Consider the following 115,343-nt stretch of genomic DNA (forward strand, 5'->3'; position numbering starts at 1 on the left):
AGGAAGTCATCGGCATCTTCCCTAATTGCAAACGGCGAGAGCTGAAGCCAGCAACTCACATAGCCGCGGAAATCGAGTAGGCCTATGCGCATGCGCATAGGCCTCTCACAGATCCGGACGTGCGGGTCAACGCATCCGGCTCCTCCATGCATGCTGTCATACGCATCTGTGGCATTTCTTCGCATTTCCCGGTGGAGCTTTCTCACTTTTCGCCAGCTCCGCAATTGTATCGAACGGAGTCGCCTTCGGATCCAAGCATCCAAGTCTTGAAATCGTTTCAGAACATCACCTGATCTTCTGAAGCGCCTTATGTGTAGCTTGAATGGTCATAGACTCCTCCCGGGCTTTGAGCGCATCAACTTGATTTGACCCATAATGCCATAGGGAAACGTGATATAATCCGGCGTATGCTCCTTGCCTTCGGTCCGAAACGAGCCCCAGCTCGTCACTCGCGATTTGCCTCTCGCCACGTGAAAGGGTCCGAACACATTGCGCGGACTGCCCATCACTTCGATCTCCAGCCGATTGTCGCCTTCCGCCAAAAAGCCGGTTATATCGAGACCGTCCGCCGCCCTCCACGGGATGTAGCCGGCCGTTACGCCGTTCACCCTCACTTCCGCAACGACCGCCGATACCTCGCCGAGCTTCAGAATCGCACGATAATCGGGTTCATGACAATGCTTATAATCCAAATGATAGATTATGCTGCCGCAATAATGATAATAACCTTGCAGGCACCAATCGCCCGCGTGCAGCAGGGTCGGCTCAGCAATGATGCTGCGTTGCGGGCTAATCCCGAAATTGCCGATCACATAGATGTCTTCCATTTCCATATCGTTCGTGTATTCGCAGTCGAGAATCAGCTCATTGATTCCCTTGCGTAAGCCGCTTAGTTTCACGCATGAGATCGAACGATCCATATACCAGCCTTCCGCCGTTGAAGCAAGCTCTTCGCCGTTGCAGCGAATGCGGAATCGTTCCGCCCCCTCGAGCGCGAGGGAAACTTCGCTCTCTGGCACCTCATCGATATGTAACTCGAACCGGAATAGAACCTCCGTCCCATCGTTCGGATGCTTTTCCCCGATCCATTTGTACCGCTGCGTGATGCCATTGTAAAATACTTGCCTCATCCCGAGCGTATCGCGAATATGGCGCTGCGCTTGCCACACCTCCATCCGCTCGGACCAGCTTCCGCCCTGCATCTGGTAACGGCATTGATCGAGAGTCAGCACGTTGGGCATCGACCGGGTGAACCGGAACCTCGGCCCGAACGCCGCATACAAGTCGTTGTCGTTAAACGCTACCGGCACCGGGGCCGGTGCTTGTGCGGCAGGAGCCGCTGTTTCATTAATCATGTACAGCTTCGAGCCGGCCGGTTCGAATGACGCCCGAAACCGCAGCTTGCCTTCGCAGAGCCACGACTCAACTTGATGAACCTCGCCAGTCAGCGCATCCCATTCCTCTACGGTACCGATAACGGCCGTTTCGATCCGCGCGTCATGGCCGCGATTGCGGTCATTGTTAACGATGAACAGCGAGCTGCAGCCTTCAGACTTCCTAAGCATATACAACAAGCCGTCTTCTTCGGTCCCTTGCTGCCCGCGAATGGATACTTGGCGCGATAGGCCCGAGCCATGATCGAGCCAATCCATAACCCCAGCCGTATCCGCAACCGCCGTGAAGTGCGGATGATTCGTCAGCTTCGCTAGATCTTCCGACGTTCGGCCTTCCAACATCATTGGCAATGGCTGCATGGCAACGACGCGGCCGCCCGCCTCCAGAAAAAGCAGCAGCAGCTCATAGGTGGTGCGCAGCATGGTGGAGATGCTTGGCATGACCACCGCCTTGTAGGCCGCCTGTCCGATGATCAGCTTGCCGGGCTTCACTTCGCCGATCTCGCTCATAATCGTCTCGTCTCCAAGGTCGCAATCGTGATGCGCGCCGAGCAGCGCCCTGAGCAAACGATTGAACTCGTCTCCGTACCGATTAATGCCGGGGATATCGCGATCCCTGCCCCGGTTCGGCATGCCGTATGGATTGGAGCCAAGCAGCGACCAAGCCGTCGAAGCCGGATGCAGCACGAGGATGTCCCTAACCGCGCGCCCTTCGGTCAACACCGCGCCGAGCCGTGCAAAATAATCCTCGACAACGTGATTGTATTTCCACCAGCTTGTATTGTAATTAAACACCGGCGGATAATCCCGCTTACGGCAGCCTTTAATGGAATATAGCGCCAAATGTTGCGAACGGAAGTTGACCCCGAGCACATATTGCCAGTCGCCGATCCACTTCTGACCCTCGAACGTAAACTCCCATCCAGCGCAGCCATACGTTTCCGTCATCACGCGCTTACGGCCGTATTGATTTGCTACGCTCGTGCACTGCTTCACCGTCATATGCTCATCGGTCGATTCCGTCAACATGTCGATGCCGGGTATATGTTGATACCGATAATGCGGCATGATGGCGCCGCCGACCCGGGTGCCCAGACCGAGCTTATCCTCCTGCAAATAATGCCCTGTAAACGACAGGCCGTTATTGTCGCACCAATCGTAAATCTGCTTCGAGAACGCGTCGGTGAATTTCTCCGATACGGTGCGCCAATAATCATGGCGAGCCCAGGAAGAGCGGTCGCTGTCAAAGAACAGATGAGGGACTTCCTCGAGCAGATCGTAACCGCGCCGGCTCTTGAAGTAATCGGGGAATGAATACGTCCACGGCACCCAGCCGCGTCCTTCCGTAAACCTGCAATGCCGGTCATTGACGCTTGGTTCGTCGGTGAACACGCCTTTGATCGTTTGGCCGAACCGGTCGCCGACCTTAGCCTTGTATACCTCGTACGTCTCGTCGATGAACCGGCGAACGGCCTCTGGATTCATGCTGTCCGGCGGCGCCTGGTCATTAAACCATTCGGAAGGTGCTGACACCTCGACACGAAACACGAGAAGCCCCTCGGCCGCTTCAAGCGTTTTAACCGGCTCCGCAAGCGGCAGGCGCTCACAGCGGTACAACTTCATCTGGTCGATACGCGCCTTGAAGAGCGCCACTGTCCGATCATCGGCTAGGTATGGAGCAGAGGCCGTTCCGCATCTGCCGTCTTGAAGCACCTCTACCGTCAGTCCCTTGGAGCGATACTCGTCGCCGATCGCCGGCACTTTGCCGCCCGCCGTGCCGGAAGGCCAACGATCCTCGTCGTACAGCCATGCCTCCATGCCGAGCTGCTCTGCCTTCATCACCGAAGCTTCGACCGCCTCCATCCATTCCTCTCCCAGATACTCGGTTTCCAGTCCGTCCCTCGCATGCATAAAGAAGCCGCCGATTCCTTGCTCCTTCATCCCTTCGATTTGCCGCATCAATTCATCAACATCCAGCTTGTCGTTCCATGCCCAGAAGGGCGCGGACCTCGCTTCTACAGGCGGTTCCGCAAACTGCTTGCGCAGCATAGCCAAGTCGCTCATCTTGCCAACTCCTCCCCATCAAGCAACGTAGGATTACTTCGAAGCAGCTCGGGAACGGCCTCCGCATTCCCCCCGACACAGGCTGTAAGCATGCGCCATACGTCGTTGCCCGCGCCGCCGCTGAACGGGACTTCCCTATCTGTTTTCAGTGTGTCCGGTTGTACAAGCTTCCTCATCGATTCATCCGCCTCCTTAATCAGCTTAATAGGTTCAACACTTCGAGCAGTCTTGTTGATTTGTGCGCGTGAACAAAAATCAGCAGCCAGCCTTGCGGCCTAGCTGCTGTGTTTGTTGCAAGGTGAGTAGGACCCTGAATTAATTAGGCTTCAATAGCGCTTGTTCCTGAACCGCCTCCATCAGCGCGACAGCGCTCCCTTCTTGTTGGCGCCGTCATATAGCCAATCCAGCGTTCGGGAGCTTTCGCTGAACGGCGATACGTCCCGCTCCTTCAGCTCCTGATCGGCGGCGATGACGCCGAGCACCGCGTAGGCTCCTATGCCCAGGTTCAGCATATGGCTTCCGGCCTCGTACAGAAAAGCGTGAACGTTAACGCTCGGGTAGAAGGAGGTCTTGATTCCTTTGCGCAATACGGGAGATAAGCCTCCCCGTTCATCCGCATGCGTATTCTCGTCCAGGGTCGGAACCTGAAGCCATTGCGGGTCGGAGGAATTGAAATAGCCGACTAGCACGCGAACCGGCGCGTCCGTCTCGAACTCGACGGCCATTCCGCCCTTCGCCGCTTCCGCGCGGCTGAACCGGACGCCGGTCAAGCCTTCGAGCTCCTCGGCGCAGTTCTGCACGTATACCTCGCCGTCGGTGAAGAGCAAGCTGTCCTTCGACAGCGTATACGTCTCCATGCCGGTGGATTTCAGCCTGAAGGCGGCTTCCCGGTACGGCTCGATCTTCACTTCTCCGCTTACCCGCGATGGCAGCTTTCCGGCCTTCAAGTCATTCACGCTGGCTCTAAAGCCTGCGAGCTCTTCCTCGTAAATCGGGAGGCAGTCCGTCCAATGCTTAAATTTCCGGCCGTCGGGCACCGGAATTTTACGGTGCGCCGTCAGCATGCTGTTCGCGTACAGGTACGTGTTCTTAGTCAGCTCCGTCAGCTTGCGGTACCAATCCACGCTCTCCTGCAAATAAGGAACGGCTTCCTCCAACAGATTTGTATGTTCCAGGTAGTTGCCGTTCACCGTGTGTTTGTACGTCAGCACTTGGACGGCGGCCCGCACCTTGGCGCCGTAGAAGCACACCATGTACAGAATCGCTTCCACGTCGCTCGCGATTCGGTCAAATTCTTCCCTATTGTCTGTAACATGAGAGCTTGCGCGCTGTATCGCCGTCCAGGCTTGCTCCGCAAACAGCTCGGCCGATTCGATAACGTCGATCGGCGTCTCCCCGATGTGCGGTTCATCCGCCAGCTCTCGCTGGACATACAATTCGAGCCGCTCGCCTTGCGGCGCGTGATCCTCCCACAGCGCTCGATATGGGGAATAACGGTCCGGATTGGTCAATTGGCTCATCGTCATCCCAAGCGACAGCGTCTGCCGGTTGCCCTCCGTAATGCCGAAGCGGCGAAGAAGCCGCGGCGCACACTCGCCAAAAGCGTCATAGGCTTCCAACAGCGCAGCGCCCGCTTCCCTTGACCCGAACAGCGAAGCCAACTCCTCTATCCAATAGTGGCGTTCCGTCTCCGGATCGCGGTCAGGGTTCCATGCATAACGCGCCCATGCGGCATACCACATCCAATCCCGCTCCGCCTGCTTCAGCCTTGGCGTCGTCTTGTCGCCGCTGTATGGCCAATCCCAGAAGAAAAGTGGGTAAAGGTGCAGCCCGTTCGCCTTCTGCCGATCCTTTGCCGCTTGCATGCTTTTCTGAATGAAGGCGGGCGAGCCGTAGCGGAATGGCTCCAGATTCGCGAGCACGTGGACGTTGACGATATGAACCGACTGCATCCCGCTCAGATTGTTATGGGTATGCTTCCAGCCGCCTCGCGGCGTCCAGGTCGTGAGCGACTCGCCGTTATACTTGGCTTCGGTGAATAAATTCGGGTAATGCGAAATCGCCTTCTCGATAATCGGCTCCGCCTTAACCGCGTGCGCGCGGAGGATGATCGGCGGACGTTCCTTCACCTTCAGATCCCGGAGGCCTTCGTTAACGCCTGCCAGAATCGTGTCCGTGAACCATTCGGCGCCGTACACGTCTCCCTGCATCGCCTCGCCCAGGCACAGCATGAGCCCGACGCTCGGGTAGGACCTGACGAATTCCGCGATCGATTTGCGGGTGTAATCGGCGGTGATCGGAAGCGGTTTCGGCTGATGAAGCTCCAAGCCGTGTTTTTCCGCGAACGGCAGCGGGATATGAATGTTGTAGAAATTCAGCACGACCCAGATGCCTCGTTTGTCCGCTTCTACCGTCAGCCAGCCGAACGTCTCGACGTTGAGGTTGTACTCCTCTTCCGTCACTTCCAGCGCCTCCGGATAATCCTTAAGCTTCAACAAGGAGGAGAACGGATGGGCCGACCAGATGTATACGATATTGCTCCGCTGCGCGCAGAGCATGTCCAGGTATTCCGTCCACAACGCCTTGTCGTAGAACCAAGGGAAGCGATCCGGCGTAATCGGGTACTCGTATGTGCGGCGCGGAGGCTCGATTTCCGTCTTTTGCAGGCCGAGCACCGGGCCGCGGATCACAAACTTCGGCGTTTCGCCATGCGCAAGCAAATCAGGAACCCGTCCCTCGCGACGAATCCGTCCGGCCAGCTCCTGAGCTCCGTACAAGGCGCCGGTATCGTTGCCGCCCGAAACCACGATCAGATTCCCCGGCAGCGTGGCGATGTAGAAGCCTTCCTTGCCCGGCTCCTCCGAATGATAAAGAAGGACCTCCTGATTCTCAAGCGTTCGGATAAATTCCGATTCTTCCCGGTTGCCGACGTAAATTTTGAGCTCCGGCGATTTCCGGTAGGTCAAGGAGCTCCACTCCCCGTCCGCAGTCTCCGTCTCGAAGCCGCATGCTTCCAAAGCACCCTTAAGCAGCGTCAAGCCGTAAACCATCCGAGGCGATGCTTGTTCCTGGATCCCTAATCTGATTTTATTCATGTCGATCCTCCGCTTTCCATTTATTCTCTAACGATTGCCAAGTCGATTGTAGCCAATGATAGATATTCCGTCCGCTAACCTCGTGGACGCCGGGGAAAATATCGGATTGCAGCCTATGCTCCGCCCCTTCGTCTCGGTAGATGTTCCGCAGAATCTCGACGGCTTCGCGAACGGAGCCGGCAGGGAAGATCGGGTCGTTCTCGCCTGATTCGACGAACAGCGGACGCGGCGCAATGAGCCCGATCCAATCTGGCAGCTCGGCATAATCAAGCACGCCAGAAATGTAATTGTCGATGCAGTGATTAATCGACAAAATGCTTCCTTTATAAGTGCTGGTGAATCCACAAAGGACAGCGGCGTTGATCCGCTCGTCGATTGCGGCCGCGTAAGCCGCGAGAAAGCCTCCACCTGAGAAACCCATGCAGCCGATTGCCCGAGGATCGGCCTCCGCCCGCATCGCAAGGTAATCGAGCGTCCTGATTGCTTCATAGACGCGCAAGCCAGCAAGGGACATGCCGTGCATGAGCAATTGTCCCGTTAAGGAATTGCAAGAGCTGCGTTCTTTGCCGGGAACGGTATCGCGGAGCAGCCTGCGGTCGCCAAAGCCGATCATTTCCGGCGCAGCGACGATATGGCCCTGCCGTGCAAGCTCCAAGGCGAATCGGTTATGTCCGCCTTTCTTCACGCTCATCGTCCCGTCAGGCGCAAACCCCGCAACCTCCCGGCTTCCGTATCCGTGTCCATGCAGCGCCAGCATGCCGGGAAGCTTGCCGGAAGAATTCCCGGGCAGCTCCCAAGTCCGACTGCTTTCTTTAGGAATGAGAACGTAGACAGGCATGCGAAGACCGGTCACCGTTCCGATCTCGACGCGCTCCCGGACATAATCGTCATACTCCGTTCGTTCCAGGAGAATCGGATCGAGCGGCGCGCGCATTTCCTCGAACGGAACAAGCGCTGCTCGCAGATGTTCCTTCTGAAGCGCTTTCCGCTCTTCGCGGCCAAGTTCGGATTGCTTCTTTCTTGCCGCTGCGGACCGTTCATATAAAGTTTCCATAAATTTGTCAGGATTCCACATGTCGTAAACTCCTTTCCCAAATAGGCGCTATCGCAGGACGTACGAACGTAATGCCCTATTGAATCGAGTCAAGCACCGTCATACGCTTGTAACGTAACAGCTTCACCCATGGGGTAAGTTCAAAGCAGCTGTTAAATAGATCTGGAGGTGTCTTTTTTTATGACGTATTCTGTAGAAGCAAAAGAGTTTATTTTTGAAGAAGATCGCCCCTTCGCGAGCTGTCATGCGTCCACGCTGGTCGTCCTGCCGGACGGCGACGTGCTGGCCGCATGGTTCGGGGGCTCACGCGAGGGCGCTCCCGACGTGGCGATCTGGACGGCGCGCAGAACGGACGGCGGGTGGTCCGCTCCGGTCAAAGTCGCGGACGAGGAAGGCCTTCCGCATTGGAATCCCGTTCTATATCTCAGACCTGACGGCAAGCTGCTGCTCTTCTACAAGGTTGGCCCCCGCGTTGCCGAATGGCACACCCGCATTATCCATTCCGACGATAACGGCTTTTCCTGGTCCGAGCCCAAGGAGCTCGTGCCCGGCGACATCGGCGGACGGGGACCTGTCAAGAACAAGCCGATCATGCTCCGGAACGGCACGCTGCTCGCGCCGAATTCGCTTGAGCCCGCATGGGACGCTTTTATCGATATTTCCTCCGATCATGGCGATACGTGGACGCAAATGGCGATCGTTCCGCTCGATCACGGAAAGCTGAAGCTCAAAGGCATCATCCAACCGACGCTGTGGGAGTCGGAGGACGGCTCCGTCCACCTGCTGGCACGGAGCACCGAAGGCGCTATGTACCGCAGCGATTCACAGGACGGCGGCTTCACTTGGTGCGAAGCTTATCCGACCGATATGCCGAACAACAACAGCGGCTTCGATCTTGCGCGGTTATCGGACGGAACGCTTGCCATGGCCTACAACCCGACTGTGCCGCGCGAGGACGATCCGAAGGGAAAAGGTCCCCGCACTCCGCTCGTGCTTCGGTTATCCCGCGACGATGGCGCGACTTGGGGCGAAGAGCTTCCGCTCGATTCGGGCATCAGTCAATATTCGTACCCCGCGGTCGTCGCCCATGGCAACAACATCTATATTAGCTACACATGGAGAAGGGAGCGAATCGCTTTCTACCATATCGTCTTGAAACAATAGTCAGCGATTGCTCCCGAAATCAACCCTTTATATAACGGCCGCGCGCACCTCTTCGGGATTCCAGCCGTCGCGGCCTTCCAGTACGCTTCGTACCGTCAATGCCGACGCCTCTTCTTCCGTCAAATATCTGGCCCACTCTACCCGGGCCGCAGACTCCGCTCCCGGTCCCACGCTTCCGTATTCCGCATACCTCGCCGTTTTTTCCTTCGCTGGATCGCGCCAGTTGTCCCAGCCTTCCGGACGGATATGGCTTCCCATCCACGTATGAACGAAAATCACGCTTCCGTGCGGCCTCCAAGGCCGGCCGAGACTGACGGTCGCGGGAGGCGCGGCTCCGGTTAGTCTGCAGTTCATAAAGACGTAGCCGTAAGGCTGCGATTCTTCCGTGGAAGCCGCCGTCACAAAGCCGTTATGACGATCGAGACTATGAAGCTCGCAATCCTTGAACACGGCTGTCGCAGATCCGAATATGAAGTCGACGTGTCCCTCGATATAGCAGCGATCGTACAATTGTCTGCCGTTGCCCGGCGTATACAGCGTATCCTGATGGCCGAGTATCGCTACGTTCCGGAAGATTGCGCGATCTCCCTCCACATGTAGCGCAAGCGCTTGTCCCCGCTTCTCCAGCCTGCTGGCCGAATTAGCAAAGGTCATATTTTCAGCATAAAAATCTTTTGCCAATATCGTGAAGGATGGCGTGTCGTACGTCGTCATTTTCTCGCCGTTCGGCTTCAGGGTCGACACTGAATCGTCATAGAAGATGACGGCTCCGTCCCGGCTTTCACCCATCATGCACAAATTGGTTTTACTTGCGGGAACCGTTACCTTCTCCTTGTAATGCCCGTTTTTCACGACGATCAGCGTGCGTTCGACGGCATGATCCGGCGCTGCCGCGATCGCTTCCGCAACCGTTCGGAAATCGCCGTTTCCGGATTGATCAACGACCAATGTTCGCATGCGAGTTCCCCTCCTTCAGCAGGCCAGCCGCGCGCAGCGTGGCCGCAATGGTATTTCGCGCATCTGCGCCGACGGGCTGCACCGGCAGACGCGGCGAGCCGACTTCGATTCCCAGCTGGCTCAGAATCTCCTTGAGCCCTGACGGGACCGTTCCGAACTGCATCAGCTTGCGGACAACCGCGATGTCGGCTTGCGATTTCGCGGCTTCCTCCAACTGCCCTTCCTGCCAGTGTTTATAAATCGAGACAACCGTATCGGGAGCGACGTTGGCGGATGCCGCAATCGCTCCGGCGCCCCCTGCAAGCAAGGTCGACAAAATGAACGAATCCGTGCCGGCCAAAACCGCAAAGTCGGGACCCGATTGTTGAATCAGCTGAAGCACATGCTCGTAATTGCCGCTTGAATCCTTTACGCCGACGATATTGGCAATGCCGGACAACGATGCCACGGTTGCCGCTTCCAGCATAATGCCCGTGCGCGCAGGTATGTTATAGAGAACGATCGGCAAATTCGTCGAGCCTGCCGCCGCTTCGAAGTGACTGTGAAGCTCCGATTGGTTGAGTGGAACGAAGTGAGGCGTAATGACGGATAAAATATCGGCGCCCGCTTCCTCCAATTTGCACGACAAACGGATCGTCTCTGCTGTCGTAATCGCGCCGGATCCCGCGTAGAGCGGGACGGCTCCGCCGATCTCGTCGGCCGCGATTCGGACAAGCTCAATCTTCTCGTCTTCCGTTAGCGCAAAAAATTCGCCGTTCGTCCCGAGCACGAATATGCCGTGCGCTCCCGCTTGAAGCAGACGCCGAATCATCTGGCGGACGACGGGTTCGTTAAGCCGCCCCTCCTGGTCGAATGGCGTCACCATTGCGGGTATAATTCCGTGCGGTTTAATCATATACGATGAACTCCTTTGCCCTGATTTTGGTTTTCGCCATGAGTGGCCGCCTCGCGGAAGCGAAGCGCATGATGCAGCACTTCCGAAATAACCCAAGAGGGATTCCAGGTATTGGATCTGCCTCTTCCTTGGAAGTTGGACTGGAAGAACCCTTCCGCTTGTTCCCCGACGACGGTGAAGCCCCACTCGCCCGGCTTGGTGCAAATGCCTTGGCCGAGTGCGCCAAAGATCGTGCGCGCCAAGCGCACGTACGTCTCGTTGTCGGTCATGAGGCCGAACTGCCACAGCTCGAAGGTAGGGAAAAAGACGTCGAGATGATGGTTCTGCACGCTCACCCCGGGCCAGCCGACAGCCTGGAAGCCGCTTTCCCTGAACGCCGTGCCGCGATCGTAAGCCGGGTTCCACATATACACGTAGGTAAGCTGCCAATCCGCGGCGATCTCCGCCCAATTGCGGAAATGAGGTTCCCCGGTCAGACGGAAGAGCTCGAAGGCCGCGATGAAGAAAAACATGCCCGCTTCCTTGTCCTCGCATCTTGCGTCAAGCGTAGATCTGGCGAACGGCCGTTCAAAGGTTTTGGCATGCAGCGCGTAATAGCGCTCCATGCTGGCGCTGGCGGCGTCAAGATACGTCCGCGCGCCCGTCACCTGCCAGGCTTTGATTAACGCGATCAGGCATGGAATGCCGGCGGCCGTAATCTCCGTGTCCGCGGCGCTGCCGTCCGGCTTAAAGGCGGAAGGGAATATGCCTGAAGGCAATATGGCCCCCAATATAAAATCGGCGGATTGCTCGAGCGCGGCCGTCCAAGCGGAAGGAACCCGCTCCCCCCGGCTGCGGAACAGCAAAATGATATCGGCGAGGTCGCTGACGGTTTCGCCGAAGGCGCGGCTCGAGATGACGGGCTCCTGCTGCCAGCGGAAATTTTCCCACCGGCCATCCGACAAATGATACGCGCCGTTCCTGAGTCCGGGCACCGAAGTGCCGCTCTCGCGGAGATAAAAGTCGACGGCTTTCCTGCATCGCTCGATACGCTCGGGCGATTGACCGTCGAAGCCCAAAGACGCGTCGCACCAAGCCAGCTTCAAACATTGTCCGGTCCAGCCGTACATGTAGTGAAGCCCGTGCTTCTTCGACACGAGCCCGAACGAATTCCGGTCGTTGAACTTCACGTAGCCGGCTGACCGGTCCGTCTCCCGCCACCGGTCATCCATGGCCGCCGTCTTGAGCCGAATCAGTTCATCCAGCGATAGCGGATCGGCGCCCTGCGGATCGTACAGCCGAACGGCGCGGTGAACGGCCTTCGAGAAAGCCTGGCCGGGCTTCTCCTGCGGACCCCATTCCAAAGCATAGCTCTTCTCGAGCGCAAAGCCCGGGGCAAAATCGGTATAGCCGCCGGAGTACGGCTCGATTTGGCTCTTGCTCACGTATACGATGTCCTTCTCGCCACCAAACATCAGAACGCCGCTCATCGCCGCAACGGCTATGCTTCCATCACGCTGATAAGCGCCAAGCGAGCCATAATGGACGAGGCCGTCCGAATCCTCGATATAGGACGGAAGCGAGAACATCGAAAAATATCGCTCGCCGGAGTTTTCCTCGTTCCACTCGACGTTCACGCATGGGATCGGGAGCCGATGCTCCTCGCAAATAAAGCCCTTGCCCTCGCCGATGCCGAGATGCGGCACAAGCCTGGAGGGATCCGCCGACGGGTTGTTGTTGTAGATCATATGGGGGATCGTCACGTTTTCCTTGCCGCGGGAGGCGAGCTCCCATTCGAGCCCGACCGCGGCGTCGCATAGCGTGCGATCGGAACGATTCTCCCATATGGCGCAAACCCGTAGCAGCCCTTCCGCATCGAACTTCAGTTCCAATGCGAGGAACAGCTCGCCGCCGTCCGCCTCGATCCGCAGCGTGCCGCCACGCTGCTCGATTCGCGCGGCATGTAGCCGAAGCCGCTCTTCACGCCATGGACGTCCCTCCGAGTAAACCGCCATAAGTCCTAGCTTATTGCTGAAATAAGGCTCGGAGTCGCCTTCGCGGGACAATTGGATATAAACATCGTTGTCCGACTGCCATACATCCACGCTTCGGCGCTCGGCCGGACTCGTTATACGATAAGCGTTCATTTCCAGCGCTCTCCTTCCGATTTCCGTTCTGCCGCCCGGTTGGACGGTGAAGTCTTCGCCTTCTACGCCGACGCTTGCTCCTTCTCCGGTTCGTCCTGCTCCGCGCCTTCGCCGATTTTGCGCAAACGGAGCGCGTAGTAGAGCTCTCCGGGCAGCTTGATCTGGAACCGTTGCTGATACGTTTGGTCCAGCCGTTCGATCGTCATATTCCATGTATCGATAATATCCACCGCGAATTCGCCTGTCTGCATCCCGAAGTCGCGCGACGAGAACCGGTGCGGTCCGAAATATTGCAAATAATATTCGCCCCGCTTCTCGAGGGTCGAGGCATCGTGTCGCTGCCTGCTGTATGTCAGATAGCCTGGCGCATCCTCTAGCAGACCGCGCAGGAAGGCGATCCGCTCCACGCTCTCGCCGAGCAGCTCGCCGCCGTGAACCGACCAGCTTGTTCCGTCCGGCCTGCGAAGCGATTCCCCATGGGCCGCGAAGCCGCCACGGGACAAGCCTTCCCAAATTCTGTACGCCATGTCTTCCGGCGTCAACGCGTCCCTAGGCTCCGCTCCAATACCCTCGCGTCCGCAATCGTCAATGACGATCGGCTTCTCGTATTGCAGCGTGAAGTCGGAGGCAAGCATCACGTCCTCCTGACGGAGGCTGACATGCGTCAGCCAGGGAACGCCCCAATCGAAAGCGGAAGGCGTGCCATGGATCGAGCACAGATGATGTCCGTAATCGCATTCGCGAAGCGTCTGGAAATAAGCGCGCCAATCGACTTCCCGCCTCCGCGTTCCGTCGCCCAGGTCTGCCATCGTCCACCATACGTTGCGATAAGCGGCCAACCGGGAAACCGCATAACGGATATAACGCTCTTCCTGCTCCGGGGTCAACCGAATGGAGCCTTCAAGGTCCATGGAGGCCGGGAATAGGATCAGCTCCGCTTCCACGCCAATGCGGGACAAACTCTCCACGCAGGCTTCCAGCTTCGCGAAATAAGCCGGCTCGAAGCAATCACCGTCCGGCTGGCCGTCCTGGCGAATGGCAAACGGAGATATAACCGTCTCGCCGTTCCCCGCATGACCCGCCTGCGGGACAACGCTCATCCGCGCTTTGTTGAAGGGCGATGCCGTCAGCGTCCGGATCGTCCGGTCGCGGCTCGATTCGTCCTGCACATGCCAGGCCTCAAGCAGCGTTCCGAACGGCGTATACGGCTTGCCGTCCGCATAAGCGAACAGCGTCGCGTTCGATACGCTCACCGGTCCGTGATTATCGGCCCCCGCCGGCAGGCAATGGAATTGTCCGGCGTATCCTCCGGCTGGGGCGGACGCGCCTTCGATGCGAAACGACCATTCCCCCTCCTCGTCCGGCATGAACCGGATCAATAGTCTGCCTTCGCCGTCGTAGAAACCTTCTGCCACGAAATGACGATCCTCTTTGCTGAATTCAGCCCACAGACCGGAGTCCGCGAACAGCCCGTCGTCCTCGCGCCCCTTCAGTTGCAGCTCGAATATGCCAAATCGCTCTACTTCTTTTTTATATTGAATCACGCCGTTCCCTCCTCTCAAACTGCTTGCGCGCGCAAGGCGGTATAAGGTCTAGCCGGCAATGCCAAGTCGCTCTGCCCCGTGAAAGTGCCGTCAAGCGGCGTTATCGTCATCTCCCAAATATCGATGAGCTCGATCCGGTATTCCCGATCTTGGGACAGCGGGAGCTTATAGGACGAAAGCCGGTATTTGCCCAAGTACAGAAGTGCATAGCCGCCTTCCTCGCGAGCCTGCATCCAATCCTCCGGACCTTCCTCCATCACTTGGCGCAGGAATCGGATCCGCTCCGGACTTTCACCGTACATCTTGCCGCCGCTCGATATCCAGGCTCTTGTCGGCTTGTTCTCGAAGCATTCGCCATGGGCGACGAAGCCGCCTTTGGTCAGCCCCTCCCAAAAGCGGTGGATCAACTCGAGCCCCGTAATGTTCCCCCATCGCTTGGCGACGTTGCCCTCGTAGGAAATTTCGTCGACGACGATCGGCTTGCGAACGGCTTCCCGCCATTCGGTGGTCGGACTTGTATCCCAATGCTGGATGCTCTGGTGCGTGAGCCACGACTTGGAGAAATCGTACAGGGACGATTGTTCGTACATTTTGGTGCCGTTATGAATCGACCGCAGCCGCTGGTACGGATCCTTCCGCTGCACGTATTGCAGCAGCCGGTCCCAATCCTCGATCGTCTTCATCTTGTTGAAATCGTATTCGTTCGACAGCGACCACCAGACATTGCGGTACGCGCCAAGACGGGCGATGACGTATCGCAGATAGTAGAAATCCTGTTCGCGCGACATGCTGTTGAAGCCCCAGCCGCCTTGCTTGTCGTAGGGATGGAACAGAATCAGGTCGGCTTCCACTCCGAGCTTCATCAAGTCGCCGATCCGCTCCTCCAGATGGGCGAAGAACGCCGGATTGAACCGGGTCGTATCCGCATCCTCCGGGCATGTCCCCGCGAAGGCGACCATCTCCGGACGCATATCCCGCGTAGGGAGCAGGCACATCCTGACCTTATTGAACGGAGACTGCTCGAGCTCCTCCAGCGTTTGCAGCTCATGCTCTTTGCTCCCCGTATGCGTCCAGTGATAACAGGTCGTACCGAACGGCATATAAGGCGTGCCGTCCTCGAATGCGAACAAATAACCGTCCTTGACTCTTACCGGCCCGTGATTTCCTTCCGACGGCGATGTGCAGAGGAAGCTTCCCGTCGCGCCGTCCAGCTCAGGCGTGCCGCTCTTCGTGACGTATCGCCACGTCCCTTCCCGATCCGGCATGAACCGGACCCGATAGATCCCTTCCCCGTCATAGAATCCTTCCACCTCGACCCGATCGTTGCGGTATTCGAAGGTCGCCGACACGGCGACCTCCTCGAACGGATTGCCTGCCGAAGGACCGGCTAAAGCAACCTCGAATTTTCCCCAGCGTTCTACTTCTTGCATTCCCATGAGCGCACTGGCACTCCCTTCCATTCGTTGTTATTCCACAAGGCCGGTCCGCTCGACGCCTTCGGTGAACCAGCGCTGCGTAAAGAGGTACAGCAATAGCGGCGGCATGACCGCGAGAAACGACTTCGCCATATCGAGCGACTGGGCGAACAACTGTCCTTCCTCCGTCGATATGTCTCCGGTCGCCTTTACCAGCGCGATGGAGAGCGGAACGTCCTGCATCTTGAACAGGAACATCATCGGAAAATAACTGTCGTTCCAGCTCCAGACGAAAGAGAACAGGAATACGACGACAATCGCCGGCGTTGCGATCGGCAGCATAACCTTGAAGAAGACTCTGTACAGACTTGCGCCGTCGATCTTCGCCGCTTCCTCCAGCTCCTTCGGCAGAATGGAGAAAAATTGGCGGTAAATGATGACGTATAGCGCGCCCTTCAGGCCGTGCCCGAACAAAGCCGGGATCAGCATCGGGAAGTACGTATCGATCCAGCCGACTTCCCGGTACATAATAATCAGCGGCAGAACCGTGACCTGCGGCGGGATGACGAAGGCGAAGATCAAGCACACGAACCAGAAGCGCTTGAACGGAAACTTTACCCTGGCGAACGCGTATCCGGCCATCGCGCAGGCGACGAGCTGAAAGAGCGTCGCCCCGATCGACAGTCCAAAGCTGATGCCAAACGAAGTCGGGTAGTTCAGCAGCCTCCACGCCTCTTTCAGATGCCCCCAAAAAATCTCCTTCGGTATCCAGTTCACGGTCGGATCCAACAAATCGCCGAGGCCTTTCACCATGGTGGATACCATATATAAAATAGGATTGAGATACAGATAAGCCGTTTCAATCAGCACGATGTAAATAAATACGCGAAACAGCAATCCCTTATCGGCTTCCCGCCCGAGCAGCAGCAATCGAAGACGCTCGAGCAATCCAACCTGGCTGAACCGCTGCTGCCGCTGCCTTAGGACATTCCAAACTTTCTCCATCCTTCTCTCCTCCTACCTCGTTTGCGTCGTGTTGCGGACCGCTCTTCCGAGCAGCAGCACCACCAGTCCCAAGAACAGCAGGATGATGATGAAATAGACCCAGATCAATGCGCTGGTCGGACCGTATTGCGTCGGATTGACGCTCGCAATGACGGGATTGCCGGGGAAAGTAAACAAATCCACAACGGTATAAATCGTATTCAGCAGGACGAACGGCATCATGCCCGGCAGGGTGATTTTCCAGAACATCTCCCACGGATTCGCGCCGTCGATGCGCGCCGCCTCGTAAACGGACGCCGAAATCGTCTGGCGGCCCGCAAGGAACAGTAGAATCTGCACGCCGGAATACCACAAGATAAGGACGAACGAGTTCAAGACGCTTACGATCGGCGTCGCCCAGGAGCCCGGCAAATATTGCGTGAGCGTCGTCGAAATGGAGAACTGCTCCAGGAATCCGAGCTGCCCCCTCCCTTGACTCAAGAAGCGTTCAATGATATTGCCGGAGGAGAAAATAACCGGCAGGAAGAACACCGCCCTGAACAAGCCCCTTCCCAGAAACTTTTGGTTCAGCATGATCGAAATCATAAAGGAGAAGATGACGATGATCGGAATCATGAACAGAATCTGCCTCAGAAACGGCAGCAGCTGGTCGTAGAAGACGCCGCCGTCCTCGAACAAAAGATTATAGTAATATTTGATGCCCACATATTCATGCAGGATGCCCGTCCCGGTAATGCGAACGTTATGAAAGCTCATATAGAGCGAATAGAAGAGAGGGAACGATACGAACAAGAGAAACCCGATAATCCAGGGCAAAATAAGGAAGATGCCTTCGTATCGTTGCGACAATCGGTTTTTTAATCGTAACAATCCGTTCACTTCGCCTCTCCCCCTTTCACCACGACAAAATCTTGCGCTGGAATCTTTATTCCCAAGACGGTTACCTCGGTATCGTTGTAGTTCACGATAATTTTCTTCCCGCCGGAGTAAACGGACTCCTTCACCTTAGGAGCGAGCGTGCGGTTGTACGTCATGAATTGGCCCTGAACATCTCCGAGCGCTTCGTTAAAGCGCTTGTACTCCTCGATGATCGCGGCTTCCCAATCGTCGTAATTCAAGCTGTAATGCCAGATCGTGTACGCCCTCTTCATCTTCTCCGTCTCTGCTTTCATGACGCCGAATGTCGGCGCCGCTCCGTATTCGATGCTCCGCAGGAAATCCTTGCGGTATTCGTCCCTCGCATTGCCCCAGTTCATCGTATACGGCACTAGGCCGTGCAGCGACATTTGGGCGAAAGGAACCGCTTCGTCGAAGAACAGGTCGTACGAATAATCGCCAGCCAGTTGCCTAACGGCATCCGTGCTCTGCAGCGAGTAAGCATTGCCGCCCGCGACCGTTACCGAAGGAAGCTTCGATTGCACGGCGTTCAGCAGTTCGCTTTGCAGCGATGCAGCCTCTTCCCGGCTGGTGAGGGATCTGCGATTGTAATCGCTGTACAGCATGTAGCCGGTTCCCGTGAGATGAAGTCCGTCTATGCCCAGCGACGCGAATCTCTTCAAGGCGTCTTCCATCTTGTCTAACGTTACCTTCGGACTCACGATCGCAACCTCGTCGTTCGATTGCAGGCGAGGGAACTTCATGATGGAACCCGCTTGGTCCTGCGTCGCTTGCCTCTTCGGATCAAAGTCGTCGCCGTCGGTGTTCAGCGTGAAATCCGTCTCCAGAATGACCGTATCGCCCTTTGACTTCGCGTATTCGGCGAAGCTTCGCATGCCGTCGTTGCCGCCAAGCCGCTTGTCGACCTTCACGCCGAAGCCGAGTCGGCTCGCGCCTCCGGTCTGCCAGCCTTGATAGGTGACGATCAGCCGGGGAATGCCCTGCGCATGCAGCCGATCGACGATCGACTTCGCTTCGTCCGTCGTCGTGCCGGGAATGAACCGGTTGCTAAGAAACCCCTTCTCCGAATCTCCGCCGATAAGATCAAGGTAAAGCGGCAGCTCGGACTCGCTTGCTTCCAACTGCTTCAGACCGTTTTCCTTCATCAAATGCTCGCGGTATTTCGCGGCCATGCCGGAATAGTCGCTTTTCGATTCGGGAAGGACGTAGTAACGGATTTTGCGGTCTCCGCCGAATTTGACTTTGCTGAACGTAAAGAAGCCTGCTGTCTTGTCGTACGTCGTCGGCTGGAAGTATTGAAGCCGGTAATTATGTTCTACGGTAGCCCAGGCATACTGGCTGTACACCCCTGCGGGCGCCGCGAACATATATCCGTATTCCTCGCCTTCGTCCGCAACGGCCAGAAAGCCGCCGCTTCCCGATTTAATGCCATAGATCGGCATCGTAATCGGCCTCCGGTTCGTGTAGACCGAGTTGAACGCGTAGTCCGTGCCGTAGATCGGTTCGCGGTATACGCTGCGGTCGTTCGAAATATTTTCCTTGATCCGGTAGACGGCGCCCGAGCCGTCCGGCAGGAGCATATACTCCTCTTCTTGCCCGCCGGGCTGCTTGGCGCCCAGAAACGGATATACCTTCAAATTGATCAACGCGTCTTTGCCTTCGACGATCTCCGAGTCGATGACCTTTGTTTCCACATAATCGTTCTTAATACGGACCTCGACCGGAATCGCCATCTGAATGGACGGCATCGCATAGGTGACGGCGAAGCCGTCCTCTAGCTGCTTCCAGCTCATGATGCCGCCGTTTAGCGACAGAAGACTGCTCACCTTCACTTCCGTCTTGCGCACGCTCGTGGCCGTCTCCAGCATGATCGGCGACAAGAGATGGCTCCGCCAAGTACCGGAAATCGTCTCCCGCGGCCAGTCCTCCGGATTCGGGTAAGAGCGCAGCTCGTGCCCGTCCCGTTTGTCGCGAACTTTGAAATGACCGGTGTTCTTATCCGCCAATAACACAAGCGTCTCGCTTTCGGCTACTTGCACGAAATCGGCTTCGTTCGGCAGCTCCCCATTCGTGCTGACGGCTGACTTGATGCCTTCGGGAATGACCGCCTCCTGAACCTGCTCCGTCCGTACCACGTCCGAGCTTGCGGAATGGGTCCACAAGTATATGCCGACCGACGCTACTGCCGCCGCCAACGCCGCCGCAGGAAGCAGCTTGCGCAGCTTGATGTAGGATTTGCTTGCTTCCGTCAACGCGCCGACACCTCCTGTATGATCGAATAGATAAAGCTGCGCAGCTCGGTGCTTAGACCGAACAGAATAAAGCACAGCACGCCGATAATAATCATCGTTACGGCCGTATACAGTAAATTGACCACGGTCTCGCCTACCGTGTAATTTTGAAGCGATTGCACCTTCCACACGAGCAGAAGGAAAATCCATACCATCATGCCTGTGTGAAGAAAATTGTAAATCGATTCTTCGCTAAGCGACATGCCGTTCGAGATCAGCGTAAGCGGCAAGCCGACTACGATAAACGGCGTAAGCGCATAGGCGCTGCCGACGAACACGTCCTTGAAACGTCCCTCGCCCCGCATGATGCTGCTGACCAAATAATTGGATACGACCCAGCCGATCCATACCAGGAAAAATTGGAGGAATACAGTAAGTCCGCTGAGCGGCATGATCGCTTCCATATTAAAGGTGAAGCTTGTATGCGTTCGAGACACCGCATAGGAGATATACGCCAGCGCCAGGATAACGAACGCGCTCGCATAGCTTCCCTTATTCTCGTAGCGGAGCGCGGAGAAGCCGTCGATCGGATGCCTCAGCACGTAAAGCGAATGTTTCATCTGCCCCAGGAAGCGCGAGCGCGGCCGGAACCGGATCGGCGAATTCAGCAGAACGGGATAACGTTTCGCCGCCATTCTATAAACGACGTACAAGGCGACCGCAACCATGATCAAGTTCATGAACAAACCGAATTTGTCCTGGAACCACTGCAAGCGGATTTGCCAGAACGCGTTCGAGTAACCCTCTTGAACGCCGGCGTCGCGGAACAGCTTTTGCGATTCCGCGTAATCCCCGCGGGCGTAGGCGGACTGAGCCAGCCCGATCATCGCGGGCGTATAGTACGCGTTAAGATGGAGCACCTCGCGCCAAAGCGGCTCGGCTTCCTTGTACCTGCCGTCGACGGTTAGGTTGTTCGCCTTGTAGACGAGCGCTCCGAACTCGGTTTGGCGGTACGTCTGGATCAAATTCGCATTGTCGTCCAGGATGAACAGTTCGTTCTTCGAGTTGATGTCGATGGCCGACGGGCTCTTGACGATGCCGAGCTGCGTCGTGTTCGGACTTGCGTCCCCGGACCAGAAGAACAGCAGGTTGCCGAACGCGTCGTATTGGCTGATCATCTTCGAATCTCCGTCGACAACGGAGAAGTTGCCGCTAGCGTCGATGGCGATGTCCTTCAGATTCACCATCTGTCCGATCTGGCGAAACCGGTATTCGCCGAACTTTTTATTGCCGTCCCCCAAGGTGCTGCTGGAACCGAGAAAATACTTGCCGGCATTGTTCAGCTTCTTCACTTGGTCTTCGGTCAAACTTTCTCCGAATGAAACGGTGTACGTAAACCCTCGCTCGTCGATGTTTACGTTGTTGATGGCCGGAGGCAGCTTGCTGAGCTGCTTCTCGTACATCTCTTTCGAATAGATCATTCGTTTGATCGAGTCCAGGACGGTGAAAGGCACCTTATTGGCCGCGAAGAAGCGGACAAAGCCGCCCTCGGGATCGAGCTGAAGCAGACCGTTATAGCTGCCGAGCGATACGATATACAGGAATCCGCGTTTATCGACCGCGACCTTGATCGGCTCGAAACGGTAATCCGCCGGAATAAACCTTGATTCCGGAAGCTTATATTCCTTCAGCAGCTTCCCCTGCTGGTCGAGCATCACGATCCTGGCGTTTCCCGTATCCGCGACATATATTTGGCCCTTCTCATCGACGTGCAGCCCCTGCGGATTGGACAACGGCGTACCTTCAAGCGCTGGCAGCACGCGGTCGAATTCGCCGTTCGGATGAAACACGACGACCCGATTGTTCCCCGAATCGGCTACATAGATCCGGTCCTGGGCGTCGATGAACAGATCTCGAGGCTGCATAAGCGGCGACTGCGCTTGTTTGGCGGGATCATTGGGAGCGGGGGTGAATATGTCCCTGCCAAGCACCTGCTCCGGCGCAAAAGCGGCTTGCGTCCAGACAAGCGATCCGGTGGCGGCCGATCTGTAATTCGTTGAATAAGGATAATCGGCGGATACTGCCGCCGGAAAGACGACCCATACGAGGCACACGGCCAGCAAGCCCCGCAGGAGACGGATCATTTTGGATTGTGCCGGCTTCATAATTTCTCCTCCCGCGGTTTCATTTAATGCCGGAATGGGCCATTGTCGCAATGACCTTGCTCTGGAATGCAAGAAAAATAATAAGGTTCGGAATGAACATAAACAACGCCGCGGCTGCGGCCGCACCCTGCCTTGCCACGTTGTTCGCCATGTTCGAAGTCAGCGATGAGATAAAGAACGGGAACGTCTTCATCTGCTCGTCCTGCATGAACAAATTTGATGTCTCGACGTTGCCCCACGCGGTCTGGAACGAGATGATGCCAATGGTTGCGACCGCTGGAAGGATGACGGGAACTACGATCCGCAGGAACACCGTAAATTCTCTGGCGCCGTCCAGGCGAGCCGATTCCAGCAGCTCGTTCGGAATTTGATCGATGAACTGCTTCATTAAGAAGACGCCGACAGGTACGGCTACCATGGGCAAGATGTGGCCCCAGTACGTGTTCATGATCCCCAAGTTGCTGACGACGAGATAACGAGGGATCGTAACCGTCTCCGGCGCGAACAGCAGCGTCAGCATAATCGTTGCGAACACAAGCTTATAACCGGGAAACTTATGCTTCGAAAGCGGGTAGGCGCATAACGCGCTTACCCCCGTCACCGTGATGACGCTCAGCACCGCTACGGTCAAGCTGTTGAAAATGTAGCGCGTGACCGGAATAACGGAATCCGACGTAATATGGAACAGCTCGACGAAATTTTGCAAGGATGGGGTGCGAGCCCAAATCGTCGGTGGATAAATGAACAGTTCTTCGTACGGCTTTAACGCGTGATTGAAAATATAAACCAGCGGCAGGAGCATAAACGCGCTGAATAGGACGAGCAGAAATACGACAGCCTTCTCGAAGCGGCTCATCCGATGCAGCCTGGATTGTCTCTTGAAACGGAATCGCTTGCGCAGCAGCGGCATTGCCATCTTATTCATCTCCCTTCGAACCGAACAGACCCCAGCAAAACTTATTGGATAAATACATAAGCAGCAGCAAGAATACGGACAAAGCGGATGCATAGCCCAGTTCGAAACGAATAAAACCGTAATCGTCGATCTGGTTCATAATGAGATGGCCGGAATATTGCGGCGTAGGGTTCATCCCCGACAGCTCCGTGCCGATGCTGCCCGCCTTGAAGGTTCCGACGATGGCCATAACCGCTCCGAACAGCATCTGAGGCTTCATGGACGGAATCGTAATGTACCAGATTTCCTCCAGCCTGGATTTGATGCCGTCGAGTCTCCCCGCTTCGTACAGGTCGGGATTGACGTTCAAGATGCCCGCCATCATCGCCAGAAATCCGATCCCCATGCTGGACCACAGCGTAACGACGATCATGGACGACATCAGATGCTCCTTGCTCGTCACCCATAACACGGGGTCGCTTATGAATCCCCATTCGATCAGAAAGCTGTTCAAGTAACCGATCCGGTCGCCGCTCAGCATCGGCAGCCAGACGATGGTCATTGCGATTCCCCCCATCAGCGACGGGGAATACATCGCGAGGGCAAACCATTTGCGCAAGCGTACGGGAAGAATCGTGATTAACCAGGCCAGCAGGAAGGCGGCAATGTAGCCGCACGGTCCTGCGATGATCGCGAATTTGAACGTATTCGGCAACGCGTATTTCAGAAACAACAGATCCTCCGAAATCATATAACGGAAATTCGCCCAGCCGACAAAGCGAGGCGGCTCGAGTGAGTTATAGGTCATAAAGCTGAGCAGAAACGCGCTTACGACCGGAATTAATATAAATAGGACAAAACAGATCATAAACGGCGCAATGAACAGGTACGACAACCGGAAGCGCCAAATTTCCCTCAGCAGCTCGGACGCCTTTCCTTTCGCGCGGAGCGATGTTCCGCCGGATGCGGAAGGTTTTTTCAAAGCCTGCGCGTTAATCTCTGACATATGGATTCACCCCTTCCCATGGCTGGTTGACCTCGGGCAAATCAAGCGGCCGAAGCACCTCGCCCACGCTGTCGATAATGCCGAATTCCTGCAGTTTTCTTCGCATTTCCCGTTCGATCTCCAAAGTCGACGTCTCGAGCGAACTCCGGTAATTGATGCCGTCGACGACGCTCCGGTTCCAGGCGTTCTGCAGCTCCCTTTCCAGGAAGTAGCTGCCCGGCACGTTCGGAATTTCCTTGAACCAGCGCCATTGCTCGAGAATGCCGTTCAAATCTTCCTGCTTCCACGGAAGGTGGACGAACGCTTCGATATTCGAGGTGTTCCAACGGAAGGATAGGCCGTTAATCGTCTCCAGATCGGAGCCGTACCTCTCCTGTACCTCGGCGGAGGTCCACCACTTGAGAAACTCCCAGCTTTGCTCGGCTTTTTTGGTCTTCTTGAAGATGACGGACGATTGCAGGTTGCCGCCCATCCACCTGGCCACTTCTCCGCCGCTCTGCTTGACGCCCGGAATCGGCGCGATTCCCCAATACCCGTTCAGCTCGGGAGCAGCTACCATCAGCTGGATGTACATGCTGAAGTCCGAGATGCCGATCGGGACGGTGCCGCTTCTGAACGACTGGTAAAAGCTGGCCAGCTGTTGGTCTACGGCGTATACGTTATACAGGTCGGTCCATTCCTTGAAGGCTTTGTATCCCGCTTCCGTTCCCAGAGCCGTCTGCAGGCCGTTCTTGTTGAAATAATCGGCCCCGTTCTGGAAGAAAAACGGCATATGCTGAGTCGGCGCCATATTGAGATTGTTCTGCTGCAAGGTAGGGAGCATATCATAGACCTCTTCCCAGGTGTCGGGCACCTCGAGTCCAAGCTCCTTCAATATATCTTTGCGGTAATAGAGCATGGAGAAGCTCTGCGTCTCCGGTACCGCGTAATAGCCTTTGTCGTAGTAGAAAGGCGTCCAGGAGCCCGGCGCGAAACGCTTGTATACCGCATCGAAATCCTGGAACCGCGTCAGATCGTACAGCCCGTTGCGGATCGCGTAATCGAACGGCAGCGTCTCCGGCAAACCGAGCGCGACGTCCGGCGCGATATCGGCCGCGTTCATCAGGACGAGCAAATTCGTATCCGGAAGCAAGTTGACCTTTACCTTGATACCCGTCTTCGGCGTAAACTGCTCTTCGGCCAGCTGTTGCAGAAGATTGACGTAATCGCGTCCGCGGAGCACCCATACGTTCAGCACATCGTCATCCATGCTGCTCAGCTGCTCCTTCGACTGGAACGAAGAAAAGAAATTAACGAATGTCCCTTCCAGCTTTTTGAAGAAACCCGCTTCCATCTTTGGAAACTTCTCCTTCTCCGGCACGATATAAATGCGGTCAAGCCCAAGCGGCTGGGTCTTCAGCTGCTGCAGCATCTCGGCGACCTTACCCTGCATTGTGACGAAACGGTCGGTTTTGTACGGAATCTGATTCGGATCCGCAAGCATGGAACGGATATCCTTGATCGTCGTGAACAATCCTTGCGTGACGGCATCCTTCTTGCCGTTGACCTCGATCAGCTTTTTCTGAACAGCGTCCAGCGAGTCTCCGATTGTACCGAGCTTATCCGTAAAACCGGGCAGCTCGGTATTGATTTTCCAAGTTCTGTTCGTGTCGTTGGAACCTCCGGTCAGCGCTTTCAGATCGGTCGCAAGCTCCATCAGCTCGGTTACGGTTTTCTCCAGCTCGGAGATCATCGGTTTGACGGGAGCACCGGTCGCGCGCATCGAGATCGTATTGCTTCCTTTTTCCATATAGAACAGGTATGGCTCCTCCTGCTCGTCCTCGAGCCGGACGCCCTGCCAGCCGGACTCGTACGGGAACCGGTACGCCTTCATTTCGGCGAACGGAATTTCGCCGTTGACCATAATCGTCCGGAAGGACGAACGGTTGGAGGAGTAATTTTGTTTGGTTCGCATTCCGATTTTGTAATATCCGCTTTCGGGAACGTCGAAGGTCCAGCTGATTTCGCCGTTTCCGGTTGACCAGCGCGAGCCGTCGATCGTGTTGAACGTGATTTTCCCGCGTTTATACGGCGTGCTGTTGATCTCGTTGTCATAGCGAAGCGAGATTGAGGAGACGCTTTTCCAATCGCCCTGCTCGGCTTCGATAACGATCGGCTCCCCGCTCGTTCCGGCTCCGCTTTTGCCGGCATTCACCTGCTTTGCCGTCTCGTAGTCCGGAACCTGCTCCGGATCCGACAGCTCGATGGAGCCGAGCGCGAACGGCTCGTTGCTGGTAAAGCGGAGCGTATGCTTCCCGGGCGTCAAGTACCACTGCAGCGGTTCGACGTAAGCCCCTCCCGAATCTCGCAGCGATGTCGTAATCCAGCCGCTGATATCCTCGGCCATCGGACGGATCTGATCGCCGTTCGAGTCGACGGCAGCCGGGAAAGGATCCTTCCAGCGGCGGTCCAGCGTGATGGATCTCGCTTCAAGAAACGCATTGTTTCCGTCGAACGAGACGTTAAGCAGGATCGGCCTTCTGCGGTTGCCGTCCGTAACGGGACGGTACGTCAAATCGATCTGGTACAGCCCGGCTTGCTCGATGGATACATCGTATTCAACCCATTCCTCGTTCGTAAGGCCCCAATCGAGCGCCTCCGCCCGGCCGTCCACGGTGCCGACTTGAACGCTGGCGCCTTCCGATGTACGCGCAAAGCCGGCGCCGGACAAGCTGACCTTTCCGTCATGTTCGGAAGGCGCTCCCGCTTGCTTCCATTCCGCCAGCTTATCCAGAAAGTAGGGCTCGCCCGTTTCGTTCGCTGCTGCCGTCTGCGATTCCTCCGGCGATTCCTTCTGCGGCTCCTCCGCCGACACGGCTGATGCTTCCTCCGCCGAATTCGCCGACTGCGTTCCCCCGGCGTTCCCCGCTGCTCCGACTGTCCAAGGCAGCAGCATAGCGAATGCCAATGCCGGCACGATGATTGCACGCCATCTCGTAAGCGCCCTTAACATTCATCTCTCCCCCTTTGCACCCATCATTCGTACATCAAGCTTTCCGATGTATCCTTATCGAAGTAAAGCGCTTTCGACATGTTCAGCGTAACGGTGATTTTTTGGTCCTCCTTGTAATCAAAGCCAGAAGTCGTACGGACGGCAAAGGGCGTGTCCGTTCCGATATCCACATACAGATACATATCCGCTCCCATTAGCTCCGCCACCTTGAGCGTGCCCGTTATCTGGCTGCGCGGATGACGATCGGCCATTTCCGGCTCTGCATGCGCATACTCGCATCGAATGCCGAGCACAACTCTCCGGTTCACTTTGCCGTGCTTCCGCAGCAGCTGCGCGTGCTCGTCCGAAATGGCCAGGTAGCTCCGCTGCGTCTGCAGATCCAGCTTGCCTCCGTCCGTTTCCACGACCTTCCCTTCGATGAAGTTGATCGGCGGCGTCCCGATAAAGCTCGCGACGAACATATTTCTCGGATTGCCGTAGATCAGGCGCGGACTGTCGACCTGCTGAATCACGCCGTCCTTCATGACGACGATCCGGTTGCCCATCGTCATCGCTTCCACCTGATCATGCGTTACATAAACAGTCGTCACGCCGAGTTGTTTATGAAGCCGGATAATCTCCGTACGCATCTGAACTCTTAGCTTGGCATCAAGGTTCGACAGCGGCTCGTCCATCAAGAACACGCTAGGCTTTCGGACGATCGCCCGGCCGAGCGCGACGCGCTGGCGCTGACCGCCCGACAACTGTCTCGGCTTGCGATCCAGAAACTGCTCGATCTCCAGCGTGCGCGACGTCGATTTGACCGACAGATCGATCTCGTGCTTCGGCTCCTTGCGCAGACGCAGGCCGAACGCGATATTTTCGTAAATATTCATATTCGGGTACAACGCGTAGTTCTGGAAGACCATCGCAATATCGCGATCCTTAGGCGGCAGATGATTCACCAGCTTATCCCCGATGTACAGCTCGCCGGAAGTAATATCCTCCAGCCCGGCGATCATGCGGAGCGTCGTCGATTTGCCGCAGCCAGACCCGCCGACCATGACAAGAAACTCGCCGTCCTCGATCTCTAGGTTAAAATCCTTTACGGCATATTGTTTGTCCTTGCCATATCGTTTCTCTACATGCTTTAGTACAATGCGCCCCATGGCGGCACCTCCGAACAATTGGGTATGGAATAGTCCGCTGTCTTTGTCCTGGCAATGTTCAACCTTTATTGCATGCTCCGCCGAATTCGCAGCGCCAAATACGGCCTGCCCGGCAGGCTGATCGCGCAATCGCCGGAGAAGGTCCCCTCGATCGGCTCGATCGTCATGTTCCAGGTATCGATAACTTCCGCGGTATACGCGGCGTCCTCCGAAAGCTGGACCGGACGGACGATCGGCCGGTGAATGCCGAAGTACAACAAGTAATAGTCTTCCTGTTTGCCGAGAGCCGGCACATCCTTAATCGTGTCGATGACTGTTAAATGCCGCGGCGCATCCTCCAGCACCTTCCTAAGAAATCCGATTCGATCGGGACTCGTGCCGTGCAGTTCTCCTCCGTGCGACCACCAGATGATGTTCTCGGGATGCATGTACGTCTCTCCGTGACCGACGTAAGCGCCGCGAACGGTTCCTTCCCAGAACCGGTGCGTCATCTCTTCACCTGTGATGTTGCCCCATCGGCGAGGGATATCGCCTTCGTAGCAGCACTCGTCCACGACGACCGGCTTCCCGTATGCGCGTCGGATCGAGTCTACAGCGGTAAGATCCCAGTGCTGCAGGCTGACGTGATCGACCCATGGTTTCGAGTGGTCGTAGAGATCAAGCGACGTGGGATCGTACATTTTCGTTCCGTTGTGGATGGAACGGAGATGCCCGTAAGGATCGTTTTCTTGCACGATTTGGAATAACCGGTCCCAGTCTTCTTTCCGCTTTTCCCTCATGAAATCGTACTCATTGGCCAGCGACCACCATACGTTGCGATAAGCGGCCAGGCGCGCGATGACATATCGCAAATAAAATTCATCTCGATCCGGGCTCATCCTGTCGAATCCCCAATGTCCCTTGTCGTAAGGGTGAAACAAGATGACATCCGCTTCAATCCCCAGCTCCGCCAATTGCTCAATTCGCCGTTCCAGCCCCTGGAAGAACCGCGGTTCGAACCGTTCAAGGTCGAAACCGTCTTCCTTCGAGCCCGGAAAAGCAAAGAGCGCCGGTTCGGTGACGTTGAAGGTATACCTTTTGGGAAAGACGCACATGCGTATTTTATTGAAGGGAGAATTCCGCAGCGCTTCGAGCGTCTCCGCCTGCAGCGGCTCGTTCTGGTGTACCCAAGCGTAGCAAGTCGTTCCGAACGGAATGTAGGGCGATCCGTCCGCATATTCGAATGAATCCCGCGATGCGACGCGAACGGGTCCGTGATTGCCGGCTCCGGCGTCCGTGCATTCGAACTTGCCGGTTAAGGCATCCAGCGCCGGAACGTTGCTGCTTGTCAAGAATGTCCAAGGTCCGACAGCATCCGGCATAAATCTGATTTTGTAGACGCCGTCCCCGTCGTAGAACCCATTTGCCTTCACCGTCCGCTCGCCGCTCCGGAATGCAGCCTCCAGCTGGACGCCGCTGAACGGATTTTCAAGCGTTTCATCGACATTGATAGCGGTTTCAAATACAGCCCATCTTCCAACTGTTTTGTTATAAATCACGCGTTGTCTCTCCTTCCGCATGGCCAAGCCCCCAAACAGGCCCGCCGGATGCGAATTTTCCTCATTATACAATGCTAATCTCCCCCTTTTATAGGCGATTCAGGCCGTTTCTATAGGGGGATGCAATCCGGGCAAGCGGTTCTCCGGCATTCCGGAAATCGGATTGACCCATTAGCCATGCAGAAGCGCTCGAATCATGCTGCGCGGAGCTGCAGCATGGCAAAAAAAGCGCAATCCCGCTAGGGAATGCGCTTTCATTTTTACATTGAGGCCATTCTAAATTCCGGATCCGGCGTGCTTCTCCGGTACTCTCTGGGCGTAACGCCCGTCTTCTTGCGAAACAGCGAGTGGAAAAACTTCATATCCTGATAGCCAACCTGATTGGCGGCCTCCTGAATCGATATTTCGGTCGATTTCAGTAGCTCGCAGCAGCGCTGAACCCGGATATTTTGCAAAAATTGCATGAACGTGACGCCTGTCGTTTTCTTGAACAACCGTTGAAAGTGGCTTGGGCTCATGAACGACCTCTCCGCTACCTGCTGAACCGTGAGGTTCGTGGCAAAGTGATCGTTAATGTATTGGATGGCGTCATCCATGTTGTTCGTCGGCGTGGATACCATGCTCCCGTCGCACTCATATCGCTGCAGCATGGCCAGGACCTGGATGAGCTGCCCCATCATCAGAAATTCATAACGAGGTCCCTTCTTCAAATATTCTCTGAACATCCCGTGCATGATGGACAAAAACTTGTCGAACTTGTCCTGGTATTGAAGCCACTTGGCCGACGGCGACGAGCCGTACAACATACTGTGCAGCTTGGTCGATTCGCAGATGACGGACTTCAATTGCTCCAGCAGGCAAGTCCGGAAGATGCAGTTGTAGATGACAAGTTGATTGTCCTGGGAAGAAGGCCGGAACACATGCGACGTGCCGATCGGTATGACGAACAGATCGCCGCGTTTGATCGGGATCAACTGATCCTCGACATAATGATATCCGCTGCCTTCCTCCACATAGCTGATTTCTATAAAATCATGGGTATGCTGCGATAGACAAAACCCTTCGACTTCGCGATTAATGAATATGTCAAAATCAGGATTAAAAAAAATATCCCCGCTCAATTCGATGATGCGCCAATTCATACGATCACCCCGGTCGAGTGTGTTTGTGATTCTACACTTCGTAAACACTTCATTACCGTTTTATAGTAGCAAAATTTCTCAATTAAAGCGATTGCAAAAAAAGTCTATTCCGCTCTAAATTTTCATGAACGTTCGTTAAACGGGCGTCCTCCCGTTCTCCTTCACCCATTCCTCGGTAAAGCGCACATATTTGATCGCTTTCCTCAGGTACGAATAAGCGGCGTGGATGCTGCCGTCCTTTGTTCCCATAATGCTCGGATAAGAATACCCGGTTTGCTTCTCCTTATGCTCGAGATCCGACATCTGGACGTTTTTGACATGGGGCCAAGTCTTGCCGCCATCCTCCGAGATCGCGACGGTCAGCGGCGTCCGCAGCGTCTTCTTGCGCCATTCGCCATTCCTCTCGATCCAGCGGTATTGATCTCTCTCCATCGTAGAATCGTTATAGATAATCGCCAAATGCCCGTTCGCAAGCTTCGCCAATTGAATGGAGGAATTGTTGTTCGGCAAAGATGTTTTTGCCGGCTCGCTCCACGTTTTGCCGAAATCCTTGGAGACGCTGCCGTAGATGCGGTCGGCATGGCGGCTGCGGAAGACGGCGAACAACATGCCGCCGTCGAGCTCCACAACGCTCATTTGAACACGATGAAGGCTGCCTTGCACCTCGTATTCCGACCATGTCTCTCCTTGGTCGGCCGATATAAGCACCACGCTGTAATGTCCGCCGGGCTTGCAGTAATAACAAGGCAGCAGCCATTCTCCGTTGCTCATCGCGAGAATCGGCTGACGGAGGAACATGCCGGGGCCCTCATGCAGGACAAACGGCTCCCCCCATGTATATCCTCGATCATCCGAGATGCGGCCGACGATTTTGGAGGTCTGCTGGTTGTGCGGCTCATTCGATGTATGCAGAAGCCACACCTTGTTGTCCGGCGCCTGGAAGACGAGCGGATTTTGCTCCGAGCGCTCCGGATCGGCCGCTACCTCGATCGGCTCCTCCCACCGTTCGCCGCCTGCGGGAAGCCTCGACAGCAGCACGTTCGTATCCGGATTGCCCTCGCCGCTTCCGGAGAACCAGACGCAAAGCAAATCTCCGTTGTCCAGCGCCAGCAAATTCGCCGAATGGCTATCGGGCTCGTAACGGATAGGCAGCAAGGCCTCCGTCAGCTGCGGATCCTGCTCCGATTGACTTAATATCCCGTTGTACCGTTCCGTTAATTGCATGAGTTATCCCTCTTTCGTCATTTATTCTTCGGCAACGTCGCCGCCGCCAAGCTATCCGAGGCAAAGACCGGTTGTCCGTTCAAATACAGCTTGTAGCCTGCTTCGATTCCGTCCGGATACCTGCCGAGGCCCGGCTTTCCGTAAGTGATCCGAATGTCTTGTCCCGCCGCCTTCACATGGTCAAGCTCGAAATAATCGAGACCGATATCGAGCGGTTCGAGACGGAGGCCGCCATCTTCGACGGAGAGACCCGCCACATGGCTGACGATCAGATCGATATAATACGAGTGGTTGTATTCCTGTTCATCGCTTAACGGTTCTCCGGTGTCGCTGTTGTAATGCTCAACCAGTCCCGGCCTGTTCAGATCGCGGTTCTGGAAATGGAGGAACGAATATTCCTTCAGGCCGCGCGCGAACGCTTCATTATAAGCGTTGCCGCGGCGCTTGCTCTCGCGGGCGAGCGCGTCCAGCGTAATCGCGTTCGTGTACGGCCAAGTCGGCCCGTTCCACATGCAGCCGTTACGGCCTTTAAGAAAAAAGCCGAACCATCCGCCTTCCTTCGAGTAGGCGACGCTGTCGGCCGACACCGTCGGATAAGGGCAAGCGGTCGCGAATTGTTTCGGATCGAGCAAATGGGCAACCAGGCCGTCATGCCTCTCGTCGAGCATCTCCGCCCACGCCGGATAGAAGCCGACTATATTTTTGACAAGCGCCTTCTCGTCCGTCTGGTCATGCAGATCGTAGAAAAACGCCGACGCTTCGTCCCACATCTTCTCCAGCACGTCATGTTTGATCCGCTCCGCAAGCTGCAGGTATTTAACCGATTCCGGATCGCCCGCCGCTTCGCACAACCGGGCTACGCCGAGCGTGTTCAGATAATGATAGACGGTTCGATCCACCCGCTTCACATGCGTGTACGTTTCCGGATCCTTCGGATTGCGGGGATAATCGTGGAAATACCAATAGCTTGGCTGATATTCCTTCCCTGTCCGGGTATGCCGGTATTCCGTCATTAATCCGTCCCGTTCGTTGCCGTACACTTCCTGCCAGCTCGAGATTTGGTCTTTAAGTCCAGGAAGCGCCTTCAATATAGCGTTCTCATCGCGATGGACGAGAAACAAGCGGTAAGCCGCCCAACCGATATAGTTAGCGAAAGAGTGCATCCTCTCGTCCGCCATCAAGCAGCAGTACATGCCGTTTTCCGCCGGCGTTTCCTGCATGTTCCGCAGCGCTCCCAAGCTGGGCGCGGGATCGTGATGCCACCTGGCGTCCATCAAATGAAGCGGCACCGATAAATTGATCAGCTTGCTGAACTCCCATCCTCCCTTGGAGAACGGCCGCTTGCCCTTCTTATGGGAACGTCCTTCATAGAACAGCGGATGCTGCAGCAATCCGTAACGCGGATCGGCCATGTTGTGCCGGAGCAGGAACCACCTGTACGTCCACGTCTTGTCCAGTACCGGGTCGCTGCTCTTGAAGCGCGGCGCGGCGTCGAACCAGCGCTGGTACTCCTTCTGCTGCACGGATGCTGTCTCTTCAAGGCTTGCGGGCTTTTGGATGAAACGATTTGCGCGGCTCATTAAAGCTTCGATGCCGTCGAGCGACCGGATGCCGAGCGCCGCGGCTACAATAAACGTTTTTGTCTCGCCGGGCTGCAGGCTTACTCCGTCGCTAAGCAGTTTCGGCTCGCTTGCAACGAGGCAAGCGTCGATGTCAAAGCTGAAAAAAGGGATATCGAAACCGCCCTGCAAACCTGCATCGCCGCAGGCTCGAAAATCCGTCGGGGCAGTCGCTTGCAGCAACAGCTCGCCATCAGACCGGTTCGTCCAGGTCTGGCAGGAAACGGCGCAGTCCTCCCAAGTAATAAATTTCGTCTCCGCATAGCCGATCCGGTCGTCCGAATAGGCGAGACGGAGCTGGCTGGGATACCAATCGGCTGAAGCCGTTTCCATTTTGCAGGCATGGCCGTTAACCGTTATGGTGAACAGGAGCGGAATATTTACTTTGTGAATGAAGTCGAATCGGCCGATAAAGCCCGGTGCGGCTTCCACGTAATCGGCCCATAATCGCGCTCCCGTAGGACCGAGCAGCAGCCCTCCCGGGACGGTGCGCAGCGCCTTTCTCCCGGCCCTTAACTCCTCGTCGATCATGCTATTGCCCCCCTGTCGTACAGATTGAAACCGCCAAGCCGCCTAAGACGATGTAAGCCGTTTCACCTTATTTACCAGTATATCTGCTAGACTTTTTTTGTTCTGTGGGGTTATCGGCAAATTTATAGGGCAATCCAACCCGCTTGCCAAATCCCCTTCCTTTTTCCAAATCGAAATCACCTATGTTTGAGAAACCAACACGCGCAAAGCTATGTTTAACCCACAACGTTTCCACCGATATGAGAATTACCTGCTAAACCACATAGCGCGCAAAAGGGGATGGTCGCCCATCCCCCCTCTTGGCGCAGCTGCCCCCTGAGGGCGGCGTCAACCTTTCACGATTGTTACTTTTGCGACAATTGCTCCTGGATTAACTTGTTCGCATTCTCTTCCGCTCTGCGAAGCGCCGTATTGACATCGAGGTTGCCCATCGCTATTTGCCGGACGGCATCCTTGTCGAAGGCATCCTCGATGACAATTTCATCGAATTGCGTAAGGACGCGGGATGGCGCCGGCTTGCCATAGTACAGCGCGTCAATGTTCTTTTCGCTTGCGAACGGATAGTCGGAGAACGCCACATCGCGAACCGATTGCGTCGTAAGCGGCGTTATCATGCCTTTCTTGGACATGATCGTCTGATACTCTTCCGAGATCAAATATTTGAGCACTTCCATGGCGGCATCCTGGTTTTTCGAAAGAGCCGAAATGCCTGCATAAGTAGCATTTGGCTGCGTATTCACCCCGGGCATATCCTTGAAGGTCGGAACGGCCGCAATATCCCAGTCCATGGCGAGCGAGCTCTCGGCATCCTGCATCCAACCCGACGTATAGATATACATGCCAATTATGAAATCTCTGTTGAAGTCGACGTGCGCGAGCCAATCCTCGGTCGCGCGTTTTTGCACGCCCGGATCCCGGGTGAAGTCGTAGAACACGTTTTCGAAGATGAATTTCCATTGATCGTTATTGACGGTCGCCTTATTCGTCTCCGGATCGACAAAGCCTGCCGAATTTTGGGCGACGCGGAGATAGTGCTTCGGCGACATCCACAGACCGATGTACTGTTTGCCCCCTTCATTGCGGGTAATCTTTTTGGACAACTCCAGCGCTTCGTCCCAGGTCATGCCGTCCTTAGGATATTCCACTCCGAACCGGTCGAAGATGCCCTTGTTGTAATACATAACGAATTTGTTGTCGCTGAGCGGCAGCAGATTCACCTTTCCGTCGATTTTGACCGGCTCCAGATAGGCCGGCTCGATGGCGCTGATGTCAACGGCATGCTTCTCAATTAATGCGGTGAGGTCAAGAGCCAGATTGGCAGGTACGTAATCTTCCCTTAACTCGCCTGCCGACGACAGATACATATCGATTTGCGTGCCGGATGCGATAACCTGCTCCAATTTCTGCTCGTCCGTCTGGTTGATATAGGTAATGTTGATATTCGGGAATTTTTGCTTGATATGTTGGCCGTAGCGCTCTTCGAATTGTTCGGGGCTTGCCAAGCCGAACCAGGTCAGATCGGCTTTAAGATCCGCCGGATTTCCGGCGCCGGCATCGGCGCCTTCAGGCGGTGTCTCGTTCTGCGGGGACTCCGCATTGCCCTCGGAATTGCCGGAGCATGCCGCCAGGACGGTGAGAAGCATGACCAAAGTCAACATCATTGAAACCATTTTCCTTGCCATAACCATCATTTCCTCCCGTTCTCTATACGAAACGCGATGCGACGCCATGAACGGGGGCCCCCGGTTCACCTTGCTTCATCATTATATCGGCCAGGCTATCGTTTTTCACCGGGGTTAAAGACGAATTCATAGGGCAATCCAACCCTAAAAAATAAAAAAAGGGAGATGGTCGCCCCTCTCCCTCTTCGTACGGCTGCCCCTGGAAGGCTTCGTCATCCGTGTCTGCTTGTTAATTTTGCGCCAATTGTTCCTGAATCAGCTTATTCGCTAGCTCTTCGGCATTGCGGAGCGCCGTATTGACATCGAGTTTGCCCATCGCGATTTGCCGGACGGCATCCTGGTCCAAAGCATCCTCGATAACAAGCTCGTCGAATTGCGTAAGCACGCGGGAAGGAGCCGGCTTTCCGTAGAATAGCGCTTTGATGTTCTTTTCGCTTGCGAACGGATAGTCGGCGAAAGCCGCATCGCGAACCGATTGCGTCGTAAGCGGAGTAATCATGCCTTTCTTGGATATAATCGTCTGATATTCTTCCGAGATCAAATATTTGAGCACTTGCATGGCAACATCCTGGTTTTTCGAAAGAGCCGAGATACCTACGTAAGTAGCATATGGCTGCGTGTTCACCTCAGGCATATCCTTGAAGGTCGGAACGGCTGCAATGTCCCAGTCCATGGCGAGCGAAGTATCGGCAGACGACATCCAGCCCGATGTGTAGATATACATGCCGACTAAGAATTCCTTGTTGAAATCCTTGTGCGCGAGCCACTCTTCGCTCGCTCGTTTTTGCAAGCCAGGATCCCGAGTGAAGTTGTAGAAAATATTTTCGAAAATGAATTTCCATTGGTCGTTGTTGACGGTCGCCTTATTTGTCTCCGGATCGATAAAGCCGGCCGAATTTTGAGCGACGCGGAGATAGTGCTTCGGCGACATCCACAAACCGATATACTGCTTGCCGCCTTCATTGCGGGTAATTTGTTTGGACAGCTCCAGTGCTTCATCCCAAGTCATGCCATCCCAAGGATACTTCACGCCGAACCGGTCGAAGATGCCTTTGTTGTAATACATGACGAATTTGTTGTCGGTGATCGGCAGCAAATTTACATTTCCGTCGATTTTGACCGGCTCCAGATAGGCCGGCTCGATCGTGCTGATATCGACGGCATGCTTCTCGAGCAACGGGGTGAGATTAAGCGCCATGTTGGCCGGCACGTAGTCTTCCCTTAACTCGCCGGCCGACGACAGAAACATGTCGATTTCCGTGCCGGATGCGATAACCTGCTCCAATTTCTGCTCGTCCGTCTGGTTGATATAGGTAATGTTGATATTCGGAAATTTTTGCTTGATATATTGGTTGTAACGCTCTTCGAATTGTTCGGGACCCATCAAGCCGAACCAAGTCAGATCGGCTTTCAGATCCGCCGGATTGCCGGTGCCGGCGTCGGTGCCTTCAGGCGCTGCCGACTCGGAAGGCGTGTTGCTCGCGCTCTGCGAGGGCTCCGCATTGTTTCCGGAATTGCTCGCGCAAGCCGACAGGACAGTTAGAAGCATAACCAAGGATACCATCATCGAAACCATTTTCCGCACCATAATTATCAATACCTCCCTTTATATTCAACCATTGTTTTGAATATCTTACATTGTAAGCGCTGTCTAAATTGCTATAATAACCCCCCCGTTATCCTCCTTTCAAATGAACGGCGTTATGTAATTCCTGCTGTTGACAACAATTATTATATAGACAAATCCGCTGCCAATCTTAGGGGGAAACTGCTTTTCTATAGGGGAATACGATGCATTTGAACAAGGGCTCGCCGCCATGCCGTCGCATGTCTGGCGAACCCTAGATCCGTACTTTCTGCATCGTGCAGCCTCGAATGTAGCCTGAAATTGTACTGCATTGTGTCGGCTGGGCACGTGACGTTATTTTAAATATTTCTCGTAAATTGTCCGCGTTTCGTCGAGCCCTACCTTCTCCAGATCGCTCAAGTAGCCGTTCCATGTTTCGTCGTTGCCGATATCGATCATCCCCATAATCGCTTTCGTAGCGAACTGGTAAGCCACATCCTCGAGGGCGCTGACCGTCGTGCCCACCGTCTCTTGTTCCTCCTCGGTAAGCGGAGCGTTCTTCGGCGTCACGTTATAGTTCGGGGCAAACTCCTTCATCGCTTCCTGCTTTTTCAAATACCCGGCATCGGATTTCATGAATTCCGCGCTTTGGCTTAGCCACCAATCGAAGCCGTGCTGCTCCGCCACCTTCTGACGATCGAGCCCTTCCTTGTATTTCATCGTCCCGCCTTCGTTCACGTAGGTGACGTTGTCCAGGCCCGCCTGATGGAACAGCTGTCCTTCCGGCGTGGCGCCCCATTCGACATATTCGATTAGGCGGTCCAGCTTCTCCGGCTCGTCGGCAAGCTTGCTGCTGAAGACCGGACCGAACAACGAGAAGTTAAGCGGCTTGAATTCCAGTGCAGGTTGCTCCGAGGCGCTTGGCAGCATGCGTGCGAATTCCCACAGGCCTTCCGGAATATCCGTTAAGGCGTAATCCGGGTCGACCGTATGGCTTGCGTATTGGAAGTCCAGCAGCACCTTGCCCGTGAGGCGCTTCGCTTTCCACTGATTTTTACCGCAAGGATGCGTTCGATAAGGCCGGCATCGCTTCGTTCCCGGCCACGATGGATGAGCTGTACGAGTCGGCGAAGAAGCTGAAAGAAGTCTATCCCGATTCCGTGCCGATCGGCGTTCGCGGCTGCAAGGAAACGGCGGCGTCAAAAACTTGATGAACGGCTTCCGCCAGACGTTCCGCAATACGCAAAACAGCAACACGCGCGGATGCTTTGTCAACGCCAGGTTCCATACCACCTTGCCGACTTCGTCCGGATCGTTCCAGAAATCCACGTCATCGGGTCGCTGCTCGCCACGGTCGGCAGCATATAGAGCTTGCCGTTGCTGCTGCCGTTCCCGTTATTTGCCTGGCTGCAGCCCGTCGCCGCGACCACCCCGCAATCGCGAGCAGCGCCACTTTCCGTTTCCGGCCGAACGGGACGTCGCCGATCCACAGCGGCTGAGCGTCCAGCTTGTCGAGCCGGTTCGCGGAAATGACGGCTTCGCTTTTCTCCAGGTAGACAAACAGATCGGAGAAGAGCTGGTTCGTCGACAGCATGTTCAATTCGTTCTTCTGCAGCTGGGAGAGCTTGTACACCGCCTGTGGCGGCCATGAAGCGTCGGCGATAATCATCACATTCAGCAGCTCCGAATCGAGCGACAGCTGGGACACGATATCGCGGATTTCCGTCAACAGCCGGTTCAGCGCATCCTCGCTCTGCTCCAGCATCGCCAGGTTCAGCTCCGCCGCGTCCTCGCCCACGACCTGAACCGTCTGGTAATAGGATAGGCGCCTACCAGCAGCGGAATCAACAGGATGAGCACGTAGGACAATAAAAATTTGCCGAACAGCTTTCGCTTGCCGTTAAATTCGAACACCTGTTTCCGTTCCATCGGTCATCGCTCCTTTGAAGCCATAATCGCCCGCAAACGCAAACGGCCGACGCCGCCTAAGGCAGCGTCAGCTCGTATGGGTTGACCCTCCGCTACTTCCACGTCAAGGGAACGTTTCCCGGTCTGTCCTGCAGCGCTTCCGCTAGATGAAGCAGCGCCAGCGGCAGCGGATCGTCGGTCAAAATCCGTTCCTCCGAAACAAACGCGCCGTTATCGGCAACTTTCGTAAGCAATTGCTCTCCCGTCTGCCGGGCATAGGATAAAAATCTGCGGTCGTCCGTCGCCTTATACAGCTCCAACAAGCCGTACAGCAGACGGTAATCGGCGTTGTCCTCCCTCTGCTCCCAAGTGCGGACTCCGCCCCCGCTTGGTTGGCCGATATCTCCCGCGCCCATCCCATCGGCGATGGATTTCGCCATCTCCCATAGAAACGGATCGCGCGAATGCCGGTAGCCTGCCGCGTACATCCAGAAAAAATCCGGACCAGCGGGGATTGCGCCAAACACCCTCCCTTTCGGCCCGAAGTAGCCGTCGCGATCCAGCGACAGCCCTTCGATCGGGTATCCGTCGGTCAGCATCGGGACAAAGCTGTTGTCGGATCGGCGGTATGCGATTTTACCCCAAGCCGCTATTTCCTCGCAAGCCCATCGGATGAAGCATTCCGCCACTTCCCCCGCTTGTTCGCCGATCGCCAGCATACAGCGCTGGACGACGGGCCGCGGCTTGAAGAGCGTTCCTTCATAGACGTCATGGCCTTCCGGAATAAGCGGCGCCAGCTGATACTGCGCCCGGTCGCCCTTTACCGCCGGGCCGTTGCACCAGGAGTTTGCGGATTGGCTGAATTGGTAGCCGCTGATCCCGATGCCGGGCTGTCTCGTTTCCACGTAACGGCGCGCCAGCCGTTTCGACCACGCCAGCGGCGCTTTCTCGCCCGACAGCTTCGCCAGCATCGCGGCAGCGTAATACAGATCGCTGCCGGCGTTTACGAACGTCAATCCGCGTCCCCAGAAGAATACGTCACCGCCCTTGTATTCATGCTCCCATAACCGTCCAGGCGGCGTTCCGTAAGGTCCGTGTCGGTTGAAATCCAGGCGCGACCAGTCCAGGATATGCGCATTCCACATCGCTTCGATATACCGTCTTGTTCCTTCCGGATCCGCCCGCCACATCAGCTCGTAATCCGGGTAATGAAATTTCAGCTCGTGCACCTTCGATTTGTCTCTGGCGTATTCGATCGATCTGTTCTCTACGTTGTAGGCGGTATGGCCTCCCCACAAGAGCAGGCCGCCGTCATCTGTCTGGCTATCCAGTAGAAAGCGGTTGACCGCGAGCGCGCGTTCTTCGTACGCCGGATCGCCCGTCAGCCGGGTAAGGCCGCATAGCAGCTTTTGCCAGCGCTGCTGGCTTGCGGGACTCGCGAGCAGCGCTTCGCGGTTCACATGATCCGGGTCGTATGCGACCGGCGATAGCGTGCGCGAATCTAACGCGTTGACAAACAAGGGGGTTTCTCCGGCTTTGTCCGATGCGTGCTTCAGCAGCAGGCCGGCGTGCTTTGCTACTATCCCGATCAGCCCGGCCGCCGCTTCCGAGTCGGTTTTCACTGGACCATCTCCACCTCCTTCATTTCGTACAGCCAATCGAGTAGCGTACGCTCTTCGTTTTGCGGGTCGAATTCCCGGTCAGACAGGTTCTGATGCAGCTCAATGACGCCAAGAATCAGAAACGCCCCTTTGCCGAAACAAAGCGTATGCCGGCCGGCCTCGTAAGGCAAAGCATGGACATGGACCGAAGGATAGACGAACAGCCGTATGCCTCTGCGGATCACCGGATCCAATCCGAATGTATACTGGTCGACGGCAGCGACTCCCCCAGGCTTCATCCATTGGTCGTCTCTGGAATTGAAGCATCCTACCAGAATCAGGGAAGGCTCCTTCAGCTCCACGTCGAGCCGAATTTCTTCGTGCGCCGCCCGCAGCTGGCTGTACCTTATTCCCGTCAAGCCGTACAATTCCTCCGCGCAGCTAATAATCGGAATGTCGCCGTCGGTGAAGACGCGGGCGCCTTTCTCGATCCGGTACAGCTCGGCATCCTCGCTCAGCAGCGTAAAGCTTGCCTGACGATATCGCCGATAGGAAACGGACGGCGCCTGATTCAGGGACGCCGGCATTTTGCCAGCCCGCAGCTCTCCGATACGCTGTCGGAAAACGGCAAGCTCCCGTTCGAACAGGGGGAGACAGTCCCTCCAATGGTTGATGAATTTCCCCTCGCGGAACGGGATTTTGCGATGCGCCGTCTGCATGCCGTTTGCGAATCCGTAATGCTTCTCCGTCGTTTCCGTCAGCTTGCGGTATGCGGCTACGCTTTTGTCCAACCATTCCGCCGCCTCCTCCAGCAGCGACACCCTTTCGGCGTATTTTCCGAAGGCGGTATGCTTATACATGAACACGAGCAGCGCGGCTCTTACCTTGTACGTATACGTATTCGTCATCGCTTTGATCGCGTCAATATCGGCAGCAAGACGTTCGAACTCGGCTTTATTTTTTTTCACGGTCATCCTAGCCTGCTTTGCCGCTTTCGAAGCTTCTTCGGAAGCACGCTCTACTTCCTCCACGATATCGAGCGGCGTCTCGCCCAGATGAGGCATGCCCGCCAGTTGCTTCAACACGAACTCCTCCAGCCTCTCTCCTTGCGGAGCATGCGATTCCCACAGCTCGGACCATGGGACGTGCCGTTCCGGATTCGTCAGCTGACTCATCGTCATGCCGAGGCTCATCGTCTGGCGGTTGCCTTGCGTTATGCCAAAACGACGCAGCAGCTTGGGCGCGCAAGTCCCGATCGTTTCATAGGCGTGCAACAAATGCTCGGCCGACTGCCTGCTTCCGTACTTTTCCTCCAGTCGGGCTATCCAGTGGCTTTTCTCCGCCTTCCCGTCCCGGTCCGAATTCCATGCGTAACGGAGCCACGCTTCAAACCAGATCCAGTCGCGGTCCACCTGCTTGATCGGGTGCTCCGACCTGTCCGGCGAATAAGGCCAGCTCCAGTAGGACAGCGGGAAAATTTGCAGCGCCGAGGCTTTTAAGCGGTACCTCGCCGCCTGAACGCAGCGTTGAATAAAGGATGGAGCTCCCCAGCGGAACGGTTCCAAATTGGCATTCATATGCACGGTGACGAGGTGTTTGCCATCGCGCTCTGCCAGCCGCCGATGCAGCCCTTGCGCTCCCCCCCTTGGCGTCCAGGTGGTGAGGGATTCCCCGTTGAATTTCATTTCGCTGTGAAGATTGGGATAAAGCCCGTCAGCCTCTTTCATCACCTTCTCGATGTCGATGGCGTGCGAGCGCACGACGACGGGCGGCGGCTCCGCGGCAGCCGACTGGCCGAAGCCTTCCATGATGCCGGGCAGAATCGTTTCGCACAGCCATTCCGCCCCGTACATTTGCCCCTTCAGCTTTTCGCCCAGACAGACCATCAGGCCGACCGAAGGGAAAGCGCGTACAAACGCGGTCAGCAAGCGGCGGAAATAATCGCTAGTCTCTGGCAAAGGCTTTAACTGCTTATAAGACAAACCGTGCTTGTCGGCAAAACCTTGCGGAATATGAATGCTGTAGAAGGCCAAAAAGCACTGTATCCCGCGCCTGTCCGCCTCTTCCGTCAGCCAATGCAGCAAGCTTGCATTCTCCTCCAGTTGATCCTTCGTCACCTCCCGCGCCTCCGGCTCGCCCGGCAGATCGATCAGCGAGGCGAACGGATTCGCGTTCCATAGGTAAAGGGAGTTGCCCCGGTGCTCGAGCAGCATGTCCAGGTAGTCGAGCCATATGACTCTGTCGTAAAACCAAGGAAAGCGGTCTGGCGTCAGAGGATATTCGAAGGGCTGCCGCCCGGGTTCCACGTGCTGCTTCTGCATGCCGATGGCGGGTCCGCGCCAGTCCAGGCATGGCGTGTCCCCGAACGACAGCTCGCGCGGCAGTCCTCCTTCCTCGCGGATTCGGACCGCCAGCTCCTGGCATCCGTACAGCGCGCCGCTATCGTTCCCGCCGGAGACCACGACTAGCCGGCCCGGACATGATGCCAGATAGAAGCCTTCGCCGGTAGGCTCATCCGTATGATAGAGCAGCACATCGCGCGCCTCGAGCTCCGCGAGCAGCTCGGAGCCCGTGCGGCGCCCTACGTAAATTTTGCGGTTGCCCGTATCGCGATAACGGTTCCATGCCCAACCACCCGCCTTTTCCTCCACCATGTAATCGCAAGCCTCGAGCGCTTCTCTCAGCAGCCGCACGCCATGCAGCATACGGGGAGAAGCGTCCAAATCGTAGCCAATCGCAATCATTTCCAGCATGCGGCTTCCTCTCCTTCATCAGGTCTGTTAATCGGTTATGGTAACCGCCTCGGTATTGACCAACGTATAAGGCTCGCCGTTCTCCGGAAGCACTTTCGTCTGCCGGAACGTAATGTTCCGGGCATTCGTACAGGTCGCGCCGTTGCGGGCGGTTAGCTGCACCCGGTCGAAGACGATATTTTCAATCGGCATTTCCGGAAGCCCTTTGATGTGCAGCGCCGTATGCGCTCCGATGCACGTTGTGTCGCTGATATGGAAATCGCGGAATACCGGCGTTTCCTCCGTAACGGCCACCGGATCGTCCGTATTGTTTTTGCCTGAGTAATAAGAGCTGAATATGATGGCTTCCTTGGCGATATCCTTCATGAGGACGCCTCGGATATAGATGCGTTCGACCGTTCCGCCGCGGCCTCTCGTGCTCTTGAAACGCAGACCTGCGTCCGTTCCGATAAACACGCAATCCGTTATGGCAATATTCCGGACATCGCCGGACATTTCGCTGCCGATGACGAAGCCGCCATGGCCGTGGAATACTTGGCAGTTCCGTATCGTGACATATTCGGTTGGGACTGCCAGCGCCCTGCCGTCGGCATCTTTGCCGGACTTGATGCAGATGGCGTCATCGCCCACGTCGAATACGGAATCGTATATGTTCGCATACCGGCAGGAGTCGAGATCTAGACCGTCGCCGTTCTGCGAATGCCACTGATTCCGGATCGAGACATTGCGGATGGTCACATGCTCGCACAGCCAAGGATGCACATTCCAAGCCGGCGAATTGCGGAAGGTAGGGCCATCAAACAGCACTTTGCGGCACCGGTCCAATTGCACCAGCGTCGGCCTTAAATGGTCGCGGGCCGGCTCGAACGCGGACGGATCCTGCACGTTCTGCGCAATTAAGCTCTTCACGAGCGCCGCGCTCTTAAGCGACTGCTCCGTTGGCCACCAGACTCCGCCTTCCTCATAACCGCCGGACTGGATCAATTGCTTCCACTGCCCCTCCGTCAGCTTCATTCGTTTCACCGGCCGCCAAGCCTCTCCCGAGCCGTCGAAAATACCCGTTCCCGTTATGGCGACATTTTCCAAATCCTCTCCATAAATGGCCGGCATGCATCTAACGGTGCGTAATCCTTCGTAGCTCGTACGGATCAACGGATAATCGTCGCGGTTCGCGCTGAAATGGACGAGGGCCCCCGCGTCGGCATGCAACCGAATGCCGCTTTGCAGCCGAATCGGGCCGGTCAGCCATAGACCTGCAGGAATAAGGACCGTGCCTCCGCCCTGCGAGGCGCATGCTTCTATCGCTGCCGCGAACGCCTCCGTATTGTCGCTTAGTCCGTCTCCGATCGCGCCGAAATCGGCAATGTTAAACGTCCCGTCCGGAAATACCGGCAATTCCACTTCAGGCATGTCGAACGGCAATGCTTCGTTGCCTGCTTGTTTGGTCATCGCCACTTGTTCGTGCCTCCTTCAATCGTATGGATGTTAACGTTGTTTATATAGTAAGAAACGGCCTTCGCCGGTTCGTCCGCTTCCGGCAAATCCGCGGTCACAAGCGGCGTTTCCGCATGCGGCTCCCGGCGCATCGGTCCAGTGCGAAGCACGAGCTTTTCGAGCGTGTAAGCCGGCATGGAGAACTGGAAAGCCTTTGGAGCCGGCTCGCCGTCTACTTCGAATTCAAACCGCTGTCTATCCGTATCGAAGCGGACGGTCAGCTCGTACCACCGATCCGGCTCGTAGCGCTGCAGCTCCTTCCAGGTGCCGGCTTGCAGTACTTGCAGCGTTCCGTCCGAATGAAAACGAATCCGTATAGGCGCCGCGCTCTTGGCATCGCATAGCTCGATATACAGCTGGCCGTCATTCGCCTGCTTCGCCAATATCCGGATTCGAAGCTCGCCTGCGGCGCATTCCTCGAACACGCGCTCCGCCTTCGCGTAATCGTAGGGATCCGCGTCGTTCAGCTCCAGGCTCCTGTCGCGCTCGGATGGAAACGCCGCGACGGAGACGCTCGCCCATTGCGGGCTGTACACGTTCCAGTCCTGCACCCGATCTTCTGGCGACAGGTTGTCGAACGTATCGTTGACCGGCCCGCTGACCCGGTACTCAATCGGCACCGGAATTTCGCTGACCCAGATATCCTCCTTGTTCGCGCTGTAGGTCACCCACATGCTGCCGCCCGGCGGAGAACCGTCTGCCGCTTCGATGCCGCGGACATAGCTGTTGCCGTAATTTTTATGAAACCCGAAATAGCGCCTCGGCGGAACTTCCCCGTTTACGACGAGCAAATCGTCAAACGTTAACCCGTCATCGCCCGTCACGACCGCAAGCGGCCATCTGTGGTTGCCGATCGGCGAAGGATTGTATAGAAGCGCATATTTGGAATCCGAGGTGCGTTCTCCCCACACTTTTCCGCCTGCCATAATAAGGGATGGAGAGCGCGTCTGCTTGGACCATGTACGCCCTTCGTCCTCCGTTACCGCATGAACCGAATGCTTCCATAGCCCAGCGATCCGTCCGTCAGGCAGCCGGTAAGAGTTGAAGGCCGTTCCCCCTTCCACCGCGTAGAAGCCGTCCCGGCTGCGATCCTCTTCCCACCATTGAAGCGTGGTCACGCGGTCCGCCAGCAGCTCCTCGCAGGCTTCGCGAAAGCCTTCGTCTCCGGACTCCGTATACAAGGGATACTTTATGTTCTCCTCGGACCAGCCGGAATGACGGTTCAGCCGGACGAAATGGATCTGCCCGGAGCTGCCGTCCTCTCCGATCTCTCGCACGACGCGGCCAATGCCTTTTCCGTTGTTCGGACTGACGCTTGGCAGCGGGCAAAATCCGTAAAACGCCGACGCCAACAATCTGCCGTTCGAAGCGGCGAAAAAGCCCATCCGTTGATGCATGACGCTATACGTCCCCTCCGGAAGAATCTCGCCGTCCGGATAATGATGCTCTTGATCCAGCTGGTATGGAGGAAACAAGACGACGGGCGTCGACCAATGCCAGCCGTCCTTCGATGTCGTCAGCAGCGTCTGGCCTGGCGGCACATGCTCGTGAACGGGGCAGCTAAGATACTCCAAATAAAAGCAGCCTTTCCAGTAGGCCAGCATCGGAGCATGGTTGTAGGTCCAACCGCTGCCCTCCGACAACTCCGGATGCGAACGGTTTGCCCGCAACACCTGCCTGCTCCGGACGCCAATCGCGGGACGCAGCTGTCCATGATGATAGTCCAGGTTGGCGGTCACGCCGCCGATATATCGAATTTGGTTCTCCGGTTGATCCATTAGGCCCTCCATTAGTTAGGTTAACTACACTTTACACGGTTTTGGAACTATATTTATAGGCTAATCGCACCGTGTTTATAGGGGAAAAAGAATTTAGAAAAACGGCGGTGCAGGTGTCGGAAGAAGATCGTGTAATTAGCATGCCAAGTGGCTGCAGTATGTTAAGAAGATCGTCATTTCCGGCACGATAGACAAGGTGGAATGGCACAATACGATGGGAAGTCTGAAAAAGCCGGGCCCGTAATGATAAGTCCCGGCTTACCTGTTCATGCTGTTATGATTGATTGTCCATCCGTTCGATTTCCGTGCTGGCGAGAATAAACGGAGCAACGCCCATCATCGAATCCTGTACAACCGGTTCGCTGAGGTAATATTCATAGGAACCATCTCTGTACGGATCGCCTCCAAGTCCTGCGCCTGCGCAAATTTTCGTCAAGTGAACGCCGCCTTCGTCATCGAGCTCGATCAGGCGGTCCAACATTCCCTCATATCCCCGTTTAGCTGCCGAGGCAAAGCCTTTTGTCAAGTAATGAAGTCGCACTCCTTTGGCGAGCGCATATATAAACATCCCCGAACTGGATGCTTCAAGATAATTGCCTTTCCGTCCGCCTTGGTCAAGTACTTGATACCACAGACCGCTTTCCTTATCCTGCACCTTCACGAGCGCGCCAGCCATTCGTTCGAAAATGCCGCAGAGCTGTCCGCGCATCGCATGATCGCGAGGGAAATATTCCAGCGTATCGGCAAGCGCCATTGCGTACCAGCCCATTGCCCTGCTCCAGAAGTGAGGAGACTTGCCGGTCGACGGGTTAGCCCACGCTTGCTCGCAGGTTTCGTCCCAGCCGTGATATAACAGGCCGGAATTCCGGTCGCGGGTATGCCTCTCTACGGTAAGCAGCTGATGTGCCGTCACATCGAACCACTCCGGCCGATCGAAGACAAGCGCATATTCCGCCATAAACGGCGATGCCATATACAGACCGTCCAGCCACATCTGGAACGGATATCTTTTCTTATGCCAGAAACCCCCGTCGCTCGTCCGAGGTTGCCCCTTTAATTGATCGGCCAGCAGGTTGATCGCTTTCTCGAAGCACGGATCGCCGGTTTGCCGAAGCATCAGATACAGCAGCTTGCCTTGGTTAATATTATCGAGGTTATAATCCTCCAGAACGTATTGTTCAATCGTGCCGTCCGCATGAATGTGCCGGCTCATATTCAGCTTAATAAAGTCGAAGTATTTCGAATCAACGGTCAGCTCCCATACTCGTTCGAATGCTTTCAATGTCATGCCGGTGACATAAGCCCACTTTTTCTCAAGGCGAGGGTGATATCCTTCCGGAGAAGCGTTTTGCAAAATGTAGTCAGCCGTTCTTACAGACCAAGCATGGGGTCGGTTCATTTTGTCCTCCTTCAGTTCAAGTTAGGTGACCTAATCAATCGAGAGGAAACGCGCCCAGCATCCTGAGATAGAACGGATGTAAACGTATAGCTCCCGGACTCAAGCTCATAGATCGCTCTGCCATTCGTATAGTCGACAAACCTAACTCCTTCTGCCATTTGAATCGTCCGTCCGCCCTCCAAGACAGGCTGTTCGCGATCCGCCGGCAGATAAAGCTTGGCCGTCGTATTGGCTGGAATCGTTACGGAGTATGTGAATTGTTCCCCGTTTAGCTCCCACTCGCTTCGAATCACCCCGCGAACAGAGTCATATGACCCTTTGACCCAAGTGATCTGTTTGTCTATGTCGATATGAGGCTGCAGGATAATGTTCTTGAAGCCGGGTTGCGTTGAATCCGCGGCAATGCCGACCATATATTTATACATCCATTCCGCAATCGCGCCATAAGAGTAATGATTATATGAATTCATGCGTATATCGCCAAAACCGTCTTCAGCCGAATAGGAATTCCAACGTTCCCAAACCGTAGTGGCCCCATTTTTTACCGAATATAACCATGATGGCATGGCATCTTGCAGCAACAATTTATAGGCAAGCTCCGTCAGTCCCACATCGGATAAAACAGGTGCGATCACGTTTACGCCAAGGAATCCGACAGACAAGGTGTTCTCGGCATAATGGACCCGCGAGCTGTTTGGATGCGCTGCTTTGTATGCCTCATTATTTTGGATGTTGTCGGCCAGCAAGTCGATCATTTGCTGCTTTTGGACTTCGTTTTCATAGAAGCCTAACTTCAAACACCATAGCAGCGCAGCTTGGCTATTGTCTTCCAAAATAATGTTCTCGACGCCTACTTGATCCGGGTCGACATCATACTCCAATGACGCATAACCGCCTGAAGACAGGACCATTAACGCTCCATCTTTATCGATACGAAGATAGTTTTGAATAAAGACTGTTTTAATATGTTCGAACAGTGTTTCGTATTTCTCCACGTCATCCTTGTTCCCGATTCCTTCAGCCATGCTCGCCATCAGCTTGGCATCATATGCGTAATAAGCATCGCTCATGAGCTGCCGGTCTGTTCCTTGGAAGTTCAACCAGTCCCCGATGCTTCCCGTCCCTCTATACGTTTCGCCTGTCTGTTCATAGATCCAATCCATATGACGGTTCATTGCCTCATAATTTTTGCTAATGATGGTTATATCCCCGGTCATCTGCCATACTGTCCACGGCACGACAATGCCCGCGTCAGCCCAACCGCCGTTGCCGGCAAAACCTCTGAAATTCGCATACCTTCCGCTCGGAGCCGTCGATGTAAACGCGCCGTTTCCATACGTATCTTGATTTTCCACGAGCATATCCATCCAATTCTCGAGAAAGAGGGCGGCATCCATATTATATAGAGCGGTATTGGCAAATAACTGCGTATCGCCCGACCAGCCTACGCGTTCGTTTCTTTGCGGACAATCGCTTGGAATCCACAAATAATTACCGCGTTGCCCCCACATAATGTTGCTATAAAGTTGATTGATATCCGGATGCGATGTTTTAATACTCCCCGTTTCCGGAAGGGCCGACATCGCTACCTTCCCCGTCAAACTTTTAATCAGCACGGATTCGCCCTCGACAATAGCGACTTCAACATATCTGAACCCATGATAGGTTAAGGTTGGTTGGTAGGTTTCTTCCATCGCGGATCCTTTTAACGTGTAGTAATCCGATGCTTTCGCATTCCGCAAATTCGCGGTATATATCGAGCCAGCCGGACCGTCTGCGCCATTGCTGTAATCATTCAGTATTTCCGCATAACGAATGCTGATTTGAGTCCCTTTCCGACCCTGGACCGTAATCCTCGGAATGCCGACCATGTTTTGTCCCAAATCATAGATCGCAACATCGCCTGAAGCAATCGTTACGGCACTTCGCCAGGCAACCTCTAAGTCCGTAACGCTTCTTGCATGGTCGACTTTGATTTCTCCTCGGCTGGTTGCGCTAGCTTTATTGACAACGTCGGTATATACGGTAATTCCTTGAGGGACACGGTCTAAACCATCGATAATCTGCACGGTATGACCATGATACGATGTCACGTTTACATTCGGGAAGGTGCTTCGATAATCATGCTGCTTGACCTCGCGCCACTGTGAATCGTCAAAACCGGCTTCCGTCCAGCCTTCCTGTTCCATCGTGGCATCATACGATTCGCCGTCATAAATATCGTCGGCTCTCACTGGACCCGTATCGGTCGCCTTCCAGCCGGAATCGATATCCGTCACAATCGCTTGAGTCGTTTGATCTTCATAAGTGATGAATAGCTTGCATAATAACCCCAGATCATTCCGTTCATCGTTATAATACACCGTTTGTTTCTCAGGGGACGGCGCCTTGGAAATTCGGCCATTCCACCACCCATTTCCTAGCGTGAATGCTAGCGTTGCCACATCATCTCTTATAAAAGGGGTAACATCATACGTCATGTAGTTAATGGTCTGATCGAAGTTCGTCCAGCCCGGAGGCATGAGCTCGTAGACGCAACTGCCATCCTCTTTGACAATCCCTAGCTTATGCCCATTGATATAGGCATCGTATACGCCCAATGCCGAAATATACAGTCTGGCTTGCTTGATCGCCCCGTTCAACTTCGTTTCTTTTCTAAACATCGGCGCCCCGGAGCTTTTAGGCTTCTTGCCATCCATCGCGATCCACTTGGCCCCATCCCATCCCGTTATTCCGTCTGTTGACCGTAATCCGGTTTCAAAATACGCCTCCTCTTTTGCTTTAACCATGTGACCATTCTTATCCCAAACGATGATCGTCCAGTAATAGCGAGTCGTTGGCTGCAAGGTTTTGCCCATATAGGCGATCGCTACCGATTCATTGGACTCGACTTTACCGCTATTCCACAAATCGGCAGTGTCTTCCGCCAATTTCTCCGGCATGGTTGCTGCTAGAATCTGATAAGCAGTCTGCTTCTGTCCCCGTTCGGCGGAATTCATCATCCAACTAAAACGCGGCGCCTCTACATCAATGCCGATTGGATTGCTCCTATGTTCCACTCTTAGATTTGTAATCAATACATGGTTGCTCAAATCCAGTTCCTCCCGCTAGGTTATCTTGCGCGCTTCGTTATGAAGATTGAGTGACCAAATGGACTCCCGACTCGAGCGTGACGCATTCGCCCGAGCGGAGCTTAAGGCTAATGATCGCCTCTTCCGTCTCGACAACAGCCCCGTCCTTCCTGATCAACGACCTACCTCCGAATGGATTGACGAGACGGATCGTTTCATTGCGTTCGCTGTACACGGTAACATGCTTTACCTTTCCGCCTTCTTTGCTTCCCGACAGCAGAAACGCTCCCTCCACCCGGATGCCCGCGAACGAGGCGTCTTTGAATCGCCGGGACAGCCCCGTGAACACCCGGACGGTTCCTCTGACGCATTGCACGTACATTTCCAATACCGCCGCCGCCGCGGCGATCGATGCTTCTGCCTGCATGGTATCGCCCCCGGTAAACTGGCAGAAGCCTTCATAGTTGGCGTTATGCCTGGTCGCGTAGCTCGGCATCATGAACACCTCCCTCAGCAGGTGTAGAGAAAGCAGCGCCATATCCGCACGGCCCATCCGGTTGTGCAAGATCGAAGCCCAAGGCATCGACCAGCCGGCCCATCGCCCCATGCCTTTGTCGATCCATGACTTATAAGCGTTCGAGACAGCCTCTTTCTGCGCAGGATCGTCCATTTGGATGGTGTCGAAGGGAAAGATGCCGGCCAAATGAGAATGATGGCGATGCGATTCGGAGAGCGGCTGTCCTTCCCACAGATACAGCTCGAGCCCGGGCTTCGTGCCGAACTCTTGGAATTGCCGCGGTCCGGCCGTGTAGGGAGGCAGCTTCTCGCGGATGTCGGCTGCCATGGCCGCGGCATCCGGATCGATTCCGTACTTTTCGTCGAGCTCCAACAGCTTTTCGCATAAGAAATGGACATTGACAAGAAAGAAGGTCGAATTCCGGCCGAGTCCGGCTTGCGACGAGCCGCCGAATTCCGGCGAAACGGTTACCGGAAGCGAATAGCGATCCCCTTCGGTCTCCATCATTTCCCTGAATACGCGAAGAGCCTTGCTCATGAATGGAATCACTTCATCCAGCAAGTATGCCTCGTCTCCGGCATACCGGGCATACTGCCACATCATCTGGGCGACCCACGAGGTGTTCGCCTGATCGATCGTCCCTGTCCACATGCCGCCGACCGGACGGCCGCGGTCGTCTACCGAATGGCCAAGCATATATCCGTCATCGATGCCGACAAAACGTTTGGCGTTCAGCGCCAGCGTCGGCTTCCAACCATCGATCATGGAGAACAGCGGCTTCAGGCTGTCCAGCAAATTGGAACCGTATGCCGGCCATAAGCATTGTTGAACATTAATATTGAAGTGATAATCGCAGCTCCATGGCGGATTCCGGTATTCCTCCGCCCAAGGGCCTTGCAGCGTCGGCGCGATCCTGCCCGGCATGGAATTGCCTAACATCCGGTAGATGCCCAAGTAATACATGCGTTCAATCTCGGCGTCGGGCAAGGAGATATCCGCCGCCTGCCGCCATAATGCCAGCCAACGCTCTCTTGTTTCACTTGTTGCGGCGGCATACCCTCCGTTAGAGGGAGAAACCGAATTCAGCAGCGCGTTTGCCGATTGTATTGCCTGCTCCGGATCAGCGCCGTATTCCGCGGCGATCGCGAGCGTTCCCCCGCGCTGCCTCATCCTTACGGCGCATGCCGGATCCTCCGGCAGCTCCTGCACCCAGCCGTCTTCTATTGCTTCAGGGGCCGGAATCCCGAAGTCGTCGAAGTACGCCTTCGTTTTCTCGAAGGAATATGACGGTACGGGCGTTATGCTCTCGAACAGCTCTTCGCCGCCCGAGAGCAGCAGCATCGGCTTATCGATCAGAACGGCAAGATCGATAACATGCTCGCGTTCGCCAAGACGGCACACCACCCGGACCTCGCCTTCGTTCATATGCAGGTTAGCCGAAACCAATCGCACATCCGGCTTCAGCCTCGCTTCGATCCGTCCCATCGCCAGCCGCGTCGGCCGTTTCTCCTTGCCGTTCATCAGCGTAATCGGGAAGAGCTCCCGCGCGCCTTGGAAATCGCCGCTCTCCAGCAGCGATTTCAGTTGGCCGTACGTACAATCGTCCCGCCAGATCGTTCCGCCGCGATGATCCCAATAATCGGCCCGATTGATCGTTAGCATAACGGTCTGGTCCTGGAACCAGATCAACGCGCCGAACACGCCGTTCGACAACGGAATCCCGTCATGACAATAACCGGTGTCCAGCGTCCACGGCACATCATAGGACGGACTTATCTCAATGGCTTTCATAATCCTCCGCCTCCTTCTCGAATCGTTAACTCTCCTCTTCCTTGCCTGCAGCCGACAACCAACTCTTGCAAGAGCTGGTCAAGCGGCGGGTTGCAGCCCAGCCGTCCTTCGAGGCGAAGTCCCACAAAGATCAACTCGCCGCGCCCGTGCCGGACCGAGCCGACGACAGGCACTCTGCGTTTGCGCGCTCCGCCCGATGGGGTCCCGCCCTTCGGCTTCGCGTACGCATAAAGCAGCGGCGACATAGACTCCGCGTACCAACCGCATCCGGTCAGAGCGTCTATTCGGTCCAAGGTTTGGTTATAGAAGAATTGGAAATCGGAAGCCTCGAATCGCTCGAGCCGCTTATCGGCTTCGTCGAAGGCCAGCGTATACAGGCTGCCCGTTTTCTCCTGCCGCACGGCGATATCTCCGATTCGCCATTCGGCTTCGCCTCCCTCGTCCGGGACGATGATCGCCTTTGCCCCCGCTTCGATCCTTCCCGCGATCTCGGTTTCGTGGAGACGGAATGCCTCCGCGGAAGATAAGAAGATCACGTCGAAAGGGAGGCTGGCTTCATAAGTCCGGCAAGGCAAGCCCATCGCGGCGAGCAGCGCTTCCGCTGCGGTTCCGATCGCTGCCGCATTTACCGCGGCTGTAGGTTCGCCATCGACGAACGTAACGTCGTTCGGGAATACCTCGATGTCGAACCGCTCGCTGTTGAGCAGTTCTCCGGCACGATTATAGGCGGATATGTCCGCTTGAAGCGTGCGGCGTCTATCGACCGCCGGCATGACAAACGGCACGGAGCCGACATAAGCGGAATCGGCGCCGCCGATGTCGGCTTCCAGCTCGAAGGAAGCGTAATCCTCGGTCTCGCTCCGAAGCATCGCGACTAGCTTCATGCCTTGATAATCATCGGGCGTATCATTAAGCAGCCAGGCTTCCAGCTCGAGAAGTTCGCCTGCATATGCGCGCCATCGGTCGCTCCGCCAATGTACCCGCAGCGGCTCCAGAGCGTCTTTGTAAGCAAAATAGGCCGGCTTCGGCACCCGGTCGGCTCCGACAAGCGATTTCATCCACCCCGACGGCCAAGCGTCGATGAGCAGATGGATGGCTGACTGCACGATCAGATCGGCGCGCCGGCGGATCGCGTCGGTCATCAGCCTTGTGACGAATGCCTGGTATCGCTGGCTCCGCTCGATCCAGTCTCCGATGCGGTCGGCTTCCGGATACCAATCGCCATGATGCGAATACGTCTGGCTGTCGACGATCGCGTCCGGCATCCAAGGGTCGTCCGGGTTCTCCGGCAGCCATTCAAGCGGATAGCGCTTGTGCATGAGGGCAAGATGATCAAGCGCCTCCGAGCCGTATTCCCCGCATCCGGTCTTCCAATCCTTCTTGAGCGGCGGAAGCCCGCCCTTGTAGAGCTCTCCGAACGAGATCATATGATTCGTATACCACATCGTATAGCAGTGATAATCGGAGAGCCCCGTTTCCGTCGGCGGATCATAATCGCCTTCCGCGTTTTTTACGACGCGGTCCGGATTCTCGATATAAATGGCATGCCTTGCCGATGCGAAGAACGCTTCCATTTCGTCCCGGTACAGATGCCGATGTCCTTTGCCCCGCTTGGCGGGACGGGATGGCTCGTTGATCAGCGATACCATAATGACGCTCGGATGGCTGCGTACGAGCCGCTCCATCTCTGCAGATTGCCTCACTGCCTCGCAGAACTTGTTTCGACGGATAAAACCGAACGCCGGCAAATCGCATTGGTTCATCATGCCGAGACGGTCCATGTAATCGTAAATTTCTTCTTGCACCGGTCGTTGCGTGATCCGATAAAAGTTCAGATTGGCCAGCTTCGCAATCAAAATATCGTCAATGAGCTGCCCTTCGTCGCCTTGCATGACGCATTGCTGGAGATGCCCCATCTCGTTCGCGCCCCGCAGCAGAATCGGCCGTCCGTTCAAATACAGCGTCCCTTTCGGCGTCGCCGCTTCGTCCATCCTGAAGGATCTCATGCCGAAGCAACGGTCTTTGGCATCCTGCAGCTCCCCTTCGCGGTCCAGACTCGCCCTAAGCCGGTATACCCGCGGCGCGTCCGGTTCCCAGCTGCGGAATGCCGGGAAGGCGATTTTATAACGGTAATTGTTCATGCCCGGACCCGCATAAGCAATCGGGAAGCGAATGCCGGAGAGCCCTTCTCCCTCGAAATTGTCCGCAAAAACGTCGACCGTCAGCTCGGCTCCTTCGATGAGACCCGCCGTCATGTTCATGACGTCGATCCACGCCTCAAACGATCCGTCCTCGGGATTGGGTCTAATAAAGATGTCGTCTACGAACAGCTCCGCCCGTTCCTCCAGAATCACATGGTTATAAATGCCCGCGCCGGGCGGGCAATGATGCCAGCCGTACACCGGCTCGTCCCAGCCCGGACCCGTGGCGGCGTACATCTTGTCTCCATCGAGCCGCGTGCCGCCGACGCCCATCATCGGATAATCGTTTTTCACTTCGACAACGAGCACGTTGGTCTCCTCAAGCAAAGAAGTGATGTCGAACTCGAAGGGAGCAAACAATCCTTCATGCCGACCAACGCATTTGCCGTTCACGTAAACGGCCGCTTCATAATCGACAGCCTTGAAGACAAGAAACGTTCTCCTTCCTGCTTGCGGCTTCGGATAGCCGAATGTCGTCCGATAATAGCCGGTCCAGCGTCCCTTCTCCTTCGTCGGCCCGCGGAAGTCGGGGATCGAGACCTGTTCCCACTCGCCTTCGCCCCGCAGCACGCGAGCGAATTCCCCGCTTCCTCCCTCCTCGTAACGGAAATTGAAGCTGGTCAGCTTCCCGTTGGGACGGGTATAGGCTGGTGGCGGCGATAGCTGCCTTAGATAGGGGCGATATCGCTCGCGAAGCTCGGCCAATTCCTGCCCGAATCGGCTCAGCCGTTCCTCGAAGCTCGGCTCGATCATTCGCTCGGCAGTAGTCTCCCCCCTCCCGAACAACCTCTTCGTCCATTCGCGCGGCCGGATTTCGGTCATGCCTTCCTTTACAAGCGGATGCTCGCGAAGCGCGATTTCCGCGAAAGGATCCACCGTCTGTGAACGATTCACCTGCGTTGATTTCAATGAAATGCCTCCTTCTCCAAGAAAGAATGATAGTCTCTGGCGCCTGTCTAGCACCGCGTAATCGTATAGGTTACGCCCGGCTCCGTTCGAAACTCCACGACGCAAGGAGCGATCTCGCGAACCTCGACCGCTTCCGTTCCGGCGGTTACCTGCACATTGCCATCGGTTCGAATTCGGCAGTGCTCGCCATTTGCCGATGCTATGACGGCTTCGCTAAGGGCGCGATCCGTCCATGCCAGCGATACCGTAAAGCCGCCGCGCGCCCGCAATCCGGATACGCGGCCTCCCTTCCACGCCTCCGGCAGCGCGGGCAGCAGGTTGAGCTCGCCGGCATGGCTCTGCAGCAGCATCTCGGCAATCCCCGCCGTCGCCCCGAGATTGGCTTCGATCGTAAGCGGATAAAAGGTCAGCTTCGGATGCCGGTGGGCGTTGAACAAATTGTCAAACGGATTTTTAAGCAATTTGGTCAAATAACGATGCGCCATCTCGCCGTCATCCAGCCTCGCGAACAGGCTGATCAACCAGGCGAAGCACCAGCCCACCGCGTCTTCCCCTTCGTGCTGCAGCCGAAGGTCGATCGATACCCGGCAAGCGTTAGCAAGCTCGGGGGTGCGTCGATGGTCGAGCTCGCTGCCCGGATGCAGCGGATAGAGATGGGCCATATGCCGGTGCCCGGGCTCCGCTTCTTCGAAATCCGAGAACCACTCTTGCAGTTGTCCGCGGCGGCCGATCTGGAATGGGCGAAGGCGCGCCCTTGCAGCGGCCAGTTCAAGGCGCAGCTCCCGATCGATCCCCAGGTGGTCGGACGCTTCCATGCAGTTTCCAAAGAGCTCGCGGAGCAAGGCAATATCCATCGTGGCGTCCATGCTGACGGCCGCTTTACGTCCGTCCGGCAAGGCGAATGTATTCTCCGGCGAGGTGGACGGATTGGAAACTAAGTAGCCGTCCGCATCCTCGACGAGGTAGTCCAGGAAAAACAACGCGGCTTCTTTCATGATCGGATAGCCGACCTGGCTCAGAAACGTCCGGTCTCCCCCGAACCTGTAATGCTCCCATACATGCTGGCTGAGCCAAGCTCCCCCCATCGGCCAGTACGCCCAGCTTGCGGGGCCGCCCGACGGGCCGCCGGACGGCGTCGTGATTCGCCAAAGGTCAACGGCATGATGGCTGACCCAGCCTCTTGCCTTATAATGGGCAGACGCCGTTTCCCTGCCGGCAATCCGCAAGTCCTCCAATAGACGGAAGAGCGGCTCGTGACATTCCGCAAGATTGCATACCTCGGCTGGCCAATAATTCATTTGCGTATTAATGTTGACCGTATAGTTGCACGACCACGGCGGTCTCATCGACTGATTCCAGATCCCTTGCAAGTTCGCCGCTTGCGTTCCCGGCCGGGACGACGATAGAAGCAAATACCTTCCGAATTGGAAAAATAGAACGGCTAGCTGCTCGTCTGTCTTGTCTTCGCGAAGCGCCCGAATTCGTTCGTCGGTCGGCAGATGCTGCAGACCGGGGGCATCAAGCTCAAGCTCCACCCGTCCGTATAGCGCCCTGTAATCCTGGACGTGCCGGTCCAGCAGCTCGCCGTAGGAAAGCTTGGCAGCCGCATCCAGGCAGGAGCGGCATAGCTCGGCGGGGTTTCGCCCCTCCAGGACGGGATTCTTGTCGAACCCATTGAAGCTGGTCGACGCCGCCAGGAGGAAGGTTACGGCGTCCGCGCCTTCGATCCGGATCCGTCCTTCCCCGTCCTCCGTCGTCGCTCCGCCTTCCGGCAGGGCGAGCAGCTGCGCCTCGAAGCGGATGCCCCGTCCTTCCTCATAGATGACCGGATCGTTGCTCCGGGCATGAAGCGGCTCCACATGCGACGGGCTTCGTCCCTTCATCGCAAGCTTATCGGCGGAGACCCGGAGCGCCTGATGCCGCAGCTGACTGTCAAGCGATGCAGAAACGGCTATCCGGCCGGGCTGATCGGCGGTAAAACGCACGACCATGACCTGATCGACCGCGGAAACGAACGTTTCGCGCACATACCGAACCCCGTTCAATGTAAACCGCGTCCGGCAGACCGCATCGTTCAGGTCAAGCTCGCGCCTGTAATGCTCCGCTTTGCCGGTCTCCTCCAGCTCGAGATACAAGTCGCCTAGCGGCTGATAGGACTCGGACCACGGCCCCAGCATATGCTCTTCGATCGTCCGCTGGGCTTCCGGGTATTTCCCTTCGAATACGAGCTTCTGTACCGTCTCCAAATAGGCTGCCGCCTCCCGGTTATTCGGATCGTACGGATGTCCCGACCATAACGTATCCTCGTTTAGCGAGATGCGTTCCCGAAAAATCCCGCCGTACACCATGCCTCCCAGCCGGCCGTTTCCTACGGCGAGCGCGTCCACCCATTCCGCAGCAGGATTGCGATACCACAGCATTCCTTCGTATGTTCCCAAACCGTCAACCGTCTTCATACCCATCACTCCGTTCGCTCTTCCAGAATCCAGACGCCGTGGGCGGGAAGCGAGGCTTCCCCGCTCACGTCCGAGCCACCGAGCAGCTCGCGCAGCGGCGCCTTGCCAACATTGACCTTCGCCGGCTGGTCATTATGGTTTAGCAGAAACAAGTACCTTTTGCCGTCCTTCACCCTGGCGCTCGCTTCCACGCCGGGAGGCGTCGCGGCAACCGGAACGATATTGTTCCTGGTCGTCAGCTCGGAGAACAGATCGATCAAAAACCGTTCTTCCGGATCGGACGATATGTACCAGGCTTCACCCTTGCCGAATGTATTGCGCGTAATCGCGGGCATCCCTGCATAGAAATCCGCGCCATAAACGGCGACGGTTTCCGCGCCCTCCGTATGCAGACGCTCGCATATTAATGAGCAGCTATACGTGACAGCCGGCAGGCTGGTTTTTCCTTGCATGACGAGAAAATTCGACTGGCCCGGAAACAGCGGATCGATTTCTTCCACCCAGATGCCGAGCAGCTTCCGAAGCTCGCCGGGATAACCGCCGAGCGTCACCAGATCGGTTTCCTGCACGATGCCGCTGAAGAACGTCGTCACGAACGTGCCGCCGCTAGCCGCATACGTCTCCAGTTTCTCGGCGAAGCCCGGTTTGACCATGTACAGCACGGGCGCAACGACCAGCGCGTATTCGTCAAGCCTTGTCTCCGTGCCGATCATATCGACTTGCACGTTAAGACTGTAGAAGGCATCGTAATAGCGCTGAATCTGCTGCAAATATTTGAGCCGCGTCGTTGGCCCGCTGGAATGCTCGAGCGCCCACCAATTGTCCCAATCGAACACGATGGCAACCTTCGAAGCCGTTCTCGCTCCGATCAGCGCATCGCCCAATCGCTGCAGCTCTTGTCCGAGCTCGGCGCATTCTTGGAAGACGCGCGTATGCTCATGGCCGGCATGGTCGATAACGGCCCCGTGAAACTTCTCGAAGGCGCCCGCGGATCGTCTGAGCTGGAAAAACATGACCGCTTCCGCGCCGCGCGCGACCGCCTGGTAGCTCCACAGCCGCATGACGCCGGGCCGCTTAAGCGGATTGACTTCCCTCCAGTTCAATTGGCTGGGGCTCTGTTCCATCAGCAGGAACGGCTTGCCTTGTTTCAGCCCCCGCATCAGATCGTGCCGCATCGCAATTTGGCTCATCGGCGTGCCGCTCTCCGGATAGCTGTCCAGTGCGACGACATCCAGCTCCTTGGCCCATTTGAAATAATCTAGCGGCTTATAGGTGCCGTTGCTCTGGAAATTGGTCGTCACGACCGCATCCGGAATGACGGCTTTAATCGCGTCGCGCTCCAATTGGTAGCAGGCCAAAAAGCTGTCGGAGTTGAAACGGTCGTAATCGATCGACATCGCCGGGAAAGCCGTCGCTTCATGGCCGAACGCGCTGAAATGCTCGCTCTGCTGGCTCGGCAGCACGATCTCCTCCCAGTCGTAAAACGTATGGCCCCAGAACGAGGTGTACCAAGCGTTGTTAAGCGCATCGAGCGTTTCATAGCGCTCCCGCAGCCAGACTCGAAACGCCTGCTCGCAGTTGTCGCAATAGCACCGCCAGCCCATCTCGTTGTTGACATGCCACAGCAGCAAAGCCGGGTGATCCTTGTACCGTTCCGCCAGCTTCCGCGCCATCCGCTCCGAATAGAGGCGGAAGGTCGGGCTGTTCGGGCAGGAATTATGACGCCGTCCGTACTTTTTCTTGCGGCCCTGCGAGTCCACGGTCAGCACGTCCGGATACGCGCGCGCCATCCAGGCGGGATGGGCCGCGGTGCCGGTCCCGAGGCAAGCGCGAACCCCATTCGCGTGCAGCATATCGAGGACGTCGTCCAGCCATTCGAAGCGGTACGTCTCCTCGTCCGGCTGATTGCGCGCCCAGGAGAAAACGTTGACGGTGGCGATGTCGATTCCGGCGAGCTTGAACAGCCGCATGTCCTCTTCCCACACGCCGCGAGGCCATTGCTCCGGGTTGTAGTCCCCGCCGTACAGTATCTTATTAGGCAAACCGTTCATTACACTCGCTCCTTCTCCTTTGTTTCCCACTCGATCCGCTCCGGCAATCGCAGCCTAGCGCCGTTGACCCGCTCCGGACCCGCAACGATCGGCTTCAATCGAATCGTGAACGAGACCGGCTCTGCTGGAATCAAATAATCCGGCAGAGTCGGCGCATAGCCGCAGCTGTGATTGCCGAGCCCCGACTGGCGCCAGTCGACGCTGACTTCCGTCGCGCCGAGAAGCTTCAAATCCGAATGATGCCGGGCGGCGCCCAAAGCTTCGGTCGAATACGGCCGTGCGCCGAACTGGCCGAGCGGGGCATCCGTCCCCGTAACCAATAGCCCGGCTCCGCCAGCATCGGTCAGGCTCGCCCAGCGGACATCGGCCTTGCTGCCGTTCTCCTGGGGTTTAATGTACGGAACAACCTGTTCGCCGACGGTTCCTTCGTACAAGCCCAGCTTGCCGCTTTCCTTGCGGTCCGCATAACATTCGTGAGGACCGAGGCCAAGCCAGGACATATGACCGAACCGTGATGGCATCACGAACCGGAGTCCAACCCTGGGCAGCGGCGGAAGCCCTTCCTTGAGCGGCTCGAGCCTCGTTTCGACCGTCACGTCGCCGCTGCCGAAGACGGTGTAGAGCTGAACGGCCGCGAACGCCGGCCGCAAGCCGTTCACCCCAAGGACCGTCTCCGTCCGCACCTGGACGGCTCGCCCGCCAGCGGCATGGCGGGCTTCCATCGTTCTGACGTGGGTCTCCAGCTCATGATAGCCGGCCTCCCGCCACTTTTTCGCAAGATGAACATCGTTGTCGACCGGCGCCCTCCACAGCTGGATGCGGGGCCCCGACTCCAGCAGGGGTAAGCCGTCATGCTCCCAACGGTCCAGCGCGCCGGTTACTTTGTCGAACGTTAACGAAAACCCTGCTCCGCTTGCCTTGACGTACCGGCTTCCATCTTCTAAGGCGACGGCGCTCATCGCCGATTGCGATACAGGCTGCAAGGAAGCTCCTGTTGCCGCCGATGAAGTCAAAGGAATATCCGCCCACGCCACTTCATGCCCCGCAGGCGCCCAGCATGTCTCCTCGCGGAGCGTGAAGTTCAGATGGAGCCAATATTCTCCGCCGCCGCTTCGCTCCTGCTCCTGATTCAGCTCCGGATTCGTCCGGTAAGGAACGGCGACGAACGCTTCTTCTCCCGCGGCAATCGCAAGCGGCTGCAGCTCTCCCTCCTCTACCGCCACTCCCTCCCGGTAAACGATCCATTTGACCGCCAAATGCTCCAGCGTGACAACATCGTACCGGTTGCGGATCCGAAGCAGACGATCCGTATCGGTCGGCAGCACATTGACCGGCTCGATGGCCTTCTTGAACTCCAGAAGCGCCGGCTTGACGGTACGGTCTGGAAACAACAAGCCGTCGACGCAGAAGTGACCGCTGTTGGGGCTGTCGCCAAAGTCGCCTCCATAAGCGTATTCGAAGCCGCCGCCCGGCTTCCACCGGAGCAAAGACAGATCCGCCCATTCCCAGATCAAGCCTCCGCACAGACGCGGATAACGGAAAACCGCATCCCAATACTCCTTCTGGTTGCCGAGCGCGTTGCCCATCGCATGCCCGAATTCAATCATCAGATAGGGCCGGGTCTCGTTCGATTTCTCGCCTTCCGCAATCAGCATATCCACGGAAGGATACATGCTGCTTACAATGTCTACGACGGGCGCATCGTAAGCCCGCTCGTAATGGACCGGCCGCGTTGGATCGTTCTCCCGTACCCAAGCCGCCATCGCAGCGTGATTCGCTCCGTAGCCCGATTCGTTGCCGAGCGACCAGATGATGACGGACGGGTGGTTCTTGTTCCTCTCGACAAGCCGGACGATCCGGTCCATGAACGCCTCTTTCCATGCCGGGTCGTTCGCCAGGCGGCTTTCGAAAGCTGTTTTTTCATCGGGATTGTCGATCCATCGGCTGATTTCGCCGAGAAAGACGCAGCCGTGCGTCTCCAGGTCCGCTTCGTCGACGACGAACAGGCCGTAGCGGTCGCACAGGTCGAGCCAGCGCTCGTCATTCGGATAATGCGAGCATCGCACCGTATTGATGTTGTGGCGCTTCATCAGCTCGATGTCCTCGATCATCGCTTCCATCGTCATGACGCGGCCGAGCTCGGGATCGAATTCGTTCCGGTTCACCCCGCGGATGATGACCGGCCTGCCGTTGACCAGGAGCCGTCCGTCCCGCACCCGGATATCCCGGAAGCCGACCGCGTACCGGTATACCTCCTCCACTTGTCCTTCCGCGCCGGATAAGGTGACGAGCAGCGTATAAAGATTCGGCTCTTCCGCCGACCACAGCTTGGGAGCGCTAACAGGAAGCTCTACGGCGATGTCTGCTTCCGGTGAGCTCCCGATCTGGCAGGGAACGCCGGCAACGCTGGCCGTGACCGTCGATTCGTGGTCATCCAGCAACTCGGCCCTGATCTGATAGCCCTCCCCATTGCTGCCGGAAGACGCCGCAAGTCTTAAGCCAAGCTCGAGCACGCCGCTGTCGTACGACTCGGACAGCCGTGTCCGGATACGGGCGTCGCGCAGACGGACCGCCGACGGCGAGCTCAGCAGGTAAACTTCGCGGAATATGCCGCTTAGCCGCCACTTGTCCTGATCCTCCAAGTAACTGCCGGTTGACCATTGGTAGACGCGAACGGCCAGCTTGTTGACGCCTGGGCGGATCAAGTCCGTCACCTTGAACGTCATCCGGTTATGGCTGCCTTGACCGAAGCCCGCTTCCTCGCCGTTGACCCACACGTGAAAGGAGGAGTCTACGCCTTCAAATACAAGAAAAACGTCGCCGCCCGCCCTTTGCTCCGGCAGCTCGAACGTTCGCAGGTAAGAGCCTGTGGGGTTCTGCTTCGGTATGAATGGCGGATCAACCGGAAACGGATATTTGCTGCTGCTGTACAACGGCGTTCCATAGCCGAGAAGCTGCCAGTTCGACGGCACCGGAATGGCGTCCCAATCCTCACCCTCGAACGATTCGTCATAGAACCGCTCCGGCGCATCCTGGGGGCATGCCGCGTAATGGAACTTCCATTCGCCGTTAAGCATTTGGACGTACGAGGAGGCGTTCTTGTCACAGGTTGCGGCTGCCGCCAGCGCCGTCTCCCTATCTTGATAAGGAATGCCCCGCGCATCCGCCGGCTCGGCATGGATCTGCAAAACGTCCGGGTTCTCATAATCCGGCGACTCCTGATTGAATCGCAATCTCATGTCTCTACAGCTCCTTGACTTCTAATTTCGTGGCATCTATCGCTGCGTGAAAGAGATAGGCGCCCGGATCCGTGCTATAAACCGCATATCCAACTGTTGGCCGACCGTAATAATCGGCTCGGGATACTTCGTCCAATGCAGAAGATCGTCCGAAAAGGCAATGCCCTCCCCGTTACTTTATGACAGCCTTTTGCGGGTAAAATGCTTCTGTTGTTTGAAGACCACTTTACACGGTTTCAAGACTTCGTTTATAGGCTAATTCAACTGTGTTTATAGGGGGGTTTCACGAAGGTGAAACGGCCGATGCTATCCACGTCTACGCAGCGACTAGACCGCCGAAATCTATGATCATAATGCGCCCACTGGACGTGAAAACCATTGAATGTAGCATAAATTTCGACCACAATGCCCCCGTTGGACGTTCAGACCACCGAATGTAGCATTAATTTCGACTACAATGCCCCACTCGATGTGCAGACCACTGTTGGAGTGATTCTCCAGCATTCAACGGTTACCACAGCGCTTAAATGGCCTGTTTGAGCGCTTTTCATCCTGTATGAGGAACGCTATGTGACCAAAATCCGCAAAAATGACCTACTTTCAGCCGAATAAGCTCCACTGCAAACGTGACATCCGGAAGGAGGTCATTTAAAGGCGATTAGGCTCCGTGTTGACCGTTAGAGTCTGAAAGCCTCCATGAGCCATATATTTTAAAAAAACAAAAGCAACCTCCGCTCTGTTGAGGGTAGGTTGCTAAGACAGGTTTGCTAGGACTGGTCACTTTGATAGGTTACTTTGATAGGTTGCTTAGACAGGTTGCAGTAACAAAATTGCTATAACAGATTGCCATATTCGTCTACCAGCTAGTTAAAAATAGTGTCTCGACTCCCCCGGCTCATGAGTCCTGCCAGGCGATGACCGGCCCCTGCAACCCCAGCTTCGGTCTACTCATCGGCTTTTCAAGAAAAGCTCGATGACAGGGACGGTTACGTTCGGCTTCTTGACCGGCAGCAGCAGCGTCAGGATATCGCGCGGCCTTCCCTCGTTGAAAGCGCCCGCTTCCATCGTCATTTCCTCTTCGCCTTGCTTCATTTTAATTTCCGAAGCATCGTTCAGCAGTTGTGCATATTCCACCATGCCCGTCAAACCGCGCAGATGAATATGCTTGAAAGGCCAGCTGTAAACGTGCAGATAAAGACGGTTGTTCTCCGGATTGTAGGTAAAACGGCAATCTTCCGGACATTGAAGCTCCTCCGGCGCGGCCGTACAGCCGTAAATCGACTTGCTGTGGCGTTTCATCCATTCGCCAATTCCCTTTAAACGATCGATGGCACGTTCATCGAATTCACCTCGACCTGTCGGTCCGACGTTAAGAAGCAGATTGCCTCCCTTGCTTACCGTGTCTATTAACATTTTCACAAGGGTGTCGACGCTCTTCCACGTTTCTTCGTCGCGGTAATACCCCCATGAGCCGCTGAAGGTATGACACGCCTCCCAGACAACGCGCTTGCCGTTCGTTTGAATCCACTCGCGCGGTTGATATTGCTCCGGCGTCGTGATGTCCCCTTTCACCTGCAGGCGATCATTCAGCAAAATATGCGGCTGCAGCTCGCGAATAAGCTTCACCAGCTTCTCGCTTTGCCACTCTTCCTTGCCTTTGCCAGGGAAGCCTTGTTCCGACGGGATAGAGAAATCGAAAAACATCAAATCAATCTTGCCGAATTTAGTCAGCAGCTCCCTCGTCTGCTCATGCATGTAGTCGACATACTTCTGCCATTCGCGGTGCTTCTGGTCTTCCAGAAACTCCTTATTATATCGAAGCGGATGTTTGACATCGAGCGTATAATGCCGATGATGCCAATCCAACAGGGAGTAATACAGTCCCGGCCTAATGTTCTTTGACTTGAATGCTTCTATCATCGGCGTCAGCAGGTCCCGGCCTGCCGGCGTGTTGGTCGCTTTGTAATCAGTCAGAGCCGAATCCCATAAGCAAAAGCCTTCATGATGCTTCGTGGTGACTACGAAATATTTCATGCCGGCGTCCGATGCAAGAGTAGCCCATAGCTCGGGATCGTACAAATCCGGGTCAAAGCGCTTGAAATATTTGTCGTACTGCTCATTCGTCATAAATTCCCGGCCCTTCATCCACTCGTGCCTGGCGCCCAGCGAGTACAAGCCCCAATGAATGAACATGCCGAAACGATCATGCGTATACCAGCTTGAATCCCCTGTTGTCTGCTCAATTTCAAATCCCATTCGATAATCCTCCCGTAACCGTTATTTGGCTGTTCTTGTTTTGGATATCGCTTTCATTACTTTCATTCCAGCGGTTGATAGTCTATAATTATAGATGCTTCCTATTAAAAGTTCTCTAGCTGATATTGCTGTAAAGTTAAGGGATATTGCTTTTCGAGGGGACTGCGGCATGACAAATCCTTATCAAATCAAGCAAGACGTCCCGCATCGCGATCAGGACTTTCCGTTTGACGTCTTCCACATCATTCCGCCCGGCAAGGAAGTACTGCACCTGCATTGGCATGATGACTTGGAACTCATCTATTTTATCAGGGGAAACGCGACCTTCTATATCGGCTCCGAGACGGTTAAACCGGAACCTGGCGATTTGATGTTCGTGAACAAGGGCATGATCCATACGGGGTTTGCGGATGACGAGCATCAGGTGGAATATTACGCGCTGGTCTTTCATTCCGTGCTAGCCGAAAGCCGAGTGGCAGGCTCCAGTCATGTGCAAATCACAAATCCTTATGCTTCCGGAAAACGTTTTTTTCCCATCCTTCTGCCGGTAACGGATGCGTATAATTCGCTCATCGCTGGTATTGTCAAGCAGATGATCGCCGAATACGAGCAGCAGGCTATAGGCTATCAGGTTGCGATCCAGTCCATGCTGCATCTGCTGCTCGTACATTTATCCCGCCATCACCATCTGCATGGACCAACCGGTTCCGCAGATACGGTAGGCGCGGAATTAACCGATAGATTCAAAGAGCTTATAGCGTTTGTGGAGCGGCATTATCCAGAGAAGCTCACCGTACAGCAAGCAGCCGGCATCGTCAATTTGAGCGAATACCACTTTTGCAGAACCTTTAAGAAGGTAACCGGCAAGACGTTCGTGGAGTACGTCAATTTGCTCCGAATCAACGCCGCCGAGCAATTATTAATCCATTCCTCCGATCCGATCACGGAAATCGCGTTTAAAGTCGGCTTCGGCAGTGTCAATTATTTCAGTCAAATGTTCAGGCAGTACAAGAGGCATTCCCCTTCGCAATGCCGGAAGCGGTATGCGCGGGGACTCTCATAAACCGCACATCGATTGGCGGGTGTGCTCCAGATGGAGAACGCCCGCCGATCCAGCTCGAAGACGATCTCGGCCGACTCGCCGGACCTCTGTGTATACGCTTACTTCAAATTTTTGTAAGCCTCTTGTCAGCGCTCCTTATCCCCTCAAGAAACTCGCCGCCCTTTAATTCCCATATACCCTGCAATTTCAAACGGCTTTATTGTCTCTACCATCTTTGCGTCTTTAAAATAAGCCATTCCGAGCAGATTAATATTCTGTTCTTTCTTCACTTCAACATAAGGAAGAAAACCTTCTTGCCCTATCTTAGAGGAATTGCTCCAAAACTGGCCGACTTAATCAATCCGATACTTGCCTAGCTTAACGGCATTGTCCAACATGGATAGCAAGTAAAGACTCGGAACGCGTTCCAGTTTCAGGGAAGCGGTCCTGTTTTTTTTGCATTTCCTTTTGATATCATAATCCACAGCGTTCTCGTATCGTCCCTCTTGATGGGCTGTCGATTAAGAGCAGCACCGTCCAATACCCGGTTCCGAGAATCAACAATAGATTCGATCGCCCTATATTTACGATTATAGCCGTATATTTTTGATGGAAACACTCCTATACAATAGTGCCAGATACTTGCAAACGCGAACGCAAAACTTGTATGCGCTTACAGGCAACGGCACAGACTTTGAGAGGGGGTGGTCTGGATTCGGGTTTTAGGATTATCCACTTCAAACTAAGGGAGGGAAAACGAAATGTTGAAAAGAAGAATGGGACTGCTGTTGGTAATTATTCTGATTTTAAGTATAATTGCAGCTTGTACTAACGGTAATACTGAAGGTACTGTTAATACTGAGGGTACTGTTGCGCCGTCGGGCGGTAATGATCCGACAGCAGAACCTCCGGCGCCGGAAAATGCCGAAGTCACATTTTCTACAATATTTTCCGATGAAGAATTTGAAGCAAATGTAGGGAGTTACGTGAAGAAAAAGTTCCCTACATACACGATTAACCATATTTCGAATAGAGGACTTTCATTGGAACAACTAGTAGCCGCTCAAACGAAGTTTGATATTTACTTCACAAGAGCCGGTGGATTTTTGAATGCATACGAACCGATGAAGTTGACTTATGATATGACGGAGCTAGCTAAAAAACATGGAGTTGACTTAGCTTCGTTTGCCCCGGGGTTTATTGAATCTGCCACGTTTGATAACCAACTTTACGGCCTTCCTATTTTTAACGATTCTCTTGTTTTGTTCTATAACCGAGATTTATTCGACAAATTCGGGATTCCATATCCGAAAGATGGCATGACGTGGGAGGAGACGTTTGCACTCGCCCATCAATTCGATCGGAATGAAAACGGAACGCAGTATATGGGACTTTGGATGTCTCCGAAGCACTACTTCCGCATGAATTCCTTATCGCAAGGTTTCATTGATCCGGAAACTAACAAGGTGACGGTAGACAACGATAATTGGAAGAGGATTCTTAACCTCTTCACTGAATTGAGCAGAAATCCTGGCGTGCAGGAAATGGCTAAAGCAAATTTCCCAAGTCATGATCACTTTAGAGGAGCAGCAGGCGTTTCCGCCATGTATGTATTTTTAACCGAATGGATCGCGGTTTCGCAAGAACAACTTCCGCTGAACTGGGACATGGTTTCGATGCCGGTCTTCAAAGATCTTCCGGATAATGGCACTCAACCTTACGCCAACTATGCTGGTATTACTTCCATTTCCGAAAATAAAGATGCGGCAATGCAAATTTTAAAATATTTAACGTCTGAAGAGTTCCAAATGGAAGTATCAAAAAAAGGAAAGATTTCTCCATTGAAATCACAGCAGGTTAAAGATCTTGCATTTGAAAACCATCCAGACCAAGATAAAAACTTCGACGCAGTGTATGTGAACGGAAATGCTCCAATGCGTCAATTACATCCATTAGAAGATCACATCGTTGACTTAATGAATGACAAAGTAACTGAACTTGTAACAGGGCAAAAAGATGTCAATACAATCCTAAGAGAGGTACAAGAACTGGGGCAACAAACGGTTGATCAGGAAATGGAAAAATTGAAGTAACGGGAAAACCCCCGACTCTGAATATGGAGTCGGGGGTTTCCTATCGCGATCCATTCAACTATGGCGATAGAGGGCAATCTGCTCCCCCTGGTGACCAACTGCTTGATTTAATCTGCGATGAAATTAGTGAGATGTACCCACCAACTTTTCTCCCCCTTCCCCTTATTTCATCTAAAAAAGACAGCCGGTCACGAGACCGGCTGCCACATGGTTTATTGAGCTATAGTCTTCTTAAGCGCTGATAAAATTCGGAACAGGTCGGAAGCGGAGTTGCTCGTTCAAACCCTCTATTAATTTACTTCTTGTCAGCCTGTCCTTTTATTCTAATTGAACGATTGATCGAAGCGTGGCTTACATTGCCTGCAGCATCGGTTGCCGTTGCGGTGATGGTATACGTTCCGTTGTTCAGTCTTGTTGATTCGGCACTAAATGAACTGTTCGATTCAGCCGTTGTCGTCAACGTTGCGTTTTTTGTCGATCCCGATGAAGTGCCTGTCAATGTGATTGTCACGATGCTGCTCGGTTCTGCCGTTCCGCTTATGCTCGGAGTACGCATGTGGATTTCCGCCGACTCTGCCGGAGCTATAATAACAGGTGCTTCTGGCGCTGTAATGTCCTCGTTGACCATTAGACCCGCATATCGAGTAACAAGAAAAGGAATATCCTCGGCATCATCCAGTTCGTAGGCGTAGGGCGGATTGGTAAAAGGCGCCACGCTGTCGTAGCCCTCTGGTGTAACGGCACCCGTATCCATTAATCCGCTTGTGTTGTCATAAATATTGCCCGTAGCCGTGATGTACGCCGGTCGACGGTCGGGGTACATAAACTGGTGCGGATTTTTTACGTTCTTGAAGTAATTGTTTTCCACCAGCATCGACGCGAAGACGCCTACGCCGATGGCGTAATTGTTGTTACTGGCCGTGTAGTAGTTGTTGTAGGCGTGCGCCTGACCGAAAAGGACGCGTGGCATCCGCTGATCGGTATTGTTGGCGAACCAGTTGTGATGATAGGTTACCTTGTTCTTGCCTGTGTCGGTAGCATCATGTTCCGCGCCTCCGCCGTCCAAGCTGACCATACGGTGAGGATTATCCGGATCGGTGTAAAAGAACTTGTTCCATGAAACGGTGACGTAGTTAGTTCCTTGGGTGAGGTCCAATAAGCCGTCACTGGCATCCCAGATGTTCAAGTGATCGAACCAAAGATGATGCGAATTTCTCACGGCGATCGCGTCGGCAGGGCCGAAGATAGGCCAGATGCCTTGGAAGTTCAAGTGGCGAATAATGATGTTGCTGCTATCGTCTATGGTGATGCCGCCGCGGATGGTCGCGTACTGGTCCTCCCCCAATATCGTCTTGTTGCTGCCTACGCTGATAGGCTGAGCCCCGGATGTGATCGTTCCGGAAATGACGATGACTCTTGGTTCGTCGTCTCCAGCCAGTTGTTCCAGTTCTTCCAGCGTTGTCACCGTCCGAGGTTCGGCATCGCCGCCGCCTGTCGTCCCGCCCTGTCCATCAGCCTCCACGGAGGCCCACCCATGAAGCTCCATGGCAGGTTCCGTGTGCGGCCTTAAACTACTTTGAAGCGTCAGGGTTGCCTCATCCCAGGAGACGTCCAAGGCCATGGCTTCGGATATTTCCCGAATAGGAAGCATCCAATTGCCATCCAGAACAAATGGACGAACCTCCGATTCGATTTCCAAACCGTTCACGATCAGCTGAGTCGACTGCTGTTTGAGCCTTGCTTGACTCGGCATTGAATTAATCAGAACGGCATTCTTTTCCTCATTCCAACCAACATCAGCGCCAAATTCTTCAGCTATCATATCTACAGGTACCATGACTTGGCCGTTCGCTCTAACCGGCGGAACATCCGACTCCGCCTCTTCTCCATTGACAACAATGATTACGGGAGTCCTATCAATGTCTCGTGGTTCTTCAATTACAGGGTCTACGGGATCAATAGGAATCGGAACGTCAAGCGACTTGATTTCAATGTAGTTGATCTTAATGTTTTCCGTGGCGGAATCTTTCGGATCGAGGGTCAGTTTGCCGTCGGTCACATCCGCTTCTACCGTTTTGGAAACGTAAGTTTGTCCAATCGGTTTGACGTGTTCCCATTTGCCGTCAACTTGTTTGTTCTCGAAGATGACGGTCTCTTCAGCCAAGAGCAACAATTTTCCTTTGATTTGGTCCGGATATCGAATATCGCCTATGCTGACCGTCACTTCATACTTGCCGTTCGGAACGGCAATTTCCCAAATAATCCCTTGGCCAAATTGGTTCAAGGTTGCTAGTTTAAGATCCGGTTCGATTAAGCTGTAATCTCTGGCGGCTCCAACAATGCCTGGGGTCCATCCATACGTAAAGCCATTCCCGCGTTCGCCGTACGCATCCCCGTTGTCGGGCAGATACCCTTCTGCCGTTTGAGACCCTTTGGTCTGGAAGTCGATTTTGACCTCATCGGTTGTATCCGGATTCGTAACCGGATCTGTGAGCGGGACGATTTCGTAGGATTCCGCAGCCGGAACTGCCGTAGAGAAAATCACAATCAATGGAAGTAAGAGTGCCAGTATCAGAACCGAAACTTTTTTTGATGCCTTCATCAATAATCCCTCCGCATTCATTCATAGCCTCTCGGCATTCGCCGAGGCAGATGGGACAAGGGGTTTCTTGTACCACCAAACTTACTCTCCTCCTACTTCGTAGGGGTTTTTTTCATTAATTTCCTTTTTTCATTATGGGAAATATTCTAGAATATTTGGTCATTTTCTTCGAAAAAGCCTTGACAAATCCTTCATTTTTCCAAAATTGCGTTGTAAGGGTTCCTTTTTCAACCTATAAATCGCGATTAGAGTGCTTCTCTTGAAACCTATTTTTGTTCCGCATGCGGACTACCAAGGCTTTGTTCTTAAGCAACTTCGTACTCAGATTGGGCCCGGTATCGTCATCATCAATAAAGACTGGCCGCTTCTAGCAAAATTATGGATGACTGACCTTTCTCCCCTCACAACGTTTCTTCGAGACACTTACTCGGATCGGGGCCCTGAACCTCGAGATCCAGCATCTATGTTTCGATCCTTTTTCTTGTTCCTTTTGACCAACCCTGAAAAGGGATTAACCGAATGTGTAAATGTCTTGAAGCGGACACCTATCTATGCCATTCTTTACGGCTTCGACTATGACGATCTTCCTGTCGTCGGGACCTTCTATGAATTCTTCAGACGCTTTTGGCTTGCGGTAGGCAATAATCTTAAACCGATGAAGCAACCCAAACGCAAGAGCAAACCAAAGAAAGGGAAGAAAGGAGAGAAAGCGCCTACGGCTACACCGGGCAGAGTGAACCGTCTTGTCACATGGATGATGCGTCACGCGGATAAGAAAACACCAGGATCGCCGCAAGTGGAGATGCTCTTTGACCTGCGGGGGTACTCCGATGCCAAATACGGGCGGACATACCATACACACAGCAGCGATAATCTTCGCCTGTTTCCCAGAACCGCTCGCGGGTCGGAGAAGTGGAGGTTGATTTACAAACGCTGCACGTCCATTGAGCGTTCCAACAAGCAGGAGAAGATCGATTACAAGTTCGAATCCGGTAGGCACCGCTCGACGATGATGTGGTACATTCGCATCTACGGCATTATGACCTGCCAGCACATGTATGCCTGGTATGTAAGCCAGAAAGATGAATGGGACAAGCTGAAAGCTACCATTTGCCCTACTGTCGCTTAAGTTTTTCAAAAAAGCGTTTCGCCTAAATTGTCGAAGTCTGCCCATTCTTGAAACTGGTTTTCAATTTCCATACTTTCCAGCTCCAACTGTCTTCTTCTTCCAATTTCACCTCTAATGATGTTCCGAGAGACTATATTCATTCCTCATTCCGATTACCAAGCTTTTGTCCTCTAGCATCCACGAACCTCTTACGGTCCCGGCGTAGTCCTCATCAACAAGGATTGGCCCTCCTTTATCCCCCCCTCTAGAAGTCGTTTGTCGTCACAGACAAAAATTTGAAGATCTTTCCTTGTAAGCGCTCTATTCTTCTCATATTATACGGACTTCACAATTGAGAAACTCTAGCGGATATTGCTTAATAGTTAAAAGATTTTGCTCTTTGCGCTTTGCCCCATTCGTGCTGAGTTCGCGAACGGCATCTTATAAGAGGCGGTGCAACGTGCTCTTGGTAATTTTATAATAATTATTTTTTCGTTTTCGAAGTCGATTTTACTAACTCAACTTTCGCAGCAACAAATTAGCTTGAATACCTTGCGGCTGTAAGCGTCGAGCCATAGTTTCCGTCTTACGAATGTAGACAATATTCTGAAATTCTGTTTTCTGTTTGGGGGAATTGTCCTCGAATACATTACTAACAACAACTTTTACACGTATTCATCTGCTTTAATTCTAACCGTTTTCACGATTGTTCGTTTAATTGAATCCATCATAGAAATAACCATGTACTCACCCTAAAATGAAGATCCTGTTGAATCATAATTAAATAGTTTATTATGACCTGGACCCAAAATCAGATAGATCCAAAAACAGGGTGACATAAAGTCACCCAAAGGTTACTTTATGTCCGAAACCCAAGTTGAAATGGTCTATTAGTCATTTTTTACACCTTGATTGATTATGATGGTCATAGGGATAGTACTAGCGTAACTGACACGAATCCCCGCGTCTGAAACCGTACCCTCAACTGAAGGAACGTACTCAAATAAGCCCTGATTCCACGGAATCAGGGCTTCGTTTTTTATTGGGAATTGGATTAGGATAGAGAGCTAATGAACTCCATAATCGCCTTATTATAGTCCTCGTCCGTTAGATCTCCGAGAAGTCTCTGAAATAATAGATCCTTTTCATGAGCAGACAAAGCCGAATCTTCAAAACTCCAGGAAGCATTTACTTCACGAAAGAGATTTTCTAATCTTTCTCTAGATATTTGAGTCATGTGACACAATCCTCCCCGCTTACTCACTTGCTTGGATCAAGGATGAAGGAACTCACGACCATCTTTTGCTATATGAGCGGTCAAGGTTGGACTTACATCCTCCCATTGTAGTCTTCGCATCCCTCTCCTCTGGTTCCTTGGGTTAAGGATAACGGCATGTAACCTTTCCGGACTAGGACTCGCCCAATTGGTTGTATGATTAGGAACTAACGGTTGCTCGTAGGTATTCTTGGTTACCGTTGCGGCCTGTGGCAGGTCCCCAATGGCTTCATGAACAGTTCGCCGAATTAGCGGCGGTTCAGGGAAATCAAAAAAGAATCCTAAATCCTTTCGAATCCCTACGATAAACAAACGTTCCCGGCTTTGGGAAACCCCGAAATCAGCAGCGTTTAAAAGCCGAAACCCCATATTGTAATACCCAATGTCGGTAAAAGAAGATAGGAGCCTATATAAGGTGTCTTTGTGCTACAGAGCCATATTGGATACATTCTCTAAGAGAAATGCCATTGGTTTATTAAGAGCGATAATCCTTTGATACTTCCAAACAAGCCCCCCGGTAAGTCCTTCTGTGCGTAAATCGATCAAATCGGTCGTTCTAATGGTTACAAATGAGACTTACACCATTGAAGGTTACCCTGTTCAAAGGTATATCGGTATTGTGACCGGCGAAGTCATTATGGGCGCTAATGTAGCGAGGGACTTTCTGGCCTCCATTACCGATATTGTCGGCGGGCGCTCGGGGGCATACGAAAACAAGCTGCAGGAAGCAAGGGATGCAGCGTTTGTCGAGTGGAAGATCGAGCCGTGCGCCTGGGGGCAAACGCCATTATAGCGGTGACATCGACTATGAAGTTATTTGTGAGGGAATGCTGAGGGTGGCCGTCAGCGGAACCGCAGTAGTGGTATAGCCGATACAGTGACAATTTGCCACATTTAAAACAAAAAAGCAGCATATATGGTATTCCCCCCTCATGGTGGACAACGAAAAAGAAACACCTGTTAAGATGGACTTACGGTTGTCTGCTGGAGGGAGTTTTTTTCATGGGGAAAACAGGACGTACAAACAAGAATTATTCTAGGATGTTAAGAAGGAGGCCGTGCGGCCGGCTGGCTATTGAGGAGAACATGTTATCATACTTTTTTTACATAGGGCATTGCTAAACCGGACCGATTATGCCGGGTTTATTTTTTTATTAACGTTTACTGCCCGAACGCAACTGACGGCAGCCGAATATTTTCGTCGGCTGCCGTCCTGTCATGATTGGGCTACTGTATCCCGTTAGTTTAAAGATCATTTTCATGCTCTTCGATCCTCATGCGGGCTCGAATTAGGGAGTAAGGCGATTAGCCCGCTTTCTCCTAGTTTTTAGAGTACGCATTGCTTAACTGCCTGGGTAATCATCCATGAAGTCGAAATATCCCAGCGCTCCAATCGATACGGTCGTAAAATAGAAATACCGCTTCTCGAGCTCCTGATTCTCCTCGCTCATCTCCAGAAAACCCGGGTCTTTTATGATTTCATCATTCATAATGCCTTCTCGCCAGAAGCACAGCTCAAGTTCTTGAATGGCAAAGGAAAATCCCGTCCTCGGATCAACATCTCCGACCATTGAATAATATTTGCTAAACGTGTGGATCAAATCCTCTGCCTTGGTCGTGAAGACGTCCACACCTTGAAACAGGCAGGGAATACAGATGTTACCCGAGTATTGCGGATTTATCAGTTGAATGAACTTCACCCGGCTATTGGCATCGTATTCGAAATGTTCGCGCATAAACAGAATTTCTATATAGCTAGGATTACCGGGTATGCCATTATCAGCTCTCAAATGACCCAAACTCTGGAAAGTCCGCTCCACCTCTTCCCTGCACATCCCTAGCCGAAAAGGACCGATACCGACATGCGGCGTTATGATAATTGCGTCCACTGCAAACTCCTTTTAATGACAATTTCTAATTATTTTTCTTCTGGAATGTCAACAATAATATAGTTTTCCTTCAGATTAGTTTGAGGCAGTTCGGCTTGTTTAAAAACAACGTCATTCCAATTCTCCTTAGTGATTAAACCATATCCAGTAGAAGTAATATGAGGCATCCAGCGAAAGTTGGCGAATGTCGTATCTTTAAAATTTGGTAGGGAACCGTTCTCTTTTATAAAGGCGCGGTTTATGAAATAAAGGTTATCTTGCGTAGTGGTCTTTTCGCTAATGAAAGCTTGCCACTTAAGGTAAGCTGTGTTCTTCGTAATTTTATAATAGCGGATTACATTATTATTGACCTCGATGAATCGGTCATGGGTGTTTTCCGGAAAATAATATTGAAGACTGGATGCTTCCATAATTGGTTTAAAGTCCTCCGTGAGCTGTGATACTCTAGGAAGATTGATTGCAGCATTTCTGGCCGTGCTTAATGCACTACTCTTAACGTCCGTCAGCAGTTTCGTGCTTGGTTTTGAAACAAACGCCGTTTGGGTCTTTTGATTCCAAGTTACTGAACCGTCCAACGCTTCTGCAACAAAACGTAAGGGAATCATTGTTTTACCGTTTTGAATAAATGGAGCAGTACTTAATGAAACTGGAGATCCATTTTTTTGTGCTACTTTATTATTCATAGTCAACTGCAAGTTTGTGTCGCTCCCCTTCACTGTCGCTTGCTTAGTAGTATTATTCCAGGCAAACGTTAAGTCACCTAAACCTTTGAGTGAAGTCAGGCTAAAAAACACCTGATTGTTCTTGTTGAGAATGTCTTTTGAATCTAAGTCATTATTATTCACAACAACTTGTGTTCTTTTTAGACTTTGTACTGCTGCGGCTGCCTCATTGGTTGGAAGTATCAAAAGCGAAGAACATAGAACAGCAAAAGAAAATAATACTAATTTCTTCATCAAAAAACCTCCTGAATTTTACAGTCCATATAAGTATAAACGCAAGAAAAAACGTAAGGTTATCTCTAAATAGTGTAGATTCTTGAGAATTTCTCCACTCTTACTAAAGTTAGATATTTATCTAATCGGTAATCGGACCATCTTCTTGTCCTTTACGGCAATCGGTACAAGTTCTTGTCCTTGACTCGGGACAAGAACTTGTACCGATTAAACAAAAAAGCCGCTTAATTAGCGACTTTCAATGGGCCTATGTTCTTGTCCCTCGACATCTGTCGTAATATATACGGCTTCAAATCTGGAGTATTTGCGGTTCATCGGATGACTGGAGTTGTTTAAATGTATTCGAGAAAAGATAGAAAATTTTCAATCTCCCTAACCGTCAACTTCTCCAGTGTTTCTAAATCTACCATTAATAAAAATATTGAACAACTATAAGACCAACAATAATAACAATAGTTAATACTAAAGTGCCTTTCCAACCTAAATCGACTATACTATACCGAGCCCTACTATTTCCGTGATTCATATGACCAAATGGATTATTTTCCAATTCTTCTTGTCTTAGTCTTTCTCTTGTTCTTTCAGGAGTTTCATAATCTTTGCTCATTGCTTACCTACCCCCTAGGTTAATAATTTTAATTAGATATCCAATACCAATTTATTGATGCAGTAGTATAATTATAACATTATTATGTTATTTAATGGGATTTAATTGAACATTGAATAGATCTTAAACTATCCTGTTAAAACGTCCGCTAGCTGCAAAAGCATTTAGCCGGATATTCCTGTCTCAATTCTTCGATGATCTCGCAACGAATGGCTTTGCTCGTCACTCCCGGTGTTGATTTGGATACAGCTTTTTTAGGTATGCGATCTCCGCCTTTAAGGCTATTTCTTCTTCAAGACGGGTAAGCTTTGTCTTCGGCCGTCCTTTATGAAAGGCTTCTTGCTCTATAGCTCTACCTTCTTGCTGCCATTTCACCCATACCTCAACTTGTATCTTATTCCGAATCCCCAGTCGCCTAGCCACCTCTCGATAGGACATGTTCTCTTCAATAGCCAGCCGCATGGCATCCTTCTTAACTTCCTCATTTATTTGTACGCCTGTTTTCCCCATAAAAAAACCCCCTCCAGCAGACAACATGTAAGTTCATCTTAACAGATGTCTTCGTTGTCTATCATGAGGGGATAATACTAATTCAGGGGCTTCTAATGTTGCTATGTTTTTGTCACCCGTCATCTCTTTATGACATCAGACACCAGTTGGTTGATTGAGTACAACTGAGTTCCATAACGGTCTTAAATCGGATATTCATTCAACCCAATAAATGCTTCGTCATAATTATCAAAAAAATTTACAGATTCTTTTGTGTTGGATTGTTGCAAATCATTCATTATCTCCCCTTCTTCAAGAAGAAACACAATTGCAATACTTTGATTCAGAATGGTTTCATTGAAGAACTTATCTTTCCATGTTTTTTGAATGGAAAAATGATCTAGAGTGTACCCTTTTCTATCCACCAACAATTTGTATTGCCGACCCTCGGAAATGAATTGCTGGCAAACCTTCTCGAAGCCGTTATACCATTCATTAACATCATCTGTTTTAATCTTACCAATTAGATGGGTAACAATGATATCCCCTGAAACTGTTGTGCTGATATTCTGTTCACTCAACTTGGAATCATCTCCCTTAGTTACAATTATGGATAAGGAGCTTCATAAAAGCAATAAGTAGACCTTCTTGATGTTCGGCGCATGCTCTTCAATAAGCGGCGTTAAATCGATCAATGCGCCAGCGTCCTTCAGCTTGCCCACGCTGCCTTTGGCCGAAACGATGTCCGGATATTCGTTGTTTGCCACCATCAGCGCGAACATATCCGTGTCATTAACGCTTATCGGAAATTGAGCTTTCATCGAGATGCCGGTTTTTTCCGTGATGAGCTTGCCGACATCGCTTTGCATGCCGTCCCAAAGCGGGTTATTGTCCCCTGCTGCATATGTGATCGTCATGGGCGCGAGTTCTTTGTTCGGCGATGCGTCAGGACTGCCTGAGCTATCGGAGTCCGATCCGTTGCTGCAGCCGCTGGCTGCAAGAAGTGCTCCGATCATTAAAAGGCATGTCACTATTCCTGTGCTGGCCTTCATGAAATCCCCCCACTTTAAGAATCTATGATGTTTCCAATGAAAATGTCGTGGCCTTGGAAGGAGACCTTTGATCGAAGAGGGGGAAGCTGCTACATATTTCTTGAATTTGCTATGGAAATAATCCACATTGGGATAACCTACGAGCTCCGAGACCTCATAGACCTTGTACCCTTCCCTGAGGAGCCGGATCGCTTGCTGAATACGGACCTTATCCAAGAAGGTATGGAAGGAATCGCCCGTATGCTGCTTGAACATTCTGCCCAAATATCCTTTGTTGTAATTGTACATCTCCGCCAGCGTCTCCAGCTTTAGATTTTCATGGTAATGCCGCTGGATAAAATCCATCACTTGCTTGACCACGGGTAGGTTTCCGTTCGCCCCCAGCCTTCCCGCCAGCTCGGCGAGCTGGGAATAGGCCGCGCTCATCACCCTATCGTAATGCGCGTGCTGATAAAGCTCGGCCAGCAGGGGCGCATATTCTTGGATATCGACGCATTGATGGAGAGCAGCCAACTTGCTTAGCGCGACGGACAACACTTTGGCCAGGCCGGTCTTGATCGCGGTTTCGGAAGAATCGTATGCCACGAGTGCCTTTCCCGCTTCCTCAAGCGTCTCCGCCACCCCCTCGCGTCTGCCTAGATCCAGCATATAGAACAGCTTGGTTGCGAATGCCTCCAGATCCGGAGCAGCATACCTGACCATGTTCTTGTCCCCCGACACTTGTCCCTCAACAAAGATCAAGGCTGCTGCTTGCCATTTGTGCTGGACCGTACGGCATTATAGCCACTCAACCGACGAAAAGAAAAAAGACTGTAATGTAAAAAAAGCCGCATTTTATGCGACTCTGAAAGTATTTATGTTCTTGTCGTCTGACAATACCATGGATATTCTAATAAAAATCAAAATTAGTATTTCACTATCCTACCCGTTGCCCCTCTCGGGCCACCACAGAGATTTCCTCAAGTTCTACTTAAAAATTTATAATCACCTTCCCTTTTGGACGCCCAGTAGCGACCAGTTCTAATGCTTCATTGATTTCTCCTATAGAAAATCGTCTATGATGAAGCGGTGGAACAATGTTGTATTCTTCAATGACGTTGGTTATCTCTTTTAATTGTGCACCGTCAGAGCGCACGAAGATAAATCGGTATTCCACGTCGCGCTTCTTGGCTTTGTTGTCGTATTTTGCGCCAGCAAGCGAAAAAAGTTTCTGTTTCCACCAAGGGAAGTTATTGTCTTCAGCGAATCGTTTATTGGGTCCTGTACGGAGAGAGAGCAATTTACCACCTGGTTTAATGACTTTTAATTCATTATCGAATTCTTTGGCTCCCAAGGTATCAATCACATAATCGACATTCGACAACAAGTCAACATAGTTTTCCTTTGTGTAATCCAAATATCGGTCAGCACCGATTTCCAAAGTACGTTCTCGCGCTTGCGAGTTACCACTAACAATGACATTTAATCCCATTGCCTTTGCAATTGGGACAGCCATCTGACCAAAGCTACCCGATCCACCTGGAATAAAAACCGATTTACCCGGTCGTGCCTCAAGTTCTTCATGCAGGCCTTGATAGGCTGTAAGTCCAGTTAACGCTGCAGCAGCAGCTTCTTCATAGGATAAATTTTTTGGCATAGGTGCAATTGCAGCAGCGTCAATTGCGGCATATTCAGCAAAAGCGCCAATTTTTTTCAATGGCAGACGTGTATAAATTTCATCTCCTGCATAAAACTCCTTCACATTTTTACCTACTTTTTCAATAACCCCTGCCAATTCATTACCAAGCGTCAATGGGAATTTATAATCTTGAATCAACTTCACGCTACCTGTGATAATTAACATTTCGAGTGGATTGACTGCCGCAGATTTTACTCTTACTAAAACTTCGTTATCAGTAATTTCTGGAATTGCAATATCATTGACTTGAGCTTGGATTTCTTTTGAATACTTGGCAATTTGTGCTGCCTTCATGTGTGTATTCATTAAAAATCAGCATCCTTCCGTTAGTGGACATTGTTGGTTTCTTGCTGTACTTGAAACTCAAAAATGCATAGAATAAAACCAATTTATGGCGTACAATTTTTCAATTGTACGCCATTTCAGTATGACCTTATTGCTGATTTACAATCTAATCTATAACCTTACCTTGTATTTACTCCTGTTGTGATTTTAATTCTTCCATTGTTGGATAGTCTGTATAACCCACGCCTCCGTTACCCGCGTATAATGTTTTAGGATCAACTTCATTTAAAGGAAATCCTTTTTTAAGACGTTCCACTAAAACCGAATTAGCTAATGACCAAACACCAACTGGAACCACATCAGCAATGCCATTATCAATATCTACGCTAATTTCTTCAAGTGCCCGTCCTGCTCGATTAACCAGTAATGAATTTGTCCACATCGAACGAATTTCACGGAGCAGCGTTTCGTTCCCTAAATGCATAACATGTAGGTATGCTAAATTGTACTTAGATAATTCTTTTACAAGATGGAGATAAACCTCAGGTCCTTGATCACCTTCATCAATCCCACCAAGAGGTGTTCCAGGTGAGATACGGAAGCCGGTTCTTTCTGCTCCAATTTCTTCAACGACTGCTTTCGTTACGTCGATTGCAAAGCGAGCGCGGTTCTCCACAGATCCACCGTATTTATCGATTCGTTTATTTGAATTTTCACCAATAAATTGATTGATTAAGTATCCGTTGGCTCCATGAATTTCAACACCATCAGCTCCTGCTTTAATTGCTGCTGCGGCTGCTTTACGGAAGTCTGAAATAGTAGTTTGAATATCTTCTTCACTTAATTCTCGTGGGACGGGTATTTCCTGCATTCCGTTAGCAGTAAACATTTCTACACCAGGTGCAATCGCTGAAGGTGCAACTGCTTGACGATGATGTGGAGTATTGTCTGGATGTGACATACGACCGACATGCATTAATTGTATGAACATGAATCCGCCAGCATTATGCACTTCATCCGTAACTTTTTTCCAACCTTCAATATGCTTTTCAGTATAGATACCTGGTGAATTTAAATAACCTTGCCCATCCTCAGATGGTTGGGTACCTTCACTAATGATGAATCCCATAGATGCTCTTTGAGCATAATAAAGGGAACTCAGTTCACCCGGCGTACCATCTTCTTGTGCTCTACTCCGTGTCATGGGTGCCATCGCTAAACGATGAGGCAATTCCAAATTACCAATTTTTGTTTTACTCCATAATTTTTCCATTCCCAAAACTCCGCTTCAATTATTATGTTCCATTCCCTCATTGCTCCACTCTATCCTGCACCGCTCTGACTGCTCAGGTCATCAGTTTGCGCGGTAGCAACCGCGGCAGAAATGCCATAAACCAGTTATCCTCTACCTGTGATTATTAACATCTTACCGCGCATAAATTGACGATATCCTTCGTCGGCCATTTGACCGACTTCCATGACGCCGCTCATAAACAATTTTGAAGAGGCCAGCCCCGCACGATCGACAAAGCCAGTCGCTGTGGTCCGAGACAGAGTGCTGCAAAGCCCCGCCGGTACAACTCAACTCTCCAATGCTTCAGTGAACGATAGCAAATACGCCTTGTTGCATAGTAAACCGCCATTAGAGGTCCCGGAAAAAAAGCAACCAACCAAGCCAAAGCCTGCATTATTAACGAGGTAGAGTTGACTGCACTCCCTTTTTCTTAGGAGAGCTGAGGGTATAGCACAGCTATACCACCGGCCAGGCTCCTTTGGATCATGCGACTTGAATCGTCCGCAACAATTTCAAGGCTATCCGATTCGATACCATCAATCGCAATTTTTGCAATATCGGCAGGGTTGGATTTGGGAACTTCTAAGCCCGACGTCATGTCGGTCTCCATGTAGCCCACATGTAATCCAGCTACTCGCACATTGTGAGGATACAGATTTAAACGCAGGTCGTTCGTCAATGCCCATTCTGCTGCCTTAGCAGCTGTATAAGCGCCTACAGTTCCCGAACTAACCCAAGATAATGCCGAAAGAATATTCAGAATCGAACCACCGCCGTTCTTTTCTAGAATTGGTGCAAAAGTGCGAACCATGGAAAGTGTGCCAAAAAAATGCGTATTAAACTCCAAATGTATTTGGTCAAGATCACCGTCAAGCAAGGAAGCGCCTGTAGACGATCCCGCATTGTTGATTAACAGTGTGATATCCTTAGCAACCTTAGCAGCTGCGGCTACCTCTTGAGGGTTCGTAATATCAAGCTTCATAGGTATTACACCTGGAATATCAATGGCTTCTGGATTTCTAGCACCAGCATACACCTTAGCCCCTCTGGATAGAAGTTCAAGTGTTAGTTCTCGGCCAAGGCCTCTGTTTGCACCAGAGACAAATGCGATTTGTTCAGAAATTTTCATTTTAGGCTACTCCTTTGTCATTTAGTTTGGGTACATAGAATTGGGTTGTAGGGAGCTGGAATTGTATGAGAACGATCATTCTAGAATGAATGTAAGAATAATTCCTTCATGTAGAGAACATTGTTAACTCACCATGTAGGAATTATCATTCATAAAACTATTTTGGAGTGATAAGCTTCAGAACACTCAGCCTAAACTAACAATAAGAAAACTCATACTAACGATATTGAATTATTTAGTTATAAGTTTTATGGATATATTAGCTGTTTGGCGTAGTTTTTCTTTGGATATGGAGGTTCTTGTCATTACTCTCAACCCAACACATACTGCATGTAGATGTTCTGCCAATTCTCCGGCATCGTAATCTGAAGTGAATTCACCATTCCGCTGCCCCCATAGAATAATATCCTTAAACAATTGCTCTGATAATGTAAACGATTCAGTGGACTTGGAATCCACATCGGCATCACGCATTGCCAATTCCACAGCCGAATTCACCATTAAACAGCCAGAAGGTGAGTCCTCTTCACCATCTATCATTGAATTAATTATCAACTGAATAGCTTCCGCAGCAGTCTCCGAGCGTTTTACTACTCCTGAGAGCTCCGTATTAATTTTAGCGCGAAATCGATCCATAGCTTTCAGAAACAGCGTATGCTTGTCGCCAAATGTGTCGTACAAACTTCTCCGATGGATTCCCATATGCTCAACCAGATCCGTCAAAGATGTCTTTTCATAACCTTGTTCCCAAAACAGCTTCATCGCCTTATCCAGTACAACGCTCTCCTCAAATTCTTTGCTTCTTGCCATTCCATTTCCCTCCTCCCATTGTTAATTTAACATATTGAGAACGATCAGTAAAGAAAACAAAAACATAATCCTCATACCAATTCTTATCTGCTGTAGTGATACCACCTATCATTCAAATTACTATGTTTTTGTCACCCAACAATGAGATATGAACCTATAAGCAGCCGATCACATTTATCGGCTACCAGTCCACTTGCTCTTATCTTAATATTTTTTTGGTTATTTAAACTATCCTGCCCGTTAGCTTAATGAGTTTGCATGGAAACATAGTTAGATACTTATCTAATCGGTAATCGGCTCATGTTCTTGTCCTTTTCGGCAATCGGTACAAGTTCTTGTCCTTGGCTCGGTACAAGAACTTGTACCGATAAAACAAAAAAGCCGCTAATTAGCGACTTTTAATGGGCTCATGTTCTTGTCCCTCCACAAGTTTGTCCCTGCATTCCATTCCCACCGGAATCGGTCCGTCGTACTCTCTTGATACCGGCATCCCTTAAAAGTATCCCTTTTGTCCATTCTGGTAGAACCATCCTGCGGTCTGGCCCAATTGTTCTGGAAGTGTAAGATTGGACATACTTTCCAACGTGCCGCTATCTCGTCACAGGATCGTCCACCTTGCCAGAATTCCCCATAACTTGATGATGTGATATCCCAGATCCCAATAAACTTGTGCGCTGGAATATACTCTACTTTGATCTCTGCCTGTTGCAAATGTACTTTGCTCATCTCATCCCGCTCCTTGATCAAATAATGATAAGGCGAGAACACTCCAGACGAATGGCTAATGGAATGGGTCTGGGGGCTTTCTGATAGGCTGCGGGACTAAGCTGAAAAGCCTTGGTGAATGCTCTCGTAAATGCCTCTTGCGAAGAGAATCCATACTTAACGGCAATATCCAGTACCCGTTGGTCCGTATCGCGGAGCTCCAAGGCGGCACGACTAATTCTCCGGGTCCAGACGTAATCCCGTAATGTCATCCCGGTCAATTGATTAAACTGCCTTGAACAATAATAAGGGGAGTACCCGAACTGTTCCGACATCTTCAGCAGCGATGAACTTTCCGTTAAATTGGCTTCCACCCAATCCACCATATGCTGTACCATTTCATTCCATTCATACACTGGAAGTCCTCCCTCCTTTCACTTCGATCATATCACCGGCGTATATTGCATTTTTGATTTGAGTTGCACAACAAAAACTTGCCGTTACTTATGGATAAGGTTCACCGGAATTAATATTCAACTATCCTGCTCGTTAGCTTAACGAATTTGCATGGAAACATAGTTAGATACTTATCTAATCGGTATTCGGATCAAGTTCTTGTCCACGGATCGGGACAAGAACTTGTACCGATAAAACAAAAATGCCGCTCAATTAGCGACTTTCAATGGGACTATGTTCTTGTCCCCCGACATTTATATATATTTGCTGCATTCTTCCCTTACTTTCCGCCTCATAATGATTAACAATCTCATCAATCACTTTTTCCACGTCACACGCCACCTGAAAACAGCATAACACCCCGGTTCAATATTCTTCCACATGTTTAATCCTCTCATTTCTCTCTTTTAACCATGACAACGAAATTACTTTGCTAACGTAGACACCGTCGTGTTCATAAAGAACTAACGATACCCGTTAGCTCAGTATCAGCACCGAAAACCCATTACTTACAATGTTGTTTTTTTGAGTAAGACTAATTCAAAAATAAGTGAATCTCTATCAGGGTAATCATATTGAATTGGCAAATCCTCTTTTGCAATCTCCTTAAATCCAACCTTTTTGTAAAAGCTGTGTGACCTAGTGGCTTTGGAAGGAGTGTCCAAAATCACCTTAGAAAACCCATGTTTCTGCGCAAAATCAAGCAAAGCTTCGTAGAGTCCCGTTCCTATCCCAAACTCTTTACCACGGTAATCTTTATAAACAAAAAATTTCTTTAGTACGGCAACCTCGTTAGTTTTCTTTTGCAAACCGATAGAGCCTACAACCTCATCGTTATCGTTTAACGCTACCCAAAAGTTACCCCCATCCTTAATATAATACGATTGAATATCTAGTATATCTGGTTGTTCTTCGACACTAATCCCTACACCATATTCGACATTCTGTACATGCAATATTAGTTTAATGACCTCTTCTTTATACCTATCAGAATAAACCGTAATCATTTTAATAACTCCTTTCAGGTTTTTTTATAACAGAATACATCTTTTTGTTTTGTAAATGAAACTATTGAGCTAATCTGCCCGTTAGTTTAATCAAAGGGCGTCAACCGCCGTCGATGAAATCATATCGGGAATGTAACCATGTTCTTGTCATCCGTCGGGAATGTTATCAAGTTCTTGTCATTGTGTTTTGACAAGAACTTGATAACATAAATATAAAAAGCTGTGTAATCAGCGGCTTCTAAAGTTACTATGTTTTTGTCACCCGACATGAAATTGCATGGAAACGTTAACATCGATTTGTAGGGGATACACCAATTTCTGGTAAACCAAAACTTCTTTCGCCATCTCATTCCCACCCGTAGGAATCATTCGATCATTCCCATTCTCTCGTATCCCGTTAGCGTAATAAGCTATTGATTTCAACAGAAATCATGATTCATGATGTAGCAATGCTTCTGCGTGAATAACATTGTCAACAAGGAAAGAACATTCTTCAAGTGATGAGCCTTTCTCCAAATCGTCACATAGCCAAATTGCAGTTTCCACATAGAGACAGAGCTTAAGTATTTTGCTCGGAATATCAAGTTGCTTAGCTAAGTCACATAATAACTCTTCAATTTTTTGATGCTTCTCTGGTGATAATGTATCGCTGAACTCATTTAATATAAAACGTGAAATATCAAATATAGGGTCACCAATTACTCCTTTAGGGTCAATTATGGTGTATTCGAAATAATATTCCCATGATGAAGGTCACCATGAAGCAGCATCTTACGAGGATATAAAGCAGAAACCGACAAACATATTTCTTTTGCTTTTTCTATGTGTTTGAATAGTTCCATGCAGTCCTCTCGCTTGCTTAGATAGTTCACGCTCTTATCTACCCATTCTATATAAGTAGGATATTGAGCGGTTCTAATTGGGGCGATATGTAAATCCGTTAAAAAGTGAACAAAATATAGATATTCGTTCTTCATATCCATTTCCGTGGAACAATGAATCACCAGGCTGTATGCATTCTTCAAGGATAATACCGTTCTCTACGTCAGACTCATAAACTTTGCACAATCGTCTGCCGTTATATTCACAAAGAGTATTGTACTCAGTTATTACTTCTTTTCTTGGCTTACCTACTTTTAAGACTGTATTTCCATAAAGCTCAGAACGGCATTTAAAAACGCAATTAGCAGAATATGAATGTACAAATTCAAAATCATACAATTTCCACTTTTCGGTGTATGTTACGATATCGCGTAATACCTTTTCATAAAAGCTTTCTCCAAAACGACTGATGATTTTCTCGGTTTCGTCCTGTTTAAAATAAGACATACCACGTTCCTTCTTCCAGTCCTCGTTCACCGTATCCCTCCAAATCTATATGATTATTCTTTTCCATTAGTCAACTATCCTGCCCGTTAGTTGAACTAGTTGTTCGTTTTATACAGGGTATCTAGATGGCGCAATTCATTCACAAACCCATGCTCCTGTAGCAAACTTTTCACGGCTACTCTAATTTTCTCTGGGAAAGGCACTTCGATATAATTCGTCTCTTGAACATCACGAACAAAAGCAAGAACATTCTCAAGACTCGTCGAATTCACAAACGTTAGTAAACGCTCTTCCATTTGCTCGTCACTCTCAACATAATCCAAGTCCACCTTTTGATGGGTAAAATGGTCCGTTACTCGCTTTACACCAATACGATTGAAAGTTTGAACGACAATGTGTTTTTCGCGTTCTTGCATAAGTTGTTGCTTATAGGCACTAATACTTTCAAAGGGCTCAATTTGAAATCTTTCCTGAATGCGATTGAAAATCAACTCAACTGTTGGTTCTAGATCACCCTCTAGTTCAACATCTTCTTCTGACATTAATCCAAATATGCTCTTGGTGGTAATAAGCAATCGGAGAAAATCAATAAAGTTATGTGCAATAAGAGTGGAATGTTTATCTAGACCTATCGCTTCATGCTGAATTATCGGTGCATTTGAAAGGTCATCCACTGTACTAAACTCCGTAAGAAAGCCAAAGGTGCATTCCGAAATGACCGTTGAACCCAGCAAAACCATATCTATGGGCATACTTTCCCACTCATAATCGGCATTGTCATCTTCTGGCCAATAATCGAAGCCGATCCCGATCGTTTCCCAAAAATCTATACCGAGTTCCGCTCTCAGTTCTTCTTCTAATTGTTCTAACATGTTAAGCTCTTTGAAGCTTGAATAAACATTTTGCTTGTTAAGTGGCTTCATAGATATACCGCCTCCTTCGGTTGCTGTCTGTCTCGAGCTATTGTCTCTCGTTAGATGAACAGCATAATTGAGCATACGATGATAAAAATAGCTCCACCAATACGGTGAAGTAAATGAACTAGAGAGGATGGTTCCTCAGTTGAAAAACAAACTTCCCTTCCCTCAGTCTAAACATAAACTGTCCAATAGACCATATTTTATAGGGGAATGCAACATTGAGTAGTCCAATTATGATGCAAATCAACTCGGCTATCATAGTGACCTTTTATCTTTCTTTGTAAGTCAGCATATTTCTACATCGTCTTCACGTTATCCTGCCCGATAGCTCAACGACAGAAGGAGCAGCTGCCATGATGGCAAATTGCTCCTGCACTATGAATGCTGCCTTGGTGCGGTTCTTGTTAATTGTTTTTTATGTAATCCCTGTTTTCAAACAAATCTTGAATTTGGGTACTCAATTCCTCATTGTGGATGTAATAATGCCCGCCCTGCGAATTAGGAGTAAATCCGAGCTTAATCTCGCGACCTTCCCGCAAAGATACCGTGTACAGAAAGCCGCTCCTGTCTTCTTGGTTAGGATCAGGCTCGAATTTCATGTCTTTCACTTGATCGAGCCACGCTTGAATCTGTTTTTTGTTAGTGAACAATTTCCGTTCACCTGAGCTGCCGTCCGTAATCTCAATAGAATCTACATTAGCAATATCCCCTGGGTAAAGTTCTTGCAATTTCTTTGTAGTCAGATTCTCAGTCTGAGGTTTGCTGCAAGCTATGATCGCAAGCACTATGAGTAGCAACAGTAAAATGCACCATAATTTCCTCATGTTCCACCCCTTGTTTTTGTACATAGACGTACTCAGGGCAACTTAGGTTGCTCTCAACATAACTGCCCGTTAGCTTAATGAAATTGCATGGGAACATAGTAAGATATTTATCTAATCGGGAATCGGCTCATGTTCTTGTCCATTACGGCAATCGGTACAAGTTCTTGTCCTCGACTCGGGACAAGAGCTTGTACCGATAAAACAAAAAAGCCGCTAAAATAGCGACTCTCAATGGGAACAAGATCTTGTCCCGCGACATTTGACCATTTACTTCAACCATTACTCCATATGGAGTAATTTTTTCTAACTCACTCCAGCAGTTGGCCTCCCAAGAACTATTGAATACTGCTGGGCAGTTGTCCCGCAACGAGAACTGGCATTCGACGAGACGCTCAGACAATGTCTGGTCGTCGCAGCCCCGTCCACCGACAAGGTGGACGGGACTTTTTCTTTGTCCAGACGTAAGTACCACTCACCCTCTACGATTGTGATCTAAAGCATCTCCGTTTCTGCAAGCGAAAGTTCCGTCAGAAGCGCGTTCGCTGCCAGCATCGACACTTAGTAAACTTTAAAAAGTCTCATCTATGTCGAACCCTTTACTTCTATAAACTTAGGCCTTTTTTCTGAACCTCATATATTCATCCGTTTTCATCGATATGAATGCGTGTCGATTATAATCCAATTATTATTCGCATCATTCCTTATTCTATCGTATTTTTGTTATATTAAAACGTAAACAATTGTACCAATTATAGATAAGGCCATCATCGATAGTGAAATAATATGTTTTTGTGAACTTCGAATATATTTCCATTGAAAGATAGATCGAACACCGAACACTAGAGTAAGTAATATGCCAATCCAAACATATTGATAAGGAGGTTCTTTAACAAAAATAACTGACAAAATTATGGCAATTCCCCCAATCACGACGAACCACCTATATGGGATAACACCATCCGTGTCTGATATCTTCTCATCTGTTTTGCTGATACCTTTATCCAGAACAAATTGAATCACAGCTGCGATAAATAATACAATAGCAAAATTCATTAGCATCTCCTTCTTTTTCTATTTGTAGTGTATTATTTTGTTTCAAACTAGATGTTTCTTTTATGGATATCTAAAACTAAAGAGTAAATTCGGAGAATCAAGCCTATTAACAATCCTAATCCTAGAATCAATCCTAATGCCCCCAAGGATATTAAGATGTAAGAAATTACACAACCTAATATTGTGGATGCTAAAAGTTTCATCATCTGGTCTCCTTTGTATTGGTTAGTTAACTATTGATCAGCTAGAGAAAAAACACTTCCTAAGTATAACAATACCTATCTAGATGAAATAGTTATGGGTCCTTCTGAGGGGTGAGATCGAGTGCGGGGTGAAATCATATCGGGAATGTAACCAAGTTCTTGTCATCAGTCGAAAATGTTATCAAGTTCTTGTCATTGTATTTTGACAACAACCTGATAACCATAAATATATGAAGCCGCATAATTGGTATTATCCCCTTTTAGTAGACAAGAGAAAAAAGACATCTGTTAAGATGGACTTAATCTTGCCTAACGAAGGGGATTTTTTCATGGCTAAAAAAGGACAAACTTACCAACGGTACTCCTTGGAATTAAAATTGGAGGCGGCCCGGCTGGTCAACGAATAACATATGAGTATTCGTGAAGTAGCAAAACGTTTAGGTATTCAAAATAAATCTCAAGTACAAGTATGGGCGGCGAAAATGAAACGTGGAATGAGCCTAGAACCTGCCACATCCAAACGGGGACGCCCCAGAACGAAGTTTTCCAGTATGGAAGAAGAGATGGCATACTTGCGAGCGGAGATTGAATATTTAAAAAAGCAGTATCCAAATCTACACAAGGAGTGACGAGTAAAGCTGCTAGATTTCAGATCATAGAGGACTTGCGAGTACGCCATCGTCTTGTTTGGCTCTTGAAGTTAACCGCGGTTTCCCGTTCAGGCTATTACAAGTGGAGAAAGAGCTTGCAAGCGGCAAAAGAACGTAGACAAAAGCAGCATGAATTGGAATCGCATCTGCTTGCCATCCATCGCATGCATCCCTACTTTGGTTATCTTCGAATGACGGTAGCTTTACGGAGGGAAGGCATTAGGGTCAACCACAAAAAGGTGTATCGATTAATGAAACAATTAGAAATCTGTTCTGTCATTCGGAAGAAGCGTCGATTCTTTGGAAAACAAGCTTCCGTGGTGAATCCGAATCGGCTTCAGCGCCAGTTTAAGGCGGATACGCCACGAACTAAACTGGTCACAGATATTACCTATATTCGTGCTGGAGAACAATTTGTGTACCTGTCTGTGATTCAGGATTTATACAATAACGAGATTGTAGCTTGGCATTTATCGGAACGAAATGACCTCGCTTTGGTTCATGAAACGCTGGATAGACTCCGTCAGCACGTGGATGTGAGTGGCGTAATCCTACACTCGGATCAAGGATTTCAATACACGTCAAAACCATTTAACCGTAAACTGAAACAACTCGGCATGCTAGGCAGTCACTCTAGGCGAGGAAATTGCCTGGACAATGCCTGTATCGAGTCTTTCTTCTCTCATTTAAAAACCGAGAAAATATACTTGAATGAAGCAGCGAACAAAGCTGAGGTTGAACAGCAAGTGAGTGAATACATTCTGTTCTATAACCAGAACCGATTCCAGAAAAAATTAAACGACCGTTTACCGGGAAACGGCCGCAGCTTAAATCTTGTCTTTTTTGTACTGTCTACTTGACAGGGTTATGACCAAATCAGCGGCTTCAATGTTACTATGTTTTTGTCACCCGACTTGTGTTTTATCCCTATTCTGTTGCTTGGTTTTACTTCACAATGGGTTGGACTAAATGCAGTTATCGTATGTATTCCAAAAGCTACTCTGAGAGTTCTGATCTAAGTTTCCAACGCAGATGAAATTACCTCGTCAATATAGTTTCTTGAGTATTGAATTAACACGCAGTCTCTCAACTTCTTTTGAAATTTCCATTTGCAATTCCGTAATTAACATCAGTTTTTTACTTTCTTGTGATTCAGGATTTTGCTCAAGCTTTTTGAGCATCTTTGGCACTTCCCATACCGAACGCAAGGCAAATGCAGCTAGGAATCCGAAACGAGGCAGGTCTTCGTCTCCATCCCACCCAGTCTTCCTCATCCCTTTCAAATAAGAAGTAATAAATAATTCAAGGTACATCTTGAAATGTTCAATCGGTACCTGGCCCCGACTAACACTTAGACCTAAGAACCGACCTAAATCCTCACCGATTCCTGAAATACTTGTGAATTGCCAATCAATTAAGGTTAGTTTCCTCTCTTGTTGTTGAACAGAATTTAACATGATATTCATCTCATAAAAGTCTTGGTGAGCAAGTGTTTTGGGAAGTAGATCGATTCCATATAGCCAATCATTGATCCATTTTTCAAGTTGAGTGAATTGGTCCATTATAGCCGCCACTCTTTGATCAGATAACAAAATGCGTTTAGAGTGAATATCAGGCTGATATTGATATGCATAACACTCATTTAACCATGAACGCATCCATTGCTGATTTACCCAGTGGAATTCCGGTAGCGGCTTTCCAAGTAGGTAAGCAGCTTGAAACTCCCCAAGCTTTTCTGTTACGAAACCATAATCATCCCACTCCCATTGCCGCTGGTCTTGCTCTATATCCTCAATCCATAGCCAAACGGATCTATTGTCTTTTTCATCAATAGCAAAACACTTAGGAGTCAATATATTTTGGGGTAAATTATCAAGCAATCCAGAACTGTATGCCAAGATCTCTCGCCGCCAATAATTATAATGAGCTGGGTCCTCACGCAAGGGATCGGGATTGATTACTTTCAGAATAAATGACCAAGATTGTTGCGCCCCACTATCTATTTCGGTTGTCCCAGATATCCGGTAGACCCCACCTGTCACAAAATTCTTGTCAACTGCACCGATCGAATTGCAGGACCAGTTCGTAATGATTCCTTTTTCAGAGTGAAGATAGTTGTTTGATAAGGTACGAAGCCAATCTGTATCTATCATTTCTGAGATACGTTGTATGTCCATACGTCTCTCCTTTCCTTAACTATTGAACAAGTTATTCAGGTTCCTTTTAATATTCCACCAAACATTGTAACTAACCTGCCCGTTAGCTTAATGAAATAGCGATTGGAAAATGATTAAATATATGAATAACCGGTAATCGGAACATGTTCTTGTCCTTTTCGGCAATCGTTACAAGTTCATGTCCTCGAACCGGGACACGAACTTGGTAACGATATAACAAAAAACGCCGCTAAATTAGCGACTTTCTATGGGATCATATTTTTGTCCCCCGACAGTGTGGTAGAACCATGATGATTAGTTTTTATTCTGTCTTGCTTTAGCAACTCTCGGTAATTGTTTCTCAAAAATGGATAATACATTTGAAATCAAATGTTCGCTCGGACTTTTGTTGTCTTTTAAAAGTGCATATATAAGGTTCAAGAAAGTCTTAGCATCTTTCTCTGTTAAATTTTTGATTGATTCCATGGTGCTATCATTTGGAATTTTTTCTTCCTTCGTCTCCATAATTTATTCCTCCATCTTTAAATATCATTTATTTCTTCCGTTACAAAATATTAATGCGTTGTTTCCAAGCTAGCTCCCTTGATTGAAACCTTTCCAGTGGTTGGAAAGTTGATTTATTGTTTCCCGTTAGTTTAATCACCTATTGTTAGCTGCTCTTCGTAGCCCTTCTTCATAGAACGCTTTATTTGCTTCGACCCAAGCAATTTTTAATGCCTCTTCTGGTTTGAACAGCCCTCTTCCGTTTGTTTCATAAGTATTTTGAAAATCATCAAGCCTTATGATTCTTGCAGAATAGAAGACCATATAGCTCTCTGGATATGGATATTTATATTTCTCTGGCTTGTTATATAGTCTTATCAATTCATATCCGAGAACGTGAGGAGATTCAATCAAAGCACCTGTCTCTTCATAAAGTTCCCTTTTCATTGCCTCCATAGGCGTTTCCCCAGGTTCAATATGCCCTCCAGGTATATCCCATCCTCTTTCATTCAAATTAGTTAATAACAATGCTTCTTCTTGAAATGCAAGTACAAACGAGCACGTTATTAATTCTTGACGAGGAATAACTTCAGACAATACTAATTGTGTTTCGTTAGGCAACGGGAGCCCTCTAACGTTTTTTTCTTCTCTGATAATTTTCATTTCAAAATTTCACCTCTTCAATACATTGGAATTTAAAGCAATACTTTAGAGTCACAAAATTTCCAAAAAACTGCCCGTTAGATTAATCAAGGCAGCTGATCAATCTGACCGACTGCCTTCGTGTCTTTGTTAAACTAACATTTTGCAATAAGCTTAATTGATTAGAGTCTTTTGGCGTTATTGAATCTATATATCCCATATCCTGTGAAGTCGGAAGCTAATATTGCCTCCTTAAGCGGATATAAATTTGATGTGATTCTTAATTCAATTCCTTTTTGGAGTAATCTCTCCAACAAATTCTCATATTTTTCAACTGATTTGGGTTTTACTACTTGGCGAGAAATGTAGTAGCCAGCTGTTTTATCAAAAAGCTCATAACCCTCATCGTCAAAACGATATCGAAATATGATCTGCTTTGATATCCTCGTATACCAGTCACTTTCTTCTGTAACTATGGTATTGGCGATTGAATTATTAAAGAAGAGTTGTAAATGTTCGTCCGTTGTCGCCTCATCTTTCCTACACACAATTCGGGGACAATCCCTAGGGAAATAGTACCTATACTCGTGCTCTTCATCAAGTGCTCAAACTACCGCAGGAAAATCCGGACGATTTTGCTTCTCTTTTGGTACAAATATATTGATACTATCGTCTTCACTGAAGTGAAAAAGCATGTGCGCCCCCTCATACCATTTATTGTTATATTCCATAAAAATATTGAATTATCCTGCCCGTTAGCTTAATGATATTGCATTGAACATAGTTAGATACTTAACTAATCGGTAATCGGTTCATGTTCTTGTCCTTTTTACGGCAATCGGTACAAGTTCTTGTCCTCGACTCGGGACAAGAACTTGTACCGATAAAACAAAAAAGCCGCTATTTTAGCGACTTTCATTGGGAATATGTTCTTGTCCCCCGACATTCCAATCTGACTCAAACCGCCCCTCGTCGCTCATACGGCACTTCGTCAGTTTAACCATTTCCGTAAAATATGTATCCACGCGGCTGCTCATTTGATTCGTAATTTGTCGGCTCATTTCATTGTGTTGTCCTGAATCGTCAGCGTGGTCATGCGATACCAGTAAAATCCCACCCCTGTCAGTAGTATGCATAGAATGACAAACATAACGATAATCTTTTTGCTTATCGAAAAGGATCTCATGGTTCCACCCACTTGTCGGTTGTTCACAACCTCATTGTATTGGCTTCCCTGCCGGTTAGCAATAACTCTCGTGAACCATTTATTCGTTTTAGATTGTAGGGCTCCTATCGCGTTCTAAAATATTAAACATTTATTTGTCTATCGCATTACCGATCTTGCATGCATAAGCTAAGTATTATTAATAGAGGAGGTGAAGACGCTATGTCTAAGTTTCTTAGCTATCTCGGCGGAGTCATTGGTGGTTTCGGCCTAATTTACGTCCCAGTTTCGGAATTACTGTCAAGCCTGGAACCTGTACTTGACACAGTAGGCATCATATCTGTGATTGTGTTCTCCATCGCCTTAATCGTCAATGGTGTGCGTTCCTTGATAAGCAAAGCGTAACGGATTATCTCGCTACTAAGATAGAGATATATTGACATTTGGGAATAGGGTGCCCAGAGAATCTATGAAAACAGGGAGCAGCCTGCCGCGCGGCGTTCTGCTCCCTAGTTATTGCACTATCGTTTCCCGATAGCTTATATATCGTGCATCACAACTTATGTCCATTACAGCAACATGACAGAATATTGTAAGTTCCACATAATTGGTAAATTACACCTATTGGGAGGGCTATTAGATGTACCAATTGTTCATATCAATCAATCGGTTAAGATTCATAATCATAGTCTCCTTTATACAATAATTAGGCTTCCAATTGCCTCATTAAAATCTTTAATTGGTGCAATGACTGACTATTGTATGGATGACCTTGATGATGCTGACAATGCGCCTTTATTATAGTACAATCTCTACATCCAATTTTGTAGGTGATTGATAATGCTAGTGCTTGAGCTGAAAGTGCCCCCATTCCTCCTGCTAGCCACGGTCGGCCATACCTTATGGCCGCCGGGAATTGTCCATGCAAGGCGTCAATTTGATGTTTTTGACATTATTATTTGCGTCAGTGGCACACTCTATATGGAGGAAAACGGCATTCAATATGAAATCAAAAAAGGCATGGTATTGGTGCTTGAGCCTGGAAAAATGCATCGCGGCTATCGCCAAACTGATACAAATACGGAAGTGTATTGGATTCATTTTGAATATCCGCTATTGTCGAAGCCTGTGCTAGTCGATAAAAACAATTGGCAGCAGCCTCTGCTGAACAGGACGGACCAGGATACCGAGGCTCCTCCAGGCATGGTGTACATCCCCAAATTTACCGGGATAGATTTGCGTACGGTCGTCCCCCTTCTGAAGGAAATGATAAAAGTGCCAGCATCCTTTCAGCATACCGCTCCTACGAGCTGCAAATTTTATTTGGCCGATTCCTCATTGAAATTCAAAGCAGCATGAAAAAAAGCAGCCCACAGGCCCGATCCCTTTTACTTGGGGAGAAAGTTGCCTCCTATTTGGCAGATTGCTTAGAAGATCCTTTTGATTCCGTACAGATGGAGAACGACCTGCATTACCACTTCGATTATTTGGCGCGCTGTCTGAAACAGTATTCGGGAATGAGTCCTCTGCAATACAGGCATCGTCTCCAGATCGAACGTGCTAAACAGCTACTAGCGAATTCAGAAATACCTTTAATCCAAGTCGGTGAACAATGCGGATTCCGTGACAACAATTATTTTACGCGCCTATTCAAACGCCAAACTTCGTTTACACCTGGAGAGTACCGGAAGCGGTATCAGGTATTTCGAGTGGATTAACACAAGAATAAACGTCCTCCCAATTGAAAAAGCGCTGCTACCATTCAATGGTCAAGCGCTTTTTTAAGCTGTGTGCTTCGTTAATAATGATCAAGTTATTTTCTAATCAGCCAGTTTGCTGGAATACTTTGGAGTTCCACCGGATGACGATATCGTTTTCCGATTTCTTTAAAACGTTCTAACACATTCGCATCAAACAAGCCGCGCTGATCTGGAGCTCCATTTAATAAAAATGACACGTTATGGTTGTTCGCATCCTGTACTTTATCCAATACCCAATCAGTGGTTTTGAGTTCCATTTTCGTATCCGAAGCTCTCCAAAACCACGTTTCAGTTAAGATATTGCAGCTCGCACCAGGACCTACAAAGGATTCTTCAATTTCTTGCCCAGCAGCATTTTCATAAAAAACGATATCTGTATGATCCAAAGTCGATTCACAGCTAATATTCATCAATAAGCACTGAGGCTGCAAACTTTTCACGAGTTCATTAATTTCTTCAAACGGAAGGTCCTCATAATTAGGGCCTCCCCAATGGGCGTTCCATCCGTCAATGATCAAAAACGGAAGTTCGCCATAGTTTGTCAGCAATTCTTCGATTTGATTTTTAATGAACCGCTTATCTTCCGCTGTGCATTTTTTTCGACCGATTTGATGATGCAAGTCTAGCATAGAGAAATAAAGACCCGCATTAATACCTTCCTCCCTAAATGCATCAAGATATTCTTTGACGACATCTCTTTTGTCGGTTGCATTACGGATGCAATGCTCCGTATATCGGGTAGGCCACAAGCTGAATCCTTCATGATGCTTTGCTGTCAGTGCAGCGAATTTCATCCCCGCGGATCTAGCCGCTTTCGCCCATTGCGCACAGTCCAACTGCTCAGGATTCCAGAGTTTTGGATCAAATGGGAATCTGCGAGGTTCATCATGATTCTCATGCCCGTATTCCCAATCCTTAATTTCCGTTTCAGCAAACTGAAATGTAGCACTATTAAAGTGAATAAACATCCCAAGTCTCTGATTCACAAACCATAGTTGTCGTTGTACCAAATCATGATTATCCAAATGATAACCTCCTCTAATTGTCCGGTGAATACTCACCATCATATGATATCTACCACTATAATGGATTATCATCCTTGATACATCAATCAAAAACGACATTTTACCATACAATTTCTACTTTTCTTTAGGATTTTAACGATTTATTTATTCTCGCGGCGAGGTAACGAACCCACTGAAACTCAGCAGTAATCAGATGCTTATCTAATCGAAAATCGGCCTATTATTTTGTCCTTTAAGGCAATCGGTACAAGTTCTTATACTTGGCACTGGACAAGAACTTGTACCGATACAACAAAAAAAGCCGCTAAAATAGCGACTTTCAATGGGACTATGTTTTTGTCGCCCAACATTCTCTGGGTTTAAGAAGGATAATTAATTTGTCTGTTTGGATATCGTCCCGAAATATTCCACAACTACCTCACGGAATTCGAGAGCAGCCCGCGAAATGTACCGACTCCTATGCCATAACAAAGCGATCTCCCGTACCAATTCATGATTCTCTACTTTGAGATATTTGATATGTTCCCCAGAATACCTTGCCGTACTTGGTATAAAGGCTATGCCAATTCCCGCTTCTACTAGAGAACTTAGCCTTGCAGGTTCGTCACCCTCATACACATATGTAGGTACAAATCCAACCGATTTGCATATAGAATCCACCAGATCACGAGTACCGTAGCCTCTTTTTACACCAACAAAACATTCATCCCTTAGCTCAGTCAAAGATATGCTGTTTCGGTTAGCAAGCCGATGCCCTGTGGGAACAGCTACAAGAATCGGGTCGATGAACATGATTTGACATTCAATGTCTTCCCCTTTTATAGGAGGTGAGGACAAGCAAAAATCAACCTCTCCTCTATGAAGAAGCGTAACCATTTCCTGCGTGGTGAGCATTTGCACATGAAATTGGATATCGGGACGCTTGTTCCGAAACTCTCGAAGGATCTGAGGCAATGTGCTTGCGGTGGTCACCGCCAATTCGAGTGTGCCATGTTCTTGGCTGGACACATCGCTAATCTCCTGCTTCCCCTGTTCCAATTCAAACAACGCCCTTTCAGCACGGCGATAGAATCTGCTTCCAAACTCATTCAATCGCAGTTTCCTCCCTATTCGATCGAATAACGGGACCCCCAAATCCTCCTCCAAGCGCCCAATCGTTTTGCTTAGTGACGATTGAGTGACATGCAGACTTCGTGCTGCTTCAGTCATATGTTCCAAACGAGCTACCTCGAGAAAATATTTCAGTTGAAGAAGTTCCATTTCACACTCTCCTTTCATTCCCTTGAGTCAATGAAATCATAACATAAAATGCATTGGAATAAATAAATGATTTCAAGTACGATGATGACACTAACATACAGATCGGAGGGATAAAAATGAGTATTCGCAATAGGTGGTTGATGATCTCCGTTGGACTAGGGATTCTATTGAACCCATTGAATTCTTCAATGGTTTCAGTTGCTATTCCAAGGCTACAAAATGTGTTCCATCTCGACTTTACAGTGGTATCCTGGATTATTTTTTCGTTCTACATTGCGAGTGCTATCGCTCAACCGATCATGGGAAAAGCCAGCGATTTATTCGGTCGGAGGAGGATATTTCTTAGCGGACTTGTTGTATCCTTCGTTGCATCATTATTAGCTCCACTATCGCTAAACTTTGGTTGGCTCATCGTGTTCCGCATTGTACAATCCATCGGAACAAGCATGATGGTTGCAGTTGGAATGGCCATTGTGCGAATTCATATTAGGGAGAAACAAGCAACTGCACTGTCAGTCTTGTCCATATTCCTATCCGGAGCGGCAGCGGTTGGCCCCTTCATTGGCGGGGTCATCATTCACTGGTGGAGCTGGCCTGCTATTTTTTTGGTTAATATTCCGTTCGTGGTGACAAGCTTTCTATTAGCTTGGAGGCATATTCCTAAGGATGATCCGTCTACGACATCCGTTGCTCGCAACATGTCCTTTCGCAAATGGTCTGATTTGATTGATGCGCCAGGAGTTCTGCTATTCACCGTGGGTCTGGTTGCTCTGCTCGTTGGAGTATTGTCCGCAAAATCATCTGGTCAAATTTCATTTAGTAACGTTATTGTCGGGCTGATTGGCTTCGTTGGATTGGGAGCTTTCGTGCGACATGAGTTAAAAGCGAAGGCCCCCTTTATTCCTTTACGCACATTCGCTAAATATCCTGCAATGACTTGGGTCAATGTCGAATTCATGGTCGTTAACTTGCTTTTTTACTCTCTCTTTTTCGGGCTTCCGTCCTACTTGCAAATCGTACGTCATGTCAGCGAGTTCCATACCGGGATGCTCATGCTAAGCTTAGGCTTGTGCTCGCTCGTTGCTTCTCCAATGGCAGGACGATGGATCGATAAATCAGGACATCGACCAGCATTGCTTATGTCCGGAATGCTGATGACATTTGGGTCCGTATGGATCGTGATCATGACACTGGATCAGACTTCACCGGTTATCAGTGTGTGTCTGGCTTTAGCTGCATTCGGCATTAGCAACGGGTTAAACAGTGTCGCTATGCAAGCGGCCTTATTCAAAAGTTCACCAAAAGAAATTATAGGTGTAGCATCTGGAATATTTAATACCTCAAGATACCTGGGAACCATTCTCTCTTCATTACTCATTAGCAGCGTAATGGGAGATAACTTCAGCTTCGAGGGATTTCGAGTACTTGGGATTATCCTCACGTTATTTGCATTGTCCTTGTTATTCGTTAATTTGCGTCAGAACTTGTACCGATATAACAAAAAAAGCCGCTAAATTAGCGACTTTCAATGGGTCCATATTCTTGTCCACCGACAAGAAATCTCATTAAGAACTACTGCCCTAGTTGAATAACACTGCTCGTTAATTAAGATCATTCCACCCAGCACGGTTTAGTATGTCTCTTACAAAATCGCTTTTTGCATTTGTATAACCGGAACGGTCACCTTTAAATTGTTTAACAAGCATTTGTTTCAACTGACTGTATCTTTTTGCGTCTACCGGATGATTTCTCAAGTAGTCTCGAAAAAGAATATGACGCTTATACTCAGCATTGTCAACAGTACATAAATAAAGGTGATGCCAATCTACATCTCTTGGCGGGAGAAAAGCTTCTCTTCCTGGTATCCCTAGATCTCCTTCATGAACATAGCCTAGATTTGCAAGTCTTTTAACAGCAACAAGAATATCTGATTGTGTAGGGACTACCACATCTATATCAACAATTGGCTTTGCTGCTATTCCTGGGATTGCAGTGCTTCCAACGTGCTCTATAGTGACCTTAAGATCACTTAATACTGGGAACACAAAATCCCTTAACTCTTCAAATTTTTTAACCCAATTAGGATTGTACTCAACAACGATTAGCTTGGTGCCCATCAAACATCCTCCTAATCCATAATAACTACCTCTTCTATGATTATCAGAATCATTGATGGCGTTAAATCTTTACGAAAATTGAACATTGCCTGCCCGACAAACCATTCCATGCTATTTTCAACTAACCTTTCTCGTTAGTTGAATGGCAGGGCTATCAGAATATTGCCCGCTTCGCGAACCATTGATTCAAATCGACAGACCCTTGTACTCCTAACAAACGGTAGAAGTAGCGGTACACCTTGCGATTTTTAGATAAATCGGGGGGATCCAGGATTGTCGAATAACCATTAAGGAAAGAAGCTGCAGATAACTCATCCAGCACATACTCGAGTCCGACAAAATCAAATTCACGTGGGCCTATCGCATAGGCTTCAACATCGACGACCGCAGACAGCATCCCGTCTTGAATTAAGAACTGAGACGGATCCAGATCAATAAACACAGGACAGAAGTGATCCGGTACAGGCAGATTAAAAAGCTCACTGATAATAGCATCGACCTGCATCTTGATATTGCTATCATTCTTATAATCGCGCTCGACAAGCTGCCGAATGGTTTGGGACATACGAGCATGAAAGGATTCTTTTCGATCAATTTGGCCGGAGGAAAGGTTCCCGAAGTAATCGTAACGATTTAAATGCACTTGGGCCAGCCAGACACCTAACTGATGAAGAAGCGCATCAGATTGCCCGATGAATGACCGAAGTGCCTTTCCATTCATTTTCTCGACAACGAGATATTCCTTATTTTCGATAACTTCACGCGCATACACCCGAGGTGCCGGAATTCCCGAAATAGCACCGAGCATGGCAACGTTTGCTTCGAAATGTCGCATTCGTCTGGGATCGATCCCGAATAGATCGAGACACCCCCACCAAAACTCACGTGTCGGTGCCTCGGTCCATCTGGACGAACGCACGACACGCTCCTCCCGAGCTGTTTTGACCAACCACACATCGCTGGCATGCCCGGAATAACCAGGATCAAGATATGTGATCCGTTCGATCGGTTCGCGAAAGAGTTGCTGGAGTTTAGACTCGATAGCCATGGATGGAACTCTCCTCGTTAAAATGTTATTGTACCTTCATTCTTTGTACCCACTTATATTCAATTAATATATTCTACAAATTTCCATTTTAACCTGCCCGTTAGTTAAACAAAAGCAGCCGATCCACGTGGATCGGCTACCTTCTTGTTCTTATTGAGCTATCGTGTCCCGTTAGCGAAATAGTTAAGCTTTTTCAAAGCTCCAGCCTTTATAGGCTCCATACTTTTTACCGAACATACTCATGAGATGCGTCTGATAATCAATAAGAGCTAAGGCTTGTGTTTTGGTAGCTATAAACGTAAACTGATCATCCGTAATAGATAAGCGCCGAATCGCGAATGACGTTAATGAGATTTCTCTTTCAAACTTATCGGCGTTTTCGGACGGAATCTCAAAATGATGCAATATATGACAGGTATTAACTCGCCTTAGATTTATTCCAGAATCAGAAACCTTTTTGTTATCAAGTGTCCACCGAAGTTTTTTTTCTTCGTCCGTTTCAATGATACCGGCGAGTCCCTCATCGAAAATGCTGTCAATTTCGTAGCGGTTATAATCCAGGATCCATTTTCGGTGTAGATGGTAGAGTGGCAGAAGAGCGCTTTTGTCGGAACTGAAAACATCACAGCCCCGATCGTCATACATGTGAAACAAAATGTCATTTGATTTGTTGTATAGGTAAATCCGCCCACCGGATGTCGGTTTACGCTTGAAGTCGACATTTTCAATGGATTCAAGTACATAAGGCATACGTAATTCTTTAGCTTTAACTTCAACAATCCATTCTCTTGTGTAAAGCTCGTCATCCGATTCATCGAACTCATATGGCAAAGTGCGCGATTGCATTAGCCTTAATCGCGTTGTGAAAAAGCGCTTTAAGTGGATCTTTTGAACTCGTTTTTCACTCTTACTATGGCTAGTGCGATGAATAAAAATCACATCGTCTTCAGAACCAAAAATTGAACGATAAATGGCTAGTGCACGACGAAGACTCTCCCATCGATATGCTTCATCCATCAAGCTGTCGAGTCCTAGTTCAAAACGAATGTAAGGACCATGCGCTTTCATTTCTTTTATAATATTCACCACGTATATCCCTTCGTTTTAAAGTCTTACTAAGTAGCTGCCTACATGTCTTGATTGAGCTATCGTTTCCCGTTATTCAGCGCTATCCATTTATTTGAATATTATAGAAAATCGTCGATCAACGAAAATCCATTGATGAGCCGCATCCTACTATCATTCAGAAAATCGCGAGTCCAATTATCCGGCTGACGTAAATTCCAGCACAGTCCCCACTCTTCATGATCGGCCCTACGAATTGAATATTCATTTGATAAATCAAAAAAATTTATGTCTTCAGACCAATTAACTAGTTGCACACGTTATCCCCCTAATAAATGAGTTCATGATTTGCAGTGATTGTAAATTAAGTAGAGTTCTCACAATTAAAATAATAACAGAACGTTAAATGTGGTTTCTTGTACAAATTAATTATATTTAAACTAATCTGCTCGTTAGCTTAATGAAATTGGAAAAACAGTTAAGTATTTATCTAATCGGTAATCGGACTATGTTCTTGTCCTTGGCTCGGGACAAGAACTTGTACCGATAGAACAAAAAAGCCGCTAAATTAGCGACTTTCAATGGGATCATGTTCTTGTCCCCCGACATCCGCCCTCATAATTGTCGGACAATATTCCACTGCACCTTTAGCGTTGATTTCGTGACGGGAAGATCCCCGGCCACGCCTGAATTCATTTTTCCAATGAATAAATTAAGTTGTTGATAACTCTACCATCCTGCTGTCCCACCTACAAGATCATATAGAGAAGTTCTATCCTCGCTTCTTGATTCCCTATTAGAGCCCTTAATCCACGGTGATTATGGCAGCGCAAAAACCACGATCCACGGATTCGAATCGTGGCGGCTCATTTCAAGATCACGTTTCTGGGGACCAATGCGTCAGACAACCTGCCCCTGCCGCTCTGCCGGTGCAGCCGAATATCGGGCCAGCTCTGCCTGCAGCTCGTTCAGCGCGTCATCCAAGCGCTCTCTGAGCTGCTCCGTTATGTCGTAACCGCCGAGTTCTAGTCGGGTGACCCACTGATCTACGGCAAACACCCCGCTGAGAATGTTGGTCCCTCCGAGTGCGGATACCACCGGCTTCAGGGCATAATCCACGGCAAGCAAATGCGCGATCGTGCCTCCGATAAAGAGCGGGAGCACAACCTTACCCTGCAGGCCTTTTTGGGGAAGGAGATCCAGAATCGTCTTCAACGCACCCGAGTAGGAAGCTTTATACACCGGGCTTGCAATGATTACGGCAGCTGCTCCTTCAACGGCTGTGATAGCCTGCTTGATGGCCGGACTGTTAAATTCGGCCCGCAGCAAATCCTCAGCCGGGAGATCCGCTGCCGAGACGAATTCGATCTCATAGCCGGCAATGACCAGGCGGTCCTCTAAGTATTGCGTCAGTCCGAACAAACGGGACCCTTGAGTCGGGCTTCCTGCTATAAATGCAATTTTTGTCATGGTCTTCCTCCTTATTCGTAAACGTCATATACGGCTAAACGTACCCATATTCGCGTCCCATGCACCAGGACATCCTCATCCAGATCGAATCGGGGCTGATGTATCGCATGCACGAATCCCCGATCCGGATTCCCGCAGCCGATGAATCCAAAGGCACCAGGGACCTGATCCAGGTACCAACCGAAATCCTCGCTCGCCAAGCTTGGTGGATGGAGCCCCTGCACTTGCTCCTGCTCCTCACCCAGCACCTTCCCTGCGGCTTGCGTCATACGACGCAGCGCGGCTCCGTCATTGACTACGGCCATCCCTTCTCTCAGCTCCAGCTTATAGCTGCCGCCTGCTTGGTCTGCAATGGATGCGGCCAGACGCCTTAGGCCTTCCGTAATCGTCGCCACGATGTCATTCCTAAACGCCCGGAAGGTTCCCGTGAGCTCGCTGTGCGCAGTGATGACATTGATTGGCGCTATCTGCATGAAGCGTGCCGAATGCCAGCACCGCCGCTTCAGACGGATCCACCCGGTTGGCCATCAGGGCATTGACCTCCGTAACGTAGCGTGCCGCCATTTGGAGTGCGTCAAAGGCCAGGTGCGGGGAACTGTGATGTCCCGGCGTTCCATAGAAATTTACTCTAAAATGGCTTGACGCCGCCATGGCGTAACGGGTATGGACCCCGAACGAACCGACGGGCAGCTCAGGCATCATATGGAGGGCATAACATTGATCCGCATGCTCCAGCACGCCATCCTCGATCATATCGCGTCCGCAGGCATGCATCACTCCCTCATGCCGAGAGCGGTAAGGCACGTCGTTCTCCTCCCGGATCGGAAGGGCATCCCGGCTCGCAGCAGAAGGGTCGGGTCGCTCCCTGCCGTTCCGTGAAGCGTGCCGACCACCCCCATCCCGAAATGTCTGCCCACATTCCGCCTGACCTCAATCCCCCAAGACTCCAAGAGATCTGCATCCAGCTTCGAGGTGAGGAAGACATCGTGCAATAACTCGGGATACTGATGAAGGTCCCTCCGTATCCTGGAGAGGTCTTCCCGAAGCTCCCCCGCAAAAACCATCATTACTTCATGCTCTACAGCAGCCTTCATTCGCGTCATCTCTTAGGAACGGACAGCGACTGTCTGAGCCTTGCTGTACCGGTTCTCGGGCACGGGCAAGCCCAAATTGCCGCGCAGCGTGTCGCTCTCGTACTCGGTTCTGTAGATGCCTCTCTCCTGCAGAACCGGCACGACATGATCCACAAAATCCTCCAGCCCGTTCGGCACCGCTGCGGCAATCATGAAGCCGTCGGCTGCCCCGGCTTCGAACCAAGCCTGGATCTTGTCTGCCACCTGCTCCGGCGTGCCGATAAACCCGCCGCGCGGCGTGGCCGACTGCAGCGCCACTTGCCGAAGAGTAAGCCCCTTCTCCTTGGCATCCCTTTTGATTTTGTCGGTACTGCTCTGGAAGCTGTTCTTGCCCAGATCGCCCAGTTCAGGGAACGGCTCATCCAGCGGATACTGGGAGAAATCGTGATGCTCGAAGAATCGGCCGAGATAATCCAGGGCATTCTCGATGGTCACCAGGCTGGCCACCTCCTCATATTTGCGCTCGGCCTCCTCCGGCGTGCTGCCGATGATCGGGCTGATGCCGGGAAAGATCAGCACATCATCCGGATTCCGGCCGAATCCCGCCGCCCGCGCCTTCACGTCCTGATAAAAGGCTGCCGCATCCTCCACAAACTCATGTCCGGTGAATACCGCGTCGGCTTCCTTGGAGGCATAGTTCTTGCCGACCTCGGACGCTCCCGCTTGAAAAATGACCGGCTGCCCCTGCTTGGAACGGGCGATGTTCAGCGGCCCCTTCACGGAGAAGAACTCGCCTTCGTGATTCAGCGCGTGCATTTTCTCCGGATCGAAGAATTCGCCCGTCTCCTTGTTCCGCACGAAGGCATCGTCCTCCCATGAATCCCACAGACCCCGGGCAACCTCCAAATACTCCGTTGCGATCCTGTATCGCTTATCGTGCTCCGGATGCTCCTTCTTGCCGTAATTCAAGGCAGAACCCTCCAGCGGAGAGGTAACGATATTCCAGCCTGCGCGTCCGTCGCTGATCTTGTCAAGCGACGCGAACTGCCGGGCCACGGTGAACGGCTCGCTGTACGAGGTGGACAACGTACCGACAAGACCGATGTTTTTGCTGACGGCGGCCAGAGCGCTCAGAATGGTGATCGGCTCAAAGCGGTTCAGAAAATGCGGTATCGATTTTTCGTTGATATACAAGCCGTCCGCGATGAAGATCAGGTCGAACTTGCCCTCTTCGGCTTTCTGAACCCACTGCTTATACAGATCAAAATTGACGCTTGCGTCGGGCTGCGCATCCGGATGCCGCCACATGGAGGTTCCTCCGCCCACACCGTGCAGGAGCGCCCCCAATTTCAATTGTCTTTGCTTTGCCATGTTCCATTCCTCCTTATCGATCTTAGCGCCATCGTCTCACACGGGAGCGGCAGCCAGTTTAATGCGTTCGATCTGCCCGAGATGATTCTGTACGTGACGGGTAAAACCGCTGACGATATCCGAGACGCTGACGGTCTCCCCTTTGAAATTGATGCCGGTTTTGGCAGCATCGGCCGCGCTCAAACGACGAAGCAACAAGCTGTTATAGTGCAGCAGCGCCCGGAATGCTTCCAAAATATCCGCGGCTCTGCCTTCGTTCGAATATTGGCCGCTGACCCAGGCATCCTGATTAAACGCGGGCAGCTGGGCCGTCGTTCCGGCCAGAATGTCCCGGATTCGGAACGAGGTCACGATGCTGTGATCCACCAGATGGGAGAGCACCTCCTGTACGCTCCATATGTGCGGTGCCTGCTTCCATTGGAGCTGATCCTCGCTAAGGCCGGCGACGGCGGCCAGCAGTTGATCATGCGTATTGACAAAGGCTTCAATAGGGAATTTGCTCATTCGATCTCCTCCAATACACAAACTCGATAATGACCTGCCCGATAGAAATAACAAGGAACTGCCCTTCGCATAACACTACCGTTCATGTTCAGGAACACTTCACGGTGATGCATGAAATATGAACTAGGCTTCCATTTGAACGACAGTAACAAAAGAACTCCTTATCGCGAAGTCTCCCCGCCGGCGTGGTAATGCCGGAGCGCCCGCTCCGCCAGCCTCGTGAAGAAATCGATGCTGACCGGAATCGCCCGCTCATCCAGATCAAAAGCCGGATGGTGCCACTCCTGCGTGCCCGCCGTTCCCATGAAGACAAACAACCCGGGAACCTCGCGCTGGTACACCGCAAAATCCTCCCCGGCCGGCGAAGGAACCGGTATCACCGCCTCATATCCTGCTTCGTCAGCAGCGGCATAACCGAGCTCCGCCAGCTTGCGGTCGTTATGGACCGGCGGCGGTCCTTCGATCCAGCGCACGGCAGCCGTCGCTCCGAAAGCTGCCGCCACGCCTTGGACGACTTGGCCAAATCGTTCGAGCACCTGATGCCTGACGTCGTCGTCAAAGGTGCGGATGGTCCCTTCCAGCAGCGCTTTATCCGGAATCACGTTCCACGCGGTTCCGCTATGCAGCTTCGTCACGCTGATGACGGCACTCTTCAAGGGGCTCACATTGCGGCTTACAATGGACTGGAGGGCCGTAATGATATGCGACGCGGTCACGATCGGGTCAAGGCCCGCTTCGGGTACGGCCGCATGGGACCCCTTCCCCGCCACTTCAACCACGAAGCCGTCGGCGGCGGCCATCAGCGGACCTTCCTTAATGCCAATAGTCCCGACAGGCAGGTCCGGCTTGTTATGCATGCCGAAGATCGCCTGCACGCCTTCGAGCGCCCCGCTGTCGATCACCTGCTTTGCGCCCTTGGCCTTCTCTTCCGCCGGCTGAAAGATCAGCCGGACGGTTCCTCTTAGCTCCTGCTCCCGCTGCTTCAGCGCATACGCCGTCCCGATCAAGGCAGCCGTATGAAAATCGTGCCCGCAGGCATGCATTTTGCCGGAAATCGTCGAGGCGTACGGGAGTCCCGTCTCTTCCTGGACTGGCAGGGCGTCGATGTCCGCTCGCAGCGCTATGATCGGCCCCTCTTGAAATCCGCCGACTTCGGCGATTACGCCTGTGCCCAGCGGATACCCCGCGACCCGTATCCCGGCTTCCTCAAGCCAGCCCCGGATCAGCTGCGTCGTCTCAAACTCCTCGTTCGACAGCTCCGGGTACCGGTGGAGATGGCGCCGGATCTCAATAAACCGTTGAATGTCTATGTCTGTGGATATAACATGGCTTGGCATTCGTAAAACCTCCTAAATAGTCACAGATCTATGGCCGGATCCATTATGCCTCTGCAGGAACCTCAGCCAACGCCTCGCTCAGCAGCTCGAATGAGCGGATTCGCTTGGCAAAAGGCTGGATATTGCTGGTGACGATGATCTCGTCAACGCCCGAAGCCTGCTGAAGTCGGAGCAGCTGCTCGCGCACGACCTCCTTCGTCCCCTTAGTAATGAACGGCTCCTGTTCCTCAATCGTGTACGGCTCGCCTGCCTGGCGACCGAATTCTTCGGCCTGTTCCCTCGTCCCCAGCGTCAGCGTCCGGCCGCTGGCCAGATGAATCTTCACCAGCTTCAGCGATCCTGCCAGCTCCGCCGCTTCCTCCTCCGAATCGGCCACGATCACGGACAGGGCGACAAGAATCTCCGGTTCCCTGCCATGGGAGTAGTCAAACGTGCTCCGGTAAACGCGAATGGCCTCCAGCGCTGCGGATTCATCCCCGTTGATGAAGAGGGAGAACACATAGGGCAGACCGAGTCCGGCTGCAATTTCGGCGCTGCCTGCGCTGGCACCCAGGACGTACAGCTCAGGCGCGGTCTCCGGCAGCGGAGCGGCGCGAAGCCCGGCGAGCGGATGATCCTCCTCCAGCGTGTTATGAACAAATTGGCGAAGCTCGACGATTTTATCTGTTAACCCGTTCTCCTGCACGCCCCGCTGCAGCGCCTGCGTGCTGCGCGGCAAACCGCCCGGGGCGCGCCCGATGCCCAGATCCACGCGTCCCGGCGCGAGCGCGGCCAGCACGTTGAAATTCTCCGCTACCTTGTAGGGACTGTAATGCTGCAGCATGACGCCGCCGGACCCCACGCGGATGGTTTGGGTTTTGGCTAACAGGTACGAGATGAGCACCTCCGGCGAAGACCCCGCCACATGGTCCGAATCGTGATGCTCGGATACCCAGAAGCGCCGGAAGCCGAGCTCCTCCGACTTTTGGGCAAGCAGCACGGTGTGCGCGAACGCCTCCGCTGCCGTTTCCCCGGGATATATTGGACTTTGGTCAAGCACGCTTATCGTAATCCCCATATTGGTTGGCCTCCTAAATGCTATAGTTAAGCTCAGGCGTGATCCGCTTCAGGAACTGCTTGGTCCGTTCTTCCCGCGGATGATGGAACAGCTCGGACGGGGGCCCCTGCTCCACGATCACGCCTTCGTCCATGAACACGACGTGGTTCGCCACATCCCTCGCGAAGCCCATTTCATGCGTTACCACGATCATGGTGATCCCCTCCTTCGCGATTTTGCGAATGACCGCAAGCACCTCGCCGACAAGCTCCGGGTCGAGCGCCGACGTCGGCTCATCGAACAGGATCACCTCCGGCTCCAGGGCAAGCGCCCTGGCAATGCCCACCCGCTGCTGCTGTCCGCCCGAGAGCTGACTCGGGTAGGCATCCAGCTTATCGGCCAGACCCACCTTTTCGAGCAAGGCGATGCTCTTCAGCCTTGCCTCGGCCTTTGGCATTTTTTTGACGACGACCAGGCCTTCCATCACGTTCTCGATCGCCGTCTTATGCTTGAACAGATTGTACTGCTGAAACACCATGGCCGATCTTTGGCGTAGTTCATGAATCTCCTTCTTGGTGGCGCGCTTGCACTGGACACGGTAATCGCCGATAGCAATCTCGCCGCCATTCGGCTTCTCGAGATAATTCACGCAGCGCAGCAGCGTGGTTTTGCCGGAACCGCTCGGCCCCAGAATGACCACCACTTCCCCTTTGTTTATCGTCAGATCAATGGATTTCAGCACCGCGTTCTTGCCGTATGACTTTGAAATATCGGTCAATTGAATCATGCGACGCCCCCCCGATTGTAGAGATTGATTCGTCTCTCGAAGATCGCGGTCAGTCTTTCGATGAGAAGCGTAAGCCCCCAGAAAATAGCTGCCGCCGCCAAGTACGATTCGAAGAACTTCCAGTTGGTCGAAGCCACGATCTGCGCCTGCGCGTTAATGTCCACAACCGACACGGTAAATGCCAAGGTCGAGCCATGAAGCATGCCGATCACCGAATTGGAGAGGTTTGGCAGGCTGACTGCCAAGGCTTGGGGGAATACGATCCTCCGCAGCGCCTGCCACGTCGTCATGCCGATCGAATAGGCTGCCTCCAGCTGCCCCCGGTTGACCGCGAGCAGGCCGGAACGGATCATTTCGGACATATACGCGCCTGCCGTAATCGAGAATGATATGAACGCAAACCAGATCATCGGGATGGAGGATGACTTAAAGCCCCAGCCCATCTGGGCGGACAGCGCATCCACCAGCACCGGCAGGCCGAAATAGATCAGCAGCAGATGCGTCAGCATGGGAGTGCCCCGGATAAAAGTCACGTAGGCAGTGGCGATCTGGCTGAGCACAGGCACCTTATAGATCCGGGCAAATGCCGCAATAAGCCCGATCATAAATCCGGCCGTGACCGATACGGCGGTGATCAACAGCGTTGTCGGGATCGCGGACAGCAAGTTTACAAATGCCGTCCATATGAAGGATGGATCGATTTTCACAGCTCCGCGCCTCCTTTTTCAGGTCTTATTCCGGCGATGATACGGCGGTAGGATAATTTCTCTTGTATACGGAATCTCTTGCGCGCCGCCGACTCCGGAACCTCGTGGCGCATCAGGCGCCGCTCCGCACGCAGCAGCAGTTTCTCAAGCGTGAAGCTGATGACAAGATAGATGAAAGCCAGCGCCAGATAAGCTTCGATAAAATGCTGGGTGATATTGCCCAGGGTTTGCGCTTTTCCCGTCATCTCCATGAGCCCGAGGGTAAACGCCAAGGAAGTATCCTTCAGCAGGGCAATCACCATATTCGAAAATACCGGAACCGCGATCGCGAGCGCTTGAGGGAGGACGATCCGAAGGAAGGCTTGATGTCCCTTCATCCCCATGGCGTACGCCGCTTCTACCTGGCCTCTGTCCACCGCCGTTACCGAAGCCCGGATCATCTCCGACATGAAGGCTCCGGTATGAAGCCCGTAAGTCAGGATCACGAATACCATGACAGGCGCCCGGGACAGGTCGATATGAACCAGCTTCAGCATCTCCGGCAGACCGTAATAGAACAAGAAGAGCTGGATCAGAATCGGCGTTCCCCTGAAGAACGAAATGTACACCATGGAGAATGCGTTCAGCACCGGTATCCGGTAGAGGCGAGGAAGGGCAACCAGAAATCCGACGACGATTCCCACCAGCAGAGAGCCTGCCACGATCAGCATCGTGACGCCTAACGTCGACAAGAGCTTGGGCAGAAAGCTAAATACGTACGAGTAATCGAACGGTGCACCCATGGACCCCTTCTCCCTTCTACTAGGTTTATCTCATCATGGATTCGACGACGTGAAGTCGTCGCCCAGCCATTCCTTGCTCAGCTTGGTCAGCGTTCCATCCGATTTCAGCTCCTTGATCGCATCGTCAACCGCATCCGACAGCTTCTGGCTCTCCGGGTCATCCTTGCGGAATACGAACAGGATGTCGGCCTCCGACAGGTGGTCGCCCGTTGTTTTCAGCTTTCCTTGCGGGTCGATTAGCGGCAGCGTAAAGTCCGCCCCTACGGTTGCATCCACCCGGCCCGTCGTAATCTGGCTCACGGTATCATTCGCCGCGCCGTTCTGATAGACAATGTTGATCGCATCGTTATTGTCCTTGTTGTAGTTCTCCAGAATCTGAGCAGCCGCACTGGTTGCACCGGTCAGTACCTTTTTGCCCTTCAAATCATTCAGCGATTGAATGGAGTCGTTCTCCTTGGCGACGATGATCTTATTCCGCCAGTAGGCGTAAGGCTCTTTATTGAATAGGTACTTTTCCGTTCGCTCCGGATTCTTCTCCATCTGGTGGGCCACAAAATCAATTTTCTTCGTTTCCAGGCTCAGCAGCAGATTGGAAAACTCTTGGGTCTGCAGCTCGAACTCATACTCCGGCAAACGTTGATCAATCTCCCGTACCAGTTCAACGTCAAAGCCGGTCAGCTTTCCGTTCTCGTCAATAAAGCAGATTCTAGGAAAGGCCGTGCCCGTGCCGACAACAATCTTCGTTACTTTTCCTTCTGCAGCGTTCGCCGTGCTATCTTGTTGCGCCTCTCCACTCTTCGTGCCTGTTCCGCATCCGGCGATCACCCCTGCCAATGCGATTACAACGGCTGCCACGATTGATTTCTTCACGACCTCATCCCCCTTCAATCTTGTCCCGATTCGTAATTTAATAATTCCTATAGTTTTAGTAAGATTTATGTTGTCACTAACTTTACCGCGATTTGGGAAACGCGTCTAATAGAGTTTTTCTATTCATCCATGCATTTCATCAATAGGACAATTCGCGGCCGAGCTCCAGCAAGGAATCCAGAAACCCATTGTTGTGCCCGTTCAAGGAGATGAGATGGGTCTGCAGGGAAATGCCTGCCGTCTCGGCAATATCTACGGGAATCAGGCTTCCCTCGGCTACCTCCTGCTGAGCGCATAGACCCGGAAGAAAGCAGATGCCCGCTCGCCCCAGCACAAGCTTCTTCGCCGTCTCGGAATTATCGACCTGAAACACGATATTCGGCGGCTGTTTCAGACTCTCGAATACCCGGTGAATCCTTAGCCAATCCAGCGA

General features: G+C 51.4%; 85 protein-coding genes and 3 pseudogenes (2 of these 88 running past the window's edge). 10 read left to right on the forward strand and 78 right to left on the reverse strand.

Annotated features, from left to right (window positions below; translation table 11 throughout):
- Positions 1-45 carry the 3' portion of a LacI family DNA-binding transcriptional regulator gene (locus MHI43_RS15445; protein WP_015735260.1) on the forward strand. It extends 1,011 nt beyond the left edge of the window, so only the last 45 of its 1,056 coding nucleotides appear in the window; the start codon falls outside the window, past its left edge; the stop codon is at positions 43-45.
- 281 nt (positions 46-326) lie between these two features.
- Here the strand turns inward: MHI43_RS15445 and MHI43_RS15450 are convergent, their stop codons facing one another.
- From MHI43_RS15450 to MHI43_RS15465, 4 genes are all read right to left on the reverse strand, one after another.
- Positions 327-3,458 (reverse strand): glycosyl hydrolase, encoded by a 3,132-nt coding sequence (locus MHI43_RS15450; protein ID WP_036663001.1) that lies wholly within the window; start codon positions 3,456-3,458, stop codon positions 327-329.
- Positions 3,455-3,634, reverse strand: a complete 180-nt coding sequence (locus MHI43_RS15455) for a hypothetical protein (RefSeq protein ID WP_015735262.1) — start codon at positions 3,632-3,634, stop codon at positions 3,455-3,457. The genes MHI43_RS15450 and MHI43_RS15455 overlap by 4 nt, the downstream gene beginning before the upstream one ends.
- Positions 3,635-3,814: 180 nt before the next feature.
- The gene (locus MHI43_RS15460; protein ID WP_036663000.1) at positions 3,815-6,553 is read right to left on the reverse strand and encodes a hypothetical protein; all 2,739 of its coding nucleotides are present in this window, start codon (positions 6,551-6,553) and stop codon (positions 3,815-3,817) included.
- Positions 6,546-7,628, reverse strand: a complete 1,083-nt coding sequence (locus MHI43_RS15465; RefSeq protein WP_036662999.1) for an alpha/beta hydrolase family protein — start codon at positions 7,626-7,628, stop codon at positions 6,546-6,548. The genes MHI43_RS15460 and MHI43_RS15465 overlap by 8 nt, the downstream gene beginning before the upstream one ends.
- A 159-nt stretch (positions 7,629-7,787) precedes the next feature.
- Between MHI43_RS15465 and MHI43_RS15470 the strand changes: the two genes are divergently transcribed.
- Positions 7,788-8,771, forward strand: coding sequence for a sialidase family protein (locus MHI43_RS15470; protein WP_015735265.1), 984 nt, complete (start codon positions 7,788-7,790; stop codon positions 8,769-8,771).
- 27 nt (positions 8,772-8,798) lie between these two features.
- On the opposite strand, the gene MHI43_RS15475 is transcribed toward MHI43_RS15470, so the two are convergent.
- The 20 genes from MHI43_RS15475 to MHI43_RS15570 all read right to left on the reverse strand — a co-directional run bounded on the left by MHI43_RS15475 (position 8,799) and on the right by MHI43_RS15570 (position 38,370).
- Positions 8,799-9,728 carry a pectinesterase family protein gene (locus tag MHI43_RS15475; RefSeq protein ID WP_015735266.1) on the reverse strand — a complete coding sequence of 310 codons (930 nt, stop codon included), beginning with the start codon at positions 9,726-9,728 and terminating at the stop codon, positions 8,799-8,801.
- Positions 9,709-10,623, reverse strand: a complete 915-nt coding sequence (gene dapA, locus MHI43_RS15480; protein ID WP_015735267.1) for a 4-hydroxy-tetrahydrodipicolinate synthase — start codon at positions 10,621-10,623, stop codon at positions 9,709-9,711. The genes MHI43_RS15475 and dapA overlap by 20 nt, the downstream gene beginning before the upstream one ends.
- Complete coding sequence (locus MHI43_RS15485) at positions 10,620-12,749, reverse strand: hypothetical protein (protein ID WP_036662996.1); 2,130 nt, start codon at positions 12,747-12,749, stop codon at positions 10,620-10,622. The genes dapA and MHI43_RS15485 overlap by 4 nt, the downstream gene beginning before the upstream one ends.
- A gap of 62 nt (positions 12,750-12,811) precedes the next feature.
- The gene (locus MHI43_RS15490; RefSeq protein ID WP_162164395.1) at positions 12,812-14,293 is read right to left on the reverse strand and encodes a DUF5605 domain-containing protein; all 1,482 of its coding nucleotides are present in this window, start codon (positions 14,291-14,293) and stop codon (positions 12,812-12,814) included.
- A gap of 14 nt (positions 14,294-14,307) precedes the next feature.
- Positions 14,308-15,729 (reverse strand): DUF5060 domain-containing protein, encoded by a 1,422-nt coding sequence (locus MHI43_RS15495; protein ID WP_036662993.1) that lies wholly within the window; start codon positions 15,727-15,729, stop codon positions 14,308-14,310.
- A gap of 30 nt (positions 15,730-15,759) precedes the next feature.
- Positions 15,760-16,713, reverse strand: a complete 954-nt coding sequence (locus tag MHI43_RS15500) for a carbohydrate ABC transporter permease (RefSeq protein WP_015735271.1) — start codon at positions 16,711-16,713, stop codon at positions 15,760-15,762.
- Between the two features lie 12 nt (positions 16,714-16,725).
- Positions 16,726-17,592, reverse strand: a complete 867-nt coding sequence (locus MHI43_RS15505) for a sugar ABC transporter permease (RefSeq protein ID WP_015735272.1) — start codon at positions 17,590-17,592, stop codon at positions 16,726-16,728.
- Entirely contained in the window at positions 17,589-19,862 is a 2,274-nt protein-coding gene (locus tag MHI43_RS15510; protein ID WP_036662991.1) for a DUF5696 domain-containing protein, read from the reverse strand. Before MHI43_RS15510 ends, MHI43_RS15505 begins: the two co-directional genes overlap by 4 nt.
- A complete protein-coding gene (locus MHI43_RS15515) occupies positions 19,859-22,006 on the reverse strand; it encodes a YIP1 family protein (RefSeq protein ID WP_036662989.1) in 2,148 nt (715 codons plus the stop codon). The genes MHI43_RS15510 and MHI43_RS15515 overlap by 4 nt, the downstream gene beginning before the upstream one ends.
- Positions 22,007-22,025: 19 nt before the next feature.
- Positions 22,026-22,931 (reverse strand): carbohydrate ABC transporter permease, encoded by a 906-nt coding sequence (locus tag MHI43_RS15520; protein WP_036662987.1) that lies wholly within the window; start codon positions 22,929-22,931, stop codon positions 22,026-22,028.
- Positions 22,924-23,907, reverse strand: a complete 984-nt coding sequence (locus MHI43_RS15525; protein WP_036662985.1) for a sugar ABC transporter permease — start codon at positions 23,905-23,907, stop codon at positions 22,924-22,926. Before MHI43_RS15525 ends, MHI43_RS15520 begins: the two co-directional genes overlap by 8 nt.
- Positions 23,894-26,899, reverse strand: coding sequence for an extracellular solute-binding protein (locus MHI43_RS15530; RefSeq protein WP_036662983.1), 3,006 nt, complete (start codon positions 26,897-26,899; stop codon positions 23,894-23,896). The genes MHI43_RS15525 and MHI43_RS15530 overlap by 14 nt, the downstream gene beginning before the upstream one ends.
- 23 nt (positions 26,900-26,922) lie before the next feature.
- Entirely contained in the window at positions 26,923-28,047 is a 1,125-nt protein-coding gene (gene ugpC, locus MHI43_RS15535) for a sn-glycerol-3-phosphate ABC transporter ATP-binding protein UgpC (RefSeq protein WP_015735278.1), read from the reverse strand.
- Between the two features lie 65 nt (positions 28,048-28,112).
- Positions 28,113-29,657 (reverse strand): DUF5605 domain-containing protein, encoded by a 1,545-nt coding sequence (locus MHI43_RS15540; RefSeq protein WP_235201789.1) that lies wholly within the window; start codon positions 29,655-29,657, stop codon positions 28,113-28,115.
- 188 nt (positions 29,658-29,845) lie between these two features.
- The gene (locus tag MHI43_RS15545; protein ID WP_036662981.1) at positions 29,846-30,727 is read right to left on the reverse strand and encodes an AraC family transcriptional regulator; all 882 of its coding nucleotides are present in this window, start codon (positions 30,725-30,727) and stop codon (positions 29,846-29,848) included.
- Between the two features lie 135 nt (positions 30,728-30,862).
- Complete coding sequence (locus MHI43_RS15550; RefSeq protein ID WP_036662979.1) at positions 30,863-31,951, reverse strand: sialidase family protein; 1,089 nt, start codon at positions 31,949-31,951, stop codon at positions 30,863-30,865.
- 17 nt (positions 31,952-31,968) lie between these two features.
- Positions 31,969-34,101, reverse strand: a complete 2,133-nt coding sequence (locus MHI43_RS15555; RefSeq protein ID WP_051425354.1) for a hypothetical protein — start codon at positions 34,099-34,101, stop codon at positions 31,969-31,971.
- 344 nt (positions 34,102-34,445) lie between these two features.
- Positions 34,446-35,762 (reverse strand): extracellular solute-binding protein, encoded by a 1,317-nt coding sequence (locus MHI43_RS15560; RefSeq protein WP_036662977.1) that lies wholly within the window; start codon positions 35,760-35,762, stop codon positions 34,446-34,448.
- Between the two features lie 250 nt (positions 35,763-36,012).
- Positions 36,013-37,332 (reverse strand): extracellular solute-binding protein, encoded by a 1,320-nt coding sequence (locus MHI43_RS15565; protein ID WP_341283280.1) that lies wholly within the window; start codon positions 37,330-37,332, stop codon positions 36,013-36,015.
- Positions 37,333-37,704: 372 nt separating this feature from the next.
- Positions 37,705-38,370, reverse strand: a complete 666-nt coding sequence (locus tag MHI43_RS15570; RefSeq protein ID WP_327196877.1) for a hypothetical protein — start codon at positions 38,368-38,370, stop codon at positions 37,705-37,707.
- A gap of 86 nt (positions 38,371-38,456) precedes the next feature.
- Between MHI43_RS15570 and MHI43_RS15575 the strand changes: the two genes are divergently transcribed.
- The gene (locus MHI43_RS15575) at positions 38,457-38,561 is read left to right on the forward strand and encodes a hypothetical protein (protein WP_327196876.1); all 105 of its coding nucleotides are present in this window, start codon (positions 38,457-38,459) and stop codon (positions 38,559-38,561) included.
- Between the two features lie 119 nt (positions 38,562-38,680).
- Here MHI43_RS15575 and MHI43_RS15580 read toward each other — a convergent pair whose 3' ends face one another.
- From MHI43_RS15580 to MHI43_RS15645, 14 genes are all read right to left on the reverse strand, one after another.
- Positions 38,681-39,148: a hypothetical protein gene (locus MHI43_RS15580; RefSeq protein ID WP_036662973.1), complete on the reverse strand. Its 468-nt coding sequence runs from the start codon at positions 39,146-39,148 to the stop codon at positions 38,681-38,683.
- Positions 39,124-39,279, reverse strand: a complete 156-nt coding sequence (locus MHI43_RS15585) for a hypothetical protein (protein ID WP_155989882.1) — start codon at positions 39,277-39,279, stop codon at positions 39,124-39,126. Before MHI43_RS15585 ends, MHI43_RS15580 begins: the two co-directional genes overlap by 25 nt.
- Before the next feature lie 92 nt (positions 39,280-39,371).
- Positions 39,372-40,880, reverse strand: a complete 1,509-nt coding sequence (locus tag MHI43_RS15590) for a hypothetical protein (protein ID WP_051425353.1) — start codon at positions 40,878-40,880, stop codon at positions 39,372-39,374.
- Complete coding sequence (locus MHI43_RS15595; protein ID WP_051425352.1) at positions 40,877-43,612, reverse strand: hypothetical protein; 2,736 nt, start codon at positions 43,610-43,612, stop codon at positions 40,877-40,879. Before MHI43_RS15595 ends, MHI43_RS15590 begins: the two co-directional genes overlap by 4 nt.
- A gap of 27 nt (positions 43,613-43,639) precedes the next feature.
- Positions 43,640-45,061, reverse strand: a complete 1,422-nt coding sequence (locus MHI43_RS15600; protein WP_036663590.1) for a glycoside hydrolase family 28 protein — start codon at positions 45,059-45,061, stop codon at positions 43,640-43,642.
- A complete protein-coding gene (locus tag MHI43_RS15605; RefSeq protein WP_051425350.1) occupies positions 45,058-46,884 on the reverse strand; it encodes a sialidase family protein in 1,827 nt (608 codons plus the stop codon). Before MHI43_RS15605 ends, MHI43_RS15600 begins: the two co-directional genes overlap by 4 nt.
- 274 nt (positions 46,885-47,158) lie before the next feature.
- Positions 47,159-48,283, reverse strand: a complete 1,125-nt coding sequence (locus tag MHI43_RS15610; RefSeq protein WP_015735292.1) for a glycoside hydrolase family 88 protein — start codon at positions 48,281-48,283, stop codon at positions 47,159-47,161.
- An 11-nt stretch (positions 48,284-48,294) separates the two neighbouring features.
- Complete coding sequence (locus MHI43_RS15615) at positions 48,295-51,375, reverse strand: family 78 glycoside hydrolase catalytic domain (protein ID WP_015735293.1); 3,081 nt, start codon at positions 51,373-51,375, stop codon at positions 48,295-48,297.
- 37 nt (positions 51,376-51,412) lie between these two features.
- Positions 51,413-53,662, reverse strand: a complete 2,250-nt coding sequence (locus MHI43_RS15620) for a hypothetical protein (RefSeq protein WP_015735294.1) — start codon at positions 53,660-53,662, stop codon at positions 51,413-51,415.
- Complete coding sequence (locus tag MHI43_RS15625) at positions 53,659-56,772, reverse strand: glycoside hydrolase family 2 TIM barrel-domain containing protein (RefSeq protein WP_015735295.1); 3,114 nt, start codon at positions 56,770-56,772, stop codon at positions 53,659-53,661. Before MHI43_RS15625 ends, MHI43_RS15620 begins: the two co-directional genes overlap by 4 nt.
- A gap of 47 nt (positions 56,773-56,819) precedes the next feature.
- Positions 56,820-59,228, reverse strand: coding sequence for a glycoside hydrolase N-terminal domain-containing protein (locus MHI43_RS15630; protein ID WP_036663581.1), 2,409 nt, complete (start codon positions 59,226-59,228; stop codon positions 56,820-56,822).
- A 5-nt stretch (positions 59,229-59,233) separates the two neighbouring features.
- Positions 59,234-61,279 carry a beta-galactosidase gene (locus MHI43_RS15635; protein WP_015735297.1) on the reverse strand — a complete coding sequence of 682 codons (2,046 nt, stop codon included), beginning with the start codon at positions 61,277-61,279 and terminating at the stop codon, positions 59,234-59,236.
- The gene (locus MHI43_RS15640) at positions 61,279-64,518 is read right to left on the reverse strand and encodes a glycoside hydrolase family 2 TIM barrel-domain containing protein (protein ID WP_015735298.1); all 3,240 of its coding nucleotides are present in this window, start codon (positions 64,516-64,518) and stop codon (positions 61,279-61,281) included. Before MHI43_RS15640 ends, MHI43_RS15635 begins: the two co-directional genes overlap by 1 nt.
- Positions 64,519-65,466: 948 nt before the next feature.
- A complete protein-coding gene (locus MHI43_RS15645) occupies positions 65,467-66,774 on the reverse strand; it encodes an alpha-L-fucosidase (protein WP_015735299.1) in 1,308 nt (435 codons plus the stop codon).
- Positions 66,775-66,943: 169 nt separating this feature from the next.
- Between MHI43_RS15645 and MHI43_RS15650 the strand changes: the two genes are divergently transcribed.
- Both MHI43_RS15650 and MHI43_RS15655 read left to right on the forward strand, forming a co-directional pair.
- Entirely contained in the window at positions 66,944-67,837 is an 894-nt protein-coding gene (locus tag MHI43_RS15650; protein ID WP_015735300.1) for an AraC family transcriptional regulator, read from the forward strand.
- 740 nt (positions 67,838-68,577) lie between these two features.
- A complete protein-coding gene (locus MHI43_RS15655; RefSeq protein ID WP_015735301.1) occupies positions 68,578-69,909 on the forward strand; it encodes an extracellular solute-binding protein in 1,332 nt (443 codons plus the stop codon).
- Positions 69,910-70,204: 295 nt separating this feature from the next.
- Here the strand turns inward: MHI43_RS15655 and MHI43_RS15660 are convergent, their stop codons facing one another.
- A complete protein-coding gene (locus MHI43_RS15660; RefSeq protein ID WP_162164394.1) occupies positions 70,205-72,511 on the reverse strand; it encodes a stalk domain-containing protein in 2,307 nt (768 codons plus the stop codon).
- Between the two features lie 532 nt (positions 72,512-73,043).
- On the opposite strand from MHI43_RS15660, the gene MHI43_RS15665 reads away from it, so the two are divergent.
- Positions 73,044-73,640 (forward strand): hypothetical protein, encoded by a 597-nt coding sequence (locus MHI43_RS15665; protein ID WP_235201788.1) that lies wholly within the window; start codon positions 73,044-73,046, stop codon positions 73,638-73,640.
- A 1,252-nt stretch (positions 73,641-74,892) separates the two neighbouring features.
- Here the strand turns inward: MHI43_RS15665 and MHI43_RS15670 are convergent.
- Positions 74,893-75,363 (reverse strand): annotated as a pseudogene (locus MHI43_RS15670) (DNA cytosine methyltransferase).
- Between the two features lie 91 nt (positions 75,364-75,454).
- Here MHI43_RS15670 and MHI43_RS15675 point away from each other — a divergent pair.
- A pseudogene (locus tag MHI43_RS15675) lies at positions 75,455-75,764 on the forward strand (YbjQ family protein).
- 474 nt (positions 75,765-76,238) lie between these two features.
- Here the strand turns inward: MHI43_RS15675 and MHI43_RS15680 are convergent.
- The 16 genes from MHI43_RS15680 to MHI43_RS15755 form a co-directional block, all read right to left on the reverse strand.
- On the reverse strand, positions 76,239-76,784 hold the full coding sequence (locus tag MHI43_RS15680; protein ID WP_015735306.1) for a hypothetical protein: 546 nt from the start codon (positions 76,782-76,784) through the stop codon (positions 76,239-76,241).
- Between the two features lie 29 nt (positions 76,785-76,813).
- Positions 76,814-77,740, reverse strand: coding sequence for a copper amine oxidase N-terminal domain-containing protein (locus MHI43_RS15685; RefSeq protein WP_015735307.1), 927 nt, complete (start codon positions 77,738-77,740; stop codon positions 76,814-76,816).
- 409 nt (positions 77,741-78,149) lie between these two features.
- Complete coding sequence (locus tag MHI43_RS15690) at positions 78,150-78,347, reverse strand: DUF6366 family protein (protein ID WP_036662945.1); 198 nt, start codon at positions 78,345-78,347, stop codon at positions 78,150-78,152.
- Between the two features lie 222 nt (positions 78,348-78,569).
- Positions 78,570-78,857: a helix-turn-helix domain-containing protein gene (locus MHI43_RS15695; protein WP_015735308.1), complete on the reverse strand. Its 288-nt coding sequence runs from the start codon at positions 78,855-78,857 to the stop codon at positions 78,570-78,572.
- A 182-nt stretch (positions 78,858-79,039) separates the two neighbouring features.
- The gene (locus MHI43_RS15700) at positions 79,040-79,447 is read right to left on the reverse strand and encodes a hypothetical protein (protein WP_081746302.1); all 408 of its coding nucleotides are present in this window, start codon (positions 79,445-79,447) and stop codon (positions 79,040-79,042) included.
- A 12-nt stretch (positions 79,448-79,459) separates the two neighbouring features.
- Positions 79,460-80,590 carry a helix-turn-helix domain-containing protein gene (locus tag MHI43_RS15705; protein ID WP_235201787.1) on the reverse strand — a complete coding sequence of 377 codons (1,131 nt, stop codon included), beginning with the start codon at positions 80,588-80,590 and terminating at the stop codon, positions 79,460-79,462.
- Positions 80,591-80,858: 268 nt separating this feature from the next.
- Complete coding sequence (locus MHI43_RS15710) at positions 80,859-81,872, reverse strand: NADP-dependent oxidoreductase (RefSeq protein ID WP_015735311.1); 1,014 nt, start codon at positions 81,870-81,872, stop codon at positions 80,859-80,861.
- A gap of 169 nt (positions 81,873-82,041) precedes the next feature.
- Positions 82,042-83,124 carry an alkene reductase gene (locus tag MHI43_RS15715; protein ID WP_015735312.1) on the reverse strand — a complete coding sequence of 361 codons (1,083 nt, stop codon included), beginning with the start codon at positions 83,122-83,124 and terminating at the stop codon, positions 82,042-82,044.
- Between the two features lie 451 nt (positions 83,125-83,575).
- A complete protein-coding gene (locus MHI43_RS15720; protein ID WP_015735313.1) occupies positions 83,576-84,274 on the reverse strand; it encodes an SDR family oxidoreductase in 699 nt (232 codons plus the stop codon).
- Between the two features lie 231 nt (positions 84,275-84,505).
- Complete coding sequence (locus MHI43_RS15725; RefSeq protein ID WP_015735314.1) at positions 84,506-85,084, reverse strand: TetR/AcrR family transcriptional regulator; 579 nt, start codon at positions 85,082-85,084, stop codon at positions 84,506-84,508.
- A gap of 743 nt (positions 85,085-85,827) precedes the next feature.
- Positions 85,828-86,205: an AraC family transcriptional regulator gene (locus tag MHI43_RS15730; RefSeq protein ID WP_015735316.1), complete on the reverse strand. Its 378-nt coding sequence runs from the start codon at positions 86,203-86,205 to the stop codon at positions 85,828-85,830.
- A gap of 549 nt (positions 86,206-86,754) precedes the next feature.
- Positions 86,755-87,252: a GNAT family N-acetyltransferase gene (locus MHI43_RS15735; protein ID WP_036662942.1), complete on the reverse strand. Its 498-nt coding sequence runs from the start codon at positions 87,250-87,252 to the stop codon at positions 86,755-86,757.
- Between the two features lie 915 nt (positions 87,253-88,167).
- On the reverse strand, positions 88,168-88,611 hold the full coding sequence (locus MHI43_RS15740; protein ID WP_015735319.1) for a hypothetical protein: 444 nt from the start codon (positions 88,609-88,611) through the stop codon (positions 88,168-88,170).
- A gap of 65 nt (positions 88,612-88,676) precedes the next feature.
- Entirely contained in the window at positions 88,677-89,504 is an 828-nt protein-coding gene (locus tag MHI43_RS15745) for a hypothetical protein (RefSeq protein ID WP_015735320.1), read from the reverse strand.
- Positions 89,505-89,905: 401 nt separating this feature from the next.
- Positions 89,906-90,325 (reverse strand): hypothetical protein, encoded by a 420-nt coding sequence (locus MHI43_RS15750; protein ID WP_036662941.1) that lies wholly within the window; start codon positions 90,323-90,325, stop codon positions 89,906-89,908.
- Positions 90,326-91,045: 720 nt separating this feature from the next.
- Complete coding sequence (locus tag MHI43_RS15755; protein WP_015735322.1) at positions 91,046-91,378, reverse strand: DUF4181 domain-containing protein; 333 nt, start codon at positions 91,376-91,378, stop codon at positions 91,046-91,048.
- 532 nt (positions 91,379-91,910) lie between these two features.
- On the opposite strand from MHI43_RS15755, the pseudogene MHI43_RS15760 reads away from it, so the two are divergent.
- Positions 91,911-93,091: pseudogene (locus tag MHI43_RS15760) on the forward strand (IS3 family transposase).
- 186 nt (positions 93,092-93,277) lie between these two features.
- Here MHI43_RS15760 and MHI43_RS15765 read toward each other — a convergent pair.
- The 4 genes from MHI43_RS15765 to MHI43_RS15780 form a co-directional block, all read right to left on the reverse strand.
- Complete coding sequence (locus tag MHI43_RS15765) at positions 93,278-94,408, reverse strand: oxidoreductase family protein (RefSeq protein ID WP_036662938.1); 1,131 nt, start codon at positions 94,406-94,408, stop codon at positions 93,278-93,280.
- 294 nt (positions 94,409-94,702) lie between these two features.
- Positions 94,703-94,912: a hypothetical protein gene (locus MHI43_RS15770; protein ID WP_036662936.1), complete on the reverse strand. Its 210-nt coding sequence runs from the start codon at positions 94,910-94,912 to the stop codon at positions 94,703-94,705.
- 135 nt (positions 94,913-95,047) lie between these two features.
- Positions 95,048-95,554 (reverse strand): NUDIX domain-containing protein, encoded by a 507-nt coding sequence (locus MHI43_RS15775; protein ID WP_036662934.1) that lies wholly within the window; start codon positions 95,552-95,554, stop codon positions 95,048-95,050.
- A 161-nt stretch (positions 95,555-95,715) separates the two neighbouring features.
- A complete protein-coding gene (locus MHI43_RS15780; RefSeq protein ID WP_341283123.1) occupies positions 95,716-96,081 on the reverse strand; it encodes a DUF6886 family protein in 366 nt (121 codons plus the stop codon).
- A gap of 1,457 nt (positions 96,082-97,538) precedes the next feature.
- Here MHI43_RS15780 and MHI43_RS15785 point away from each other — a divergent pair.
- Positions 97,539-98,057 carry an AraC family ligand binding domain-containing protein gene (locus MHI43_RS15785; protein WP_036662933.1) on the forward strand — a complete coding sequence of 173 codons (519 nt, stop codon included), beginning with the start codon at positions 97,539-97,541 and terminating at the stop codon, positions 98,055-98,057.
- 454 nt (positions 98,058-98,511) lie between these two features.
- On the opposite strand, the gene MHI43_RS15790 is transcribed toward MHI43_RS15785, so the two are convergent.
- Together MHI43_RS15790 and MHI43_RS15795 are read right to left on the reverse strand one after the other, a co-directional pair.
- Positions 98,512-99,483: an alpha-L-fucosidase gene (locus MHI43_RS15790; RefSeq protein WP_015735330.1), complete on the reverse strand. Its 972-nt coding sequence runs from the start codon at positions 99,481-99,483 to the stop codon at positions 98,512-98,514.
- A gap of 372 nt (positions 99,484-99,855) precedes the next feature.
- Complete coding sequence (locus tag MHI43_RS15795) at positions 99,856-100,743, reverse strand: LysR family transcriptional regulator (RefSeq protein WP_036662932.1); 888 nt, start codon at positions 100,741-100,743, stop codon at positions 99,856-99,858.
- 116 nt (positions 100,744-100,859) lie between these two features.
- Here MHI43_RS15795 and MHI43_RS15800 point away from each other — a divergent pair, with 116 nt between their 5' ends.
- Complete coding sequence (locus MHI43_RS15800; protein ID WP_015735332.1) at positions 100,860-102,257, forward strand: MFS transporter; 1,398 nt, start codon at positions 100,860-100,862, stop codon at positions 102,255-102,257.
- An 87-nt stretch (positions 102,258-102,344) separates the two neighbouring features.
- Here MHI43_RS15800 and MHI43_RS15805 read toward each other — a convergent pair whose 3' ends face one another.
- The 16 genes from MHI43_RS15805 to MHI43_RS15880 all read right to left on the reverse strand — a co-directional run.
- Positions 102,345-102,860: a GrpB family protein gene (locus tag MHI43_RS15805; RefSeq protein ID WP_015735333.1), complete on the reverse strand. Its 516-nt coding sequence runs from the start codon at positions 102,858-102,860 to the stop codon at positions 102,345-102,347.
- A 154-nt stretch (positions 102,861-103,014) separates the two neighbouring features.
- Entirely contained in the window at positions 103,015-103,908 is an 894-nt protein-coding gene (locus MHI43_RS15810) for a phosphotransferase (protein WP_036662931.1), read from the reverse strand.
- Positions 103,909-104,091: 183 nt separating this feature from the next.
- Positions 104,092-104,994: a DUF3885 domain-containing protein gene (locus tag MHI43_RS15815; RefSeq protein ID WP_155989880.1), complete on the reverse strand. Its 903-nt coding sequence runs from the start codon at positions 104,992-104,994 to the stop codon at positions 104,092-104,094.
- A gap of 879 nt (positions 104,995-105,873) precedes the next feature.
- Positions 105,874-106,443, reverse strand: a complete 570-nt coding sequence (gene ssuE, locus MHI43_RS15820; protein ID WP_036662928.1) for an NADPH-dependent FMN reductase — start codon at positions 106,441-106,443, stop codon at positions 105,874-105,876.
- An 11-nt stretch (positions 106,444-106,454) separates the two neighbouring features.
- Complete coding sequence (locus MHI43_RS15825; RefSeq protein WP_341283124.1) at positions 106,455-106,916, reverse strand: M20/M25/M40 family metallo-hydrolase; 462 nt, start codon at positions 106,914-106,916, stop codon at positions 106,455-106,457.
- A complete protein-coding gene (locus MHI43_RS15830) occupies positions 106,849-107,247 on the reverse strand; it encodes a hypothetical protein (protein WP_235201784.1) in 399 nt (132 codons plus the stop codon). Before MHI43_RS15830 ends, MHI43_RS15825 begins: the two co-directional genes overlap by 68 nt.
- A complete protein-coding gene (locus MHI43_RS15835) occupies positions 107,217-107,546 on the reverse strand; it encodes a hypothetical protein (protein ID WP_341283125.1) in 330 nt (109 codons plus the stop codon). Before MHI43_RS15835 ends, MHI43_RS15830 begins: the two co-directional genes overlap by 31 nt.
- Before the next feature lie 3 nt (positions 107,547-107,549).
- On the reverse strand, positions 107,550-108,887 hold the full coding sequence (locus MHI43_RS15840; protein ID WP_036662926.1) for an LLM class flavin-dependent oxidoreductase: 1,338 nt from the start codon (positions 108,885-108,887) through the stop codon (positions 107,550-107,552).
- Between the two features lie 36 nt (positions 108,888-108,923).
- A complete protein-coding gene (locus MHI43_RS15845) occupies positions 108,924-109,391 on the reverse strand; it encodes a DinB family protein (protein ID WP_036662924.1) in 468 nt (155 codons plus the stop codon).
- A gap of 161 nt (positions 109,392-109,552) precedes the next feature.
- Positions 109,553-110,728, reverse strand: coding sequence for a M20 peptidase aminoacylase family protein (locus MHI43_RS15850; protein WP_036662923.1), 1,176 nt, complete (start codon positions 110,726-110,728; stop codon positions 109,553-109,555).
- Positions 110,729-110,771: 43 nt separating this feature from the next.
- Positions 110,772-111,785: an LLM class flavin-dependent oxidoreductase gene (locus tag MHI43_RS15855; protein ID WP_036662922.1), complete on the reverse strand. Its 1,014-nt coding sequence runs from the start codon at positions 111,783-111,785 to the stop codon at positions 110,772-110,774.
- Between the two features lie 13 nt (positions 111,786-111,798).
- A complete protein-coding gene (locus MHI43_RS15860) occupies positions 111,799-112,551 on the reverse strand; it encodes an amino acid ABC transporter ATP-binding protein (RefSeq protein WP_036662920.1) in 753 nt (250 codons plus the stop codon).
- Positions 112,548-113,258, reverse strand: a complete 711-nt coding sequence (locus tag MHI43_RS15865; protein WP_036662918.1) for an amino acid ABC transporter permease — start codon at positions 113,256-113,258, stop codon at positions 112,548-112,550. The genes MHI43_RS15860 and MHI43_RS15865 overlap by 4 nt, the downstream gene beginning before the upstream one ends.
- Complete coding sequence (locus tag MHI43_RS15870) at positions 113,255-114,040, reverse strand: amino acid ABC transporter permease (RefSeq protein WP_036662916.1); 786 nt, start codon at positions 114,038-114,040, stop codon at positions 113,255-113,257. Before MHI43_RS15870 ends, MHI43_RS15865 begins: the two co-directional genes overlap by 4 nt.
- Positions 114,041-114,073: 33 nt before the next feature.
- Positions 114,074-114,910, reverse strand: a complete 837-nt coding sequence (locus tag MHI43_RS15875; protein WP_036662915.1) for a transporter substrate-binding domain-containing protein — start codon at positions 114,908-114,910, stop codon at positions 114,074-114,076.
- A 139-nt stretch (positions 114,911-115,049) separates the two neighbouring features.
- Positions 115,050-115,343 carry the 3' end of a LysR family transcriptional regulator gene (locus tag MHI43_RS15880; protein WP_036662914.1) on the reverse strand. 585 nt of this gene lie beyond the right edge of the window, so 294 of the gene's 879 nt are visible here — the last part of the coding sequence; the start codon falls outside the window, past its right edge — the gene reads right to left on this strand; it ends in the stop codon at positions 115,050-115,052.

Origin of the sequence: Paenibacillus sp. FSL H8-0457 (genome assembly GCF_038051935.1) — a bacterium.
GTDB lineage: Bacteria > Bacillota > Bacilli > Paenibacillales > Paenibacillaceae > Paenibacillus_AQ > Paenibacillus_AQ lautus_A.

Coding starts and splice junctions, on each gene's coding strand:
- MHI43_RS15515 (WP_036662989.1), bottom strand. CDS start 22,006: ATGAAGCCGGCACAATCCAAAATGATCCGTCTCCTGCGGGGCTTGCTG.
- MHI43_RS15690 (WP_036662945.1), bottom strand. CDS start 78,347: ATGAGCAAAGATTATGAAACTCCTGAAAGAACAAGAGAAAGACTAAGA.
- MHI43_RS15610 (WP_015735292.1), bottom strand. CDS start 48,283: ATGAACCGACCCCATGCTTGGTCTGTAAGAACGGCTGACTACATTTTG.
- MHI43_RS15655 (WP_015735301.1), top strand. CDS start 68,578: ATGTTGAAAAGAAGAATGGGACTGCTGTTGGTAATTATTCTGATTTTA.
- MHI43_RS15860 (WP_036662920.1), bottom strand. CDS start 112,551: ATGATTCAATTGACCGATATTTCAAAGTCATACGGCAAGAACGCGGTG.
- MHI43_RS15810 (WP_036662931.1), bottom strand. CDS start 103,908: ATGGCTATCGAGTCTAAACTCCAGCAACTCTTTCGCGAACCGATCGAA.
- MHI43_RS15745 (WP_015735320.1), bottom strand. CDS start 89,504: ATGAAGCCACTTAACAAGCAAAATGTTTATTCAAGCTTCAAAGAGCTT.
- MHI43_RS15845 (WP_036662924.1), bottom strand. CDS start 109,391: ATGAGCAAATTCCCTATTGAAGCCTTTGTCAATACGCATGATCAACTG.
- MHI43_RS15870 (WP_036662916.1), bottom strand. CDS start 114,040: ATGGGTGCACCGTTCGATTACTCGTACGTATTTAGCTTTCTGCCCAAG.
- MHI43_RS15450 (WP_036663001.1), bottom strand. CDS start 3,458: ATGAGCGACTTGGCTATGCTGCGCAAGCAGTTTGCGGAACCGCCTGTA.
- MHI43_RS15575 (WP_327196876.1), top strand. CDS start 38,457: ATGGATGAGCTGTACGAGTCGGCGAAGAAGCTGAAAGAAGTCTATCCC.
- MHI43_RS15455 (WP_015735262.1), bottom strand. CDS start 3,634: ATGAGGAAGCTTGTACAACCGGACACACTGAAAACAGATAGGGAAGTC.
- MHI43_RS15470 (WP_015735265.1), top strand. CDS start 7,788: ATGACGTATTCTGTAGAAGCAAAAGAGTTTATTTTTGAAGAAGATCGC.
- MHI43_RS15755 (WP_015735322.1), bottom strand. CDS start 91,378: ATGAATTTTGCTATTGTATTATTTATCGCAGCTGTGATTCAATTTGTT.
- MHI43_RS15695 (WP_015735308.1), bottom strand. CDS start 78,857: ATGGGGAAAACAGGCGTACAAATAAATGAGGAAGTTAAGAAGGATGCC.
- MHI43_RS15765 (WP_036662938.1), bottom strand. CDS start 94,408: ATGGACATACAACGTATCTCAGAAATGATAGATACAGATTGGCTTCGT.
- MHI43_RS15855 (WP_036662922.1), bottom strand. CDS start 111,785: ATGGGGATTACGATAAGCGTGCTTGACCAAAGTCCAATATATCCCGGG.
- MHI43_RS15840 (WP_036662926.1), bottom strand. CDS start 108,887: ATGGCAAAGCAAAGACAATTGAAATTGGGGGCGCTCCTGCACGGTGTG.
- MHI43_RS15650 (WP_015735300.1), top strand. CDS start 66,944: ATGACAAATCCTTATCAAATCAAGCAAGACGTCCCGCATCGCGATCAG.
- MHI43_RS15795 (WP_036662932.1), bottom strand. CDS start 100,743: ATGGAACTTCTTCAACTGAAATATTTTCTCGAGGTAGCTCGTTTGGAA.
- MHI43_RS15635 (WP_015735297.1), bottom strand. CDS start 61,279: ATGAACGGTTTGCCTAATAAGATACTGTACGGCGGGGACTACAACCCG.
- MHI43_RS15630 (WP_036663581.1), bottom strand. CDS start 59,228: ATGAAGACGGTTGACGGTTTGGGAACATACGAAGGAATGCTGTGGTAT.
- MHI43_RS15565 (WP_341283280.1), bottom strand. CDS start 37,332: ATGCTTCTAACTGTCCTGTCGGCTTGCGCGAGCAATTCCGGAAACAAT.
- MHI43_RS15585 (WP_155989882.1), bottom strand. CDS start 39,279: ATGGAACGGAAACAGGTGTTCGAATTTAACGGCAAGCGAAAGCTGTTC.
- MHI43_RS15475 (WP_015735266.1), bottom strand. CDS start 9,728: ATGCGAACATTGGTCGTTGATCAATCCGGAAACGGCGATTTCCGAACG.
- MHI43_RS15685 (WP_015735307.1), bottom strand. CDS start 77,740: ATGAAGAAATTAGTATTATTTTCTTTTGCTGTTCTATGTTCTTCGCTT.
- MHI43_RS15640 (WP_015735298.1), bottom strand. CDS start 64,518: ATGAGATTGCGATTCAATCAGGAGTCGCCGGATTATGAGAACCCGGAC.
- MHI43_RS15805 (WP_015735333.1), bottom strand. CDS start 102,860: ATGGGCACCAAGCTAATCGTTGTTGAGTACAATCCTAATTGGGTTAAA.
- ugpC (WP_015735278.1), bottom strand. CDS start 28,047: ATGGGGCGCATTGTACTAAAGCATGTAGAGAAACGATATGGCAAGGAC.
- MHI43_RS15500 (WP_015735271.1), bottom strand. CDS start 16,713: ATGGAGAAAGTTTGGAATGTCCTAAGGCAGCGGCAGCAGCGGTTCAGC.
- dapA (WP_015735267.1), bottom strand. CDS start 10,623: ATGATTAAACCGCACGGAATTATACCCGCAATGGTGACGCCATTCGAC.
- MHI43_RS15460 (WP_036663000.1), bottom strand. CDS start 6,553: ATGAATAAAATCAGATTAGGGATCCAGGAACAAGCATCGCCTCGGATG.
- MHI43_RS15705 (WP_235201787.1), bottom strand. CDS start 80,590: ATGGTCAGGTATGCTGCTCCGGATCTGGAGGCATTCGCAACCAAGCTG.
- MHI43_RS15750 (WP_036662941.1), bottom strand. CDS start 90,325: ATGAGGAAATTATGGTGCATTTTACTGTTGCTACTCATAGTGCTTGCG.
- MHI43_RS15530 (WP_036662983.1), bottom strand. CDS start 26,899: ATGTTAAGGGCGCTTACGAGATGGCGTGCAATCATCGTGCCGGCATTG.
- MHI43_RS15835 (WP_341283125.1), bottom strand. CDS start 107,546: ATGACGCGAATGAAGGCTGCTGTAGAGCATGAAGTAATGATGGTTTTT.
- MHI43_RS15495 (WP_036662993.1), bottom strand. CDS start 15,729: ATGGGAATGCAAGAAGTAGAACGCTGGGGAAAATTCGAGGTTGCTTTA.
- MHI43_RS15545 (WP_036662981.1), bottom strand. CDS start 30,727: ATGAATTGGCGCATCATCGAATTGAGCGGGGATATTTTTTTTAATCCT.
- MHI43_RS15850 (WP_036662923.1), bottom strand. CDS start 110,728: ATGCCAAGCCATGTTATATCCACAGACATAGACATTCAACGGTTTATT.
- MHI43_RS15620 (WP_015735294.1), bottom strand. CDS start 53,662: ATGAAAGCCATTGAGATAAGTCCGTCCTATGATGTGCCGTGGACGCTG.
- ssuE (WP_036662928.1), bottom strand. CDS start 106,443: ATGACAAAAATTGCATTTATAGCAGGAAGCCCGACTCAAGGGTCCCGT.
- MHI43_RS15465 (WP_036662999.1), bottom strand. CDS start 7,628: ATGTGGAATCCTGACAAATTTATGGAAACTTTATATGAACGGTCCGCA.
- MHI43_RS15550 (WP_036662979.1), bottom strand. CDS start 31,951: ATGCAATTAACGGAACGGTACAACGGGATATTAAGTCAATCGGAGCAG.
- MHI43_RS15775 (WP_036662934.1), bottom strand. CDS start 95,554: ATGAAAATTATCAGAGAAGAAAAAAACGTTAGAGGGCTCCCGTTGCCT.
- MHI43_RS15520 (WP_036662987.1), bottom strand. CDS start 22,931: ATGAATAAGATGGCAATGCCGCTGCTGCGCAAGCGATTCCGTTTCAAG.
- MHI43_RS15485 (WP_036662996.1), bottom strand. CDS start 12,749: ATGAACGCTTATCGTATAACGAGTCCGGCCGAGCGCCGAAGCGTGGAT.
- MHI43_RS15720 (WP_015735313.1), bottom strand. CDS start 84,274: ATGAAAATTTCTGAACAAATCGCATTTGTCTCTGGTGCAAACAGAGGC.
- MHI43_RS15785 (WP_036662933.1), top strand. CDS start 97,539: ATGCTAGTGCTTGAGCTGAAAGTGCCCCCATTCCTCCTGCTAGCCACG.
- MHI43_RS15525 (WP_036662985.1), bottom strand. CDS start 23,907: ATGTCAGAGATTAACGCGCAGGCTTTGAAAAAACCTTCCGCATCCGGC.
- MHI43_RS15595 (WP_051425352.1), bottom strand. CDS start 43,612: ATGCTGGAAATGATTGCGATTGGCTACGATTTGGACGCTTCTCCCCGT.
- MHI43_RS15645 (WP_015735299.1), bottom strand. CDS start 66,774: ATGGGATTTGAAATTGAGCAGACAACAGGGGATTCAAGCTGGTATACG.
- MHI43_RS15555 (WP_051425354.1), bottom strand. CDS start 34,101: ATGATCGACGAGGAGTTAAGGGCCGGGAGAAAGGCGCTGCGCACCGTC.
- MHI43_RS15600 (WP_036663590.1), bottom strand. CDS start 45,061: ATGACCAAACAAGCAGGCAACGAAGCATTGCCGTTCGACATGCCTGAA.
- MHI43_RS15770 (WP_036662936.1), bottom strand. CDS start 94,912: ATGGAGACGAAGGAAGAAAAAATTCCAAATGATAGCACCATGGAATCA.
- MHI43_RS15710 (WP_015735311.1), bottom strand. CDS start 81,872: ATGAATACACACATGAAGGCAGCACAAATTGCCAAGTATTCAAAAGAA.
- MHI43_RS15560 (WP_036662977.1), bottom strand. CDS start 35,762: ATGATGTTGACTTTGGTCATGCTTCTCACCGTCCTGGCGGCATGCTCC.
- MHI43_RS15715 (WP_015735312.1), bottom strand. CDS start 83,124: ATGGAAAAATTATGGAGTAAAACAAAAATTGGTAATTTGGAATTGCCT.
- MHI43_RS15825 (WP_341283124.1), bottom strand. CDS start 106,916: ATGCAGATAGCGCCAATCAATGTCATCACTGCGCACAGCGAGCTCACG.
- MHI43_RS15725 (WP_015735314.1), bottom strand. CDS start 85,084: ATGGCAAGAAGCAAAGAATTTGAGGAGAGCGTTGTACTGGATAAGGCG.
- MHI43_RS15735 (WP_036662942.1), bottom strand. CDS start 87,252: ATGATTACGGTTTATTCTGATAGGTATAAAGAAGAGGTCATTAAACTA.
- MHI43_RS15800 (WP_015735332.1), top strand. CDS start 100,860: ATGAGTATTCGCAATAGGTGGTTGATGATCTCCGTTGGACTAGGGATT.
- MHI43_RS15660 (WP_162164394.1), bottom strand. CDS start 72,511: ATGAAGGCATCAAAAAAAGTTTCGGTTCTGATACTGGCACTCTTACTT.
- MHI43_RS15605 (WP_051425350.1), bottom strand. CDS start 46,884: ATGGATCAACCGGAGAACCAAATTCGATATATCGGCGGCGTGACCGCC.